This window comes from Halomonas sp. DP5N14-9, assembly GCF_019802175.1.
Taxonomy (GTDB): Bacteria; Pseudomonadota; Gammaproteobacteria; order Pseudomonadales; family Halomonadaceae; genus Halomonas; species Halomonas litopenaei.
This window is the reverse complement of record NZ_JAHVHR010000029.1, coordinates 1-115,343: the sequence shown is the minus strand read 5'-3', so window position 1 is coordinate 115,343 and position 115,343 is coordinate 1. Positions and strand designations below refer to the sequence as shown.

Sequence of the window (115,343 nt, the reverse complement as noted above, 5' to 3'; positions counted from 1 at the left end):
CTAGCTGGGTACGACACAGCGCTACCCACTCCTTGAGCTTGCGCGCGTCGTCCTGGCTGAGCAGGTAGATCGACTGATCTTCCGGGATGTAGAACTGCTGCAACGGGGCCTGGGGCATGGCGGTATCCTCCACCGATACACGATGCCACGGCGGCTCCTCGGGCGCACGCCGTCACAACCGTTCAGGACAGGTGAAGCAGCATGCTTTCAGGGTCCTCGAGGTAGCCTTTCCAGGCATTGCAGAAACGCGCGATGGTGCCGCCATCCAGCAAGCGATGATCACCGGCCCAGGTCACCGTCATGATGCCCCGCCGCACGACCTGCCCTGCCTCATCGAAGCGTGGCAACCACTGGGTCTTGCCGATGGCCACGATCGCCGACTCGGGGATATTGATGATGGGGGCGGCATAGGTCCCGCCGAGGGCACCGATGTTGGAGATACTGATCGTACCTCCCTTGAGGTCGCTGGCAGCCACCCGCCCCTCGCGCGCGGCCTCGGTCAGACGCTGCACCTCGGCGGCGATCTCAAGCAGGCTCAGGCGCTCACAGCCCTTGATATTGGGCACCATCAGGCCGGCCTTGCCGTCCACCGCCATGCCCACGTTGCAGTGGGGCGGATAGTGGATTTCGGTGGCCTCGTCATTGAGACGCGCATTGACCAGGGGATGTTCATCGATCGCCAACGCCAGCGCCTTGATGAAAAACGGCATCAGGGTGAGCTTGACGTCCCTGGCTGCGGCCTGGGGCTTGAGCCGGCCGCGCAAGGCCAGCAGGTCGGTGACGTCGATCTCTTCACCGTACTGGAAGTGCGGCACGCTGCTGGCCGCCGCCACCATCTGGCGCGCCATGGCCGCCCGGACCCCGCGCAGCGGTTCCACTCGCACCTCTCCCTCGTCGCGGGCTGTTCCATCGGTGCCGGCGAGAGAGCCCGTCCCTGCTGACTCGGCCCCGGAATCGGACCCGGAATCGGCCGCGGAGACGGCACCGCTGTGTCGAGCGCCATCGAGAAAGCTCAGCACGTCTTCCTTCAACACGCGGCCCTGGCGACCGCTGCCGGGAATGTCCTCGAGTCGCAGCTGGTGTTCTCGGATCAGTCTGCGTACCGCCGGGCTCGCCGGGATGCGCCCGTAGGGGCCCTTGCCCCCCTCGGACGCAGCCGTGTGCGCGGGAGAGTCACTCTTCCGGGTCGGGGTCGGGGGCGACGCCTCCTCGACCGCCGGCGCTTCACCAGCGGCGGCACCCGCCACCTGATAGGCAAACAGCGGCGCATGGACCTTGGCCATCTCGCCCTTGGCCACATACAGCTCGGCGACGACCCCATCCTCCGGCGCAGTGATCTCGACCATGGCCTTGTCGGTCATGACATCGACCAGTCGCTGGTCTTCGCTGATCTCGTCACCCTGGGCCACGTGCCATTCGACGATCTCGCACTCGACGATGCCCTCACCGATATCGGGCAGAATAAAGTCTACCCGTCGCCCCGCACCGCCCTTTTCGCTGGAGCTCGACGGCGGTTCTACTGGCTCTGCCGGCTCCTGGACAGGCGCCTCTGCGGCGCTCTCCGCCTGCACCGGTGTGTTGTCTTCGCTTTCTGCCTGGGCCTCTCCGCCCTGCCCATCGCCGCCCTGATGCTCGCCACGATAGGCAAACAAGGGCGCATGGACTCGCGCCATTTCACCCTTCGCCACGTGCAGCCTGGTAACGACGCCGGCTTCCGGGGCGGTGATTTCCACCAGCGCCTTGTCCGTCATCACCTCGACCACAGGCTGGTCTTCGGCGATGGTATCACCCTCGGCAATCTTCCATTCCATCACCTCACACTCGACGATGCCCTCGCCGATGTCAGGCAGCTTGAACTCTGTCATGTCTTGGCTCCCGGCGCCGTCTCAGTAGTGGAGTGAGGTCTTGATGGCCTCGTAGATCTTCAGATGGTCGGGCAGATACTCCTTCTCCAGCGTCAGCGGAAAAGGTGTATCGATGCCGGTCACCCGTTGGATCGGCGACTCCAGGTAAAGAAAGCAGCGCTCCTGAATGGCAGCGGCGATTTCTCCGGCGAAGCCCCCTGTGCGGGGCGCCTCGTGGGTGATGACCAGGCGGCCTGTCTTCAGTACCGACTCGGCGACGGTATCCTCGTCCCAGGGCAGGATGCTGCGCAGATCGATCACTTCGCAGGACACCCCGTCCTTTTCTGCCATCTCCACCGCCCGATCGATCACCTCCATCTGAGCCCCCCAGCCCAGCAGCGTGATATCGGCTCCTTCCTTGGTCACCTCGGCTTCTCCCAGCGGCAGCTGGTAATCCTCTTCCGGGACCTCGCCGGTGGAGGCGCGATAGAGGCGCTTCGGCTCGAAGAACAGCACCGGATCTGGGTCACGAATGGCGGCCAGCAACAGGCCCTTGGCCTCGTAGGGATTGCGCGGCACCACGATCTTGAGACCCGGGGTGTGGGCGAAATAGGCCTCGGGCGACTGGGAGTGATAGAGGCCACCGGAGATACCACCGCCGTAGGGCGCGCGGATGGTCAACCCGCCGACGTTGAACAGATCGCCGGAGCGGTAGCGAAACTTGGCGGTCTCGTTGACGATCTGGTCGAAGGCCGGAAAGATGTAGTCGGCGAACTGGATCTCCGCCACCGGCACCGATCCCTGGGCCGCCAGCCCATTGGCGAAGCCGATGATGCCCTGCTCCACCAATGGCGTGTTGAAGCAGCGCGCCTTGCCGTACTTTTCCTGAAGGTGACTGGTCGCACGGAAGACGCCACCGAAGCCCCCGACGTCCTCACCGAAGCACAGCACCTTGTCGTCTTCGGCCATGGCGATGTCCAGCGCCTGGTTGATGGCCTGCAGCATATTGATGGTCGGCATCTCAGTCCCCTCCCTGGTCGGCATCGCGATGGCTCAACGCCGGGTCCAGCGACCTGGCCCCACGCGGATAGGCCTCCGGGTAGCGACGAACATGCTGCTTGAGAGCATCGAGCTGATGCTGCAGCGCAGGCGTCACGTCGGCATAGACGTCGGTGACCATGGTATCGATCGCCGGAGGTGGGCGCTTTTCGGCCCGTTTCATGGTTTCCAGCACCTCGCGACGCAGTTCGTCCTGCAACGCCTTTTCCTCGTCTTCGCTCCACCAGCCCTGGGCCTCGAGCCACAGCTGCATGCGCCGGATCGGGTCCTTGGCCCGCCAGGCGTCCTCTTCCTTGCGCGAACGATAGCCCGATGGGTCATCGGAAGAGCTGTGGGCCGCCAGACGGTAGGTCATGGCCTCGATCAGTACGGGCTTGTTCTCCTCCACCGCCAGACGTCGTGCCTTTTCGGTGGCCCGGTAGACCGCCAGCACGTCGTTGCCGTCGACGCGGATCACGTGCATGCGATATCCCAGCGCCCTGGGCGCCACGCCATCTGCGGCGAACTGCTCCACCGACGGCGTGGAAATGGCGTAGCCATTGTTGCGACAGAAGAAGATCACCGGCGCTTCGTGTACCGCCGCCATATTGAGCGCCGCGTGGAAATCGCCCTCGGAGGCAGCGCCCTCACCAAAATAGACGATGGTGCAGAGGCCCTCTCCCGCCAGCTTCTGGCCATAGGCATAGCCCGTGGCCTGGGGAATCTGAGTCGCCAGCGGTGATGAAATGGTCATGTAGTGCAGCTTGCGCGACCCATAGTGGATCGGCATCTGCCGGCCCTTGCCGTAGTCCAGTTCATTGCCGAACAACTGGTTCATGAACTCGTCGAAGCTGAAGCCGCGATAGGCCAAGGCGCCCTGCTCTCGGTACTGAGCCATGATCATGTCGGCGTCGTCCAGGGCGGCGGCGCTGCCGATGACCGCCGCTTCCTCGCCGGTGCACTGCATGTAGAAGCTCAGGCGTCCCTGACGCTGCGCCGCCATCATGCGCTCGTCCAGCACCCGGGTGGCCACCATGGCGTGGTAGATTCTCAGCGCCTTGTCGCGCTCGAGATCCGGCCCTTCGGCGCCGTCATGGAGGGTGCCATCCTGGGATAGCACCGCATATGTGGGAATGCTGTATTCGTCGCCGGACAGAAAGTCCGGGCGGTGGGTCTGTGCGGTCGTCGTCATCGTGCTGTTCCTTTGCCCCTTTTGAGGGCAGTGTTGTCTTTATTCCCGCTCCTTGCCAGGGGATTGCCCGTGGCGGGACCAACGCACTGACTTGACGTTAACGTAAACTGAGACGCCTGCCTAGCCGCGACTTTGGTCGAAAATTCGTCTCGAATTGCCTCGATGGACCGCTTTGCGGCGAGCACCATGGGACGCCCGAACCGGGCCACCGTGACGGGGAGACCGGCTGGTGAGAGACGCAGGCCACCACGAAGCCCCCCTCTCTGCACGGGGGCTTCGCGGATACGGAGATCAGGAAAGGGAAAGCGGACCAGGTCTCGGTGTTCGGACCCGGACGACGCCATCAGGCCCGGCGAGCAGGAGCCAGGCGCGCGAACACGCTGTCCACCGTCAGCGCCAGCAGTGCAATCAGCACTGCGCCCTGGACGATGTAGGCGGTGTTGCCATTGACGATACCGGAGATGATCGGGTCCCCAAGGTTGCTTGAACCAACGGTAGCACCCAGGGCGGCGGTGGCGATGTTGATCGTCACCGAGGTGCGAATACCGGCCAGGATCACCGGTGCCGCCAGCGGCAATTCCACCTGGCGCAGGATCTGGCCACTGGTCATGCCCATGCCACGGGCGGCCTCCCGCACCGAGGGATCGATACCCTCGATCCCGGCGAGAGTGTTACGCACGATGGGCAGCAGACCATAGAGCAGCAATGCCACCACGATGGGCAGGGTGCCGAAACCCAGCACCGGCACCGCCAGCGCCAGTACCGCCACCGGAGGAAACGTCTGTCCCAGCGATGCCACCTGGGCGACCAGCGGCAGAAAATCGCGTCCTCCCGGACGGGTGACGGCGATGGCGCCGCCCACCCCGATCAAGGTAGCCAGCACGGCGGCAACGCTGACCACCAGCAGATGGCGTCCCAACAACACCAGAAAGTCCACCCGCGAGAAGATCACGTCACGGCTATCGGGCTCGACCCAGCGAAACAGCGCTTCCAGCTGCCCCATCAACAGACAACCCGCCAGCAGCAACAGCCCCCAGATGACAGGAACCCGCCAGCGGCTGGCCCAGTGCTCAGTCATGGCCCCGGGCTCCCACCAGCCGACGAAAGCTCAGTTCGCCGATCGGAATATCATCGTCATCGACCACTGCCAGGCGCTCGACCCGGCGCCATAGCATCACCGATAGCGCCTCCCTGAGCGAGGCGCCCTGGTCGATCCGCTCGCGCGCCACGCCACCGGTGCCCAGAGGCATCATGCGCTCGCTGACCGGCAGTAGCGCTGCCTCCTTGAGGCCGCGATCCTCGCCCCCCAGCAGCGAGGCGACGAAATCGTTGGCGGGGTCTCTCAGCACGCTCAATGGATGCCCCTGCTGCATGATCTGCCCTTCGTGCATCACCACCAGCCGGTCAGCCAGGGTCAGGGCCTCGTCCATGTCGTGGGTCACGAATACGATGGTCTTGCCCAGCCGCGCCTGAAGATCACGCAGCTCCAGTTGCAGGCTCTCGCGGGTGATCGGGTCGAGGGCGCCAAACGGCTCGTCCATCAGGAGGATATCCGGGTCCGCCGCCAGGGCGCGGGCGACCCCGACCCGCTGCGCCTGCCCCCCGGACAACTGGTCGGGGTACTTGCCGGCAAATTCGTCCATCGACAGCCCCAGCAAGGCCATCAGCTCCTCGACCCGTGCGTCGATCCTGGCCTTTGGCCACTTGAGCAGTCGCGGCACCAGGCCGATGTTGCGCGCCACGGTCCAGTGGGGGAACAGACCGGTGCTCTGGATGGCGTAGCCGATCCGACGCCTCAGCGTCTCTTCCCTGAAGCTGCGAATGGGCTGCTGGTCGATATGGATCTCGCCATCGCTGTGTTCGATCAGCCGGTTGATCATCCTCAGGGTGGTGGACTTGCCGCAGCCGGAGGTCCCCACCAGGCAGCAGAACTCCCCGCTCTCCACCTTCAGCGAAATGCTGTCCACCGCAGTGGTCGACCCGAAACGCTTGCTGATATTGATCAATTCGATCATGCGGCCTCTCCTCTCCCCAGTCGCCTCGACAGGTTGCCGAGTACCGCATCGGCGAGTATTGCCATCACCAGAATGGGCAAGGCCCCCAACAGCACCAGATCCATGGCGGCCTGACCCAGCCCTTGAAAGATGAAACGCCCGAGCCCACCGGCGCCGATCAGGGCCGCCACCGCGGTCAGGCCAATGGCCTGCACCGTGGTGATGCGCACCCCTTCCAGCAGTACCGGCACCGCCAGTGGCAGGCGCACCTGAAAGAAGATCTGCAACCGACTCATGCCCATGCCGCGCGCCGCCTCGATCACACCGGGGGAAACGCCCTCCAGGGCAACAAAGGTGTTTCTGACCATCGGCAACAGGCTGTAGGCCACCAGGGCCAGTAGCGCCGGCGCCCAACCGATGCCGCTGATGCCGAGCGAATCGACCCAGGGGTAGCGATTGGCAAGCCAGGCCAGCGGTCCGAGCAACAAGCCGAACAAGGCCAGACTGGGGATCGTCTGCAGGAAATTGAGTACCGCGAAGGCGCCCCGTTGCGCTTCGGGATAGCGCCGCATCAGCAGCGCGATGCCGGCGCCGAGGACCAGACTGACGCCGACGGTGGTAGTGACCAGCAGCAGGTGCTCGCCGATGGCCAGCCAGAAGTCATCGGCACGGCCCTGGTACTCCTGCCACAACGCCAGACGATTCAGCCCCAGCGGCAGGCAGACGGCGAGCAGCGCCAGCGGAGTCAGCATCAAGAGCCAGGACACCCCGGTCGACAGCCGCTGTCGAGTCCGCAGGTCCAAAAGCGCCAACATCAGCACAAACAGCGCACACCAGATGCCTGAACCGATCCCGAGCCGCGCCTGGGGCAGCTCAGGATCGATAAGCAGGTGCACCGCCAACACCAGCCACAGCGGCAGGCCTGCCAGCGCCAGCAGCACCAGCCCAAGCGAGCGCCAGCCGGGGTCAGCGCTACGCGCCGACAATGCCGCAAGGCCCATGGGCAGGCTGGCCAGCAGCGCCATGGCGGGCCCGGCCACCTCCCAGGCGTAGAGAGCCTCGCCGGGCACAATACGATTCGGTGCGACGCTGACCACAGGCAAGGCCCACCAGGCACCGAGCCCCACCAGCATCAGAGTCAGCAATACCGTATTGCCGCGCTCACCGTTCACTGCACTCAAGAGACCGATGGCTCAGTCCTCGAGAGTCGACAGGTAGTCGGCGGCCACCTTCGCCGGGTCCAGACCGTTCACCGCCACGTCACCGTTGAGACGCTGCAGGGTCTCAAGATCCAGCGACTGGAACACCGGCGCCAGAGCCTCTTCGATCTCGGGGTGAGCCTCGAGCACCTCCTTGCGCACGACGGGAGCCGGCTGATAGACCGGCTGAACACCCTTGGTGTCGGTCATCACGGTGAGGTCCAGCGCCTGCAGGCCACCATCGGTGCCGTAGGTCATCGCAGAATTCACGCCGCTGGTCTGCTGGGCCGCGGCGCGCATGGTCGCGGCGGTGTTGCCCCCGGAGAGTACCAGCAGGTCATCATCGTCCAGAGAGAAGCCGTAAGCCTCCTCGAACGCCGGCAAGGCAAAGGCGGACTCGACGAAATCGGTACTGGCCGCGAGCTTGTATTCGCCCCCCTGGTTGATGAAGTCAGCCATGTCTTCCAGGGTCTCGAGCCCGTTGTCACGGGCGACGTCTCCGCGCACGCTGATGGCGTAGGTATTATTGGCCGAGGCCGGCTCGAGCCATACCAGCCCCTGCTCGGCGTCCTTGCTCTTCACCGTTTCATAGGCCTTGTCCGCGTCATGCCACACCGGGCTGTCGGTCATGTCGTGGAAGAAGGCACCGTTGCCGGTGTATTCCGGATAGATATCGGTCTCGCCGTTGATCAAGGCCTCGCGCACGATGCTGGTGCCGCCAAGCTGAAGCCGATCCTCGACCTCGAGCCCTGCCGCTTCCAGGCGCTGCAGGATCATCTGACCCAGCACGGAGCCCTCGGTATCGATCTTGGAGGACACCACCAGCGGGTCCTGTGCTTGAACCTGCCCCGCCAGGGCAGAGGCGACCATCACGGCTAACACCAGGGGACGTTTCATATATCTCACCCAATTCCTTGTGTGTGTATGCTGAGTATAAGGAGGCAAGGCCAAGCCTGCTGAACGTTTCACCAACGTGAGTCCATCATGACCTCATGCCAAGGCGCAACCACCGCCGTCCAGCTCGGCGCAGTACCCAACCATCCCATGGTGCGTGATCTGGCATGGCTGATGACGGCTCCCGACCTGATCGACACCGTCTGGCCCGGGCGTCCGAGTCTGACCCAGCTCGGGCTGGGCGAGCCGGAGCACCGACACGCCTATCTGGCGGCCATCGACGCCGACCCGAGCGCACTTGAGGCGATGGTGGGGCGCACCGCCACCACCCGGCTTGGACAATATCACGAGTTTCTTTGGCAATTTTTGCTCTCTACGGCACCGGCTACCGAGTTGCTGGCTCACAATGTGCCTATTCGAGAAGAAAAGCGGACCCTGGGCGAACTGGACCTGCTCTACCGCAACGCCGATGGGCGCCTTCAACACCTGGAAGTGGCGATCAAGTTCTTTCTCGGCCTCCCCTGCGGTCCGGGGGACTCGAGCGATACCTGTCGCTGGATAGGCCCCGGGGGGCTGGACAGCCTGGCGCTGAAGGTCAGCCATCTGTTGCATCATCAACTGCCCCTGCTGCAGAGCCAGCGCGCCCGAGAGCTTTTGCGTCTGGGCCTGAATGACAGCCCCGCCAACACGATCAAAGGGGCTCCCCTGGCGTCACTGCAACACGGAATCGAGGCCCACCTGGCGATGCCCGGGGTGTTGTTTCAACCCTGGCACTGTCCCATGGCGCTACCCCGCGGCGTGCCGGATTCGGCGCTACAGGGGCTCTGGTGTCACTGGCGCGACTGGTCGGCCCTGTGCAGACAATTCGAGAACATGCGCTTCGGTACCTGCCTGGCGAAACCCCATTGGCTGGCCCCGCCACAACCGCGACACTGGAGCAGCCGTGACGACCTGACACGGGCGCTGGCGGCACATTTCGCCACCTATGCGACACCGGTACAGGTGATGCTGACCGAGGACCCCCTGCGCTTCGAGCGAGAGGCACTGGACCCGCCGCTGGATGGCTCATGGGTCCTTGGCCAGGATGCCGATGAGCCTGCCACCCCGGACATGAAAAATGCGCCGCCCGCGGCATGCGGACGGCGCATCTTCGTGGTCGGCGACGACTGGCCCCGACAGGTCCCCCTGCCGCCCCGTGCGGTGCACAAGCGACAGGCGACTACGGGCTGAGCTCAGCCCTTGTCGACCACCCAGGTGGTACCTTCGCGGGAGTCCTTGAGCACGATCCCCAGGGCGGCGAGCTCGTCGCGGATGCGGTCCGCTTCGGCGAACTGCCTGGCCTTCTTGGCCTCCGCCCGCGCCGCGATACGCGCATTGATCTCGTCTTCGGACAGCGCTACCGAACCACCCTTGAGGAAGGCGGCCGGCTCCTGGGTCAACAAGCCCAGGATACCGCCCAGACGCTTGAGCTCGAGCGCCAGGGCAGGAACGTCATCGCTGCCTTCCTTGCGCGCACGATTGAGCTCGCGTACCAGTTCGAACAGCACCGACAGGGCCTCCGGCGTGTTGAAGTCATCGTCCATGGCGGCGCTGAAGCGTGCGGCGTAGTCGCCCGGCCCTACTTCGATTTCCGCCGGCAGCGCGACACCGTCAAGCGCGGTATAGAAGCGCTCGAGTGACTTGCGTGCCTCGCCAAGCGCCTCCGGGGCGTAGTTGATGGCACTGCGATAGTGGCTTGCCACCAGCAGATACCGCACCACCTCTGGATCGTGGTGCTCCAGCACCTCGCGAATGGTGAAGAAGTTGCCCAGTGACTTCGACATCTTTTCGCTGTCGACCCGCACCGCTCCGGCGTGCATCCAGGTATTGACGTAGCGCTCGCCTGTGGCCGCCTCGCTCTGGGCGATCTCGTTCTCGTGGTGCGGGAAGGTCAGGTCCGGACCTCCACCGTGGATGTCGAAGGTGTTGCCCAGGCAGCAGGTGGACATTGCCGAACATTCGATATGCCAACCCGGACGCCCCTCGCCCCAGGGAGAGGCCCAGCTGGCCTCACCCGGCTTGGCACCCTTCCACAGCACGAAGTCCAGCGGATCTTCCTTGTGCTCGTCGACCTCGACGCGGGCGCCGGAGCGCATATCGTCGAGGTTACGATTATTGAGCTTGCCGTAGCCTTCGAACTTGCGCACGCGATAGTAGACATCGCCGTTACCCGGCGCGTAGGCAAAGCCCTTGTCGATCAGCACCTCGATCATGGCGATGATCTCGGCCACGTGACCGGTGGCCCTGGGCTCCTGGTCCGGACGCTGGACAAACAGTCGACCTTCATCCTCGTGCATGACGTCGATCATGCGCTCGGTCAGTTCACCGATGCTCTCGCCGTTCTCTTCGGCGCGACGCAGGATCTTGTCGTCGATATCGGTGATGTTGCGCACGTAGGTGACGTCATAGCCACGATGGCGCAGATAGCGGCTGATGACATCGAAGGCGACCATGACCCGGGCATGTCCCAGGTGGCAGAAGTCATACACCGTCATGCCACAGACGTACATGCGTACCTTGCCCGGCTCGATGGGCGTGAACTCTTCCTTGGTGCGGCTCAGCGTGTTGTATATCTGCATGTCAGCCCTTCTTCTGCATCTTGGCCCAGGTGTCCTTGAGACCGACCGTGCGATTGAACACTAGGTGATCGGGGCGGCTGGCGTAGCGGTCGGCACAGAAGTAGCCGACGCGCTCGAACTGATAGCGATCCTCGTTGCCGGCATCAGCCAGGCTCGGCTCGCCGACACCCTGGACGGTCACCAGCGACTCGGGGTTCAGGTGCTCGAGGAAATCGGCGTCCTTGTCCTTGTCCGGCTGCTCGACCAGGAACAGATTGTCGTAGAGCCGCACCTCGATCGGCACCCCGTGGCTGGCACTGACCCAGTGGATGACCCCTTTCACCTTGCGCCCTTCCGGGTTCTTGCCCAGGGTGTCGAAGTCCACACTGCAACGCAGCTCCTGGATCTCGCCAGCCTCGTCCTTGACCACCTCGTCGCAACGGATCACGTAGCTGTTGCGCAGGCGAACCTCCTTGCCCGGGGCCAGACGGAAGAACTTCTTCGGCGGCTCTTCCATGAAATCGTCGCGGTCGATCCACAGCTCTCGGGTAAAGGGGATACGGCGTACCGGCATGTCGTCACGGGCCGGGTGTCCCGCCACCTCGTAGACCTCTTCGTGGTCGGCGTCGACATTGGTCAACACCACCTTGAGTGGCTTCAGCACGCACATGGCACGAGGCGCATTGTCCTCGAGGTCGGAGCGGATGGCATGGGTCAACATGGCAATGTCCACCAGACCGCCGTCGGCCCGGGTCACACCGATCATCTCGCAGAACTTGCGAATCGACGCCGGTGTATAACCGCGCCGACGCATCCCGGAGATGGTAGGCATGCGCGGATCATCCCAGCCATCGACGATGCCGTTGTCGACCAGCAGCTTGAGCTTGCGCTTGGAGGTCAGGGTATAGTTCAGATTCAGGCGCGCAAACTCGATCTGCCGGGGCTTGGCCGGCACCGGCAGCTGCTCCAGAAACCATTCGTAGAGCGGCCTGTGGTCCTCGAACTCCAGGGTGCAGACCGAGTGGGTAATCCCTTCGATGGCGTCAGACTGCCCGTGGGTGAAGTCGTAGGACGGATAGATCTTCCACTTGTCGCCGGTCTGGTGGTGGCTGGCATGCCGAATGCGATACAGGATCGGGTCGCGCAGGTTGATGTTGGGCGAGGCCATGTCGATCTTCGCGCGCAGCACCTTTTCGCCTTCGGCAAATTCCCCCTGGCGCATGCGCTCGAGCAGATCGAGGTTCTCCTCTGCGCTGCGGTCGCGGTAGGGACTGGGGCGACCGGCTTCGGTCAGGGTACCGCGGTATTCGCGAATCTCGTCCGGAGACAGATCATCGACATAGGCCTTGCCTTCCTTCACCAGATGCTGCGCCCAGGCGTAGAGCTGGTCGAAGTAGTCGGAGGCGAAACGAATGTCGCCCGCCCACTGGAAGCCCAGCCAGTGCACGTCTTCCTTGATGGCGTCGATGTAGGCCTGCTCTTCCTTGGCGGGATTGGTGTCATCGAAGCGAAGATGGCAGTCACCACCGAACTGCTCCGCGAGTCCGAAGTTGAGACAGATCGACTTGGCGTGCCCGATGTGCAAGAAGCCATTCGGCTCGGGGGGGAATCGCGTCACGATCTTCTGTGACCGTCCGGCCTCGATTTCCTCGCGAATCTGATTGCGAATGAAATTCGGCGCGTTGCTGGTCTCGGTGGTCATGTTGATGAATCAACCTCTGGTGAAGTAAGGGCTTTGAAGGGCACAGATCCGCCCCCGGCTTCGCGCTGCGAAGCAAAACGGCTATTATAGCGTCACGCCAGGGCCCGGCGCCAAGCCGGGCCGAGAACGAGAAAGGCGCCAAGAGGCGCTGTAAACGCTACAGGACCACTCCATGATCATTCTGCAGACCAATTTTGGCGACATCTCGATCGAACTCAACCATGAAGAGGCGCCAAAGACCGCGGCCAACTTCGAGCAGTACGTCCGCGATGGCTTCTACGATGGCACCCTTTTCCATCGCGTGATCGACGGCTTCATGGTCCAGGGCGGCGGCTTCGACAGCAACTTCGAGCAGAAGCCCACGCGTGACCCCATCGAGAACGAAGCGGACAATGGCCTCAAGAACGCCACCGGCACCCTGGCCATGGCGCGGACCCAGGACCCTCACTCCGCCACCGCCCAGTTCTTCATCAATGTGGCCGACAACGACTTCCTCAATCATACCGGCAAGAACATGCAGGGCTGGGGCTACTGTGTCTTCGGTCGTGTGGTCGACGGCATGGACGTGGTCAACCGGATCAAGGACGTGGCCACCACCCGACGCGGCATGCACGCCGACGTCCCTGCCGAGGACGTGATCATCCAGCGCGCCTACGTCAAGGACGACGCCTGATCCTCCTGCCTTTCCACCGAGCACGCCCGCGCTGCGGGCGTGCTGCGTTCAGGAGACCATGAACACCATGACCACTCTGTTGATCGCTGACCTGCACCTGCATCCCGAGGCGCCGCAGATCACCCAGGGATTCTTCGACTACCTCGAGCGCAACACCGCCGAAGGCACCGATCTTTACCTGATCGGTGACATCTTCGACGCCTGGATCGGCGACGACCTGATGGATCTCGGCGCCGCGGATCCGTCTGGCCACGCGGCTCTGGCCTGCCAGGTGGCCGAACGCCTCAAGGCTGCCAGCGACGCCGGCATGCGACTTTTCCTGATGCACGGCAACCGCGACTTCCTGCTGGGCGAAAGCTTCGCCCAGCGGGCCGGCGCCACCCTGCTCGACGAACCACAACGACTTGACCTTGGCGGTGAGCCTACCCTGGTGATGCACGGTGACAGCCTGTGCACCAGCGACGAAGCCTACATGGCGTTTCGCGCCAAGGCCCGTGACCCGCAGTGGCAGGCAGGAGTCCTTGCCATGCCGATCCCGGAACGTCTGGCCTTGGCAAGCCAGTTGCGTCAGCAGTCCGGCGAGGCCAACAGCACCAAGGCCGCTGACATCATGGACGTCACCCCCGAGGAAGTCGTCGACGTGATGCAGGCCCACGAGGTTCGCAGGCTGATTCACGGTCATACCCATCGTCCCGCCGTGCATGACTTGAGCCTTGCCGGTCCTCAGGGCGATCCCGTGTCGGCGCAACGTATCGTGGTCGGCGACTGGACCCGCGATCAGGGCTGGGAGGTGCGCATCGAAGACGGCGAGGCCCCATCACTCAACCGCTTTTCCTTCTGACGCAGCCTTTATCGACGCCCTGCCCGCCCTGGGCCTTCGGGCATCGATGACACGCCGGACGCTCAGGCGTCCGGCCCCGCCTCACCCGACGGCCGACGTCGACACTGCTCGAGCGCCCGCTCCAGGCCATCGATATCGAGTTCTATATCCTCTGGCCAGATCATCTCGAGCCGCGAATCCTTGCGCCAGGACGCCTGAGCCTCTTTGCCGGGAACGGACGGAAGCGGGAAGGTGCGCCAGCCCCGGCCGGTTCGCATGACCCCTTTCACCCGCACGCCAGATGGCAGTTGCTTCCACCACTGCTCCAGCGCTGCGAGATCGAAGCACTCCTCGCGGTGCCAATGCCAGCTTGCGGAGCGATACCCCAGACCGTGTCCGTTCTGTCTTGCTGCACCACCGGCGATGGGCGCCGGGACCTCTGGCGTACCTGGCGACGAGTCGATCGCCTCGGCATGCAGCGAAGGCCGACGCAGCAGCAGACTCTGAGCATCGCCACGGACGTTCTGACGGCCTCGCGCCGGGGAGTCGAGCAGATGGCTGATCGGCAACCCTTTCGCGCCGCTTGGCACCATCCAGGATGGTGCCAAGCGGCTCTTCTGGCGCCATCGTTCAACCCCTTGGCGATGCTCGTCCTCGAGCAGGTCCTGCATGGACAGCACCCATCCATCGGCCACTGCCAGCTGATCGATAAAGGTGGAGTGGTTAGTGACTCTGGGATCATCGAGACGGCGTGCATCGAGCACAGTGATGACCTGGCGGAGATCCAGCACCTGGGCAAGATCGCCGCCCCCCAGCACCTCCAGCAGGCCGGCCGGGTGACCGAGCCCGGAGGGCTCGATCAGCAGTCGATCTGGCCGTTCGCGGCGCAGCAACTGCACCAGCACCGAGCGGAAGACCGTCGCCACCTGACAGCAGAGACACCCTCCTGGCACCCCCTGCACGGTGACGTCGTCGCTCTCCCCGACTATCGCTTGGTCGATGCCCACCTGACCAAACTCATTGATCAGGATTGCCCACCGCTCACCAACGGGTTTGCGATCGATCCAATGGCGGATCAACTGGCTCTTGCCGCTGCCGAGAAATCCGGTGATGACATGGGTGGGGATGCTGGCCAGTGGTTGCATGACGGTACTTGGCTCCGGGCTAGAAGATTGGCAGCAGATGGCGACCAATAAGATAACGGTATAAATATAAACAGCCTATGCCGAGGCCTTGTGCGACGCTATACCCTGAACGCCGTATGCGCTTTATCAGAACTCAAGATAACGGTATAAAAAGAACCATCAAGCAGGCACGCAATACCCGAAACATCGCTCCAACAATCGTTCCAACAGGACTTCACAGGCCGGCGCCAACGAAAAGGAGCGCCAGATGGCGCTCCTTTTCGACAGCAGGGGGACCGCGACACGCGTACGGCCCCTCTCCGCGCTGGCTAGACGAGTTGGCTAGTAACGCTCGATCTCGCCGGTATCGCGTAGATGGGTCAACAGGCCATCCAGCACCGCCTGGGCACGCAGCCGCTCGGCCATGCTGGCGACAAACTGCTCCATCTGCTGGTTACCCTCACCCTGGCCAATGCTCTCCAGGGCAATAAGACTGACATCGGCGCCATCGACCGCCCGGCCGTAAACCACCTGGCCCTCTTCAGGATGCGGCAGCTTGAACGCGGTGGTCAGCACTGCATCGGGTACGCTGGGCGCGTCCTGACGGCTGATGTTGTCAGCACGCTGCCAATCGATGTCCAGCGACTGGCCCCCCTGCAGCTGCGACACTCGCTCTTCAGCAAGCTCGATCAAGGCGTCGCGGGTCTTGGCTTGACGCACCGCCGCTTCGACCTGGTCCTTCACCTGCTCCAGTGGGAGCGTCGCCGCGTCGCGGTGATCGAGTACCCGCAGCACCAGACGCCGTGAACCATCCAGCTCGATGACCTCGCTGTTGAAGCCCTCTCCAAGCACCTCATCGCTGAAGGCCTGATCCATCACGCCAGGTTCGGCCAGTACGCCTTCAGCGCCTTCACGACCGACCCAATCACTGGTCTGACGCTCGAGTCCAAGGTCGTCAGCCACACTCTGAAGATCGTCGGCAGCGAAGCTCTCGTCGATCAACTGCTGGGCCTTGTCATTGAAGGCGTCACGCACCTGTGCCTGAGCAAGCTGATCACGCAGACGGTCACGCTCGGAGGCAAAGTCCGCACGATCGATCTCGGTCACCTTGATCAGGTGCAGTCCGTTGTCGGTCTCGACTGCCTCGGAGACCTGGCCCTCGTCGAGGGCAAAGGCGGCCTCTTCAAAGGCCTCGCCGAAGATACCCCGGGTGATCACCCCAAGATCGCCACCGTCGTCGCTGGTGGATGTGTCATCGGAGAACTCGGCCGCCAGATCGTCGAACGCGTCGCCATCGGCCAGTCGCGCCTTGATGGCTTCGATACGGGCCTCGGCCTCGTCTCTGCTGCGCTCGTCGCCGAAGGTCACCATGATGTGTGATATCTGACGATCGGCGTTCTCCGCCTGGGCTTCCCAGGCTTCGCGCAGGTCCTCCTCGCTCACCTCGATATCGGCGGCCATGGCCTCCTGATCGAGCACGATGTAACCGAGCTTGACCTGCTCCGGCCGCAGGAATTCCTGCTGATGCTCGTTGTAGTAGGCTGTCATTTCCGCCTGAGACACCTCGACAGGCGCATCAAGGTCCGCCTCGGTCAGTCGGTGGTAGCGAAAACTACGGGTCTGGCGCTGCAACTCGGCAAGCCGGTCGCGTTCACCTGGCAAGGTGAAGTCGCTGGCGATCAGGCCTTGCTGGATGTGCCCGCGCATGACGTCACGACTGAGCTGCTCGCGGAAGGACAAGGGCGTATAGCCGACACTTGATAGACGGCTGCGGAAGAGCTCCTGGTCGAACTGGCCATCGGCATTCTGAAACTCCGGGCGACTGACGATCAACTGGTCGAGTTGATTGTCCGAAACCGCTAGTCCGCCGTTCTTGGCGTAATCGATCATCAAGCGGTCACTGATCAAGCCTTCGAGCACTTCGCCGCGAAGCGCGCGCTCCTGGTCGGCAGGCACCTGGTTGGAGCGCATGGCGCGCTGGACATTCAGTTCGACCTGCTGGCGATTGATGGGCTCACCATTGACCGTGGCGACCTCGTCGCCGGATTGTCCGAATAGACCAATCAACGACTCCACGCCAAACAGTGCCATGGTGACGATCACGGCACCAATGATGATCTTTGCGATCCAGCTCTGGGATCGGTCGCGAATACTCTGCAGCATGCATGCCTCTGCGAAAGGATGGGGATTCGTCGCGCACCAGTATACGCACCCGAGGGCCTGGCGCGACCTCCCCCAAACTCATGAAAAAGGCGCACCGCGATAGCGATGCGCCCTTGGCGAGTCCGGCGTAGGCGGTGGCCGCCAGACTCGTGTCAACGTGACGATGCTCGACGTGCCGCCGAGACCACGCGTCTTAGTTGACGGAATCCTTCAGAGCCTTGCCGGCCTTGAAGCTCGGCACCTTGGCGGCACTGATTTCGATCGGCTGACCGGTCTGCGGGTTGCGGCCGGTACGTGCAGCGCGCTCCTTGACGGAGAAGGTACCAAAGCCAACCAGTGAAACGCTGTCGCCCTGCTTCAGGCTCTCGGTCACGGATTCCACCATAGCATCCAGCGCGCGAGAAGCGGCGGCCTTCGGAATATCGGCAGACGCGGCAATGGCATCAATCAGCTCGGACTTGTTCACACTTCACCCCTTGACTATTACAGAAAAAAATTCGAAACGGCGATACTTCTTGCCGACAGGCTCGATCGCAGCATGGCGATAATTTATAGCAATGCTGCAAAAGACCTGTCAAGCAACCTTCCTTGCCAATCCGCATGAACTCGGCATTCTACACCCAAGATCATGGAAAAAACGTCACTAGTGTGTGCTGACCATTGAGTGTGTCGCAGACGACTCTGTCGACAGTGAATCGTCGGTTTTATGATCCACCTTTTGTGACAGAGCGAGCTCGAGCACTTCATCAATCCAGCGAACCGGATGGATCGTCAGAGCATCCTTGATATTTTCAGGGACCTCCTTGAGATCGCGACGGTTCTCCTCGGGTATTAGCACCGTCTTTATACCACCGCGCCTGGCCGCCAGCAATTTCTCCTTGAGCCCACCGATCGGCATGACTTCGCCTCTCAGGTTGACTTCACCGGTCATCGCAACGTCGCAACGCACAGGACGGTTGCAGAAAGCCGAGACCATGGCGGTCACCATGGCGATACCCGCGCTGGGGCCGTCCTTGGGGGTGGCTCCCTCCGGCACGTGGATATGCAGGTCTTCCTTCTCGAACCGCTCGGGATCGATCCCCAGCGCCTCGGCGCGGGCCCGCACCACCGTCTGGGCGGCACTCACCGACTCCTTCATGACGTCACCCAGTGAACCGGTCTTGTTGAGACGCCCCTTGCCAGGCGTCACCACCGACTCGATATTGAGCAACTCACCTCCCACCGAGGTCCAGGCGAGTCCGGTCACACGACCGACCTGGTCCTGCTGGTCGGCCAGACCGTAGCTGTAACGCCGCACGCCAGCGTAGGCTTCGATATCCTCGGCCGCCAGCGTCTGCGAGCCCAGGGCACCTTCCTTGCCTTCCTTCTCGAGCCGCTCACGCAACACCTTGCGACTGACCTTGGCGATCTGCCGCTCGAGCTCGCGAACGCCGGCTTCGCGGGTGTAGTAGCGAATCAGCTCCAGCAGCGCATCCTCACCAAAGCTCAGCTCATCTTCCTTGAAGCCATTGGCGGCCAGCTGCTTGGGCACCAGATAGCGCGTGGCAATGGCCAGCTTCTCATCCTCGGTGTACCCCGGGAGGCGTATCACCTCCATGCGGTCCAGCAGCGGCCCCGGAATATTCATCGAGTTGGCGGTACAGATGAACAGGGTTTCCGACAGATCGTAGTCCAGCTCCAGGTAGTGGTCACTGAAGGTGTTGTTCTGTTCGGGGTCCAGCACCTCAAGCAGCGCAGACGCAGGATCTCCACGATGATCCATGCCAACCTTGTCGACCTCATCAAGCAGGAACAACGGGTTCTTCACCCCCGCCTTGGCCATGCGCTGGATCGGCTTTCCGGGCAGAGAGCCGATATAGGTCCGGCGATGCCCACGGATTTCCGATTCATCACGCACGCCGCCGAGGGCCAGACGCACATACTTGCGATTGGTCGCCCGGGCGATGGACTTGCCCAGCGAGGTCTTGCCGACGCCGGGAGGCCCCACCAGACACAGCACCGGCCCCTTGAGCTTCTTGACCCGCTTGTGCACGGCCAGATACTCGAGGATGCGTTCCTTGACCTCATCCAGTCCATAGTGGTCCTCGTCGAGCACCTTCTGGGCATTGATCAGATCGTGCTTGACCCGGGTACGTTTCTTCCACGGTACCGACACCAGCCAGTCGAGGTAAGAGCGCACCACCGTCGCCTCCGCCGAGGAAGGTGACATCATGCGCAACTTGCCGAGCTCCTGGTTGGCCTTGTCGGCGGCCTCCTTGGGCATCCCGGAGTCCTTGATGGCCTGCTCGTACTTGTCGGCCTCGTTTGGCGCGTTCTCGAGCTCGCCCATCTCCTTCTGGATGGCCTTCATCTGCTCGTTGAGGTAGTACTCGCGCTGGGACTTCTCCATCTGGTCCTTGACCCTGGAGCGAATGCGCTTCTCTACCTGCAGCAGGTCGATCTCGGCTTCGATCAGCGCCATCAGGTGCTCGATACGATCGCGGACGCGATCCATCTCGAGCAATTCCTGCTTGTCGCCGATCTTCAGCGACAGATGGGCGCAGATCGTATCCACCAGGCGGCTGGGATCCTCGATCCCGGACAGCGAATTCAGTACCTCGTTGGGCACCTTCTTCGACATCTTGACGTACTGCTCGAACTGGTTGAGCAGCACCCGCACCAACGACTCCTGCTCACGCTCGCTCAGGGGCTCGCTGGAACGCAGTATCACCTGGGCCGTGGAGTAACCCTCTTCGGCTACCGAGATCTCACCGATATCGGCGCGAGACTCGCCCTCGATCAGCACCTTGACGGTACCGTCCGGGAGTTTCAGCAGCTGCATGATCTCGGCTACCGTGCCGATGGCGAACAGATCTTCGTCATCGGGATCATCCTTGCTCGCCTCACGCTGGGCGACCAGCAAGACCCGCTTGTCATCCGCCATGGCGGCTTCCAGCGCTTGAATCGACTTCTCTCTGCCGACAAACAAGGGGATGACCATCTGCGGGTATACCACCACGTCACGCAGTGGCAAAAGGGGCAGACTCATAGTCTGTTCGGCGTTCTGCTGCATCGCAGACGTTCCTCAAACTTAGCGGGTGAAACCTAAGGGGATGGGGGCAGCCCCGAGGCATTGCAAGGGGAAACGCCTAGCCGAATCGCCATCGAAGGCTCCGGCAGACAAAGGGGCCGCGTCTGCGGCCCCTTTTGACGGCGTCGCGGGAAGCGCTGACGGACTAGCCGTCGGTGCCGTCCACGCGAGTGTCTTCCTCAGCGTCGCTGGCCTGGCTGTAGATCAGCAGGGGATCACTCTCCCCACCAATGACAGAGGCGTCGATAACCACCTTGCTGACGCCCTCGAGAGAGGGAATCTCGTACATGGTGTCGAGCAGCACCGACTCGAGAATCGAACGTAGGCCACGGGCGCCGGTCTTGCGCGCCATTGCCTTGTGGGCCACCGCGCGCAGGGCATCCTCGCGGAAGTCCAGCTCGACGCCTTCCATGTCGAACAACCGAGCGTACTGCTTGACCAGCGAGTTCTTCGGCTCGGTCAGAATCTGAATCAGTGCGTCTTCGGTCAGCTCGGTCAAGGTTGCGATGACCGGCAGACGTCCGACGAACTCGGGAATCAGGCCGAACTTGACCAGATCCTCGGGTTCCACGTCCAGCAGCAGATCGCCGACACCCTTGGTCTCATCCTTGCTCTTGACCTCGGCATTGAAGCCAATGCCACCGGTCTCGGCACGATCCCGGATAACCTTGTCGAGGCCGGCGAAGGCACCGCCGACGATAAACAGGATATTGCCGGTATCGACCTGCAGAAACTCCTGCTGCGGATGCTTGCGACCACCTTGCGGAGGCACCGAGGCCGTGGTGCCCTCGATCAGCTTCAACAGCGCCTGCTGCACGCCCTCGCCGGAAACGTCCCGGGTGATCGACGGATTGTCCGACTTGCGCGAGATCTTGTCGATCTCGTCGATGTAGACAATGCCACGCTCGGCCTTGTCCACGTCGTAGTCGCACTTCTGCAGCAGCTTCTGGATGATGTTCTCGACATCCTCGCCGACGTAGCCCGCTTCGGTCAGCGTGGTGGCATCGGCGATGGTGAAGGGAACATTGAGCAACCGCGCCAGGGTCTCCGCCAGCAGAGTCTTGCCGCTACCGGTGGGCCCGATCAGCAGGATGTTCGACTTGCCGAGCTCGACCTCATCCTTGCCACTGTGACGCAGGCGCTTGTAGTGGTTGTACACGGCCACCGACAGCACCGTCTTGGCGCGGTCCTGACCGATCACGTAGTCATCGAGAGTGTGTCGAATTTCGCGCGGAACGGGCAGACGCTCCTCGTCGCTCTCGGCATCGGCATCGAGAACTTCTTCGCGAATGATGTCGTTGCAGAGATCGACACACTCATCGCAGATATAAACGGACGGACCGGCGATCAGCTTGCGTACTTCGTTCTGGTTCTTGCCACAGAACGAACAATACAGAAGCTTGCCGTTGTCGTCCTTGCCTTTGCCGTCGGCCATTCGCGTACCTCTCTGGCAGCGGTGGCCCCAGGGGCCACCGGTAATCACGTAGTCATCGCGCGAGCTATCACGCTATCAGGATGCCGGGCGCTTATCCAGCACTGCGTCGATCAGGCCATACTCCGCGGCCTGGGCGCCGTTCATGAAGTTGTCGCGATCGGTATCCTTGGCGATGGTCTCGATATCCTGGCCGGTGTGGTGCGCCAGGATCTGGTTCAGTCGCTCGCGGATGCCCAGAATTTCACGGGTGTGAATCTCGATGTCCGAGGCCTGCCCCTGATAGCCACCCAGCGGCTGGTGGATCATCATCCGCGAGTTGGGCAGGCAATAGCGCTTGCCAGCGGCACCACCAGCCAGCAGCAGGGCTCCCATGCTCGCCGCCTGACCGATACAGACGGTCGAGACGTCAGGCTTGATGAACTGCATGGTGTCGTAGATGGACATCCCCGCCGTCACCGAACCGCCGGGCGAATTGATGTAAAGGTGGATGTCCTTGTCCGGGTTCTCGGACTCCAGGAACAACAGCTGGGCGACCAGCAGGTTGGCCATATAGTCTTCGACCGGCCCCACCAGGAAGATCACCCGCTCCTTCAACAGCCGGGAGTAGATGTCGTAGGCACGCTCGCCGCGGGCGCTCTGCTCGACCACCATGGGCACAAGGCCGCCGGCAGCGTTGATATCGAACTCGGTGTTCATGAGGAGATGTCCTTGTTTCCTTGCGTGACAAAACGACGAAGCCGGCCCGACGGGGCCGGCCAGGAGAGGCGCCTCAAGCGTCCTCGCCTTCCTCCGCCTCGTCGCCCGGCTGCTGCTGCGCGGCAGCCAGGGCCTGCTGGTAGGACATTTCCACGTCCTTCACATTGGCCTGATCGAGCAAAGCGTCGACGGCCTTTTCTTCCAGCAGTGCAGACTTGACCTGGGTCTTCATCTGCTCGTTGCCCATATAGTACTCGACGACCTGCTCGGGCTCCTGATACTGCTGTGCAAGCTCCTCGACCTTTGCCTTGATCTCGTCGTCGGAAGCATCCAGCTCGTTGACCTTGATCACCTCAGCCAGCAGCAGACCGACCTGCACGCGGCTCTTGGCCTGTTCGGTAAACAGCTCGTTGGGCAACTGGCTGACGTCGAAGTCCTCGCCCAGACCAAACTGCTGCGCCGCCTGACGCTTGAGGCCATCGACCTCCTGCTGGACCAGCGACTCGGGAACGGGGATCTCGTTGGCCTGCTTGAGGGCCTCGAGCACCTGCTGCTTGACGCGATTCTCGACCGCCTGGTCAGCCTCACGGCTCATGTTCTTCTTGACCTCGGCGCGGAACGCCTCGACGTCACCACCTTCGACACCGAATTTCTCGATGAATTCCGCATCGACTTCCGGCAGCGCCTGGCCCTTGACCGCGTTGACCTTGACCTTGAAGGTCGCTTCCTGGCCGGCCAGCTGCTCTGCCTGGTAGTCCTCGGGGAAGGTCACGCTGATGACCTTGTCCTCACCCGCCTTGGCACCTTCGAGCTGATCCTCGAAGCCCGGGATGAAGCTGCCGGAACCCAGCACCAGATCGTGGCTCTCGGCGCTGCCGCCTTCAAACGGCTCGTCACCCAGGAAGCCCTGGAAGTCGATATTGACCTGATCGCCCTGCTCTGCAGCACGCTCAACCTCTTCCCAGGCAGCGTTCTGCTTGCGCAGCGTCTCGATCATCTCGTCGACGTCGGCATCGGTCACTTCAACCACCGGACGCTCGACCTCGGCGCCTTCAATGGTCGCCAGCTCGAACTCAGGATAGACCTCGAGGGTGGCAGTGAACTCCAGGTCCTTGCCGGTCTCGTTGACGGTGGCTTCGATCTGCGGGTAGCCGGCCGGATTGAGCTTCTCATCGGTAATGGCGCGAACATAGCGCTCACGCATGACCTCGCCCACCACCTCGTTGCGCACATCAGCACCATAGCGCTGGCGGATGACCGACATCGGCACCTTGCCCTTGCGGAAACCGTCGAGACGAACGTTCTTGGCGGCATCCTTGAGACGGGCGGCGACGGCCTCGTCGATCTCGGCGGCCGGCACCTGGACGTTGATGCGGCGTTCGATCTGGGAGGTCGTATCGACGGAAACTTGCATGAATAATCCTCTACCGACTGGGGGCGTACTGAAAAATTGAAAACGTCAAAGGGGAGATTCTAAGAATCCCGCCGGGCACTGGCAAGCGCCAACGCCCACAACATGGGGCCTGGCATGTCTTTTACAAGGGGCTATCGGAAAATTCGTGGCCACCGAATGACGACACGACCGCCGCCGAGGGCGAAACACAGGCACGACAAAACGCCGGACAAGCAACTTTGCCTGCCAGCTTCAGATTCGACAACGACTTGTTCAAGAAAGAAACTCGGGGAAGGAATCAGGTTGATGGGGTGGATGATGGGGATCGAACCCACGACCACCGGAGCCACAATCCGGGGCTCTACCACTGAGCTACATCCACCACAACCTGTCAGCTACCGAACCCACGTTCGGGCTTGACCACACTTGCATCGCCTGAATGGGGTGGATGATGGGGATCGAACCCACGACCACCGGAGCCACAATCCGGGGCTCTACCACTGAGCTACATCCACCATATCAGGACAACACCGCTACAACCTTTGCGCGAGCCTGTCAAAAGCAGCTACCAGCAAACTTCACTGGCGCGCCCAGCAGGACTCGAACCTGCAACCTACGGCTTAGAAGGCCGTTGCTCTATCCGGTTGAGCTATAGGCGCATTCTACAGAACCGAACTCTTCACCACAACCCGCTTTTCGAGAAAAACTTCTTCTCCAACAAGCTGTTGTGGTCGGGGTGGAGGGATTCGAACCCCCGACATCCTGCTCCCAAAGCAGGCGCGCTACCAGACTGCGCTACACCCCGCCGGCCAGCCGCTCGGCCATGCAAACCGCCGAAGCAGTCTCTGCAAGCGCTGCGTATTCTACGGAACTTTCCCGCCAAGTCAACAGGCTACCGAGACATTCCTGTTGTCATTCGGGCTCAAGCTTTGCCTGGATGGCGGAGCGTGCGAAAATCCGTGGCCGCCAATTTCATCCAGCACACCCACTTCTGACCGAGGGAACCCCATGACCGCCCAGCTCATCGATGGCAAGTCCATTGCCGCCACAGTACGCCAGCAGGTCGCCCGTCAGGTACAGGCGCGGATCGATGCCGGAGAACGCATCCCGGGGCTTGCTGTGGTGCTGGTCGGTGAAGACCCCGCCTCCCACGTCTATGTACGCAACAAGCATCGCGCCTGCGAGCAGGCGGGTATTTCATCTGTTCAACACGCCCTGCCCGCTTCCACATCACAGGCAGAGCTCGAAGCCCTGGTCGACCAGCTCAACGCCGACGCATCCATCGATGGCATTCTGGTTCAACTTCCGCTGCCCGACCACCTGGACGCTCGCCCTATCCTCGAGCGCATCCTGCCAAGCAAGGACGTGGACGGCTTCCATCCCTACAACCTGGGACGGCTGGCCCAACGTCTGCCGCTGCTGCGCCCCTGCACCCCCAAGGGCGTGATGACGCTGCTGCATCACTCGGGTCTAGCGGTGCGAGGCCTCGACGCCACGGTGGTCGGTGCCTCCAATATCGTGGGACGGCCGATGGCACTGGAATTGATGCTGGCGGGCTGCACGACCACCGTCTGTCACCGCTTTACCCGTGACCTCGAGGCCCAGGTACGCAAGGCGGAACTGCTGGTGGTTGCGGTCGGAAAACCAGGACTGGTGAAAGGCGAATGGGTACGTGACGGCGCGATCGTCATCGATGTGGGCATCAATCGACAGGAAGATGGGCGCCTGGTGGGCGACGTCGACTTCGACGAGGCCGCCCGACGTGCAGGTCACATCACACCGGTCCCGGGTGGCGTTGGCCCGATGACGGTAGCCAGCCTGCTGGAAAACACCTTGATGGCCGCAGACATTCATGACGGCCAGCATCGCGAAACTCCCGACGGCTGAACCTGCACTTGCGACATCCATGCGTGATGGACTCAATTGACGTAGCATCGCGCCCATCCAACACAGGATCACGGAGACACTCCATGAGCGACAAGAAGATGAATGTCGAGAGCTTCAACCTCGACCACACCAAGGTTCGCGCCCCCTATGTGCGTCTGGCAGATATCAAGACCGGCGCCAACGGCGATCGCATCCACAAGTATGACTTGCGGATTTGCCAGCCCAACAAGGAGCACATGGAGATGCCTGCCCTGCACTCCCTGGAGCACTTGATGGCCGAGCTGTCGCGCAACCACTCGGACAAGGTTGTCGATATCAGCCCCATGGGCTGCCAGACCGGCTTTTATATCGCCATGATCAACCACGACGACTACGACGACGTGCTGGCACTGATCGAGGGTACGCTCAACGACGTGCTGTCAGCGACCGAAGTTCCTGCCTGCAACGAAATGCAGTGTGGCTGGGCCGCATCCCACAGCCTGGAAGGCGCCCAGGAGCTGGCAAAAGGCCTGCTGGCCAAGCGTGACGAGTGGCACCAGGTCTTCGCCTGAGCCGAAGCTCCACCTCAAGAGGAATCGCATGAAACGCATTGGCATCATCGGAGCCATGGCGCAGGAAGTCGCCCAACTGGCGGCCCAGCTGGAAGACGTCAGGACCCGCACCCACGTCGGCTCCACCTTCTACATCGGCCGCCTGCATGGGGTCGAGGTCGTACTGCTGCAATCCGGGATCGGCAAGGTCAACGCCGCCATCGGGGCGACGCTGCTGCTGGACAACTACCAGCCCGAGGCGATCATCAACACGGGTTCCGCAGGCGGGTTCGGCGAAGGACTGTCGATCGGCGACGTGGTGGTGTCCAGCGAGGTGCGCCACCACGATGTCGACGCGGTGGTATTCGGCTACGAACATGGCCAGGTGCCCAATATGCCGGCGGCCTATCTCCCGGATGAACGCCTGGTTCGGGTGGCACGGGACTGCGTCGAAGGCATGGCTGAGGTCAAGGTGGTCGAGGGCCTGATCGCGACCGGCGACGTCTTCATGGCGTGCCCCGATCTTGTCTCGCGCACCCGCAACCGCTTTCCCACCATGCTGGCGGCAGAAATGGAGGCGGCCGCGATTGCCCAGACCTGCCACCTCTACGGTTGCCCCTTCGTGGTGATTCGCGCCTTGTCCGATATCGCCGGGCAAGGTGACAACCACCTGTCCTTCGAGGAATTCCTCGAGCAGGCGGCTGATCACTCCAGCCGTATGGTGACGGCAATGGTGCAACGGCTGGCGTCACCGCAACCTGCCGTTGACCGACAGCAGCCGGCCTGACAACTCTGTCTCGCCAGAAAGCACTGCCGTCATCCTGACAGCACGCCCGGCTACAGCCGGGCGTGCTGCCACTCGCTCAACCGATATCCGGCTGTGAACTCTCCAGCAGCCTGACCAGAAAGTCGTCACTGCTTCCGTCCATGGACACCCCCGTTAGCGTCACCTGAACATCCGCATTGCTGCCGTCCTGCAAGAGCCCTCCATCGAGCTTCACGTGGACCACGGTGTCTTCGCCATCTGCGATGGCCAGGACCTTTTCACCACCTTCCAGATCACCAATGTCTTCGAGCAACTCTCTTAGATCCAGCATATTGCCCAAGACATCGACCGCAGTGGCGTAGGAGCTGTCAGCGCTGGACGCAGGCTCTCCCAGACTCCAGGCCAGCTCATCCTCTTCCGCCAACAGCGGTAGCGCGGCTGCTCGGCTTGACCCTGCCATCGCGGCCCCGAAGCCCTCCGGATCGATGCCGGTGATGGTTGGCGTATCGTCATTGATCACCACCTCAAGCGTCCCGCTCACTGTCGAGCCATCCTTGTCGGTAGTGGCGTAGCCCAACTCGAGCGACAGATCGCTTTCCTGGCCGCCCTTCGGGTGGTCGACATCCTTGCTCAGGTAGACCACCACATCACCGGCCTCGGCATCCACCAGACTAATGGTCAGGACCCGCTCGCCATCAGCATCATTGCCCATCACGGTGTAGCCGTCTGAACTCACCACAAACTCGACTGGAGAGTCTCGGCTGGTCAACTCAGGCAGCCCGTCGAGATCCCAGCGGAAAGCACCCTGCACGGCAGCACCATCAGCCCCAGCGTCGAACCCGAGGTTGGCGCTCGCGCTGTCGTTGCAGCCGGTGTTCACCACCTCGGTTCCCGGGGCGTCGCCGGGACCGCCGGCGATACCTTTGGGCAGGCTGTGCTCGTCGAGCAGGCCCTTTCCCCTATCTACTCGAGCCACTCGCGTCGGCACTGTTACCAGAACACTCCCCTCTTCAAGGCGATCTCCCGCCAAGGCCACCTTCAGATTTCCTTCGGCGTCTTTTATCCAGACGCCTCCTGAAGCGGCGACGATTACGGCATCTTCCATGACACTTTACCTGTCCCTAATGCGATTTCATCCATACAACACTAAAAATGACAGGCAAGGGAGCACACGCACCGTACTAAAGAACAATCCTCGCACAAACGAAGGAAGAAATAGCGAAGCTGCAAAGCAAAACATGACAAAGCGTCAGCAGCTGGATCATGCCTCCTTTCCCGGCTTCGCTCGGACCACCACAGCCATCTCTGGCTGCTTCTGAAGGAAAGTCCTGCTGTTGATACTCGAATGTGAACTGACGCATACAAAAAGGGCCTGGCATCGCCAGGCCCTTTTGCAAAACGCATCGTCACTCGACGATCAATTGTCCATCATCAAGCATCTGCTGCAGCACCTGTTCACCACTTCCGGCCACACCGAGGCCGCCCAGTTCGATGGTCAGATCAGCGTTGTTCCCGGACGCGTCAATCCCGCCATCGGTCTTGATCTTCAGGAGAATATCCTCGCCTTCGTCGACAGCCACCAGATAGCTGGACAGGTCCGACGCAGCGCCATCGATCAACAGACCGCTCAGATCGAGCTTGTCAGCTTGATCGGTGGTTCCGAGAGTGAAGTCCTCGATACGATCAACAGAAGGGACCTCGGCGTCTGCGGCATCCCATACAAATTGATCACTATCCAGGCCTCCCCACAGAACATCGTCTCCTTTACCGCCCACCAGAACATCCTGCCCTGCCCCGCCTATCAGGACATCATCGCCCTCTTCACCATATAGCTCATCGATACCACCGTCCTGGCGCTCAAGGTTCATCAGTGAATCTACGTTGGCCAGAACATACGCCTTGACCTCATCAGTCGTTGGCGCGGTGCCATTGCCAAAATCGGGAGACCACTTCAGAAACTCATAGAGGCCTTCATAACCTAGACCATTGTGCTCACCCGATGAAAACTCCTCCCCGGAATCGCCGTTAACCCATTCGAGATCATCGGAGTTGACCGTGTCACCGAATACAAGATCATCCCCCGCCCCGGCAAACACCTGGTCACTCCCCAAGGGTTCTAGATCCGAGGTACTTGACCCCGTATCAAGAGCAAGATTTAGATCTTCCTCGGTGTTGACCACGTTGATCTCACCGGCGGAGCCGGTATAGGTATTGCCGTCTTCCAACGCAGTCTCGACGTCACTCGCCAGGATGTCGGTATTGTCAAAATGGCGGATGTAATCAACCAGACTATCTTCCCCTATGCCGATCCCGTGGACCGAATCAGCCACTTCGAGCAGTGCTTCGAAGGACGCCACCGATTCCTCCACCGCCACAAGAGAACCGGGCTCCAGCGGTTCGGGTATCACCAGCTTGCCATCCTCGTCCAGCCAGATTGTCGGTAGCCCGTCGGTGACAAAGACCGCCGTTGACTCGAAGCTGTTGATATCCGACATGCGGGTGAAGAAGTCCGTACTGGCAACGAAGCCTGCATCGAAATTGGTGGATCCCTTGGCTTCCATACCGAGGATATAGGCCCTGGCCGCAGCCAGGTCAGCACTACTGAAGTCTTCGAACACGACAGGATTTCGTGCTACGCCGTCGAAATCGATCAGTTGAAGATTCAAGGTACCTTCGAAGTCTGCCAGGGTCTCGAGCTGTCGCAGCATTGCTGCCTTCAGCAGCTCGAGGCGGGTATAGTTGCCCGATCCATCCGGCCTGGGCGTATCGACTTCTGCATTCATGCTGACCGACGAGTCGAGAATAAAGGAGAGGTTATAGTTGCCTGCTGGGTCGATGATGATCGTTGCCCCACCCTTGTCCGCGATGACGACATCGTCGCCCCCACCCGTGGTGATAGTATTGTTGGCATTGTTGCTCACCACGAGCTCGCCCGGGCCTGACAGGATCAAGGAAAGCTCACCGGACGCCTTGTCACCGTCGCCATCGGCAGCCTCGAGGGGCAGCGGCACCGATGCGTCTCCTGGCGCAGCCCCACGGACGATGTCCACGCTGCCAAGCCCAAAGGGTTCACCGTTCCCGCCTTCGATGATGATGGCCTGGATGCCCTCGGCGCTGTTGATGACAAACGACCAGCCATCCTGCAAGCCTTCAACCTTGAGATCCCCATCGATGACATCGATCTGAACCTCCGACGTCACATCCACGCCCCGTTGATCGAGAATGCGCAGGTCCCCGGCCGACAGCGGCAGAGGCTCATCTTCCCCCTGCTGTGACGAGTAGGCCCGGGCACTGAGCAGCAGGGTGGCTCGCGCGTTGTCAGCGCCAGCCATCGAGATACTCTGGCGAAACTCGCCGACGCGCACATGTGAGTCCCAGGACACCACACCGCCGGTTTCCTCGGCCCCCGCGACCATATCGACACGCAGCTGGTCTCCTTCATCAATCTGTCCCGCCCCGACGATGAGTGATCCGTCGGCAATCGCAACGCCGGCCACCGCGGAGAACACCAGCTGCGAATCAAGACCGCCCTCGGAGACATCCAGCACACCCTGGGTCGCGCTCTGCGAAATGGCGGTCGCCACGATGTCACCATCAAGCCGAGTGAAAACAGACAGCTCACCTTCCCCGACAACGAGACGGGCCTGATTGCTTGATTCATCCAGCACCACGCTGAAGCCTACCTGTCCGGTGGCTGTCACCGCCTCCAGCTCGACCCCATTGTCGGCCAGCCTCCAGGACAGTGGTCCGCCATCCAACATGATGGTGTTGCCATTGACGTCTTCCACCGGCGCCCCATCCAGCGCACCGTCGAAGCGGATCGGGGCCCCTTGCCCATCCGCACCATACCCGCCCGGAAGTGCCAGTTCTCCAGTGCTGCCATTTTCAAGCAGTAAAGCTTCCGAGACGATGCCCTCCGGCGCATCATCATCGATGCGAATGTCGAGCTGGCCGGATGCCTCGCTACCGTCAACATCGGCGACGGTGTAACCGACCGACATGGCCAGATCGTCCTCGGTGGAATTTTCCGGATGGTCGAGCGGACGCAGCAGGCTCACCTCGAAGGCACCGCTGGCAAGGTCTGTCAGGGTGATGCGCAGCGCCTCTTCGCCCGCTGCCGTGGCCGCCACCAGGCTCAGGCCATCATCCGTCACGGCAAAATTCAGCACCTCACCGCGCGAGCTCAACGCCGGCAGACCCACCTGCGACCAGGCGAAGGCGCCGCTGACTGCCGGGCCGTCGTCGCCGAAGTCGTAGCCGAGCGCACCGGTGATGACCGTGGCCTCGCCCGCGACATCGCCATCACCGCCGGGGATACCGCCATCCAGGCCGTCCTCATCGAGCACCACCTCGGCAGGCGCCGCATCCGGATCACCGCCATCCGTTGGGGTGGTGGGCCCCGATGCGTCCAGGATCTCGCCACTGATATCCAGTTCGACGACGTCACCGTCACCATCGGTCACGCGAAGCACGACATCGACGTTCTGCGGCGTACTGTTGTCGAGTCCGCTGGCTGCCGTAAAGGACCAGCTACCGTCACCTCTCAGGGTCAGGTCGCCCTGCGCCAGGGTCAACGTGGTCTGCTCGTCACTGCCAGGCAGACTGGAAAAGCTCAGGGGCGCCCCATTGATCAGTACGTCGATGACGGAGAGTCCATCCGCGCCGGGGCTCAGAGACCAGTTGCCTTCGACGGTGGCGCCCTCGGCCACCTGGATAACGCCTGAGCTGGCGTTGGCGTCGATCAGGGTGTTCCCCGTGGTCACCGACGCCACCGGGGTATCATCATCGATGCGAATGTCGAGCTGGCCGGATGCCTCGCTACCGTCAACATCGGCGACGGTGTAACCGACCGACATGGCCAGATCGTCCTCGGTGGAATTTTCCGGATGGTCGAGCGGACGCAGCAGGCTCACCTCGAAGGCACCGCTGGCGAGGTCTGTCAGGGTGATGCGCAGCGCCTCTTCGCCCGCTGCCGTGGCCGCCACCAGGCTCAGGCCATCATCCGACACGGCGAAATTCAGCACCTCACCGCTGGAGCTCAACGCCGGCAGACCCACCTGCGACCAGGCAAAGGCGCCGCTGACTGCCGGCCCGTCGTCGCCGAAGTCGTAACCGAGCACACCGGTGATGACCGTGGCTTCGCCCGCGACATCGCCATCACCGCCCGGGTTGCCATCGTCCAGGCCATCCTCATCGAGCACCACCTCGGCCGGTGCCGCATCCGGATCACCGCCATCCGTGGGTGTGGTCGGGACTGTTGCGTCGAAGATCTCGATACGCTGGTGAGCATCGGCTTGATCACCGTCTCCGTCGGTCTGTACCAGACTGAACTCCACCGACGGTGATGCTCCCTGATCGAGTCCGACGGCAGCGGTGAATGACCAACTTCCGTCAGCCTTCACGATCAACCGTCCTTCCTCGAGCACGATCTCCTGTCCCAGCGCAAAGGACTCATCGATGCCAGCGACCGACACAACGAGACTGGCCACACCATCGGCACCATCAACGGCGCTCCAGCTCCCCTCGATGGTACTGCCTTCCCCCACCTCGGCGGGACCGCCCAGCTCGATGCCGGGAACATCATCGAGAATCAGCACATCCAGGCTGGCAGTGCGGCCGTCACCATCGACATCCGTCACCGTCACTTCGATCTGCTCCAGGAAGCCGCCATCGGTGGCCCCCTGCGTCTCGTCATTGTCGACGGTATTGGTCAGCTCAAAGTGGTAAAGCACGGTCCCGCCAGTGGCGTCACCCTGAAAACCATCAAGCCAGAGGATGCCATGGGGCGTATCGAGGGACCTGGGAGTCCCCTCCAGGGCCTGAAGGTCCGCCAGCGTCAAGGAGAGCGTCCCTCCCAACGTCAGCGCGCCGAGACCATCGGGAGTGTCGAAGTTGAAACTGCTGGACTGCGCCAAGGCGTCCGCCGATGGACGACTACCCTGGGCTAGCGCAGACTCTCGTACCACGAGCTCGGCACCTTCCAGCCCCCCCGGAAGATCACCAGCGTCTGGGTCTATACCGGAGCCGTCTGGACCACCTTCCAAGCCGCCTAGGCTGACATCGTTGTCTTCTTCCTCTTTGCCACCGTCCTCGCCAGGGTTGTCGCCATCGACGATATCTCCCAGGAATAGTCGGGGTTCCTGTCCATCGGACGAGTCCAGGCCGTACTCGAAGGCGAGTGGAGAAACCTGCTCGAGAATACGCAAAAGACGGACGAAAGAATGCCCATTGTCGTTGCCGGGGCCAGCACCCGGACCCGCGTCAGGCTCGTCGAAGACATCGAAGAGGTCCCGGCCCGATTCCAGCACCTCGAACACCTCTTCCAACTGCTCGTCCTGCAGCAGCGAAGCCTGAATCAACTCGGCCGGGACACTCTGCGCAAGAAGCAACTCATCTGAGGGAAACGATTGGGCGTCGCCCTGGCCCAGCGGTATTTCCATTGTCTCGCCTGATTCAAGCACCAGCGGTAGCTGTCCGGAACTTGACGAAACAACCACTCGCCCGTCATCTCCGGCGACAAGTCGCTGGCCTGGCTGCAGCACATCGCCGGGCCTGGCCACCCGCTGTTCGCCTGCCTGGTCGACAATCCACACACTTCCTGCGGTAGCAATGATATTCATGGGTTTAGCCCCGTGCTTTCTGCTTATTGGGTTTCCACAGAAAATAGGGGCGGCCCCGTGCGGGCGATACTGTCTAGTAGGTCAAGTGGGAGAGTTCTCCATCGGAACAACCCACAAAAGCACAATTAAGAAGTGTTTATTGCAAAATATAAAGATAATCTCTTACTTCAACCAACGACTTTCCCAGACCGAAAAGTAACGGCACTATTCCAGGGCTCTATTTCCGGAGTAAGGTGCAGAGACCGAGACGCCAGCACTTGACGACATCAGATCAACCGTTCTACCACAGAAAAAGGGGGCAAAAAGCCCCCTTTAAACTGTCGCGCGGTAATGACCACTTTTTTCGCCGTCAACGATCCCTGGAGAGGCGCAGGATCAACTGCATCCGATCCTTGACCCCCAACTTGCGGAAGACTGCCCCGAGATGGGCCTTGACGGTTCGCTCGGTAATACCGAGCTCTCGCGCCACCAGCTTGTTGCTTTGGCCCTCCGCCACAGCCAGCGCAACATCCTTCTCGCGCTCGGTCAAACCTTCCAGCATGTCGTGGTGCACGGCAGGCGCCCCACCCATGGCCTTGAAGACACCGCCCACCAGGCTGTCCATCAACTCGGGCCAAAGCCAGATGCCCCGGTGCCTCACCACGACATCGACCTGACGCAGCACTTCGGGGGTAGAAAGCGCGTGGACATAGCCCCTGGCGCCAGCGGTGAAGGCTTCATACGCTTCTGCGGAATGCGGGTTGAAGGATAGCACCGACACCAGCACTCCCTTGCTGGCCAAACGCGTGCACAGTCCCGTCCAGTCGCCGCCTTCAACCACTACCCAGGCGAGATCGCCCTTGACGGCATGATCGATGACACTGTGAGGAGCGACCACTTCCAGTTCACTGAAGGCATCATTCCAGCGCGGTACCTCGCTACTTCCTAGGTAGACCAGGTATCGAGTCATCACCGCTCTCCCATCGCGTTACCCCAGGCGCGCAGTACCGGCTTCAGCAGGAACTGCATCACCGTTCGCTTGCCGGTCAGGATATCCACCTGAGCGGTCATGCCCGGGATGACATCCACCGCTTCGGCTTCAGCGCTGTCTTCGGTTCGCACTCGAACCCGATAGTAGGTGTTTCCCTCTTCATCGGTGGTAGTGTCCGCGCTGATGTGCTCCAGCTGGGCATCCAACCCGCCATAGATGGAAAAGTCATAGGCCGTCAGCTTGATGGTCGCAGGCAGGCCCGGGCGTAGAAACGCGATGTCCTGCGGCGCGATCTTGGCCTCGACCACCAGGGCGTCGTCGGTCGGGACGATATCGACCACCTCCTGACCGGGCTGAGCCACCCCGCCGATCGTATTGATCGCCAGACGCTGAACGACACCATCGACCGGCGAACGTATCTCGGAGAGGCGCACCCTGTCCTGAAGCCCCTCGCTGGACTCGTCCAGGGCCGACAGTTCACCCAGGGTCGCCGAAAGCTCCTGACGCCACTCATTGCGCGCCTTCGCATCGACCTCGCGAAGCTCGCCCAGCGCCTCCTGAATCGCCGACTCCAGCCGCGACACCTGAGCCGTCGCTTGATTGCGCTCACCACTCGCCCTGGAGACCTCACGCTGCAAGCGCAGCACTTCAACCTCTGAGACCGCCCCGCTGGACAGCAGAGGGCGCGTCATGTTGAGTTCCTGACTGGCGAGATTCAGCTCGCGACTGGCTGCGTTGCGACGCGCAGTCGCCTCGTTGAGCTCCGCCCGGCGCTGTGCCAGTCGCTCCTGCAGTATCTGCTTCTGCTCATCCAGCGTTTCCAGACTACTGTGGTATAGCTCGCGCTCACGGGAGACGATATTGGGCGCCTGCTCGATCAATGCCTCCGATGGAGAGAAGTCCGACCCGGTAGCCAGCGCCCTCAGTCGCTCGGCCTTGGCTTGCAGGGTTTCCGCCTTCGCCCGGTTCTCGTTGAAGTTCGAGAGAAAACGCGTCGGGTCGATGCGCATCAGCAGATCGCCGGTGGAAACAAAATCACCTTCGCTGACGCGAATCTCCTGAACCACGCCTCCATCGAAGCTTTGCACCCGCTGAAGCTGGCTGGAGGGTATGACCCTGCCGCTGCCGCGTGTCACCTCATCGATCGGCGCAAAGCAGGCCCAGACGATCACGCAGATGATCGCCACGACAACCATGTACAGCATCAGCCTGGCGCGCAGAGGATCCTGCTGCATTCGCGCCCAGTCAGCGTCACTCGCCCAATCTCTGTTGAGATGGGATGCGCTGACGCGACGCGCAAACAACCGGTCGATAAAGGGGCGAAAGACTTTGCCACCTTTGCGTGATACGCGACCGACGCCTTCGAATCCCTTCTGTTCGGCACTCTTGCTGGACATCAGCTGGCCCTCCCGATCTGGCCTTTGCGCAGCGCATCCATGACGCTGTCACGCTCACCATCTGCGACCACCTTGCCAGAGTCGATGACCACGATACGATCCACCAGCGACAGCAGGGACGTGCGGTGCGTCACCACCACCATCGTCTTGCCCCCAGCGTAATCCTTGAGGTTGCGCTTGAAGGCCTCCTCGCTGGCGTGGTCCATGGCGCTGGTCGGCTCATCCAGCAACAAGATCGCCGGATCGTGCACGATGGCACGCGCGATCGCTACCGCCTGCTTCTGCCCACCCGAAAGCATCTGTCCGCCTTCGCCTACCTGCAGCTCGACGCCCTGAGGGTGTGTGCTGACGAGTCCATCGAGTCCACTGATACGAATGGCCTTGAGCAGCAGATCGTCATCCACCCCTTCGCTGCCGGCACCGGCGATGATGTTGTCCTTCAATGAGCCGTAAAACAGACGAACGTCCTGAGGCACATAGCCGATATGTCGCCTCAACTGCAGGGGGTCGAACTGACGAATGTCCACATCGTCGATCAGCACCGCTCCCGACGTCGGCTGGTACAGACCGAGCAGCAACTTCTGCAACGTGGTCTTGCCACAGCCAACTCGTCCCAGCAGCGCCACCTTCTGGCCTGGTGCTATCGACAGAGAGACGTCGCGAAGGCTGTCATTCTCGGCCTGGGGGTAGCGGAAGGTAACCTTGTCGAACTTCACCAGTCCCTTGACGGCGGGACGATCGATGTAGCTCTTTTCCTCACGTTCCACCGGCATTTCCATCACTCTATCCAACGACTCCAGGGCCGTGGCAGATTGATGATACTGAGCAAGCAGTGCGGCGGCCTGGCTGACCGGTGCCAGCGCACGAGACGACAGCATATAGGCAGCGATCAGCCCGCCCTGGGAGAGATTGCCGTCGATGATCAGATAGACGCCGATAAGGATGACGCAGATACCGACGGTATTCTGGGTCCACTGGGCGATACTGGTGACCGAGGTTCCGAGAAACTTCAGCTGAGCGCCGGTACGCGAAAGGAAGGCGCTGGCCTGCTCCCATTGCCCCTGAACTCGGCTCTCGCCCCGCAGCGTCTTGACCGTCTCGAGCTGGGAGACCGATTCCACCAGAGTAGCGTTACGTTGCGCCCCTACCTTCAAGGTCGTTTCCGACAAGTCGTGCAGCTTTCCCTGGGCACCGAGGGCGTAGAGCAAGATAAACAGCACGCCAACCACGATAGGAATGACCAGTGCAGGTCCTATCAGGCCAATGATGGCGATGAACATCAGAACGAACGGCAGGTCCACCATGGCGATCACGGTGGCGGAGCCGATAAAGCTCCGAACCGACTCGAAGGATTGCAGCATCGAGACAAAGGAACCGGTCGAGGCAGGCTTGGCCTCCATCCGCATCCCCATGACGCGAGACATGATACGCGACGAGAGCTTGACGTCAGCTCGACTGGCCGCAAGATCGACAAAGCTCGAACGCATCAACCTGAGCGTCAAGTCGAATGCCAGTACGATCAGGGCACCGATGGACAACACCCACAGCGTCTCGGTGGCGTGATTGGGCACCACGCGGTCATAGACATTGAGAACGAACAGCGGCATCGCCAGCGCGAAGATGTTGATGGCGACGGAGCCCAGTATCACGTCACGGTAAAGGCGTCTGTTTTCCTTGATCACGCTCCAGAACCAATGCCCAGAACGTTTCTCGTTGACATCCTTCGACCGGGCGTCGAAACGGAACCGCGGCCGCGTATAGATCGCCGTCCCGCTGTAACGTTCGTGAAGCTCGTCCAGCGAGATTTCTACAGACGCCTGCCCCAATTCGGGGTAAATCACCTGCGCGGTACGCGCCTTGACGTCGATATCGAGCAATGCGCAGGCGCGCCCTGGCTCCAGCAACAGCACGACAGGAAATAGCGCAGGGTTCAACTGAACGAGGCGACTCTTGACGAGTCGCGCCGTCAGCCCGGCACGTTCCGACGCCCGGGGAAATATCCCTGGCGTCAGTGCGCCATCTTCCAACGGCAGGCCCGCTGTCAGGGAATCCGCACTGACATCATGCTCGTGGTAGTGAGCAATCGACAGCAGCACTTCCAGCAACTCATCCTTGACTGGGCCTCTGTCTTCGTCCTGCTCCTGCGCTTCAGGTGTTGTAAATTCTGCTTCATCCGCAACTCGTGAATCGTCCACGTAAACCTCTCTGTCGGCCGATGGCTGTACCAGAACGCCCTTTCCGTGCGACCCGGCCTATCATCCCTGCTGTCGTCACGGCTTCCTTTGCGGCAATGCAAGGACCAGAACGTGGCAGTTGCATCCATATTCCGGGAAATGGCGTCCCCGAGAAGCGAGGACGCGATCATCCACTGAGCTTCTAGCCCTCCAGGCCGCGACCGTGTTCCCCTCGCGCCCAGGCAAGGGACACACTGTCATCACCGGCGGAACCAGGCAATGCCCCCATGTCCAGATTCTCGCCACTGCGTTCAAGTGTGATCTCCACTCGACGGTTCTGGCGACGACCTTCGACGGTGTCGTTGGACTGAACAGGCCGATGCGAGCCATAGCCCCGGGTTTCAATCAGCGAAGCACTGACGCCCTGGCTGACCAGGTACTGGCCCACCGCTGCCGCTCGATTACGCGACAGTGGATCATTGATGGCATCGGTACCCGAGATGTCCGCATGGCCAGCGATGAATACCCGGACCAGGTCGTTACGGCCACGGATACGGTCGGCCAACGCACTCAGTTCCTGCTTGGCGCTCGCACTCAGCACGTAGCTGTTGATCTCGAACAGAGCGTCCGCAGGCATGACGACGTCCGGAGCCCGTGTGGAGCCGGTGAGCTCCTCGATGCTGTAGGACCGCGGACCTACCGCCGGACAGACGATATCCGGCGTGATCGACACACCGTTGCTGTCCAGCTCGGCGAGGCTCGGCAGTCCATCCTTGCGCACCTCCAGCACCTCCAGCAGGCTACCGGTGGCACGCAGGGTGCGCGCATCTGCCAGAGCGACGTCATACTGCGCGTTCACATAGGCACGACTCGCCTCGAAATACTCGTTCTCGATGTCCAGCAGGTCGAGCAGCGAACGCTGACCGATATCGAACTGCTGCTTGTAGGCTCCGCGTACGCGATCGGTCGTCTGACGGTGCTCGTTCAGGTATTCCAACTGGTCGCGCAGACGACGGGTGTCGTTGTAGGCGATGGTGGTGGTCTGACGAATGTCGACGCATGCCTTGTCACGCAGATTGACCGCCTGCTCGACGCGATCACTGGCGGCGCGGAACGACGCCAGGTCGCTGCCGCCGCGATACAGATTGAGGCTACCCACCAGTTCGATGCTGTGACGGTCTTCATGATCATTGTCGGAAATGAAGTCGCCGTCGGTGTCACTGCCCTTGTAGGTACCACTGCGGCCCACCAGGTCAAGCCTGGGATGGAAGGGCGACTTGGTGCCTTCACGCTCGGCGCGGGCGGCCTCGATGTTCTCGATGGCGGCATGGAAGTCCGGGTTACCCTCGTAGGCTAGCTGCAACGCCTGGGCGACGTCAGCGGGTAGCTGCTCGGCGAAGGTCGGCGCCGGCGCCAACGCTTCCGGCGGCAATTCCCCCACCAGACGCTGGAATCGCGCAGACACATCGTGCAGGTTGGAGGCTTCGGTGATCAGGTTCGATTCGGCCAGTGCCAGGCGACCGCTGATCTGCTCGAGGTCGACACGACGACCGGCACCTGACAGAGCGCGGGCCTCGATCTGCTGGTAGACCTCCAGGTGCTTCTGATAGTTGTCCTGGGCCAGGCCCACCAGGCGACGGTAACGCTGAACATCAAGATAGGCATTAGTTGCGTCCAACGCCGCGTCCTGACTCGCCCCCAGCAGCTCGTAGTAGCGTACCAGTTCTGCCCGGCTCAGACGCTCGACCTCACTGGCGGTGGCGAAGCCGTCATAGATCATCTGGTTCAGCGTCACCTCGACATAGTCGGTGTCGTAGCTGCCCTGTTGATCGTTCTGACGATCCTCGAGGCCGACGCCTGCATTGACGTCAATCTGAGGCAGATAGCCCCCAAAGGCCACCCGCTCATCGTGGCCCGCCGCCTGAAAGCCATTCCAGGCCGCTAGCACCTCAGGATTGGTATTGATGGTCTGCTCCACGACGTCACGCAGGGTCGCCGCACCGGGCGATGTCGTGCCAGGCGGCAATGTCTGCGCGTCCTGGGCCATGACTCCTGACCCCATCAGCATTGACGTAGAGGCCAATGCGATGGCACTGACCAGCGGCCGCACCATGGAAGAGCGAGGTTCTCGGCGGATCGTTTTCATTCGTGTTCCCTTAATTATCAATGGCCGCAGCCAGTACAGTTGAATCTAGTACCAACGAACTAGCCCAACAACCCCGGATTCTGCAGGACCAGCCGTGCTGCTTCGGCGCTACCATTCTCATCATCCCCGGGATGGGCGAGCAGTTTCCCTGTAGCGCCGATTGTCGAGCGCTTCCCCAACGCTGCTAACATCCCATCCAGCCACAACTACTGTTACAACTACAATCCTCTCACATTCGAACACATTCAGTAACATATCGTCATTCAATGTCATCATGGTCAGGCAAGGCACCACTTGACAGAATCCACAACATCGCCCTACAGCAAACCTGTCCCGTAGCAGTCCACAAACATGCTATCGTAATCCCTTGGATCAAGCGCCTAGCCAAGGAGTCACCGATGGCCTCATCCGAAATTCAAAAAACCCGTGTCATCAATGAATTGACCGGCTTTATCAAAAAGTTGCTGCAGGACCCCAAGGTCCTGGAGACCTCTCTCGAGATCGCCCGCCGGCACCTGGAAAGTGGCAGCGACAGTGGCGTCATGGCCGACATTGCCAACGAAATCTCGGACACCACCAGCATTCATATCCCTGACAGCGCCGAGGAGCACTCCGAAGCCGACCGGCTCTTCCTGGAGCTTCTCAAAGAGGTCGTACAGGAAGAAAAAGCGCTGTACTGACGCATTTTTTCGTCTTTTTTTCCTGCCCCCCCGCCGATCGCCCCCCTGCCGTCGGCGGAATCTCGAAGATCTCCATCAAACTTGATCTGGATCAAGGTTACTATTCTTACATCGTAGTTTCGGCGTTCACACCATGGAATATCGTCTTTCCCTTTCTGCCGACATCGCCACCAAGTCCGCCTCGGTGAGACGCCACATGGGTCGCTGCCTGGCCACCAATCTGCGCAATGCACTCAGGCGCCAGGAGCCCAAGACCAAGGTCGTTGCCCAATGGGACCATCTGGTCGTAAGACTTCCGCGGGAGCTTTCTCGCGGCGATCGTCTGGCACTGGAAGCAAGCATGACCCGGATACCGGGCGTTCAGCGCGTGGCCAGGACACGTAACAGGCCGCTTGGGGACTGGCAGAACACCATCGAACAACTGGCGTGCGAACGGGCATCGGACATCGAAGGCAAGCGCTTCAAGGTCAAGGTCAAGCGCAAGGGACATCACGACTTCGGTTCGGTGGAGGTAGAGCGTGCGTTGGGCGCAGCGCTGCTCGCCCATGCTGCTGATGCCAGGGTCGACCTGAGCACCCCGGAGGTAGTGGTGCCACTGCGGATCGATGGCGACACCTTGATCGAGGAAGTCGACCTTGGGCCGGGCCTCGGTGGCTTTCCACTAGGCACCCAGGGAGAGGCAGTGGTACTGATGTCAGGGGGTTATGACTCCCCGGTGGCGGCCTATCGGATGCTCAGGCGCGGCATCAAGTGTCACTTTGTCCTCTTTCGTTTTGGCGGACAGGAACAGGAAAGCGCGGTCAAGGCGCTGACCCGAGACCTGTGGCAACGATACAGCGCCTCCCACAAGGCCAACTTCATCACCGTTCCCTTCGAGGAAGTGGTCGAGACACTGCGTCGCGAGGTACCTGATGGCCTGGTGTCGCTGGTGCTCAAGCGCTTGATGATCGAGGCCGCCGCAAGAGTCGCGCAACGCGCGCGCATCCCCGCCCTGGTGACAGGAGAGGCGATCGCCCAGGTATCGAGCCAGACACTGACCAATCTCGGCCTGATCGACCGCGCCAGCCACCTGCCGGTGTTGCGACCGCTGCTGACCGATGACAAGCAGACCATCATCGATGAGGCCCACCGGATCGCTACCGCTGAGGCGTCGAGCCGAATGCCCGAGTACTGCGGCGGGATGTCCAGCCGCCCCAGGGTCAAGGCGTCGGAGAAGGAACTTCAGGTGGCAGAGGCCAGGCTACCGGCCGACCTGCTGGATCGCGCCCTGGCCAGCGCCACTCGCCAGCCTGTCGATGCGCCAGTATCCAAAGGCGTCAGCGCACCCTCCCAGGAGCCCCTGGCAGAAGTCTCCTTTGGAGGGCTCCACGACTTCGCCCGAACGGCGACCCGGGTCATCGATGTGCGGCCCCCGGACGACGTCGAGCGCCGTCCGCTTGGGCCACTCGCCTGTCCCGTCGATCATATTCCCTTCTATGAACTGGCGACCCGCAGCGATGCGCTGGATCCCGACACCCGCTATCTCCTCTACTGTGACCAGGGCGTCATGAGCCGCCTCCAGGCGCTGCACCTCAAGGACCGAGGCCTTGAGCATGTCGGCCTGCTGGTGGCGTCCTCCTGACAATGCACCGTCTGCGCAACGGCTTTTTCATGGCTGCGCCCAAGCACGATAGCGGATGCACACGACCTCGATCCTAGCTACAATCGTCGCCTGATTTTCAACGGGATATCACGTCACACCATGTCCATCACCGCACCCGACAAGCGCCAGATTCTGGTCACCAGCGCCTTGCCCTACGCCAACGGCGCCATTCACCTGGGCCACCTGCTGGAGTACATCCAGACGGATATCTGGGTGCGGTTCCAGAAGAGTCGCGGCCACCAGTGCCACTACGTCTGCGCCGATGACGCCCACGGCACCGCGATCATGCTGCGTGCCGAGCAGGAGGGCATCACCTCCGAGGCGCTGATCGACCGCGTATCCCGCGAACACCAGCAGGACTTCGCCCGTTTCGGCGTGGCCTTCGACAACTACCACTCGACCCACTCCGAGGAAAACCGCCACTTCAGCGAGCTTATCTATAAGCGCCTGCGCGACAAGGGGCACATCGCCACCCGTGACATCGAGCAGATGTACGATCCGGTCAAGGGTCTGTTCCTGGCCGATCGTTTCATCAAGGGCACCTGTCCCAAGTGCCACACCGCGGATCAGTACGGCGACAACTGCGAGGCCTGCGGCGCCACCTATACCCCTGCCGAGTTGATCGATCCGGTATCGGCTATTTCCGGCGCCACCCCGGAAGTCCGCAGCTCCACCCACTACTTCTTCAAGCTGCCTGACTTCGCCGACTTCCTCAGTGCCTGGATCAAGGACGACCATGTCCAGCCGCAGATCCGCAACAAGCTGATGGAATGGTTCGAGTCCGGCTTCAACGAGTGGGACATCAGCCGCGACGCGCCCTACTTCGGCTTCGAGATTCCTGACGCGCCGGGCAAGTACTTCTATGTCTGGCTGGACGCTCCGATCGGCTACCTGGCGAGCTTCAAGAACCTGTGCGAGCGTGAGGGGCTGGACTTCGACAGCTACTGGGAGCGCGATTCAAAGGCCGAGGTCTACCATTTCATCGGCAAGGACATCGTCTACTTCCACGCCCTGTTCTGGCCGGCGATGCTGCACGGGGCCGAGATGCGCACCCCCACCGCAGTCAACTGCCACGGCTTCGTCACGGTCAACGGCGCCAAGATGTCCAAGTCACGCGGCACCTTCATCAAGGCCGCGACCTACGCCGAGCATCTCAATCCCGAGTACCTGCGCTACTACTTCGCCGCCAAGCTCACCTCCCGTGTCGATGACCTCGACCTGAACCTCGAGGACTTCGCGCTCAGGGTCAATGCCGACCTGGTGGGCAAGGTGGTCAACATCGCCAGCCGCTGCGCCGGTTTCGTCAAGAAGCTCGGAGGTGGGCAGCTGTCGACTCACTGCGCCGAGCCGGACATGCTGGCACGCTTCATCGCCGCCGGTGACGAGATCGCCGACTACTATGAACAGCGGGAGTTCGGCCGCGCCATGCGCAAGGTGATGGAACTGGCCGACGAGGCCAACAGCTACATCGCCGACCAGGCCCCCTGGGTGCTGGCCAAGGAGGCAGGCCGCGAGCAGGAAGTGCTCGACATCTGCTCCATGGGAATCAACCTGTTCCGTCAGCTGATGGTCTACCTGGCCCCGGTGGTACCGGCCATGGCCGAACAGGCCAGACTGTTCATGAATCTCGACACCCTCGACTGGAACAGCCGCGAGACCTGGCTGGGCGATCACCCCGTCAACAAGTTCAAGCCGCTGATGACCCGGGTCGAGAACGATCGTATCGATGCCATGATCGAAGCATCGAAGGAGGATCTGGTGGAAGAACAGAAGCTCAAGGAAACACCCAAGGGACCGCTGGCCGAGACGCCGATCGCCGACGAGATCAGCTTCGACGACTTCGCCAAGGTGGACCTGCGTATCGCCCGCATCGCCAAGGCGGAATACGTCGAAGGGGCCGACAAGCTGCTCAAGCTGTCGCTGGATCTCGGCGGCGAAAGCCGTCAGGTCTTCGCCGGCATCCGTCGCGCCTATTCGCCGGAGGCTCTCGAAGGCAAGCTGACCGTCATGGTGGCCAACCTGGCACCGCGCAAGATGCGCTTTGGTGTTTCCGAAGGCATGGTGCTGGCGGCTGGCAACGACGACGGCATCTATCTGCTCGAACCCCACAGTGGCGCAGAACCCGGCCAGCGGGTCAGCTAAGGGGTTCCATCACGCCCATGCGCCGGCGGGGCCCTGCCCGCCGGCCGTTATCTCGTGTATTCCATGACCGACGTTCTTCTCGTCCTCGTCAGTACCGCCCTGGTCAACAACTTCGTGCTGGTGCAGTTTCTCGGGTTATGCCCTTTCCTGGGGGTGTCCTCGAAGCTGGAATCGGCGCTGGGCATGTCCCTTGCCACCACCTTCGTACTGACCCTGTCATCGGCGGCCAGTCACCTGCTGCACCGTTATCTGCTGGTGCCGCTGGATCTTGAGTACCTACGCACCATCGCCTTTATCGTGGTGATCGCCGTGGTAGTCCAGGCCACCGAGGTCATGGTGCGCCACCTGAGCCCCCTGCTGCATCGGGTGCTCGGCATCTTCCTGCCGTTGATTACCACCAACTGCGCGGTGCTGGGCGTGGCGCTGTTGAGCCTGGGTCGCGACGGCGGCTTCTTCGATGCGCTGCTGTACGGATTCAGCGCCGCTCTGGGCTTCTCGCTGGTGTTGATCCTGCTGGCGGCCATGCGCGAACGCCTGGCGGGCGCCGATGTACCGCGCCCGTTTCGCGGTGCAGCCATCGCCATGATCACCGCCAGCCTGATGTCGCTGGCCTTCATGGGCTTCACCGGACTTGCCACCGGGGGCTCTCCATGAGCCTGACGAGTCTTGTCGGCGTGGTCCTGATGGTCGCACTGATCGGTGTCTGCGGCGGACTGCTGGGCTGGCTGAACCGTCGCTTCAAGGACGGCGAGGATGGCCTGGTGGAGCAGATCGACGCCCTTTTGCCCCAGACCCAATGTGGCCAGTGTGGCTATCCCGGCTGTCGGCCCTACGCCGAAGCCGTCGAGCAGGGAGAGGCCATCAATCGCTGTCCACCGGGCGGCGAGGCAACCATCCTCGAGTTGGCCGAACTGCTTGGTCGGGAACCTCTGGCGCTCGACGGCGACGCCGACGATACCCCCCGGGTGGCCTTTATTCGGGAAGATGAATGCATCGGCTGCACCAAGTGCATCCAGGCCTGCCCGGTGGACGCCATCCTCGGTGCCTCGAAGATGATGCACACGGTCATCGCACACGAATGCACCGGCTGTGATCTGTGTATCGCTCCCTGTCCGGTGGACTGCATCGACATGCTGCCAAGAGAGCCACAACCCCACTGGACCGCCGGCATCATCGCCAGCGACCGCACCACGGAGACGCTTCATGGCAGTACTTGAGCGGCTCTGGCGATCACTGGCGGCGGGTACCCGGCCCGCTGGCGGCGTGCTGCCCCCTACCCGCAAGTCGCAGACCCGTGACCTGGGCATACGCACGCCGCCGCTACCGGCCAGGGTGACATTGTTGCTGGAAGATGGCCGCGACCAGCCCTGGCGGGAGGTCCAGCCCATCGTCAAGCCAGGCCAGTACGTGCGTGCCGGCGAGCCAGTGGCACGCGCCGTCGGCCATCTGGCGCTGCCGGTGCACGCCAGCATCTCGGGCCACGTCAGCGCGCTGTTCATGCACGACGAGGCGGACGCCGGCGGACAACACCCGCCCGCCGTGGTGATCGAGGCCGACGGCGCTTCACAGCACCACTGGCTGCCGCCGCTCGACTGGCAAGGCGCGGCCCCCGACGAGATCATCCAACGGATTGCCGACGCCGGCATCGCCGGCATGGGCGGCGGCGGATTTCCGGCCCATCTCAAGGTCCGCGCGGCACGCCAGGCGGGCATCGATACCCTGGTGGTCAACGCCGCCGAGTGCGAACCCTACCTGAGCGCCGATGACCAGACACTGCGCCAGCACACCGACCGGGTGCTATCCGGTGCAGCGATGGTGGCCCATGCCACCGGGGCCGCCTCTATTGTCATCGGCATCGAAGACGACAAGCCCGAGGCGGCCAGCGCCGTGCGGGCCCGGCTAAACGAGTTGCCCTGTCCGGCACGACTCAAGGTGATCCCCACCCGCTACCCCAGCGGCGGCGAGCGCCAGCTGATCGAGCGCCTGCTGGGCCGCCGCCTCGCCTCGGACCAGCTGCCGGTGGACGCCGGCGTGCTGTGTCACAATCCCGGGACCCTGGCGGCCATCCACGACGCGGTGGCGCTCGGCAAGCCGATGATCGAACGCACCCTGACCCTGGCGGGCCGAGCACTGGCACGCCCCGGCAATGTCACCGCGCGCCTGGGCACCGCCATCGACTACCTGCTGCAGGACGCCGGCCTCGATCGCGCCAGATTGTCGCGGGTGATCGAAGGCGGGCCGATGATGGGCCAGGCGATCAGCTCGCTTGACCAACCCATCACCCAGACCACCAACGGCCTGATCGCCGCTGACGCGGCAGAACTGCCGACGCCGCCCCCCGCACGCCCCTGCATCCGTTGCGGCGACTGCCAGCCGGCCTGCCCGGCGGGCCTTGCCCCTCAGCAGCTGTGGTGGCACGCCCAGGCAGGCGAAGACCACAAGGCCGAGGCCAACGGCCTGTTCGACTGCATCGAGTGCGGCGCCTGCGACTACGTCTGCCCCAGCCATCTGCCGCTGGCCAACGGCTTCGGCGAGGCCAAGCAGCGCCTGCGCACCGCGCGCGCCGAGAGCGCCCGGGCCGACCAGGCCCGCCACCGCTTCGAGGCACGCCAGGCCCGCGAGCAGCGCGAGGCGGCCGAGCGTGAAGCACGTCGCCAGGCCCGTCGTCAGGCCGCCACCCGGCGCGGCCAGGAGCGTGACGCAAGCAGCGCCGAGGATAGCTCAGCCGGTGCAAAAGGCGCTGCCAGCGCCCCGGACGTGCGTGGCCTGCGCATCGCCCAGGCAGCCGCCAAGGCCGCGGCACGCAAGGCTGAGAAGGCGCTGGAGCGCGCCGCCCAGCAGCAGCAATCGGCGGATGTCCTCGCCGACCTCGAGACTCAGCTGGATACCGCCAGACAGCACCTCGCCGCCGCCGATGCACGACTCAAGGCCGCCCGTCAGGAGGAAACCCGGCCATGAGCCACCTTCACCGCCACACCAGCGCAGACAGCGCTCGCCGTGGACACGACAGCGCTACCTTGATGCGTCGGGTGACGCTGGCCTGCCTGCCCGGACTCATCACCCAGAGCTGGTTCTTCGGCCTTGGCGTCGTCACCAACGTCATCACCGCAGCGGCCTGCTGTGTGCTGATCGAGGCGATGATGCTGGTGGCGCGTCGGCGGCCCGTCTCGCCGACCATCGCTGATGGCAGCGCCCTGTTGACCGGGGTACTGCTGGGTGCGGCGCTGCCGGCGGGCACCAGCCTGTGGCTGATCCTGATCGGCTCGCTTGCCGCCGTGGCGGTGGCCAAGCACCTTTACGGCGGGCTCGGCCAGAATCTGTTCAACCCCGCCATGGTGGGCTACGCCCTGCTGCTGGTGTCCTTCCCCACCCAGATGAGCCTGTGGCCCGCACCCTCGGGGCTATTCGGCCCCGACGCCGTCGAGCCCTCGACCTGGCTGGCACGTTGGCTGGGCCAGCACCCGCCAGCGGCACTGGATGCCATGAGCGGTGCCACACCGCTGGACGCCTACCGCCATCGCCCCGCAGACGCCAGCCTCGCCGAGTTAGTGGCACCAGCGGCGCTGGAGGCCTGGCGCAAAGTCGCCGTGGCCTGGCTGGCCGGAGGTCTTTACCTGCTCTACCGCCGGCTGATCGACTGGCGCCTGCCGCTGTCCATGCTCGCCTCCATGGCCTTGCTCGCCTGGCTGTTCGATCAACTGTCGGCCAGCGGCGGAGTCGGCTTCCACCTGCTCGGCGGCGCGGCCATGTTCGGCGCCTTCTTTATCGTCACCGACCCTGTCAGTGCCGCCAGCGGTCGTCGTGCACGCCTGGCTTATGGTGCCGGCATCGGCGCTCTGACGATGATCATCCGTGCCTATGGCGGCTACCCCGACGCCGTGGCCTTCGCCGTGCTGCTGATGAACCTGGCAGCCCCCCTGCTCGACCAGCTGGTGCCCGACCGGCCATCGAATGCTCGAGCCACCCGGAGGCACAACGATGACGGCTAGCCAGCGACCCGCCTTGGTCAAGAGCGCTGATGGACGACCGCCTCACTTGGAAAGCACTGATAGACTGCGCTGATGAATAGCCCTGATAGCAACACGTCGGCTCCGCGAACACTGGCCGTGAAACTTGCCCTGTTCGCCCTGGTGACCCTGGGTGCGGTCAGCCTGACCCAGGCGCTCAGCGAGGGGCGTATCGAGGCCAATCGCCAGGCCCACCAGGACGCCCTGCTGGAAAGCCTGGCGCCTCAGGGCACCGCCAGGCTGGTGCCGGCGCCGGCCGGTGACCAAGGCTGGCAGGCGCTGGACGAAAGCGGCACGCTGCTCGCCACCCTGCAACCCTCTTCAGCGCTCGGCTACGCAGGCCCCGTCGAGGTGCTGGTGGCACTGACACCGCAGCGGCGTGTCACGGCAGTGCGCGTCGTCGATCACCGCGAGACGCCAGGGCTTGGCGACGCCATCGAGCGCCGCAAGGGCCCCTGGGTCGATCAGTTCGAAGGCCTCGCGCGCCGCCAGCTCGACCTGGCCCCGCAGGGCGCCATCGAAGCCCTGACCGGTGCCACCATCACCTCTCGCGCCGTCATCCAGGCGGTGAACGAAGCGGTGCTGGCTGCCGGGTCGCCGCGTGATACGCCAGATGCCAGTAACCAGGAGCCCAGCCCATGACCCGCAGCGACGCTCGCGACATCGCCATCAAGGGGCTGTGGAGCAACAATCCCGCCCTGGTCCAGTTGCTCGGCCTGTGTCCGCTACTGGCCGTCACCGGCAGTGTGGTCAATGGCCTGGGGCTCGGGATCGCCACCCTGGGGGTGATGCTCGGCGCCAGTGCCTCGGCCTCGGCGCTGCGCCACCAGGTACGCCCTGAGGTACGCCTGCCGGCCTTTGTGTTGATCATCGCTGCCTTCGTGACCTGCGTCGAACTGGCCATGGCGGCGCTGGCCTACGAGCTCTACCAGGTGCTCGGCATCTTCCTGCCGCTGATCGTCACCAATTGCGCCATCCTGGCTCGGGTCGAGGCCTTTGCCTCCCGCCAACCGCTCAAGCCGGCCCTGTTCGACGCCCTGATGAACGGCCTCGGCTTCTCTCTGGTGCTGGTGTTGATCGGGGGTATCCGCGAACTGCTGGGGCAAGGCACCCTGTTCGCCGGCATGGACCTGCTGCTGGGCGACGCAGCCGGTGATTGGACAGTGCACCTGCCGGGTGATGGCGGCATGCTGTTTCTGGTGCTGCCGCCAGGCGCCTTTCTGATCACCGGGCTGCTGATCGCCGCCAAGAACGCCATCGACGACGCCGTGAAGCGCCGACGCCCGGCGCCGACCCGGACGCCCAGGGACGAACGCCGGGTGCGGGTTACCGGAGTCGTGCGCTGAAGATCCGCCCGGCCTGGCCCGCTGTCGATTCAGCCCCTGGCTTGCCAACCAAAGAGACGAGCATGAACGCTGCCAAACGCCACGAGATCTTTACCCGCCTGCGGGCCCACAATCCCGAGCCGACCACCGAGCTCAACTGGAGCACACCGTTTGAACTGCTGGCCGCGGTACTGCTGTCGGCGCAGGCCACCGACGTCGGCGTCAACAAGGCCACCGCTCGCCTGTTCCCGGTGGCCAACACACCCCAGGCGATCATCGATATCGGGATCGACGCGCTCAAGGAACACATCAAGACCATCGGCCTTTTCAATACCAAGGCCGAAAACCTGATGAAGACCTGCCATCTGCTGATCGAGCGCCATGGCGGCGAGGTGCCGGCCACCCGTCCGGCGCTGGAGGCCCTGCCCGGGGTCGGACGCAAGACCGCCAACGTGATACTCAACACCGCCTTCGGCCAGCCCACCATCGCCGTGGACACCCACATCTTCCGGGTCTCCAACCGCACCGGCATCGCCAAGGGCAAGAACGTGGTGGAGGTCGAGGAACGGCTGGTGCGCCACGTCCCCCGCGAATTTCGCCAGGACGCCCACCACTGGTTGATCCTCCATGGTCGCTATACCTGCGTGGCACGCAAGCCACGTTGCGGCAGCTGTGTCATCGAGGATCTGTGCGAGTTCAAGGACAAGACCGACATCTAGACCTTGCATGGGCCGCGACTGCACCCAGCGACGGTTTTCGCCCGTCCTGGCCCCCAGCACCACAGGCGAAAGCGCCCATCACCAAGGATGCAGCGCCGGAAGCCGAAAGCCGAAAGCCGAAAGCCGAAAGCCGAAAGCCAGGCGAATTACGCCAAAGTTCAAGCGCAGCCGGCGGCCAGACGCGTTAGCCTGAGGGCCCAAGTCTCAACATGAGCGGTTAACGATGCAGGAAGTGCTACAGCAACTCTGGATTCCGCTGGCCATGGCCGTGAGCTTCGGCGCCTTCACCGGCTCGCTGTTCCGGCTTAGTGGCCGCCCGGGCTCCGAGCGGCCTCTGATGTTCCCGGTGCTTGGCCTGCTCGGCGGCCTGACCGCCTTCATGATCCACCAGGTGCTGGTGTGGACGGTGGGCGCGCCGACCTGGCTGTTACCGATCCTGGTAGTGCTTCAGGTCTGGCTGTGGCTCGGGCCGCTGGGGCCGAAGATCCCCCGCCGGGAACAGGACCCACGAGAATGATCGTCTCCCCGTCAGACTGACGACCACAAGAGGCGCCCCTGCCATGGCAGGGGCGCCTCTTTTATCGCCAATGCCTTCACACTAGGGTGAGCCCACAGGGCCTGGACCGAGAACCGTCACCGAGCGCAGGCATAATTCCAGGCTTTCTACGAAAAGTCGGCGAGCGCAGGCAATTTTCATGCAAGCCCTATTGGCGAGTGGACGGGCACGGCGCCCCACAGGGCGCACAGGCGCTGGCGTCACGCTGGTTCAGCGAGGTCCGAGCGTGGCCGTCGCCCATGTTGAAGGCAAAGGTGGGACTGGCCAGGTGGTCGGCCATGATCAATACCAGAATCGCCAGCAACAGACCGATGACGCGGCTTCGATGATAGGCGGCTTTCATGGGAATCACCTTGAACAATGGATCAGTGGGTCGGTCGATCAGTTGGGCAGCCGGAACCAGGGGCGCAGGCGAATCCCCACCAGCGAACCGACGAAGGCGCAGGCGAACCACACCCAGGCGTGCAGGCTGCCCGAGGCCAGTCCCGAAAACAGCGCGCCGATATTGCAGCCGAAGCCCAGGCGGGCACCGTAGCCCAGCAGCAGGCCGCCGATGATCGCCGCCAGGAACTGACGTCCCTCGATGGGCTTGCGACTGGCTTCATTGAAGCGATTGGCCAGACCCGCCGCCAGCATGGCACCCAGCAGCAGACCGAAGTTCATCACCGAGGTGATGTTCACCAGCACCGAATCGGCCAGCGCCATGGCCGGGTAGTCCCAGGTCCAGAACTCGAACTGACTCATGTCCACGCCGATGGCCTGCAACGCCTTGGCGCCCCAAAGATTGAAGGCGAAGGTGATGCCCCAGGGCGCCCCGCCGATGGCCAGGGTCAGGGTGTTGCCGATCGCCAGCACCAGGATCGCCCAGACGAAGGGCCAGCGTCCCTGCACCAGGGTGCGCAGCACCCCGCCTTCGGCAGGTGCCAGGCGCAGCTCGGAGCGCTCCAGCGAACCATGGGCGCGGCGTTCCACGCGATTGACCCACAGCATCACCAGCGCCAGTCCCGCCCACTGTACCGCGATGGCGCCGATGACACCGACACTGTCGATCAGGCTGACAGGATCCAGGCTCGGCAGGTCGAGCCACCACGGCAGGTGGATCGAACCGACCACCGCACCGATGATGAAGAACGCAAGTGTCACCAGCATGCGCAGGTTGCCGGCGCCGACGGTAAACAGCGTGCCTGAGCCACAGCCTCCACCGAGCTGCATGCCCAGGCCGAACACGAAGGAGCCCACCACCAGCGAGGTGCCGATGGGCGCCACCGCCCCCACCATGCCGGGCTCTCCGCTGCCGAGCAGCGGAATCATCAGCGCAGAGGTCAGTGCAAACAGGATCAACTGGGCACGCATGCCGGCGCCGCGACGCTTGGTGACCAGGTTGCGCCAGCCGGCGGTAAAGCCAAAGGCCCCATGGTAGAGCGCCATCCCCAGCGCGATACCGACGCCGAACAGCGCCACCAGGAAAGGAGCGGTCTCCAGCCACACCAGCCCGCCCAGGATCAGCATCCCGGCCAGGGCCACGCCGACGACGAAACGATCGACAGGAAGGCGGCCCTGGACGGGGGCCGCAGCGGAAGTCTGTGTCATGGTAGTGATCTACTCGTGATGAGAGGGCCACGCCGGCGACCCGGGGTCGGCGGCGTGGCGATAGCGTCAAACCCTGCCATCCAGCAACAGGTCCGGCACGGACGCAGAAGCGAGGCAACGATAACGTAGCAAAGGCGCAGCAATTGCGCGAAATCGACGCTTTAACAAGGCGCCAACCGGAGCCTCAGGGCAGCCGGAGCCTCAGAGCGATCAGTCGTCACCAAGGCCCAGGGCGTCGAGCACCTTGCCCAGTCCCTGCTTGGCCACCGCCAACGGGCGTGACTCATCCTGGGTCCACTCGGCCATGGAGCCGTCGTACAGTGCCACATTGTCGAAGCCGGCGATTTCGCTGAGCACGAACCAGTCGGTGGCGGCCCAGTGGCCGGTGTTGCAGAAGGCCACGGTCTTGGCGCTGGCGTCCAGCTCGGCCGCCTGTATCCGCGAGGTCACCTGGGCGGTGTCCAGACGCCAGGCGCCGCCATCGTTGGCCAGCAGGCTCTGGTGAGGCAGGTTCAAGGCACCCGGGATGGTGCCGGGGGCCGCCGCCGCCGGCGACTGATTGTCCCCCTTGAAGTAATCCTCGGGGCGAGCGTCGACCAGCTGCCCCTGGGACTCCCGTGCGGCCTCGACCTCTTCAGTGGTGGCCAGCAGTGACTCGTCCAGGGCGCCCTCGAAGCGCACCGGGTCGGGATATTCGACGGGGCCACTGACGACCTCCAGCCCCTGTTCCTTCCAGCCCGCAAAGCCACCGTCGAGGATCGCCACCTGGTCATGGCTGAGTACCTTGAAGGTCCAGTAGACCCGCGCCGCGCTGCCGAAGTCGGTGGCGCCCGTGCCCGCCGGTACCAGCACCACGGTATCGTCGTTGTCGATACCGAGCCCACCGATCAGCCGCTGTAGACTCGACACCGGCGGCATCACCCCGGTGACGCCGTCACGACTCTCGCGCCAGCCGTCTTTGGTATAGCTCGAGTACAGGCTGCCCGGGATATGGGCGTCTTCGAAGCTCGAGCGATCGCCGCCATTGTCGATGCTGGAGCGAATGTCCAGCACCACCAGATTATCGTTGTCCAGATGCTCGCTCAGCCAGGCGGGGCTGACCAGCGGATCGACCTCAAGCGCCTGGGCGGAGCCTGCCACCAGCAAGGCACCGGCAAATGTCAGGGACCTCAGCATGATCTTGACCTCCTAGGTGGGTGTTGACGCCCATTATCCCGCTCGGAGCAGCAAACTCAATATGCTTGCAATGAATAATAATTTTCATGCTCATAACTTGCCGACATGAATATTCGCTCCAGCGAATGCCGAGCAACGCAGCAGGCGCAATGCCTTGTCAGGCAAGGCGCTTGGTAGCACACCCCTCGTGCACGCTCCTACTGTCACGCTCCTCATGCGAGGTCCTTCCCACAAGGTGCTTGCCAAAAGGTCCTTCGGCCATTCCCACAGGATCCTTTCTGCCAGACGATGCGCGAGCGTCCTTCCGCACCAGGTTACAGCGACAGTTCGCCTCCCCGTTCGACGGCGCGGACATAGCCGGGCCGTTGGCGACAGCGCTCGACAAAGGCGCCAAGCTGCGGGTGGTCGCCCAGCTGGCCACGACCTTCCAGCGCCAGCAGCGGGAAGCTCATCTGTATGTCGGCGGCACTGAAGCGCTCGCCCGCGAACCATTCTCGCCCTTCCAGGCTGTGCTCCCAGAAGTCCATCAGACGGCGGATCTCCGGCCCCAGATACTGCTTGCGCACGCCCTCGGCAAAGAGCCGGCCCAGCGGCCGCATCAGCGCCGGCACCGGCGGTTTGCCGAGTCGGCTGAACACCAGATTCATGACCAGTGGCGGCATGGCCGAGGCCTCGGCGTGGTGCATCCAGAACACGAAGTCGGTGGTGTCGGCGCTTGACGGCTCCGGCCACAGTCGATGCTCGGTATCGAAGCGCCTGAGCAGGTAGTCGATGATGGCGCCGCTCTCCGCCACCACGCGGCTACCTGCGTCTTCATCGGTGATCACCGGGGACTTGCCCAGCGGGTGCACCTGCTTGAGTGCGGCGGGTGCCAGCATGGTCTTCGGATCTCTGGCGTACTGGCGGATCTCGTAGTCCACGCCCAGCTCTTCCAGCAGCCAGACGATACGCAGTGAACGCGAATTTTCCAGATGGTGCACGACGATCATGGGGCTCTCCTTGGAACGAGTCATGCCTTGAGGCGGGGCTTTCCCTGAGACAGGCAATGGCCTGAGGTGCGGCTTTCCCCGGCATGGGCCGGGGCGTATTGATTGGGCTGACGGGTGCGGCAGCGACCTGCCTGAAACAACCGCCCCACAGACACAAACGGCGCCCCGGAGGGCGCCGTTGTCGTGGTGAGCAATCAGCGCGGTTCGAACATCTCGTCGCCGACTTCATCGATGTAGCGTTCGGCCTTCTGCCGCATCAGGGCGTCACAGGCTTCCCGCCCCGGCACCAGGTCGGATCGCTCGAACCGATGCTCCAGGGTCTCGCCGCCCTCGATGGGCTTGCGGATGACACCGCTGACGCGGAACTGACCGCCCTGCTCCTCGGGTTGCGAGATGATCAGGTAACCACGGTACTCGACCGCTTCGGCCTCGGGCGCGGCCCGGGACGACGACTTTCCGTCCCCCTTGAACAGCGCTCCGAACAGTTGCTTCAGCATGGGAACTCCTTTGGCCTGTCGCGCGACGTTACCACTCAGTCCTGACGACGACCCTTGCCGGCAGCGATGCGCAGACGCAGGGCGTTGAGCTTGATGAAGCCTTCGGCGTCCTTCTGATCGTAGGCGCCCTGGTCATCCTCGAAGGTGGCGATGGACTCGTCGAACAGCGACTCGTCGGAGCGGCGACCGGCGACGATGGCGTTGCCCTTGTAGAGCTTCATGCGCACCACACCGGAGACGTTCTTCTGGGTCTCGTCGATGGCCGCCTGCAGCATGCGACGCTCGGGGCTCCACCAGTAGCCGTTGTAGATGACCTCGGCGTACTTCGGCATCAGTTCGTCTTTCAGGTGAGCCTCTTCGCGGTCGAGTGTCAGCGACTCGATGGCGCGGTGGGCACGCAGCATGATGGTGCCCCCGGGTGTCTCGTAGCAGCCGCGGGACTTCATGCCGACGTAGCGGTTCTCGACGATGTCGAGACGGCCGATACCATTGTCGCCACCCAGCTTGTTGAGCTTCTCGAGTACTTCGTGGGGCTTCATCGGCTCGCCGTCGATGGCCACGATGTCACCCTTGTCGAAGGTCAGCTCGACGTAGGTCGGGGTATCGGGAGCGGCCTCCGGCGACACGCTCCAGCGCCACATGTCTTCCTCGGCCTCGGCCCAGGGATCCTCGAGGATGCCGCCCTCGTAGGAGATATGCAGCAGGTTGGCGTCCATGGAGTACGGCGACTTCTTCTTCTTGCTGAAGTCCACCGGAATATCGTGCTGCTGGCAGTAGGCCATCAGCTTCTCGCGGGAGTTGAGATCCCACTCGCGCCACGGGGCGATCACCTTGACGCCGGGCTTGAGCGCATAGCCGCCAAGCTCGAAACGCACCTGATCGTTGCCCTTGCCGGTGGCGCCGTGAGAAATCGCGTCGGCACCGGTCTGGTTGGCGATCTCGATCAGGCGGCGGGCGATCAGCGGACGGGCGATGGAGGTGCCCAGCAGGTACTCGCCCTCGTAGATGGTGTTGGCGCGGAACATCGGATACACGTAGTCGCGCACGAATTCTTCGCGCAGGTCCTCGATGTAGATTTCCTTGACGCCGAGGGCCTCGGCCTTGGCACGGGCAGGCTCGACTTCCTCGCCCTGACCGATGTCAGCGGTGAAGGTCACCACCTCGCAGTCGTACGTTTCCTGCAACCACTTGACGATGACGGATGTGTCCAGTCCGCCGGAATAGGCGAGCACGACCTTCTTTACATCGGACATGCTAGGGGCTCCTTCTTGTAACCAACCATGGTGTGACCAACGCATTCGCGGCGCGAATAACGCCCGAAGAGCGCCGATTATAGCGTGCATCTGGGGTGCCGAATACCGGCCACGGGACGCCGCTGCCCCAAACTGCTAGACTTTCGCCGTTTCGGCCTGCCAACAGCAGGCCCCCTGACCCCACACGGCCCGACTAAGGAGAGGTGCATGAGCGAGCTGATCGCCCGCGAACTCATGGCGCAACGTTTTCGCAGTTTTCTGCCGGTGGTGGTGGATATCGAGACCGGCGGCTTCAACCCGGAATCCGACGCCCTGCTGGAGATCGCCGCCGTCACCCTGACCATGGACCCGGAGGGCAACCTGTTGCCCGACGCCACCTTCGCCTACCACATCGAACCCTTTGCCGGTGCCAATGTGGAGCAGGCAGCGCTGGATTTCACCGGCATCCGCCTCGATGACCCGCTGCGCAAGCAGGTGGCGGTCAGCGAGTCCGAGGCGCTTGGCGAGATATTTCGACCGGTGCGCAAGGCGATCAAGGCCCACGGCTGTACCAGAGCCATCCTGGTGGGTCATAACGCCGCCTTCGACCACGGCTTTCTCAACGCCGCGGTCAATCGCTGCGAGATCAAGCGCAACCCCTTCCACCCCTTCTCGAGCTTCGACACCGCCTCGCTTGCCGGCCTGGTCTACGGCCAGACCGTGCTCGCCCGAGCCTGTCGCGCCGCCGGCATCGAGTTCGACAACAACGCCGCGCACTCGGCCCGCTACGACACCGAGCGCACCGCCGAGCTGTTCTGCGCCATGGTCAATCGCTACAAGGACCTGGGAGGATGGCGGCTGGCCCAGCAGGAACAGGGCATGGAAGAGGATTGATCCCCTTCGGTCGCTAAAGTCTCAAGACGATAAAGGCCCCGATGGTCGATGACCATCGGGGCCTTTATCGTAGTTGCGAAGCTTTCGCGGCAGCCGGTCGACGTGGTCCCGCCGGACAACGATTTATGGAGAGGCGTTGGCCTGGCGGGCGCAGGGCCACCAACAGCGCTCTTTAGTCGGCAGCGCCTTCCTCGTTCTGGCGGGCACGCTCGGCGGCCTGCTTGACCAGCGGCTCGAGTTCGCCGTTGTTGTGCATCTCGACGACGATGTCGCAGCCGCCGACCAGCTCGCCTTCCACCCACAGCTGCGGGAAGGTCGGCCAGTTGGCCACCTTGGGCAGCTCCGCGCGGATGTCGGGGTTGTCCAGCACGTTGACGAAGGCAAAGCGCTCGCCACAGGCCATCAGCGCCTGCACGGTCTGGGCGGAGAAGCCGCACTGCGGCAGCTGCGGAGACCCCTTCATGTAGATCAGGATGGGATTTTCGCTGATCTGGCGCTGAATATTCTCGACGGTGGTACTCATCACGGCTCCTCGTTGAAACGGGCTTGGCTTGCTCGCCCTTGCTAAGTGACGCAGACCGGGACAATGGGGGCATCCCGCCCCATTTTCAATGCGGCCCCGGCGGACTACCTCGCAGGAGGCAATACCCGATGGCCACACTCGGCCTTTGCATGGCCGCATTGTACGGCCCGGCGGCGCGTTGCGCATCCCCTCGGGGCTGGCTAGGATGGTCGTTTTTTACCTCGTTGGAGAGATGCCATGGCCACCCGCCACTTCCTGACCCTACTGGACCTGAGCCAGGATGAACTGCGCTACCTCATCCAGCGCGCCATCACCATCAAGAACGGCCTCAAGGCCCACGGCCCCACCTACACGCCGTTTACCAACCGCACCCTGGCGATGATCTTCGAGAAATCCTCGACCCGTACCCGGGTGTCCTTCGAGACCGCCATGGCGCAGTTTGGCGGGCACGCCCTGTTTCTGTCACCGCGCGACACCCAGCTGGGGCGCGGCGAGCCCATCGGTGACACCGCGCGGGTGCTCTCGGAGATGGTCGATGCGGTGATGATCCGCACCTTTTCCCACCAGGGTCTCGAGGAATTCGCCGCCGCCAGTGACGTACCGGTGATCAACGCCCTGACCGACGACTACCATCCGTGCCAGCTGCTGGCCGATGTCATGACCTGGACCGAGCTGCGCGGCAGCGTCAAGGGCCGCACCGCGGTGTGGATCGGCGACGGCAACAACATGTGCCACTCCTGGATCAACGCCGCGCGCCAGTTCGACTTCAAGCTGCGTATCTGCTGCCCCGAGGGCTACGACCCCCGCGAGGATATCCTGGCCGCCGCCGGTGATCGGGTGGTGATCGAGCGCGACCCGATGACCGCCGTGGCCGGCGCCGACCTCGTCACCACCGACGTCTGGGCCTCCATGGGCCAAGAGGAAGAGCAGGCTCGTCGCGAGGCGGACTTTGCCGGTTTCCAGGTCACAGAAGCGATGCTCGACGCCGCCGCCAAGGACGTGCTGTTCCTGCATTGCCTGCCGGCCCACCGCGGTGAGGAGATCAGCGAGACCCTGCTCGACGATCCCCGCGCGGTCGTCTGGCAGGAAGCCGGCAACCGCCTGCACGCCCAGAAGGCGCTGCTGGAGTTCTTGATGCTGGGTCAGGTCAACGGCTGAGATCCTGGTCGACGCACTTATAGACTTTGGTCTAATTCGACGATTGTCGTATACTGGTCCCATCTTCTTATTCGGGATGGGACCATGGCCCTCACCGCTGATCACAACGACACCGCCCAGCGCATCGACCTCACCGCCTTCATCGAGGATCTCTACCGCGATGGCGAGGTGCTGGAGGCGATCACCCAGCCCAGTCGCGGGCTCAGCGCCGAGCGGCTCGATTCTCTGACCCGCTCACGGTCCCAGGCCTCGCGTCTGCGCCGCCTATTGCGCCAGGAGCTGGTGGCCCACAATAGCCAGGGGCGGCTGGTGCTCACCACCACCGGACGTGAACTGGCCTTTGATCTCTATGGTGTCGGCGCCGCCGACCTTCACGCCAGCGCCTGAGGTCTAAAGCGAGCGACCGACGCTGCTGTCTGGGTGTCGCCAGCCATCAACAGCCAGGCGGTAAATAGCCCGTCGGTCTCTGACACCAGCCAGATATGCCAAGGGCGCCCAGCGGGCGCCCTTGGTGCTTCTGCTATCGGCTCTTGGGCGTATCGGCTCTTGCCACTATTCGTTTTTACCATTAGCGGCTCTTGCCAATATCCGTTGTGACCCCTGGCCTTTTCCAGCGGCGGTCGTTGTTACCTACGGCCTATGCAAACAGCAGTCTGCCGCTTGGCTGCCCGCCACTGCGTCGCCGGTGAAGGCCCCCTCGATCAGGCCCCCTCGATCAGGCCCCCTCGATCAGGCCGCCGCGTCGGTACCTGCAACCCCCTTCGTCCAGGCGTGGCGCTTGAAGGCGTCGTCGATGGGCGTGTCCGCCAGGTGATTCACGTAGTTCGACAGAATCTTCTGGCTCACCCCCAGCACGATGTCCAGCAGCTGCTGGCGGGTGAAGCCTGCCTCGAGGAAGTGCTCCACCACGGCCGGATCCGGACGTCCGCGATCACGCACGATGGCCAGCGTGGTCTGGCGCAGCAGTTCCAGACGAGCGTCTTCCAGCGGCTGCTGGTCGCGCAGCGCCTGGGTGATGGCGGGGTCCACCTTCATCATGCCGGCCACCGCCGTGTGCACGGCCACACAGTACTCGCAATCATGCTCGACGTTGATCGCCTGCCAAACCACCGTCTTCTCGGCGGCATCGAAACTCGAGGCGAGAAACAGCTCATGCAGTCGCTGGTAGGCCTCCAGCACGCCCGGCGCTTCGGCCATCACGCTATACAGGGCCGGGATCATGCCCATCTCCTTCTGCGCCTTCTCGAGCAGGGGGCGGCTTTTTTCGGGGGCGCTGGACAGATCGTGCTGAGTAAAGTCGGTCATGGGTCTCTATTCCAATACAGAGGTGAAGGGATACGTCGATGAACGTGCTACTTGGTGGCGCTCGTTGCCGAATCCTTTCCTCGCACTCTCCCTACCCTCCTCATCACGCCTGTTCTGGCACAGATTGGCAGCGACACCAAGGATGTCGCATGACGTCAACAAAACGACGGTTGGTGCCAAGTGACAGGCCGTCATCTTCGCCACACTGCGCCCATTCACGACGAGGAGAGCATCATGAACCGCAACGTCATTCTGACCTGCGCCGTGACCGGCGCCGGCGACACCACCGCCAAGAGCGACAAGGTTCCGGTCACCCCCGAGCAGATCGCCAACGACTGCATCGAGGCCGCCAAGGCCGGCGCCAGCATCGCCCACATCCACGTGCGCGACCCCGAGACCGGTGGCGTCAGCCACTCGCTGGATCACTTCCGCGAGGTGATGGAGCGGGTGCGCGAGGCCGACACCGACATCGTCATGAACATCACCGCCGGCGGTGGAGGGGACTGGATTCCGGACAGCCAGGATCCGACCCGTGGCGGCCCCGGCACCGACATCCAGACCCCGGCCCAGCGCCATGAGCCGGTGGGCGAGCTGCTGCCTGAGCTGTGCACCCTGGACTGCGGCAGCCTCAACTTTGGCGACATGATCTACGTCAACTCCGCCGACTGGCTGCGTGAACACGCCCGCCTGGTGCAGGCCGCCGGGGTCAAGCCTGAGCTCGAGTGCTTCGACCTGGGCCATGTATGGTTCGCCCGCCAGCTCCAGGCCGAAGGCCTGATCGACGGTGACCCGCTCTACCAGCTGTGCCTGGGCATCCCCTGGGGCGCCGAGGCCGACACCGAGACCATGCTGGCCATGCGCAACAAGCTGCCGACCAACGCCAACTGGGCGGCCTTCGGCATCGGTCGCCACCAGATGCCCATGGCCGCCCAAGCGGTACTGCTCGGCGGCCACGCCCGCGTCGGCCTCGAGGACAACCTCTACCTGGAAAAGGGAGTACTGGCCTCCAACGCCCAGCTGGTCGAGAAAGCCGGTCGGATGATCAACCACCTTGGCGCCAACGTGATGACCCCGGCCGAAACCCGCAAGTTCCTCAAGCTGCGCGACCCATCCACCGGTCAGATCGCCGGCGACAGCGCTGGAGGTGATGCATGAAACAGCTATCCGTCATCGGTACCGGCGTCATCGGCAACGGCTGGATCGCTCGAGCCCTGGCCAACGGCTGGCGTGTTGCCGCCTTTGACCCCGACCCCAAGGCCGAGGCACGCACCCGTGCCTTCGTCGACAATGCCTGGCCGTCACTGGAAAAACGCGGCCTGGCCGAGGGCGCAAGCCCCGACAACCTGCGCTTTGCGACGTCGCTGGAAGCCGCGGTGGACGGCGCCGACCTGATCCAGGAAAACGTGCCCGAGCGCCTCGAGCTCAAGCGCAGCATCCTGGCCCAGATCGACGCCGCGGCGCCGCCTGAGGTGCTGATCGGCTCCTCGACCTCGGGCTTCAAGCCCAGCGACCTGCAACAGGGCTGTCAGCACGCGCCCGGCCGGGTCATCGTCGCCCACCCCTTCAACCCGGTGTATCTGCTGCCGCTGGTCGAGCTGGTCGGCGGCGAGGCCACCCAGGCCGAGCACACCGAGCGTGCCCAGGCGCTGTACCAGGCACTCGACATGCGCCCGCTGGTGGTGCGTCGCGAGATCGAAGGGCATATCGCCGATCGCCTGATGGAGGCGCTGTGGCGGGAGTCCCTGCACCTGGTCAACGACGGTGTCGCCACCACCGAAGAGATCGACGCCGCCGTGGTCTACGGCTGCGGCCTGCGCTGGTCACTGATGGGCACCTTCCTGACCTTCCATCTGGCCGGCGGCGATCAGGGCATGCGCCACATGCTGGAACAGTTCGGCCCCGCCCTGAAGCTGCCCTGGACCAAGCTCGAGGCCCCGGAGCTGACCGACGAGCTGATCGATCGGGTGGTCGAGGGCTGCGAGCACCAGGCCGCGGGTCGCAGCGTGTCCGAGCTGGATCGCCGTCGTGACGACTTTCTGGTCGAGCTGCTCGGGCTGGTCCAGAAGTACTGGCCGGAGGCGGAAGGCCTCGAGGGGCGCATCTGATGGCGCTGCTCGACACCGACGTCAAGCCTGACTGGGTCGACTACAACGGCCATATGAACGACGCCGAGTACGCCAGGGTGTTTTCCCTGGCGGTCGACACCCTGATGGAGCGCATCGGCCTCGACGAGGCCGGGCGCCACCGGCACGGCTACACCCTCTACACCCTGGAGACCCATCTGCGCTACCTGCGCGAGGCCCACCAGGGGCAGCCCCTTCAGGTCGAGGTCGCGCTGGTCGATCGTGACGCCAAGCGCCTGCATCTGTGGTTCGAGCTGTACAGCGGCGAAGAGCTGCTGGCCACCAGCGAACAGATGTTGATGGGCATCGACCTCGACAGCGGGCGCCCGGGACCTTTCCCCGAGGCGGTGGACACCGCCATCGCTGCGCTACCGGCCATCTCATCGCCCGCTCCCGAGGGACTCGGGCGGCGTATCGGCATCGTCCGACGCTGACGGCGCCATCAGCGCAGATTCGGCCAGGGAACACCAGACCATGACCATCGATGACTTCGCCGAACGTTTCCAGGCCGGGCTCGACGCCATGGCGACGATGCCGATGAACCAGGCGAGGCGCCACTACGACGAGCTCTGCGCCAGCTTCGCCGGCCCCGTACCGGCCACGATCGCAGTTACCGACGAGGTCATCGACGGCGTCGGCGTGCGCCGCTATCGGCCGCACCTCGGCGCCGAAGGCGTGGTGCTCTACGCCCACGGTGGCGGCTTCACCATCGGTTCGGTAGAGAGCCACCAAGGTGTCGCCGCCGGTCTTGCCCAGGCCCTCGGGCGAGAGGTCGTCAGCCTGAACTACCGGCTGATGCCCGAGGCGTGCTATCTCGCGCTGCTCAACGACGTCGAGGTGGTCCGTCAGCGGCTTGCGCCGGTTGCCCTGGTCGGCGACAGCGCCGGTGCCCGGCTGGTGCTGGACGCCGCCAGGCGTGCTGCCGACGACAGCCCCCTGGGCCTGGTCTACCCGCTGCTCGGCACGCCAAGCGACACAAGCCTCGGACCGGACGCGCCGCTGCTCAGCCGTCAGGACGTGTTGGCAGCCTGGTCAATGATCGCCGAACAGGCTCGCCGGATCGGCGACGACCTGCCCGCCGGCCGGGCCATCGAGTGCCTGGCCGTGGAGCATGACCCGCTGACGCCCCCCTTGCTGGCAACACTGGATGAATGGCGCCGCTGCCACCACCAGATCGGTGTGCATATGGCCGAGGGCATGTTGCACGGCGCCCTGCACGCGCGCTCGTCACTGCCTGCCATGGAGGCTGCCTGGCGAGCATTCTGCCGTGCGCTTGCCGCACATCTTGACTAGAGTCTTTTCTATAAACGCCTGTTTTTCAAGTGCTTGAATCGACTAACCGGCACATTTTCGTCGCCTTTACCCTGCCCAACCGAGGACACCGCCGACCGCCCGCCCCTCCAAAACGACAACGAGACGCCAATGAACCAGAACATCACCACTTCGGTCGCCACCGTGGCCACCGTCATCGCCCTGATCTCCTTTGCCGCCCTCGCCCCAGGCCCCTTCCAGACGCTGCTTGACGCCATCAAGGTCAACGTCATCGGCAACTTCGGTTTCATCTTCACCTACCCGGCCTTCGCCGCCTCCATCGTCTTTACCGTGCTGATGTTCACCCCCCTGGGGCGGCTCCGGTTCGGCCAGGGAGATCCCGAATTCTCCACCCTGGCCTGGCTCGGCATGCTGTTCGCCACCGGCATGGGCATCGGCCTGGTGACCTGGGGCGTGCTGGAACCGCGCTACCACGTCGATGCCGGCCACAGCACCGACCAGGCCCTGCTGTACGCCTTCAACCACTGGGGCCTGCTGGCCTGGGCCGGCTATCTGGCGATCGGCGTGATCTTCGCTCACGCCATGTACAACCTGAACATCGACAAGCCCGCCGAGACGCTGCTTGGTGGCGGCTTTCTCAGCAAGCTCAACCTGGTCAGCCTGGTGGTGTCTACCGTCATCGGCCTGTCGCTGACCTTCTCCTACGCCACCGATCCGCTCAAACAGAGCCTCGAGCAGTTCTTCGGCATCGACGCCAGCCCCACCCTGATCATACTGGTGCTGTCGCTGTTCGCGATCGCCTCCAGCGCCTCGGGGCTCCAGCGTGGCATCAAGTGGCTGAGCAACTACAACACGCTGTTCGCCCTGTTTCTGATGGTCAGCGTCTTCGTGCTGACCTCACCGCTGGACATCCTCGGCACCTTCACCCGACTGTTGCCGGAATACCTGGTGAAGTACCCGGCGATGGTGACCGATATCGGCCTCGGCGATCCCGAGCACAAGGCCTGGCTGGCGGATTGGCTGTACGCCTTCGAAGCCGCCTGGTACGGCTGGTTTGTGTTCACCGGCGTATTCATCGCGCGTATCTCGAAGGGCCGCACCTTGCGCCAGCTGGTACTGGGGGTGATGCTGGTGCCGAGTCTGTTCTCCTGCCTGTGGTTTACCACCTTCGGCCTCGGCGGACTCGAGACCGGCTCCGAGGACGTCTTCGCCCTGATGGCGACCCTCGACAGCCATGGCGTGCTGTCGGCCGTCCTGGCGCTCAACATCCTGCTGTTCTTCGTCACCAGCGCCGACTCGGCGGGACTGGTCTGCGAGATGCTGACGGTGCGCCGCTCACGAGCCTTCTGGATCGTTGCCATGGCCGCCCTGGCGGTGGTGATCAACTGGCTGGAAGGCGACATCTTCAAGGTCATTCTGACCCTGATCTCGGTCGCTGCCGTGCCTGTCGCCTTCGGAATCTTCGCCCTGGTCGCCGCCTTCCTGGTGCGCATCCGAGGCAGACACGATGATCTGAGCGACAGGCAGGGCCAGGACTCCTGAGCCGCATTGTCGAGTGCCACCCCAACGACCAACGCAGACAGGGCCTGTAAACAGGCCCTGTCTGCGTCATGACCAGGTGTGGTTGGCGGACTTACGTCCAGGGGCCAGCGTCGGCAGACGCCGGCCCCTTCACGCTAGCTCTGGGATGCTAGCTCAAGGGCAGTTCCATCAGAACTTGCCCAATTCGGCCTCCAGCGGGAACATCGCCGCCGACAGCTCGCCTACCGTCATCACCGGAGACTCCGGCGCCTTGGCCGTCGGCCAGGCCTCGAGCAGCCCGTCGTAGCCCTCGACCAGGGCATCGTAGGCACCCGCCTGACGGAACATGTCGGCGTGGCGCTCCAGCGACTCCCGGGCGGTCAGCACAAAGCCACGACCGTCCTGATACTCGACCACGTTCTTGAACTCGCCGTCATCCACGGCTTCTTCGTACTCGTGCAGCGCGGTCTTCAACAGCGCCAGCTGGACCTTGGCCTGAAAGCCCGCATCCTGCTCGAGGCCATCGTCGACGTCGGCCATGGCCGAGAGGATGGTCTCGCGAAGCGATGCGTAATCCTGTTCGACCTCGCTCCAGTCACCGCCCTGCTGCACCTTGCCGGAGAAGGCTTCCAGCTCAGTATCGAAAGCGTCAATGCCACGGCTTTCCAGCGCAGGCGCGATGCCGGGGTACACCTCGTGGTAGGGATGACCAAAGTGGGGGTAGGACGCGGTCTTGGCCCCCTCGGTGTAGAGCTCCTTGGCGACCTCAAGGTGGCCGAGCATCAGCGCGAGCTCAGTGGTGTAGACGCCAGGGTTGGCCGCGTCGACGTGGCCACCTTCGCCGCCTTCGCCACCTTCACCGCCTTCACCGCCTTCACCGCCTTCACCGCCTTCACCGCCTTCGCCACCTTCGCCACCTTCGCCACCTTCACCACCTTCACCACCGGAAGACGCCGTCAGATAGGCAAAGACCGCATAGGGATCGCTGGCGAGGGAGGCACTTTCACCGCCTTCGCCGCCTTCGCCGCCGTGGCCGTGCTCGCCACCTTCACCGCCTTCGCCGCCGTGGCCCTTCTCGCCACCTTCACCGCCTTCGCCGCCGTGGCCGGCTTCACCACCTTCACCACCTTCACCGCCGTGGCCCTTCTCGCCACCTTCACCGCCTTCGCCGCCGTGGCCCTTCTCGCCACCTTCGCCACCTTCACCACCGTGGCCGGCTTCACCACCTTCGCCACCTTCACCACCGTGGCCGTGCTCGCCGCCTTCGCCGCCTTCACCGCCGTGGCCGGCTTCACCACCTTCGCCACCTTCACCGCCGTGGCTCTGTTCGTAGGCAGCGTCGTCCTTATGCATATCGTCGCCATCGCCGTGATGGTCGGCCCAGGCGGCGCTGGATCCGAGCAGGATGCTGGCGCCAACGCCAATCCACAGCTTGGTACGAGTCTCTTGCGTCATGGGGTGCTCCTTCCTTCTACGTCTACTTGGGGCCAATTTCTTGTTCAGGGCTCGCGCTCGATGGAACCAGGGTCCACTTGCCGCAAACCCATGTCCGATCTGGCAATGTCTGCGCCAGTCAAACCATCAGGTGCCTGCCCACTAGACTGGCGTGTCACGAAGTGTAATGCAAACGATTAACAGTCGGGTATACTGACGGCCATTTGCGGGAGCCTCCGATGATTCTGTGTATCGACAAGGTGCTGACCGACGACCAGCTCCAGCGTATTCGCCAGACACTGGACGCCAGCGACTTTCGTGACGGACGGGAGACCGCCGGCTGGCATGCGCGCACGGTCAAGCGCAACCAGCAGGCGAGCAGCCAGGAGCCCGCCATCGCCGCCCTGCGTGACGAGGTCATGCAGACCCTGTCCGCACACACCCTGTTCCAGATCGCCGCGCGCCCGCGCCGAATGAAGCCGGTCATGTTCAGTCGCTACCAGCAAGGCATGACCTACGGCAATCACGTCGACGACGCGGTGATGCCCACCCCCCAGGGGCCGATGCGCACCGACCTGTCCTTCACCATCTTCCTTGGGGATCCGGACAGCTACGAGGGCGGAGAGCTGGTCACCGAGACCACCCAGGGCGAACAGCGCTTCAAGCTGCCGGCGGGTTCGATGATCCTGTACCCGTCCTCGACGCTGCATCGCGTCGACCCGGTCACCCAGGGGCAGCGACTGGCCGCGGTGGGCTGGCTGCAGAGCCAGGTACGCCAGCCTGAACAGCGTGAAGTGCTGTTCGACCTCGACACCACTCGCCGCCAGATCTTCGAGCGCGACGGCAAGACCGCCGAGTTCGACAGCATCTCCAAGAGCCTGGCCAATCTGCTGCGGATGTGGGCCGAGATCTGACTTGAGTGCCGGTCAGCCGTGGTGTCGAAAGGCCTGCGGCGCCGTTCCGAACGCCCTGCGGAAGGCGCGACTGAAACTCGACGCCGAGCCGAATCCACAGCTGAGCCCGATCGCCAGCACATCGAGGTCGGTATCCTTGAGCAATTGGGCGGCACGTTTGAGGCGCAGCGACAGGTAGTAGGCACTGGGAGAGGTGCCCAGCACATCGGCAAACAAGCGCTGTAGCTGGCGACTCGACACGCGGCTGCGGCGTGCGATCTCGGCCAACGGCAGGGGCGTTTCCAGGTGCGACTCCATCAGCGCTACCGCATCGACCAGCCGCGGCTGGTGGGTGCCAAGACGCCTGACCAGGCTCATTCGCTGCTGGTCGGTGCGCGAGCGCAGGCGGTCGTGAATCAATTGTTCGGACACGTCCACCGCCAGCGCCATACCGTGGCGACGGGCGATCATCTCCAGGGTCATATCCATGGCCGCCGCGCCGCCGGCACAGAAGAAGCGCCGCTCCTCCAGCAGGAACAGCTCGTCGCAGGTGCGAATCGAGGGATAGCGTTCGTTGAAGGTGGGCAGCGTCTCCCAGTGCAGGGTCACCGTATGCCCCCTGAGCAAGCCGGCCTCCGCCAGCACCACCGCGCCGGTGTCCAGCGCGCCGATGCAGCAGCCACCCTGGTCGAGCCGGTTGAGCCAGGCGCTGAGCCCGTGGCCGATCCACAATTCCGGATCGAAGCCGCTGCATACCGCCAGCCACGGCAGATTGCGGACGTCTTCCATGGGGTGGTCCACCAGCAGGGTCATGCCGTTGCTGGCGGTCACCGGCCCTCCGCCCAGCCCGATCAGCGTCCAGTCATAAAGAGCGCGACCGGCGATGCGGTTGGCGATGCGCAGCGGCTCCACCGCCGAGAAAAACGCCATCATCGAGAACTGCGGCAGCAGCAGAAAACCCAGCCGCTGTTCGGCCTGCTCGATTTCACCGGCGCTCGCCTCCAGGCGTTGACCACTGAGCTCTACCATCGCTGTCCGCCTCCTTACCGACGCCCGTGACTGCGGCGCAGCATAGCATGAGGATATCGACGATAACGTCCAAAGGCTGAGTAGAGTGGGGCCGCGCCTCCTGGCTGGCCGTGTCTCGCCTGCGCCCTGAGTTGAGGGCAGCGCACGAGGGTGGCACCCTTGCAGCGCGGTGTGGACCGGGCCGATCGTGAATCCGCTGCCGCTGGTGCGCCGATACCCGAACCACCGATCCTGGCGCGGCCAGCGCCGTCCCGCCCCCGCCATCCATGAGGCCACCATGCGTCTGACCTACCAGGGCCCTGTCCCGGAACCCATCGGCTTTCTGCTGCTGCCGCGTTTCTCCATGGTGGCGCTGTTCTCGGCCATCGACCCCTTGCGAATCGCCAATCGTCTGGCCGGACAGCCGCTGTTTCGCTGGCACCTGATCAGCCGCGACGGCGAGCCGGTCACCGCCAGCAACGGCATTCCCCTGAGCGTCGAGCATGACCTGGACAATGCCCCCTGGCTCCCTAGTCTGGCGGTGTGCGCAAGCTTCGAGCCGATGGCCGCGGTGGACCAGCCGCTCAAAGACTGGCTGACGCAGCGCCGGGACCAGGGCGCCTGTCTGGGGGCGCTGGACACCGGTGTCTTCTGCCTGGCCGATGCCGGGCTGATCGAGGACACCGTGACCCTGCACTGGGAAAGCCTGCCCGAGTTTCGACGTCGCCATCCCGACATCGAAGCGGTGGAGTCGCTCTACGAGGTCGGCCCGGTCGGCTTCTACGGCGCCGGCGCCAGCGCCTCCATTGACCTTGCGCTGGATACCATCCGCCGCCGCCACGGCGATGCCCTGACCCGTCGGGTCAAGCAGCAACTGGTGCACGACCATCGTCGCCTGCCGGCCAGCCGCCAACGTGACGCCAGCGAATTCGAGCGGCTGCCCGAACGCCTGACCAGGGTCATCGGCCTGATGGACAGCCACCTGGAGTCCCCCTTGGCCATCGCCAAACTGGCCGCCCAGATCGGCCTGTCGGAGCGTCAGCTCGAGCGCGACTGTCAGCATCACCTGGCCCGTACCCCGAGCCGGCTGTATCTGGAGCGTCGCCTGGCGCTGGCCCACCATCTGGTGACCAGCACTCGTCACGGCGTCATGGACATCGCCCTGGCCAGCGGCTTCGCCTCCGCCTCGAGCTTCACCCGCGCCTTTCGCCAGCACCACGGCGCCAGCCCCCGGGAGCTAAGACGACGCCTGCTTTAACACTGGCCCACCAACTTCTGTCTACTACACGCCACGGCGCCAGTCCCCGGGAGCCAAGACGACGCCTCCTTTGACACGGGCCTTCTGTCTGTTGCCCTGTTCGCCCTGGCCAGTTGGCATACCTGGCATGTCGGATTCTGCACGATACCTGTCGTTTTATGCACGACTTCGGTGCTGCCTGACAGGCAAGCTGGTGCCACTTGAGCGCCAGCCGGCGCTGCCATCCATGACGCACAGCGCGGGCGCTGCCATCCATGACGCACCACGCGCCCGTCCCAGCTTCGACGGAGTCCCGATGAACCAGCCACAGCACACCAGCGAACACCAGCAGTCCGCGTCGGTCGATCTACCGCGCACCCCGGACTATGACGCCTGGCCGATCGAGGTGCCCATCGCAAGCGTTGCCTCGACGCCAAGGGTGCTGACCGTGAACTGGCAGGACGGCCGTGTCAGCCGCTATCACAGCGTCTGGCTGCGCGAAAACGCCGCCGACGACAGCACCATCAATCCGGCGACAAGGGAGCGCATCCTCGATCTGTCGAGCCTGGACGCCTGGCCGGAAATTGCCCAAGCGACGCTGGACGCCAGCGGCGCCGTCGAACTGCTAATGACGCCGGAACAGCGCAGCCTGCGCTTTCACCCCGGCTGGCTGAGAGCCCACGACTACGACAACACCGAGGATCCGCTGGCGCCGCTGGTACCGGTCGAGACCTGGCTCGGCGGCCAGGACAAGGAACCGGTCACCCTGGACGCCGGCGGCTGGACCACGACCCAGGCCGACAGCCCCGAAGAAGAGACGATCCTGGCCCCGGCGCTCGACGCGCTGCTGCGCCACGGCCTCGTGCGGCTGCGCGGCCTGCCCACCGAGCCCGGCACCCTGGAGAACATCGCCGAGCGCTTCGGGCCGTTGCGGGCCACCAACTTCGGCACCCTGTTCAACGTTCGCGCCAAGCCGGACCCGGACTCCAACGCCTACACCTCGATTGCCCTGCCGCCCCACGTGGACCTGCCGACCCGCGAGTACCATCCCGGTCTTCAGTTCCTGCACTGTCTCGAGAACAGCGTGGCCGGCGGCCAGGCGGTAATGCTCGACGGTTTCGCGGTGGCCGAGGCCCTGCGCGAGGAAGACCCCGAGGCCTTCGCTACCCTGACTCGCGTCCACTGGCGCTACGCCAATACCGCCAAGACCACCGACTACGTCTGGCACTCGCCGATGATCGTGCTCGATGAACAGCAGCAACTGCTCGAGGTGCGCATCGCCGACTTCCTGCGCGGCCCGCTGATGACCGATTTCGACCAGGTCGAGGAGGCCTACCGGGCACTGATGGCGCTCCAGCAGCGCCTGCGCGAGCCCCGTTTCGCCCTGCGCTTCACCTACGCCCCCGGCGACCTGGTGATCTTCGACAATCGCCGCCTGCTGCACGCTCGTGACGCCTTTGAAGGCGACTCCGGCCACCGCTGGCTGCAGGGCTGCTACCTCGAGCGCGACGAGGTGCGCTCACGCTATCGCATCGTCCAGCGCCGTCGCCGCGAGCGGGAACTGGCCGAGGCCGGACAGGCCTAGCAGCGAGGCAAGGCCACCGGCTAGCCTTCCGCCGACGCCGGTGGCCGCAGCCCACGCCGGGCGGTCACGCTCGGCGCCTCGCCAAAGCGCTTGCGGTAGGCTCTGGAGAAGTGCGCCAGGTGGCTGAAGCCCACCGCCACCGCGGCCTCGGTCACCGCAATGCGACTGTCGGCCAGAATCCGCTGGGCCTGGTCCAGCCGCATGTTCAGATAGCACTGCTTGGGCGTCTCGCCGAACTCCTGCACGAATAGCCGGGTCAACTGGCGCTGGGACAGGCCCGCCAGACGACAGACGTCGGGAATCGGCAGCGCCTGGGCGAGATTGGCCTCCATTACCGCCAGTGCGCGCAGCACCCCACGCGGCAGCTCCCTGGGCGAAGCCCGATCCGCTACCCAGCCGGTGCTGGCCCCAGCCCTCCCTGCTACTTGCTGCGCTGTTGCGGCTCCCCTCGCCTCCGCAGGCCGCGAATGCACGATCTGTCGCCCCACCGCCTCGGCCAGCGAAGGACCATAAAGGGTCACGATCCACTCGAGCATCATGTCGATGCTGGCGGCGCCGCCGGAGCCGGTGAGACGTCCGCCTTCCCAGACGTAGCTGTCCGCTCGCACTATCAGCTCAGGGAACTCCTCGCGAAAGGCCGGCACGCTTTCCCAGTGCAGCGCCACCGGATAGCCCTCCAGTACGCCCGCCCTGGCCAGGATAAAGGGTGCGGTGTCCACCCCCCCAAGCCAGACGCCATGGGCCGCCAGTCGCTTGAGCAACGCCAGATCCTCGACACCGATACAGGCTTCCGGCTCATAGGACGACACCACCATCAGACGCCCCTTGGACGCCAGCCCCTGGTACCAGTCGGCCTCGGTAACCTCGGACAGACGTCCATCGACATCGATGCGTACGCCATTGCTGGCCGTCACCGCCTCGCCATCGGCAGACAGCAGGCGCCAGGCAAACAGATCCCGACCAAAACGGTTGGCCACCCTGAGCGGCTCGAGCAGGCAGAACAGCGTCAGCATCGAAAACTTGGGCACCAGCCACACGTCCAGGGTGTGTTCGGCCTGGTCGGGCGACAACAGCGGCGGCGAGTCCGGGCGCGGATAGGGATGGCTGTCGGGCCAGCGGGCCTCGCTGTCTGCCTGGCTTTTGGCGTGGCCGTTGCCGTGGCTGTTGGCGTGGCTGTTGCCGTGGCTGTTGGCGTGGCTGTTGGCGTGCCTGTCTATGTCACTGTGCAAGTGGTGATCAACGTCCGACATGGGGCGAATTTTATCAAGGCTATGGCGAATTTGATCAAATTGTATCCCAAATAGCACAGTAACCTGTAACCCAGACAGCGACGCCAGGTGTCGAACCGCCCTTCCTCGACCTGGTGAGCCTTTAACAACGCCAGACCGATCGAATCCGGAGAGAGCCTCGACGATGACCCAGCAGACGCCCCCGCAACTGACCGATGACGGCCGCCAACTGGCGCTGACCCTTGGTGAAGGGCATCACCGTCTTGATGCCTTGTGGCTGCGCGAACGCCTGCCCGATGCCGAAACCCTGGACCCCCAGACCGGGCAGCGTCTGATCGAGGCCGCCGAACTACCGCTGGATCTGATCCTCACCCAGGCAGAAATCCAGGATGAGCGGCTGGTCGTGGCCTTCTCCGATGGCCATCGAGGCAGCATCACGATCGACGAGCTCGAGGATGCCGTGCGCTGCCAGCGCTCGGACGACAACGCCTCACGGGTGTATTGGGACTCGACGCTCGCCACACCCCCGCAGGCCAGCTTCAAGCAAGCACTGGAAAGCGATCCGGCGCTGCTCGATCTGCTCGACCAGCTACATCGCTTCGGTTTCGTGCGCGTCACGGACGTACCGGTCAGCGAAGACGGCATGCAGCCGCTGATCGACCGTATCGGCCCGCTGCGCCGGACCAACTGGGGCGGCATCGCCGACGTCAAGTCGGTGGCCAACGCCTACGACCTGACCATGACCCAGCGCGGCCTCGAGCCCCACACCGACAACCCCTATCGCGATCCGATCCCCGGTTACATCTGGCTGCACTGTCTGACCAACGCCGCCGATGGTGGCGACAGCACCCTGGTGGACGGCTTCGAGGCCGCTCGACGCCTGCGTCAGCAGGATCCCGACGCCTTCGCCTGCCTGACCGAAGTGACCCCGCGCTTTCGCTACCACGACGAGACCACCCGTCTGGAGAGCGAAGGTCCGCTGATCGAGCTAGACGCCCGGGGCGAGGTGACGCGGGTACGCTACTCCAACCGCACCGAGCGTATCGACCTGATGGACAGCGCCCTGCTGCGCCGCTACTACGCCGCCCGCAAGGCCTTCTACCAACTGATTCGCTCGTCCGAGCTTACCCTCGAACTCAAGCTGTCCCCTGGCGAGATGCTGATCATGGACAACTACCGCCTGCTGCACGGGCGTACCGCCTTTCAGCTCGAAGGCGGCGTACGCCACCTGCGCCAGGGCTACGTGGACCGTGACAGCACCGCCAGTCGACGCCTGTTGCTGAAGGATCGGCTCAAGCCCGCACACGACTCGGAAGCCGGTACCGCCGACAACCTCGCACGAACCACCCAGGGGGCCAGCGCATGAGCACCAGCGATCTCGCACTGACCCAGGCCCGCTTCGCGCGCTTTGACCAGAGCACCGCCGAAGAGTGGCGCCTGATCGACCGGCACTTTCGTGCCTACCAGAGCGACGCCTGCCGTCGTGTGCTCGCCCATCTCGAGCGACTCAAGGGCGACACCCACGGCTACCCGGTGGACCGCTACGAGCACTGTCTGCAGACCGCCACCCGCGCGCTGCGTGACGGCGCCGATGAAGAGACCGTGGTCTGTGCCCTGCTCCACGACATCGGCGACGACCTGGCCCCGGCCAATCACGCCGAGATCGCCGCCGCCATCCTCGAGCCTTTCGTCGACCCGCTCAATGTCTGGATGATCCGTCACCACGAGCTGTTTCAGGGCTACCACTACCGCCACTTCTTCGGCCAGGATCGCCACGCCCGTGAGGCCTATCGCGACCACCCGGCCTACGCCCGCACGGTGCGCTTCTGCGACGACTGGGACCAGACCAGCTTCGACCCCGACTACGACACCCTGCCACTGGACGCCTTCCTGCCGATGATCGAAAACGTCATGGGCCGCGAACCCTTCGGTGGCCTGCCGAGCGTGGTGGAGGACAGCGACTCGAGCCCCGAGCCCCAGGCGAATGACCGGGAGGCCTGCCGATGACTACCTGCGCCCAGCGCCTGATCGAGCTGCTCGAGGCCCAGGGAATCGACACCGTCTTCGGCATTCCCGGCGTGCACACCGTCGAGCTGTACCGGGGCCTTGAGCATTCGCGACTTCGCCATGTCACGCCACGCCACGAACAGGGCGCCGGTTTCATGGCCGACGGCTACGCCCGGGCCAGCGGGCGTCCCGCCGCCTGCTTCATCATCACGGGCCCGGGCATGACCAATATCGCCACCGCCATGGGCCAGGCGCTGGCCGATTCGGTGCCGATGCTGGTGATTTCCAGCGTCAATACCGTGTCGACGCTTGGGCGCGGCCAGGGCCGTCTCCACGAGATGCCCCATCAGGGCCAGACCCTGGCCGGGGTGGCGCGCTTCAGCCATACCCTGCTCGATCCCGAGGCGCTGCCCGAAGTGCTGGCCCGCGCCTTCGCCGTGTTCCAGGGCGCACGCCCGGGGCCGGTGCATATCGAGATCCCCATCGATCTGTTCGCCGCCCCGGTCAAGGCACCGATGCCTGCGGCGATGCGCGTCTTTCCACCGGCGCCAGCGCCCCAGGCCCTCGCGGCCGCCAGCCGACTGCTGGGCGAGGCACAGCGCCCACTGGTACTGGTGGGAGGTGGCGCCTGCGCCGCCGCCACCAGCGTCACCGCCCTGGTCGAACACCTGGACGCCCCCACCCTGACCACCATCAATGCCCGCGGGCTGCTCGGTGCCGACCATCCGCTGGACCTGGGCGCCACCGCCAGCCTGCCGGCGACACGCCGACTGGCCCGGCAGGCCGACGTCATCCTGGCCCTTGGCACCGAACTCGGCGAGACCGACTACGACCTGGTGTTCGACGACGGTTTCAAGCTCGAGGGCAGCCTGATCCGGGTCGATCTGGACGCCGAGCAGCTGGCGCGCAGTCACATCGCCGACCTGGCCCTGGTGGCCGATATCGGGCTGACCGCCGAGGCCCTGCTGGTCGCACTGGAATACGGCGAAGATGAAGGCCGGCCGCAACGAGAGGTCGGTCGCGAGCGCTGCGAGCGCGTGCGCCACGAGCTGGCCCTCGCCGATGACCCGGAGCTCGCGCGCTATCGGCCGCTGTTTGCCACCCTCGACGAGGTACTGCCCGAGGCGATCATCGTCGGCGACTCCACCGGCCCGGTGTACGCCGGCAACGTGGTGGCCAGACGCCCGGCGCCACGTCGCTGGTTCAACGCCGCCACCGGCTTCGGCACCCTGGGCTACGGCCTGCCTGCGGCCCTGGGCGCGGGGCTGGCACGACCGGATCTGCCGGTGGTGGCGCTGGTCGGCGACGGCGGCCTGCAGTTCGTGCTGGGAGAGCTTGCCACCGCCCGGGATATCGCCCTGGAGGCCGACCGCGCTCGCACCGAGCAGGGGTCAAACGACCGTGATTCGAGCGATGCGGCCTGCGCCGACACCGCCCTGGCCAGGCCCTTGGCGATCCTGATCTGGAACAACGACGGCTACGACGAGATACGCCGTTACATGAGCGCCGACGGTGTGGCTCACGTGGGGGTCGATCTGGCTCCCCCGGACTTCGCCGCCCTCGCCCAGGCCTTCGACTGCCGCTATCGCCAGGCCGCCAGCGCCGACGACCTGGCGTCGGCGCTTTCAAGCCTGAATGATGCCGGCTCACCGCTGATCGTCGAGATCGACGCCCTGGCCTGGTGTCGCAGGATCGAACACTGAGGCAGGACGCCTGCGCCGAGCGGATCGACAGCGTCCCGACCATGCATCACTTATGCATCAGTTATGCATCCATAAAATAACGAAGGAGTTCCCCGTGACTCGATGTTTCTCGCACAAGCCCCGTTCCATCGCCCTGGCAGCCGCGCTCGGCCTTGCCGCCGCCTCCGCCCAGGCCGCTGACCGCGACGATGAGCTGAGCCTGGTCGTCCCGCCCTGGCCCGGGGTCACCGTCAAGAGCGAGATCCTGGCGCAGCTCGTCGCGCCCCTGGGCTACCAGGTCGAACGCCAGGAGCTCAGCTCCACGGTGGGCTACAAGACCCTGACCACCGGCGACAGCGACGCCTTTCTGGCCGGGTGGCTGCCGGCCCAGCAGGAAAGCTACGACGCCGCCATGGCGGCGGACGCCATCGTCGATCTAGGCAACAACGTGACCGGCGCGCGCATGGGATTCGCCGTGCCCGGCTACGTGGCCGAGGCCGGTATCACCGACGCTTCCCAGTTGGGCGAGGCGCAGAACGCCGAGCGTTTCGAGCACACCTTCTACTCGATCGAAAGCGGCTCCACCGTGACCGACTTCATCCACGCCGCCATCGACAGCGACACCCACGGGCTCGGTGACTGGGAGGTCATGTCCTCCTCGACCCCCGGCATGCTCAGCGAAGTCAAGGCGGCGGTGAACGAACAGCGCTGGATCGTCTTCTACGGCTGGACGCCCCACTGGATGATCCCCGAGTACGACGTGCACATTCTCGACGACAGCGAAGGCGTGTTCGGCCCCGACAACGGCCGCAGCGACGTCAAGACCATCGTCGCCAGCGAGTTCGCCGAGGCCAATCCCAACCTGACCCGACTGCTCGACCAGTTCGTGTTCAGCGCGCATGAGCAGAGCGAGTTCATCAAGGCCTTCAGCCTCGAGGAGCGTGACCTCGATGAGGTCGCCCGAGAGTGGCTCGAGCAGCATCCCGACAAGCGCGCTGCCTTCCTCGAAGGCGTCACCACCCGCGACGGCGATGACGCCCTGGCCGCCTTGGAGGCGAGCCTGTGAGCGAAGACAGCCGCCAGCAGCGCATCCGCCGCGACCTGGCCGCCGCCTACCGGCTGATGGCCATGGATGGCATGGATGACGGCATCTCGACCCATATCTCGGCACGAGTCGCCCCGGGGCGTTTCCTGCTCAATGCCTTCGGTCTGCGCTTCGAGGAGGTCACCGCCGACTCTCTGGTGACTGTCGACGAGCACGGCCAGGTGCTCGACGATCCCACCGGCCTCGGCATCAACCCGGCCGGCTTTACCATCCACAGCGCCATCCACGCGGCGCGTCCCGACGCCCACTGTGTACTGCACTCCCACAGCGTCGCCGGGGTCGCCGTGTCCTGCCTCGAGCAGGGCCTCGCACCGCTGAACCAGTGGGCGATGCAGTTCTATCGGCGCATCGGCTATCACGACTACGAGGGCATCGCCCTCGACCTGGACGAGCGCGAACGGCTGGTGCGTGACCTCGGCGAGCACATGAGCATGATCCTGCGCCAGCACGGCCTGCTGGTGGTCGGCGAAAGCGTCGGCGACGCCTTTCTGCGCATGCGCGACCTGGAGCGCTCCTGCCAGGCCCAGCTCGCGGCCCAGGCCACCGGGGCGGCGCTGGTCAGCGCCAGTCCTGAGCTTTGCGAAAAGGTCGCCCGCCAGTACGACGACTGGGCCGCGAGCCCCCAGGGCACCGAGCTTGCCTGGCGGGCGGAACTGCGCCGCCTCGGCATCGACGCTCCCGCCGCTTCCGACAACAAGGACCCTTCACCATGAAAGTCTCCGCCCTGACCCAACGCATCGCCGGCGAAGGCGCCGCCGCCTGGGACATCCATGTGCGTGCGCTGAAGCGCCAGGCCAGCGGTGAAGACATCACCGTACTGTCGGTGGGCGATCCCGACTTCACCACCCCCGCCCCGATCATCGAGGCGGCCAAGCAAAGCCTCGACCGCGGCGCGACCCACTATGCCGACGTCCAGGGCAAGGGTGAACTGCGCGAAGCCATCAGCCGCCACTATCGTCGCCATCAGGGTGTCGAGGTCTCCCCCGAGCGGCTGATCGTGATGGCCGGCGCCCAGTGCGGGCTCTACGCCACCGCCCAGTGCCTGCTCGATCCAGGCGACGAGGTGATCGTGCCGGAGCCAAGCTACGTCACCTACGAGGCGGTGATCCAGTCGACCGGTGCACGACTGGCCCGAGTGCCGCTGCGGCCAGAGGCCGGCTTTCGACTCGACGTGGCCGATATCGCCGCCGCGATCACCGACAACACCCGGGCGATCCTGCTCAACAGCCCCCACAACCCCACCGGCCAGTCGATGACCCGGCAGCAGTGGGAGCAGATCGCCGAGCTGTGTCACCGCCATGACCTCTGGCTGATCTCCGACGAGGTCTACGCCGAGCTGATCTTCGAGGGCGAGCACCACAGCCCGCTGGCGCTGCCCGACATGGCCAATCGCAGCGTGGTGATCTCTAGCCTGTCCAAGTCCCACGCCATGACCGGCTGGCGGCTGGGCTGGGTGGTCGCGCCCGAGGCGCTGATCGAGCACCTGGACAATCTGGCGCTGTGCATGCTGTACGGCTGCCCGGACTTTATCCAGGACGCGGCGATCACCGCGCTCGACAGCGACCTCCCCGAGCTTGCCACCATGCACGCCGCCTACCGCGAGCGCCGCGACAGCGTCTGCCGCGCCCTCGACGGCGCCGACTCGGTCAAGGCGATCTGCCCGGACGCCGGCATGTTCGTGATGGTCGACATCCGCGCCACTGGTCTGTCATCGGCCGAGTTCGCCGATGGCCTGCTCGACGAATGCGGCATCTCGGTGCTGTCCGGCGAGGCCTTCGGCCCCTCGGCGGCTGGCTTCGTACGGCTGAGCCTGACCCAGCCCCCGGAGCGCCTGAGGCGCGCCGCAACACGGCTTCGTGAATTTGCCGATGCCTGTCTTGTCACCAGCCCCTGAGTCGCCTATGCCACCATCCGTCACCACCAGCGACGACTTGAGCCCGACCTCCCCCGTGGTCGAGGCTCGTCACCTCGTCAAGCGCTACGGGGACACCAGCGTGCTGCGCGACGTCTCCCTGAGCGTCGCCGAAGGCACCGTGACCACCATCATCGGCGCCAGTGGCTCCGGCAAGAGCACCCTGCTGCGCTGCATGAACCTGCTGGAGCGGCCCCAGCAGGGCAGCCTGTCCATCGCCGATGAACGCATCCGCTTCACCGAGCAGGGCCCCCGCAGCAGCCATACCGACATGCCGCTCAGTCGCCATCAGCTGCAACGCCTGCGCGGCAAGGTCTCCATGGTATTCCAGCAGTTCAACCTCTGGCCGCACCTGACCGTGCTCGGCAACGTCAGCGAGGCCCCGGTGCGGGTCAAGGGAATCTCACGCAGGAAGGCCAACGCCCTGGCCGCCCACTATCTGGAGCGCGTCGGCATGGCCGAGCGCGCCGACGCCTACCCGGCGTTTCTCTCCGGTGGCCAGCAGCAGCGTGTGGCCATCGCCCGAGCGCTGGCCATGGAGCCCGAGATCCTGCTGTTCGATGAGCCTACCTCGGCGCTGGACCCGGAAAGGGTCAACGAGGTGCTGGGGGTCATCCGCGGCCTGGCCGACGAGGGGCGCACCATGCTGATGGTGACCCACGAGATGGCCTTCGCCCGGGAGGTATCCGACCAGATCGTGTTTCTCGACCGCGGCGTCGTCGGCGAAGCCGGCCCCCCCGAGCGCATCTTCGAACACAGCGACAACGAACGCTGCCGGCGCTTCATCGCCCCCGCAGCTTGACTGCCAGTCACACAACAACCAGGAGTTCCCATGACCGTATCCCATCCCCTGCGCCCGTCAGCCGACCTCGCTCGTCGCCTTGCCCTGGGCGTCGCGCTCGCCACGACCCTCGGCGCCGCCACCATCGGCAGCGCCCATGCGACCGACCAGGAAGCCAACCAGGACGCTGGCGAGCCCCTCAAGATCGGCATCTCCGCCGAACCCTATCCGCCCTTCACCTACACCTCCTCCGACGGTGACTGGACCGGTTTCGAGGTGGAACTGGCATCGGCCATCTGCGACCAGATGGGCCGTCAGTGCGAGATCACCCCGACCGGCTGGAGCGGTATCATCCCCTCGCTCAAGGCCGGACGCATCGACATGATCATGAACTCCATGTCGATCACCGAGAAGCGCCTGCGAGTCATCGACTTCAGCTCGCCCTACTACTTCACGCCCGGTGCCTACGTCGCCGCCCGCTCCCTGGACATCGAGCCGCCCGAGGGCCTGGACGGCAAGGTGCTGGGGGTGCAGAGCGCCACCACCAACGCCACCTACGCCCGTCGCGCCCTGCGCGACAGCGGCGTCGACATCCGTCTGTACGACCAGGCCGAACAGGTCAATCGCGACCTGCTCTCCGGCCGCCTGGACCTGATCCTGGCCGACGAGATCGCCATGACCGAGCTGGTCGAACGCGATGAAGCCGCCGACTTCGAGATCAAGGCCACGGCGCCGCACCACGAGGCCTACAGTGAAGGCGTCGGCATCGGCCTGCGCCAGGAGGACGACGCCCTGACCGAGGACGTCAACGCCGCCATCGAGGCGGTCAATCAGCAGGGCATCTGCAGCGAGCTGTCCGAGCGCTACTTCGGCACCGACGTCTGCGTGGGCTAGGGCCTGTACGAAAATGTCTGCGCTCGTGTGAACGACGCTTCTGCCTGAGGCCGTGGCCTGGTCGAACGCCGGCAACAGCCGCCGGATGCGCACCAGGCCCGCTGCCATCGCGACTTTCACCCACGACGAGAATGCCCCATGAACAACGCTTCTCAGGAGGGGCTGGCCGACTGGGCCGGACCGATCCTCGACGGCGCCCTCACCACCCTGCAGATCGCCTGCCTGGCCTACGCCATCGGCGTGCTGCTTGGCTTTGTCGGTGCCGCCTGCCGGTTGTCTCGACACGCCTGGCTGCGCGGAATCGGCGGCGCCTACTCCACCGGCGTGCGTGCGGTGCCGGAGCTGTTGCTGATCATCCTGCTTTACTATGCCGGCTCCCAGGCGCTGACCGCCCTGACCAACGCCCTGGGCCTGCCCGGGCAGGTCGCCATCAACGGCTTCGTCACCGCCGTGGGGGTGCTGGCCTTCGTCCAGGGCGCCTACATGACAGAGGTGTTCCGCGGCGCCATCTCCGCCATCCCCAAGGGCCAGCTCGAGGCCGCCGACGCCTTCGGCTTTTCCCCCTGGGCACGCTTTCTCCACATCACCCTGCCGGCGATGCTGCCCAACGCCCTGCCAGGGATGTCGAACCTCTGGCTGATCCTGATCAAGGACACCGCCCTGATCAGCGTGATCGGCTACAGCGAACTGTTCTTCACCATCCAACAGGCCGCCGCCAGCACCCGTGCGCATTTTCTGTTCTACGCCGCCGCCGGTGTGCTCTATCTGATGATGACGCTGTCGTCCAACCTGGTCTTCGCGCTGATCGAGCGCCGGGTCAGGCGTGGACAGCCCCAGAGCCGGGAGACCTGATATGCGCTGGTGTCATTTCATTGCGCCCTTTGGTCGTTCACGGCATGTCAAACGCGGCCAGCCCCACTCTCACCTCCAGCCCCGGGAGACCTGACATGGACTTCAGCTGGTTGAGCGACCCTTTCTATCAGGAATACCTCATCGAAGGCCTGATCAATACCCTGTGGCTGCTGCTGGTATCGGCCATCGCCGGCCTCACCCTGGCCGTCGGCATGGCCATGGCACGCATCAGGGGCCCCCGACCGCTGGCCTGGACGGCCACGGCGGTGACCTCGGTCATTCGCGGCACCCCATTGCTGGTGCAGCTTTTCTTCTTCTACTACGGGGTGGGTCGGCTGCTGGAAGGCATCCCCGGCATCCAGGACAGCATCTTCTGGGGCTTGCTGCGCGACCCGTTCTTCTACGCCACCCTTACCTTCACCCTCTCGGTCGGCGCCTATAGCGGCGAGATCCTGCGCGGCGCCCTGCTCAGCGTACCGCCAGGCGAGCGCGAGGCCGGGCGGGCCTTCGGCCTCAACCCGTTCCAGGTATTCTGGCGTCTGTGGCTACCCCGCGCGGTACAGTTGTGTCTGCCCACCCTCACCGGCGAGATGATCCTGCTGCTGAAGTCGATCCCGCTGGTCTCGACCATCGCCATGATGGATCTGCTCCAGGCGGCCAACATCATTCGCGACGAGACCTTCCTGACCTACGAACCACTGCTGCTGATCGCCGCCGTCTATCTGCTGCTGACCATCGTGCTGACGCTGTGCCTGCGTCAGGTCGAACACCACTTCCCGGGGGTACAACCGGTACGTCGCGCCTGGCGCCCCTTTGGACAACCACGTCGGGTGTAACGTCGCTTCGCCATCCGCACCGGCATCGACGCCCATGTCGATGTGACCTTCCCGCCTTTCCCTGTGCCGGCCAACGTCGATCGACCGCCGGCACAGGGTGCATTTTCTCCTTTTCCTCACGCGCCTGCTCGGCTCGCCCGTCCTCGACTCACGTCCATCCCGGGATCGTCGGCGATTCCACATCGTTTTCGGCGTTAACCCTCACGTTATTTGCTTCAGCGCGCATTGCTGGCGTTCGCCCTCCCCCAAAAAAGGGCCCTGCCAGCCCTCGAGTGAAGGGCTGGGGCCTTGGCGCCAGCCGCCTACCATAGCCTTGTCACTACCGTCCTGATCCGCGTAGCCACTCCTCCACTTTTTCGGCACAGAATGAGAATCAACGTCTATGTTTAGGGTATTGTGCAGATATGGCATTAAAAGCGTCATCTGCCATCGATACAGTGACAATAAGGAAAGGCAGGAGTCGGTATGAAGGGAACTCGTTCACGGCTGATCGCGCTGGAGCCACGCCTGCTGTTCGATGGCGCCATGGCGGCCACCCCCGACCCCGCCAGCGATGGCGACGGTGGAAAACCAACCAGCACCAGCCGACAGACGGCGACGGCCAGGCACCGGCCACCCAGGGCGACAGCGACAGCCCCCGTGGTAGCGGAGCGCCGGCTCGCCATCTGGTGGTGGTGGACGCCCGCCTCTCCGACGCCCAGCGCCAGACGATCCGCGAGGGGCTGGCCGACGACGCCGAACTGCTCGAGGTCGACGCCGACGAAAACGGTATCGAGGCCATCACCGCGGCCCTGGCCGGCATGGACCAGGTCGAGAGCGTGGAGATCTTCAGCCACGGCGCCTCAGGCCAGTTTCAGCTCGGCGATACCCTGGTCGGCAACGACACTCTCACGAGCCTGACGGCGAGCCTCGGCCAGTGGCGCGAGGCACTGACGGCCGACGCCGACCTGCTGCTCTACGGCTGTCGCATCGGCGCCACCGACGCAGGGCTCGAACTGGTGCAAGGTCTCGCCAGCGCCACCGGCATGGACGTGGGCGCCTCCACCGATGATACCGGCCACAGTGGCCTGGGCGGCGACTGGGAACTGGAGCGTCAACAGGGGCAACTGGCTGACGACCGTGGCGTGGCACTCGCCGCCCTGGCACCCTTGGATGGCCTGCTGGCCGACGCCGAGCCGACGGCGTCGCTCGGCGAATCTGCCGCGGAGGTGCCGCTGGGCGAGGAATTTCAGTTCACCGTCAGCGTGTCCAATGCCTCCACCGCCCAGGAGGGCTACGCCCCCTTTGTCCAGTTGATCGTGCCCGCTACCGGCAAGGACGGCGCCGGCGCCGAGGTCGACGATGGCATTGTCATCACCTCGGCAAGCTACCTGGGAGGGCAACTCGACCTCTACCAGGTGACCTTCGACGCCAACGGCGAGGCGGTGCATCCCCTGGCAAAGGACGCCAATGGCGAACCGATCACCGTGCTGGCCTCGGCCTATGGCGCCCAGGCCGGCGACACCCTGGTGGTGGCGGCGCTGCCCTTCGCCAGCCTGACCAGCGACCAGCCAAGCATCGACGTCACCTTTACCGGCCAGCTCAGTGAGCTGGCTGACACCTCCCAGACCAACGGCAGCCCGGACCTGGTCATCCAGGCCATGGCCGGCTTCGAGCTCGGCAACGATGCCCTGTCCAACCCGGAGCAGGACCCCAGCCTGATCGGTAGCGCGGTCGCCTTCACCATCACCCCCACGGTCATCGCGGTGGAGCAGAGCCTCGACATGAGCGAGGGCGACACCACCACCGGCGAGAACTACCCCCACAGCCTGGTCACCACGGTGCGCCCGGCAGGCGCCGGGGCCACCGCCCAGACCCTGACCGACGTAGTCATCACCCAGCCGGTTCCGGACAACGTTCAGGTCACCGCCATCGATCCCGGCAACGGCACCCTGACCTCCATCACCCTGGCCAGCGGCAACACCTACACCGGTGACCTGACCATACAGGCGCTGATCGACAGCGATGCCTTCATCACCTCCTACACGGTGACCTACGACAACCTCACCGAGGCCCAGTCCAGCCGGGTCGACTTCTATGTGCCGGAGACCGATGCCAACGGCGCCCCTGTCCTCGACCCGGTGACTGGCAACGACACCACGATCAAGTTCGGCGCCCCCACCGGCAGCGGCGTCTGGCTGCCGCTGGACGATCGCGACCGCAATCCCGACGATCCCGACGGCAAGGTCAGCTTCGAGGGTACCGGCGATGAGCTGAGCTTCGTTGCCAAGTCGATCACCCTGGAAAAGACCGCCACCCTGGCCATCGATACCGGCACCAGCGGCCTGACTCCGGGTGACACCCTGGAATACCAGCTGGAGATGGCGCTGTCGGACTACTTCGCCTTTGGCGAGGACACCCAGCTCGTTGGTCAGTTTGTCGTCACCGATACCCTCGGCGACGGCCAGACCCTCGAGGGCACCCCGACGCTGATCCTCTACAGCGGTGATGACGCCACCACCATCGATCTGGTGGTCACCACCAGCGTCAATGCCGATGGCACCACCACCCTTGGCTTCGATATCGCCCTGTCGATCCAGAACGCTCTGGGTGACCAGGCCTGGCTCGCCGGCGACGCCGCCTTCGATGGGGTGATCGACGCCGGCGCCACCCGTGCGCTGATCAGCTATCGCGCGGTCATCGACGACGCCTATGCAGACGAGGACGTGACCGACCACCCTACCATCAACGAAGGCGACAGCCTGGGCAATGCCGCCGAGGTCGATGCCACCCTGCTGCTCAACCCGAACAACCTGACCGGCGATAGCGAGACCGACGACTCCAGCACCGAACTGACGGTGCCCACCAGCCAGGTGGACATCGCCATCGAAGGAGGCGTCAGCGAACTGGCCCCCGGCGACGAGGTGACCTTCACCCTGCGCTACGAGCTGGTCACCGGCGACCACGAGAACTTCCAGTTGATCGCCTACCTGCCGCTGCCGCTGCTCGACACCTCCGGTATCAGCTGGACGCAAGGTACTGACTCCGGCCAGTGGTCCCTGGCAGCGGACAACAGCTGGGCGGGCGAGATCACCAGCGTAGCGAGCGGTCCCGGCAATGCCATCGTCTTTACCCTGGCAGACCTGTCCACGACAGAGGCCAGCACCATCGCCTTGAGCTTTACCATGACGGTGGGGGATCAGCCCTTCGCCGACGGCCGCTCGCTAGATGTGCTGGCCGAATCGCGCCAGACCACCACCCTCGACCAGACCGAACTGGTGACCCAGGACGTGGTCAAGGTGCAATCGGTGGCCGAGCCGGTCGTCACCATCACCCATGGGGTGGTGTCTTCGACCAACGGCAGCGTCAGCGGCACCAGCGGCAGCTGGAATGCGCCCGGCTCGGCGGGTGCGCCCTTCACCGGCAGCATCACCGACCCGGCGGCGGTGGACGGCGACGTCACCGACATCGACGCCGGCGACACCCTGCGCCTGGCCACCCTGCTCGAGAACACCGGCGGCGGCGGCGCCTTCGACGTGACGACCGAGATCGAACTGCCCACGGACCTGGACTTTGTCGGCGACAGCCTGGGTAGTGCCAACCTGACCCTGACGCTCGGTGACGGCAGCGTGCTGATCGAGGGCACCGACTATAGCGTCAGTGGTACCACCATCACCCTGCTGGATGCCGGCGGCCAGGCCACCCTGCAGGCCGGGCGGGATGGCAGCGCCAGCGACGCCGCCGGCACCAACATCATCGTCATCACCTACGACGTGACCGTGGCCGCGGCGGTCAGCGCCAGTCGCACCCTCGGCACCACGGCAACGCTCACCAACTATGCAAGCGTCGACGGCGGCACCGACTTTACCCCGACGGACCTCGAGGACGACGCGACCCAGCAGGTGGCGGCGCCAACCATCACGACCACCTTCGCGGACGGCGGCGCCGCCACTGATAACGACTCAAGTGCCAGCCATACCGACGGCGCCGATCTGGTGGTCGGCGAGTCGATGTTCTACGACATCGTGGTGACCCTGCCGGAAGGCACTACCCAGGAACTCAGGGTCAATGACCTGATACCGCCGGGCATGGCGCTGGATACCTCCTACAACGGATCCGGCTATCGGCTGATTACCGCATCCGCCGACAGCAACAACTTAAGCGCCAACTTCGCCGGCAGCGTCTCCGTCTCAGGCCTTGCCGGCAGTGGAGGCACCCTAGGCGTCGATGGCGTCGATGGCGTCGATGGCCAGTTCACCTTCAGCGCCGCCGGCGCCACCGGCGACAACGACACCGGCAACAATACCTTTGTTCTGCGCGTCCGCCTGATTGCCACCAACACCCTCAACAACCAGCAAGGCACCGAACACGAACACAAGGCGGGCCTGACCTATCAGGATGTCGACGGTGATGAGGTAAACGGCAGCACCGCCGTGGATCGCGACGTCAGTCAGCCCGGTACGGGCCCGACCACCACCCTGGTAGAACCCACGGTCAGCATCGAACAGGCGCTGACCACTCCCTCCGATCCGGGCCTTGGCGTCGATGCCGATGACCCCGTCAGCTACACCATCACCCTGTCCAATACCTCGGGAGTCGATGCCTTCGATCTGGACGTCAACGGCGACATCTCGCCCGAACTGGTGTCCCCCACCATCGGCCAAGTGACGATCAACGGCTCTGTCATCGACGTCAGCGGCGCCGACAATCCCTTCGAGATCACCGGCAACGCCACCGATGGCTATCAAGTCAGCGTCAAGAGTGGGTTCGATCTCGACCTGGCAGATGGTGACATCGTCACCCTGACCATCGACGGGACGGTATCGGCCAATGCCCCCAACCAGGTGACGCTGGACAATTCGACCAGCGTGCAGTGGACCAGCCTCGACGGCGTCCAGACCAGCCCAGTGGTCGAGCGCACCGGCGCCGACGGCGAGCCTGGCGTCAATGTCATCAATGACTACCGGAGCAGCGATACCCTGGCGATACCGGTGGCGAGCTATCTGGATATTTCACGCATCGGTGGCCTCGACAGCACCGGCGACGCCAGCGACAGCCAGGCCGCCACCAATGACGTGGCGGTGGGCGAGATCATCCGTTATCGGGTGGTCGCCCTGGCCCCCGAGGGCGACAGCGACTCCTACAAGCTTCAAGTGACCCTGGATGCGGGTCTGTCCTTTGTCGACTTTGCCGACAACCGCATCAACCTGGCGCTGATCTCCGACGCCGGTGGGCTGTCGAGTTCGAAACTGAACGACCTGAGCATCGGTGATGACTTCAACGTGGTCGGTGACGAGACCAGTGCCCTGGCCCAGGCACTGACCCTTGACCAGGCGATATCACCCACGGCAGCGCAGTTGATGGATGTCGGTATCCTGACCACCGCGACCGTTGGCGGCAAGCAGGTGCTCACCTTCGACTTTGGCCGGCTCGTAAACAGCGAAACCGCTGGCGCCAATCGTGAAGGCATCTCCATCGACTTCAACGTGCGCGTCACCAACGCCGAGGGCAATGAGTCCGGCGCCGCGCTGGGCGTGTTCGCCCAGGAGATCGTCAACGACAGCGTTCGCGGCAAGAGCGACACCCTGATCGAGCGTATCGTCGAGCCGTCCTTCGAAGAAATGACCAAGACGGTGGTGGACTTCAATCCGGCCCCGGATGACACCACCGGCACCGCCAGCGTCACCGTTGCCTTTACCCAGAACGGCGGCATGCCCGCCTACGATGTGGTGCTGACCGACGCCTTTCCCTCGGGCAGCGATTATGTCATCGACAGTGTGGTCATCGATGGCCAGAGCTACAGCCTGGGCGGCCTGCCGGCCGGAGTCGTGGCCAACGCCACCGCCAGTGGAATCGAGGTCACCTTTGCACAGCTCGACCCGGGCAGCGAGGTCAGCGTGTCCTATCGCCTCGAGGTACCCAACGATGCGGTGGTGACGGCCACCGCCGCCGAGGCCCGTCTTGCCTGGTCCAGCCTGCCCGACGACGGCAGTTTCGATGGCTTTGCTGGCAGCGATGTCGGCCCCGACGGCTCGGCAGCGGGCGAGCGTACCGATGCCGACGGAAGCGGCGGGCTCAATGACTATGTGTTGACCGCCGGGGCGAGTCTCGGGCTGATCGAAGGCACCCTGTGGAATGACACCCTCAGCGCCAACACCAGCAAGACACCCGATGGCGATGGTCTGGCCGGCGTCAGTGTGACCCTGACCTGGGACGGCAACAACGACGGCGACTTCGATGACGACGAAGATCTCACCTTTGACACCGTCACCGACGCAAACGGCAACTACTCCTTCGGCGTGCTGCCCAAGGGCAGCTATCGCATCTCGGCCAGCGAAAGCCTCACCGACGCCGATGCCGGCGAGCTGAAGGCGCGTATCGACAGCGGACCCTCCGACGACGGCAGCCTATCGTTGATCACCGGCGCCGTAGACGGCGACACCACCTTCGACGCCGATATCGGCTATGTCGAACTCAACGACGCCCCGGTCCACACCTTGCCGGCCTCGCCGGTCTCCGGTGACGAAGACACCGACATTACCATCACCGGCATCTCGATCGCCGACCCCGACGCCCTGACGCCCGGCGCCCCAAGCGCCCCCGCCGCCCAGAACCTGACCACCACCCTGAGCGTCAACAACGGCACCCTGAGCGCCTCCGGGGACGGTGGCGCCAGTGTGTCAGGCAGCGGCACCAGCGAGCTGATCCTCACCGGCAGCGTCGACGAGATCAACGCTGCCCTCGCCACCCTGACCTATACCGGCAACGCCAACTTCAACGGTGACGATACCCTGACCCTCGTTACCAGCGACAACGGCAACTTCGGCGACCACCCGGACACCGGCAACGGCACTCCCGGCGAGAGCGCCGACGCCCTGACCGACCGCGATACCCTGGCCATCGAAGTGATCGCGGTTAACGACGAGCCTGAGGCCAACGACGACAGCGCCATCGCCGTGGAGGCCGGGGGACGCTTCAATATCGGCGGCATCGACCCCAACGGCCTGGTCATCCTCAACGATACCGACAACGACCTCAATGACGCCGACCCCGACGTGCTGACGGTGGTCCGGGCGGGCACCACCGCGGGCTCACTGCAGGCGGTCAACAGCGACCCCGCCTCGCCCACCCGTATCCAGGGCACCTACGGCACCCTGGTGATCTCCTCGAGCGGCTCGGCGGAGTACCTGCTCGACAACAACAACGCCGCCGTCGAGGCGCTGAGGCTGAGCGGCAATACGCTGCCCGAGACCTTCGTCTATGAAATCAGCGATCGTGCGGGCGTCCTCTCCCGGGCCACCATCACCATCACCATCGAAGGCGCCAACGACGCCCCGGTGGGCGTCGACGACAGCGGCGTGGCCATCGAGGCGGGCGGTATCGGCAACGCCACCGCCGGCCAGGACGCCACCGGCAATGTGCTGACCAACGATACCGACGTCGACCTCAACGGCGAGACCAAGGCGGTCACAGGTATCCGCGATGGCGATGAGCTCCTAGGCAGTTTCGATGAGGTCACCGGCGCCACCAACGTGATCGGAAAATACGGCACCCTGACCATCGACCAGGATGGCAGCTATACCTACGTCATCGCTGACGACAACGCAGACGTCGAAGCCCTGGCGGTGGGCGATACCCTGAGCGAGACCTTCAGCTACCTGGTCACCGACGCCGAGGGACTCGATGACATCGCGGTGCTGACCATCACCATCGAAGGCGCCCAGGACAACCCCGTCGCCACCAACAACACCACCAGCGCCCAGGCACCGTCCACCGACGGCGCCACGCCGGCGGTGGACGGCACCGGCAATCTGATCGCTGATGACGACGGCGATGACGTCGACGCCGACGTGGATACCATCGACCAGGGTGCACTCGCCGTCGGCGCCATTCGCCCCGGCAGCGAGACGGCCGGCGGCGCCATGACCAGCCTCGGTGGCGTCAGCGCCAGCGTCGATGGTCAGTACGGGCGCCTCACGGTAAACGCCGACGGCAGTTACCGCTACGTGGTCGACGGCGACAACGCCGCCGTACAGGCCCTGGCGGCAGGCGCCACCCTGAGCGAGACCTTCACCTATAGGCTGATCGACACCGCCGGCAATCCGGACCTGGCCGAGCTGGTCGTCACCGTCACCGGCGCCAACGATCCACCGAGCCCGGTGGCCGACAAGGCCATCGCGGTGGAGGCCGGGGGTACCGCCAACGCCACCCCAGGTGACGACCCCAGCGGCAATGTCCTGACCAACGACGACGACGTGGATGGACAGCCATTGAGTGTCGATCAGGTCCGCTTCAACACCACCACGGTAAACGCCGGCCAGCCGCTGGCAGGACGCTACGGCACCCTGACCCTGAACGCCGACGGCAGCTTTTCCTATGTGGTCGATAACAGCAATCCGGCGGTGGAGGCCCTAAGAACCGCCAACGATACCCTCACCGAGGTCTTCGTCTACCGCAGCGTCGATCCCCTGGGTGCCAGCACCACGGCGCGTCTGACCGTGACCATCGAGGGACGCGACGATGCCCCGGTGGCCGCCGACAACGTCGCCCTGGCGGTGGCCGACAGCGATCAGGGCACCGGCCGTGATCCCAGCGGCAATGTGCTCGACAACGACAGTGATATCGACGCCGGTGACCAACTGGCCGTGAGTGGCGCCCGCCCCGGCACCGAGGCCGCAGGCGGGGCCCTGTCCACCCCCAGCGCCGGCACGATAACCCTGACAGGCCAGTACGGCACCCTGACGCTTGCTACCGACGGCAGCTACAGCTACGCGGTCGACCAGTCCAACGCCGAGATCCTCGGGCTTGGCCCCCTGGAGTTCCGCCGTGACGTCTTTACCTACGAGGCCCGTGATCTGGCGGGACTGGTGGACCTGGCCGAACTGACGGTGTTCGTGCGCGGCCAGAACCAGGCGCCGGTGCCCGGCACCGACGATGGCCTGGCGGTGGAGGCCGGTGGCCGCGACAACGCCACGCCCGGGGCGGACGCCGTGGGTAACGTGCTCGACAACGACAGCGACGTCGATGGCGACATCAACCTCGGCGTCAACCTGCTCGGCCCCAACCTGACGGTGACCGGCGTTCGCACCGGCGATGACCCAAGCGCCGGCACCGAAGGCACCCTCGGCAAGGCACTCAAGGGCCGCTACGGCAGCCTGGTGATGGAGGCCGACGGCAGCTACCGCTACCAGGTCGATGACGACAACCCGGAGGTCCAGGCGTTGCGTCAAAGCGGCCAGACCCTGGTCGACGTCTTCACCTATGCGCTGGAGGACCGCTGGGGCGGCCCCGCCAGTGCCAGCCTGACGATCACCATCGATGGGCGCAACGATACACCGACGGCCCGCGACGACAGCGGCGACGCCGTGGACATCGGCGGAGGCGCGAGCCGCCCCGACGCCACCGGCAATGTGCTGCCCAACGACACCGACGTCGACGCCGAGCGCTACGGCGAGACCCAAAGGGTCACCCTGGTGGCACAGGACGGCGTCAGCGCGGCGCCCGGCGAGCGCCTGGCGGGCCGCTACGGCACCCTGATCATCGAGGCGGACGGCAGCTACCGCTACTTTATCGACCGCACCAACAGCGAGGTACTGCGCGCCAGCGGCCTGGGTCCGCTGTTGCAGGAGGTCTTCGTCTACACCCTGACCGACCAGGCCGGCGCCAGCGACACCGCCACCCTGACCCTGACCCTGGATATCGCCGCACCCTATATTCCGATCAGGGATGGCGCCGGCCCCCACTTCCTGCGCCCGGACGATGGGCGCCAGTCGCGCGCCACCCTCGGCGATGTCGACCCAGTGGTCTATGTCACCCCGGAGGTCGAGCGCAACAGCCGCCAGGTCTTCGACTACCTGCGCCTGTCCCACGGCGCCCAGCCCTGGCTGGTCCGGCCGCTGGAGATGCAGATCCCGTCGCTGGCCAGTGGCCTGGGTGAGGTGCCAGGCCAGTACGTGCTACGCGGCGTAGCCTTGAGTCGCCTGTACGCCGAGCAGGATCAATTGCTGCTGCTGGGTCGCCACGGCCGCACCGACCTGACGGCGGATGGCCTGCTGGCCGATCCCTCCCTCTACGCTCCCACCCGTGAACAATTGCTGAACAACGCCACTGGTACCAATGGCGAACCGACGATTCCGACGCGAAGCTCGACGCCGGGCGACGCTCAACCTGGCTCGGCCGAGGCGCCGAACCGCGACGCGGCAGATGACGGCCGGCCTGTGCTGCCGCCGGGGGCCGAATGGATCGCCGATGTGGACAGGGACGACCGCCTCGCGCCGGCAGCGCTGGCCCAGGACGGCTGGCGCGGGCCAGACGAGACCTCCGGCGCCTCTCCCAGGGTCGCTGCAGGCTTTCGCGCACAACTGACGGCCATGGCCGGCTCCACCGCGCCGCTGCGAGGGGAGCAGGACCTGTGAGATTCGAACGACAAGGACACCGCATGCATCGACTACCGCTCACCACGCTGGCGGTCACCGCCGGCCTGACCCTGAGTGCCTGCTCCAGCCTCGAGCCCCAGCCCTTCGACGCCACCGAGATCCGTCAGCGGGCGATCAGCGACCAGGCCCAGATGTATCGCCTGCAGGAGCCGCTCAATCAGCCGGTCACTTTCTACGAGGCCGCCGCCCGGGCACTCAAGTACAACCTCGACTATCGCCTGAAGCTGATGGAAAGCGCCTTGGCCTCGAACCTGCGTGACGTCTCGCGCCATGAACTGCTGCCACGTATCGTCGCCGAGGCCGGCTACAGTGATCGCAGCAACGACTCCGGCGGCACCTCCATCGGTATCGAGGACGGCGAGGAAAGCCTGCGGCCCTCCACTTCGGAGCAGCGCTACCGTTCCACCGCGGGCCTTGGCCTGTCCTGGAGCCTGCTCGACTTCGGCCTGGCCTACTACGAGAACCAGCAGAAGGCCGACCAGATGCTGATGGCCGAGGAACGCCGGCGCAAGGTCGCCCAGAACGTGCTGCGCGACGTACGCAACGCCTACTGGCGGGCGCTGGCCGCCCAACGCCTGATTCCTCGCCTCAATGTACTGCTGGCGCGCACCGAGGTAGCGCTGGACGCCGCCCGTGAGGCCCAGCGCCAGGGACTGCTGCCACGCCAGGAGGTACTGGCCTACCAGCGCGCGCTGCTCGACTCCACCACCCTGCTGACCGCGCGCCGCCAGGATCTGGAGCTGGCCAAGACCGAACTGGCCGCACTGATGTCGCTGCCCCCCGGTACCCGCCTGATCCTGGCCGACGAACCGGAACCGGATCTTCCCCCGGACGTCAGCGATATCGAGCGCCTGGAACAGCTGGCGCTGCAGCACCGCCCGGAGATCATGGAGGAGTGGTACCGCAAGCGGGTCAACCAGAACGACCTGGAAGCCGCCAAGCTCAGGCTGTGGCCCAACGTCACGGTCAGCGCGGGCATCGAGTACGACTCCAACGACTACCTGTACAACAACGACTGGACCGAGACCGGCGTCAACGTGTCCTTGAACCTGTTGAAGCTGTTGTCCTATCCCGATCTGAACGAAGCCCAGGACACCCAGGGTGACGCCGACGACCTGCGCCGTACCGCCCTGTCCATGGCGGTACTGACCCAGGTGCGGGTGGGCGCCCTGCGCTACCACCTGGCCCGCGAGGAGCTCGAGTACAGCGACGAGAGCCTCGAGGTGGACGAGGACCTGCTGGCCTACGCCAAGGCCGCGGCCTCCTCTTCCATCGGCTCGGAGCTCGAGGTGATTCGCGCCGAGAGCCGCTACCTGCTGTCCCAGTACCAGCGCGAGGCGGCCTACTCCCGCGCCCAGGCCGCCTGGGGCCGGTTGTTCAACTCGGTGGGCCTGGACGTGCTGCCCGAGACCGTCGCCCAGCACGATGTACAGACCCTGGCCGGCGAGATCGAGCGGATCATGACCACCCACGAGCGCCAAGGCATCATTGCGCCTCACCCGGGCCAGCCACCGGCGCCAGCCGGCGGGCCCACCCTGGAGCCGCGTCGCCCGCAGCCGGGGACGGGCGCCGATAAGGGGGGAACCGATGCCGTCTAGTCGTCTTCGCCCGCGCTCGGCCGGGATGCTCCTCGGTTTCGCACTGCCCCTGCTCGGGCTGTCGGCGCCAGCATCGGCCCAGCAGTCGGCACCTCAATCGACCCAGCAGTCGACCCAGCATTCGGCACAGCAAAGCCGGAGCGAGCTGACCATGCGCGCCCTGCTGGCCCCCCAGCAGGAGGCGACCCTGTCGAGCCGCATGGAAGGCACCCTGGACGAGCTGGCCGTGTCGCTGGGTGCTACGGTGGCCGAGGGCGATGTGCTGGCCCGCTTCGACTGCCGAATCGAGCAGGCCCGGGTCAACGTGGCCAATACCGAACTCGGCGTGGCCCGGCTCAACAGCCAGGCCAAGGACCGCCTGCGCCGCCTGGACGCGGTGGGCGATCTCGAGGTGGCGCTGGCCCGGGCGGAGGTCGACAAGGCCCAGAGCGCCTTGAACCTTGCCGCCGTCCAGCGTGATCGCTGTACCTTGAAGGCGCCCTTCGCCGGGCGCATCGCCGCGGTTCACGTCAAGCCGTTCCAGACCATGGCCGCCGGTACGCCGATCGCCGATCTGGTCGGTGATGGCCCTCTCAAGGTCCGGCTCAATGCCCCCTCGGCGCACCTGTCCGAGCTCGGTGAAGGCCAGCCAGTCAGTCTTGACGTCAGCGAGACCGGCAAGCGCTACGCCGCCACGCTCAGCGCGGTGAGTGCCCGCATCGATGCGGTGGCCCAGACCGTCGAGCTCGAGGCACGCCTCGACCAGGCCCATGACGAGCTGATGCCGGGCATGACTGGGCGTGCCACCCTGGTGGCCGAGTCGCCCACCACAGAGGACAGCGACGAAGGCACGCCATGAGCGCCAGCGAACACCCACGCCCGGCATCGCTGGCGTCACTGAGCCTGGCCCTGCGAGATCGCGCGCTGGACGCAGAGTCACGCACCACCCTGGCCTTCTCCATCGCCAACGACCCCTATCCGCTGCTGCGCTTTCGTCAGGCCCTGGTGGTGGAGGGCCGTGCCCGGGGCGCGCTCAGGCTGCGCTGTGTCTCGGGGCTGGCCACGCCCACCGAGCGCACCCCCTTCGTCAACTGGGTGGAAAGGCTCGGCGCCTGGCTACTCGATCAACACGACATCGATGGCCCCAGGCTGCTGCTGCGCGATCAACTGGAACTCCCCGAGGACCTGGCCGAGGGCTGGGCCCAGTGGTGGCCAGAGGTGCTGTGGCTGGTGCCGCTGGGTCCCGGCGGCACCGACGTCGACCGAAAGTCGTCCAGCGACCATGCCTGGGCGCTGTTTCTGCTCGAGCAGCCACCGCCCCAGGCGCTGCGCCAGCAGCTCGGTGGCCTGGCCGCCACCTGGCGCTACTGCTGGCAGGCCCTGGCGCCACGCCGCCGCGCCTGGCAGCTACCGCGTCGTCGGCTCGGCTGGCTGTTATTGGTTGCAGTGATCGCCGCGATGTTCCTGCCGGTGCGCCAGTCGGCCCTGGCCCCGGCCGAGATCGTGTCGCTGGACAGCGCCGCCATCACCAGCCCGTTGGACGGTGTGGTGGCCGAGATGCTGGTAGAGCCCAACTCACGCGTCGAGGCCGGCACCCCCCTGTTCCGCCTGGATCGTAGCGAACTCGAAGGCCGCGCCGGGGTACTCAGGCGTCAGCTCGAGGTGGCCAGCGCCGAGCTCGACGCCGCCGGCAACCTGGCCTTCGACGACCGCTCGCGGCTCGCCGATATAAGCCGCCTGAGGCGCCAGCAGGCGCAGCGCCAGGCCGAACTGGAGGCACTGGAGGCCAGGCTCGAACGCACCCTGGTGACGGCTCCGACGGCGGGAGTCGCGGTCTACAGCGACCCCGACGACTGGGAAGGACGCCCCGTCGCCACCGGCGAGCGCATCCTGCGCCTGGCCGACCCCGATCAGCCGGCGGTGGAGATCCAGCTGGCCGCCGCCGACGCCATCACCCTGGCACCCGGGGCCGAGGTCAAGGTGTTCCTCAGCGCCCGTCCGCTGGAACCGATCGGCGCGCGCCTCACCCAGACCAGCTACGAAGCCTCGACCGACGCAGATGGCGTCGCCGCCTATCGCCTGCTGGCCGAGCTTGCGCCGACCGAGGTGAAAGACAGCGCCGGACAGAGCCTCGACCAGGGGACCGATACCCAGACCGACTCGACAGCGAACCAAGTACGCCTGGGGCTGCACGGCACCGCCAAGGTCTACGGCGAAGAGGTCAGTCTCGGCTACTACCTGCTGCGCCGGCCGCTGTCGGCCCTGCGCGCCTGGACGGGGTGGTAGCCATGGCCTCAGCGACACCCGCAAGCCATGGCCCGGGGGCTTCCCACGGCGCGGCTGCCTCACCCACGGAAGTCAACGCCAGCCCCTTTAGCGCGACGATGGCCCATCACACCGCCGGCGTCGATGAACGCTCGGATCGTCCGCCGCCGCCGCTGCGCGAGGACCTGGTGCTGGTGGATGCGGGTCGTGATCGCCATGGCGAGCCCCAATGGTCGATCCAGGACCCGGTGACCAATCGCTTCTACCGGATCGGCTGGCTCGAGTTCGAGTGTCTGGCGCGCTGGGGGGCGAGCCCCGCGCGGATTCGCGACGAGATCGCCGCCCAGACGCCGATGCAGCCGTCGCTCGAGCAGGTGCTCGAACTAGTGGACTTTCTCGAGCATCACCGTCTCTTGCGGGCCGGGCCCGACAGCACCGACCGATTGGCCCGCGAGGCCGCCACAGGCGCCGCCTGGCGCAAGCTGTCCTGGTGGCTGCATCACTATCTGTTCTTTCGCCTGCCGCTGGTGCGCCCGCAGCGCTTTCTTGGCGCCGTGGTGCGCGCCCTGCCCTGGCTGTTCAGCCGTGGCATGGTCACGGCGGTGCTGTTGCTCGGACTGCTCGGGCTGGTGCTGGTGGTGCGCCGCTGGGACCACTTTACCCACGCGGTGATGGACGCCTTCTCGATGTCGGGCATGCTCAGCTTCGCCTGTGCACTGGTGGTCGCCAAGGCCTGCCACGAGCTCGGCCATGCCCTGGTGGCGACCCGGCTGGGGGTAAAGGTGGCGCATATGGGCGTCGCCTTTATCGTGCTGTGGCCGATGCTCTACACCGACACCGGCGAGAGCTGGAAACTCAGGCGCAGTCGATCGCGGCTGGCGATCTCGTCGGCGGGCATGCTGGTGGAGCTTGGCCTGGCAGGCCTGGCGACCCTCGGCTGGGTGCTGACCGAGCCGGGCGCCGTCAACTCGGCACTTCTGTACCTGGCCACCACCAGCTGGGTGCTGAGCCTGGCGATCAACGCAAGTCCCTTCATGCGCTTCGACGGCTACTTCGTGCTGACCGATCTGCTCGACTTCCCCAACCTGCACGAGCGCGCCGGCGCCCAGGCCCGTGTGTGGCTGCGCCGTCGACTGCTGGGGCTCGACGAGGCCTGGCCCGAGCCCTTTCCCCGTCATCAGCGACGTTCGCTGGTGCTGTTCGCCTTCGCCACCTGGCTGTATCGACTGGTGCTGTTCCTCGGCATCGCCCTGGCCGTCTATCATCTGTTCTTCAAGGCGCTGGGCATCGTCCTGTTCGCCGTGGAAATAGCCTGGTTCATCCTGATGCCCGTCACCCGAGAACTGCAGCACTGGTGGTCCCATCGCCGCGCCGTCCCCCGGCGCTTTCGCCTGGCCTGGCTGTTGGCCCTCGGCCTACTGCTGTTGCTGGCCTGCCTGCCCCTGCAGACCCGCGTCAGCGGGCCTGGCGTGCTCCACGCCGAGCGCGAGCTGACCCTGTACTCGCCGTTTCCCGCACGCCTGGAGACCATCGCCGCCACCGGGCGGGTCGAGCGGGAGGCGGCCCTGGTGCGGCTGAGCGAGCCGGATATCCGACGTCGTGAGCTGGCCCAGGAAAGCGAGCTCGACCTGCTGGAGGCCGAACTCGCGGGGCTGCTCGACGCCGACGATGGGCGTAATCGCGACAGCGCTACCCTGGCGCTACACCGCGTCAGCGAAAGTGGACGCCAGGCCGCCCGGCGGGAGCAGCAGCGACTGGTCATCAACGCCCCCTTCGCCGGCGAATGGCAGCGCTTCGATCGACAACAGACGCCGGGGCAATGGGTCGCGACCCAAGAGCCGCTGGGCGTACTGGTGGCCCCCTCGACCTGGGTCATCGATGCCTACGTGCCTCAGGACGAGGTCCACCGCCTGAGTCCTGGTGCTCGGGTGCGCTTTCTGGTGGAGGGCCACACCCGACCACTGGCCGGACACGTCACCAGCATCGGTGCCACCCGCGCCGAGCACCTGAGTCACACCCTGCTGGCGGCACGTCACGGCGGCCCGTTGTCCACCTACGAGGACCCGGAGGAGCGCGGCAAGTTGCGTCTTGAACGCGCGCTGATCGCGATCGAAGCCCGCCTGGATAGCCCCTGGACAGGCGGCAGGCAGGCCGCCGGCCAACTGCACATCGACGCCGAGCGTCAGAGCCTGGTCGGACAGTTCACTACCTGGCTCGCTTCGGTGGTGATCCGCGAGAGCGGCTTCTGAGAAGACGGTTCCCTCTAGACTGCCTGCCCGCGAGCCCACCAGCGCTGCCACTGTGCCCTATTGTCGCTATGCCCCGTTGTCGCTTTGCCCCGTTGTCGCTATGCCCCGTTGTCACTGTGCCCCGTTGTCACTAAGGCGCATTGTCACTATGTTGCACATTCGCTAGCATCGTCACTGCATTCGCCAGGAGCAAGTCAGTGGCCGTCCCATCTCGCAGCAACAGCAAACGCCCCAGCGTGGCCGACTACCTGGCCGAGGCCATCTTCGGCGGACGCTATCGCCCCGGCGACTTCGTGCCCAAGGAGGTCGACCTGGCCGAACAGTTTGCACTGAACCGTTCGGCGGTCAGGAGCGACCTGCGCCAGCTGGTGGACGTGGGCATCATCGAACGCATTTCCGGCCACGGCTCCAAGGTGCGCGAGGTCGAGGCCTGGAACATCCTCGACCCGTCGGTCACCGACTGGATGACCCGCTACGCGGCTCCCAACCCCGAGATCCAGCGCGAGATCCTGAGCTTCCGCCTCGACGTCGAGCCCTACGTGGCGATGACCGCAGCCCGCCGCGCGACGGCCCGCGATCTGGTCGCCATCGAGGAGGCCTTCGAGGGCATGGAAAGCGCCATGAACGCCGCCGAGGGCGACGCCAAGCGCTTGCACAGCGATCACGACATCGCCTTCCATGTGGCCATCTTCAAGGCCACCCGCAATATCGTCTGGTCCCAGCTCTCGCATATCCTGCGCCCCTCGATCTACCTGCTGATCGAGACCTCCAACGAAAGCGCCAGCGACCCCGAGGACAGCCTCGAGCGTCACCGCGAGCTGATGGAGGCGATACGCACGCGACGCCCCCAGGACGCCTTTCGCGCCGCCCAGGCGGTGCTGGCCGGTACCGCCGACGCCCTGGGCATCAAACCCGGCGACTCGGTGCTCGGCAGCGACCTGGAGTTGCCACCTACCGGCTGAGTCAAGGTCCTGTGGGAGCCGCCATGCTATGCTGGCGGCCTGGCGCAGCCCACGCACCCGCCAGCCCCGTCCCCCTCGCCTAGCCCGTCAAAAAGGACCTTTGACATGGCCTCCGTGTATGATTTCAAGCCTCGTTTTCAAGCCCTGCTGCGTCCCTTGGTGGGCCGCCTTCACCAGCGTGGCGTCAGCGCCAATCAGGTCACCCTGCTGGCCGCCGTGCTGTCACTGCTGGTGGCGGCAGTGGTTGGCCTCAACGTGCAGACGCAGCTCTGGTTCGTACTGATCGCACTGTGGCTCCCCCTACGCATGGCGCTCAACGCCATCGACGGCATGCTCGCCCGTGAACACGGCCAGCAGACGGCCCTGGGCGGCTACCTCAACGAGCTGTGCGACGTGGTCTCGGACGCCGCCCTGTTCGTCCCCTTCGCGCTGCTGCCCGAGACAGGCCCCGGCGCCGTCCTTATCGCCATGGTGCTGGCGATCATCGTCGAGTACGCCGGCGTCATGGGCCCCCTGGTCGGGGCGACCCGACGCTACGACGGCCCCATGGGCAAGAGCGATCGCGCCCTGGTCATCGGCATACTCGCCCTGGTGGTGGCGGTGGGCCTGGCGGCAGGCTGGTTCATCGCAGCGGTATTCTGGCTGATGGCGGTGCTGATGCTGGTCTCGCTGTACCATCGCGTCCAGCGTGGCATCGCCGAGGTCGCTACCCCAGGCGACCGGGATGAAAGACCATGACGCGCCCGCAGGAGTCCCTCGACTTCACCACCCACGACGGTCAGCGCCTGCACTATCGCCACTGGCCGGCGACGGCAGACCACCGCAACGGCGCCATCGTGCTGTTTCATCGTGGCCACGAGCACGGCGGCCGGATGGCCCATCTGGTCGATGAACTCGACCTGCCCGGCGTCGCCTTCTTCGCATGGGACGCGCGTGGTCACGGCGCCTCCGATGGGGTTCGTGGCGACGCCCCGGACTTTGCTACCTATGCGCGAGACGTGCAGACCTTCTTTGACCACCTCGCCACCCATCACCGTCAAGCCGCCGCCGATACCATCGTGGTCGCCCAGAGCGTCGGTGCCGTGATCATAGCAAGCTGGCTTCACGACTACGCCCCCGACATACGCGCCGCGGTACTGGCGGCGCCTGCCTTCAAGGTCAAGTTGTACATTCCCCTGGCGCTGCCCTGTTTGAGGCTCGCCACCCGACTGTCCGATAAAGTCTTCATCAAGAGCTACGTGCGTGCCTCGCTATTGACCCACGACCCAGAGCGCCAACGCAGCTACGCCACGGACCCGGCCATCAGTCGCCAGATATCGGCGCGCATCTTGATCGGTCTTGCCGATACCTCCCGGCGTATCGTCGATGACGCCGACACCATCGATACTCCCATCCAGTTGCTGCTGTCTGGTCGTGACCATGTGGTCGACCGACGACCTCAGCTCGACTTCTTTGCGCGACTGCCCCACCCGGACAAGGAGTGCCACCTGCTCGAGGGCTTTTTCCACGACACCCTCGGCGAGCGCGATCGTCATCTGGCCCTGTCCCCCATGCGCCGTTTTATCCTGCGCCAGCTTGAGGCGCCCGCTCTACCGCTCACTCGCCTTGCCGCCCACCTCCACGGACAGGGCTGCGCCAAGGCTGAAGCGCTGGGCCGCCCACTTGCAGCAGGCTCGCTGAAGGCTGGCTACTGGCGTCTGATGCGGGCAGCTCTCGGGGTCGGCGCGCGTCTTTCCAGCAGCCTCAAGGTAGGCATCGAACGCGGCTTTGACTCAGGAGCAATGCTCGATCAGGTCTATCGCCACCGCGCCGAGAGCTCGAGCCGCCTGGGCCGGCTGATCGACCGCGTGCACCTCGACGCCATTGGCTGGCGCGGCATTCGCCTTAGACGCCGCCACCTGGAAGAACTGATTTCCCTGGCTGCCGGATGCCTGCGTGACGAAGATCGCGACCTGCACCTGCTGGATGTTGCCGCCGGTCACGGTCGCTACGTTCTCTCTGCGGTGGCAGCCATGGACCCAGCGCCCGACAGCGTGCTATTGCGCGATTACAGCGAGCACAACGTCGCTGCCGGCAGGGCCATGATCCAACAAATGGGCCTTGCCGACCGCGTTCGCTTCAACGCCGGCGATGCCTTTGACCGCGCTAGCCTCGCCCGCATCTCTCCCGCCCCCACGCTGGCCGTAGTCTCGGGACTCTACGAGCTTTATTGCGACAATGATCGGGTCATGGACTCCCTGTGCGGTCTGGCCGACAGCATGGCCGAAGGCAGTCGCCTTATCGTCACCAACCAGCCCTGGCATCCACAGCTCACCTTTATCGCCAGGGCCCTGTCGTCTCACCGCCAGGGCGAGCCCTGGGTGATGCGCTGTCGCAGCCAGTACGAGATGCGCCAGCTCCTTCACGCCAGCGGATTCGTGGTCGAAACCCTGCGTATCGATCCCTGGGGGATCTTCTCGGTGATGCTCGCCCGCCGGCTCCCGCAATGAGCGCAAACAGCGACAACCGCTACCACGCCTGCTTCGCCCTGCGCGTCAAGGGGGCTCTCTCGCTGTTGGTGCTTGGGCTGATATTCTTTGCCAGCTACACCGCCTGCAACCACCTCAGCGCAGCGCGCGAACCGCTGCCGAGCATGATGTTTGCGTGGGAATCGGCGATCCCGCTATTGCCCTGGACCATCGTGCCCTACTGGTCCATCGACCTGATGTACGCCCTGGCGCTGCTGTGGCTGCCGCGCGATGGAGGGGAGCTGTCGCGGCTGGTCAAGCGCCTGCTGAGCGTGCAGCTGCTTTGCGTCATCGGCTTTCTGGCCTACCCACTGCGCTGCGGCCTGGTGCGCCCGGAGCTGGACGGCGTCTTTGGCTCGCTCTTCGATATCCTGATGGGCTTCGACCTGCCCTACAATCAGGCGCCGTCGTTGCATATCGCGCTGCTGGTGGTGCTCTGGCACGCCTATGCCGCGCACCTTGACCGCCGCTGGCGCTGGCTGTTACATGGCTGGTGCGGCCTTATCGGCGTCTCGGTGCTGACCACCTGGCAGCACCATTTCATCGACGTGCCGAGCGGCGCCCTGGTCGGTGCACTGAGCCTCTGGCTATGGCCCTCCCAGGCTCGCTCGCCGCTGGCTCTTCTCGCGTCACGCCGGTCACTTCCCTCGGCGAACCACCAACTGGCCTGGCGCTACGCCCTGGCGGCGACGGCCCTGTGCGGACTGGCCCTGGCCATCGGCGGCGCCGCGCTGTGGCTCGCCTGGCCAGCGCTGTCCCTGCTGCTGGTCGCGCTCAACTACGCCTGGCTCGGCCCGTCAGGCTTTCAAAAGGACGCCACAGGGCGGCTCTCACTGGCGGCGACGCTGCTCTACGCCCCCTACACACTGGCCGCCTGGCTCAACGCTCGTGTGTGGACCCGTCGACGCCCGCAACCCGACGTGGTAACCGACGGGGTCTACCTCGGGCGACTCCCCTGGCACACCATGCCCTCACCGACGATGGCCCTGGTCGATCTTTGCGCCGAGCTTCCAGCGCCGTCCGGGGCAAGAGACTATACGAGCCTTGGCGTCATGGACCTGACAGTGGCATCGCCGCAGACGCTGCGCCTTGCCGCCGAGACCATCGAACGCTATCGCCAGGAGGGCCCGGTGCTGGTGTGCTGCGCCCTCGGAGTCTCGCGCAGCACCAGCGCCGTTGCTGCCTGGCTATTGCTGACCGGGCGTGCCGGTGACGTCGAGGAAGCCATCACCCAGGTTCGCCGCGCCCGTCCCATCAGCGTGCTCAAGGCCCACCATCGTCAGGCGCTAGGAGCCCTTGCGGGGGAGCTGCCGTCAGCAAACGCCGACACCCCGACATGATCAGGCCCCGTCGAGTGAGACTCGACGGGGCCTGATCACTACTGCTCGGACCGGTCTGTGGCCTGGCGTCCTTGTACCTGGACCAGGACCTGGACGCGGACCTTATTCATAGGCCATCTGCTCAAGCTCCCGTCCACGGGTCTCCTTGACCCACTTCATCACGAACACCACTGAGCAGGCCGCGAAGAAGGCGTAGACACCGTAGGCCCCGGCAAGGCCGATTCCCGCCAGCATGATCGGGAAGGTCATGGTGATGGCGAAGTTGGCCAGCCATTGGAACAGCCCCGAGACCGCCAGTCCCGAACCGCGCACCTGATTGGGGAACATCTCACCGAGCATCACCCACATCACCGGCCCCCAGGACACATTGAAGAACAGCACATAGGCATTGGCCGCCAGCAGCGCTAGCACCCCCATGTCACCGGCCAAGGCCAGCTTTCCGTCGACCATGCTGGCGGTGGAGAAGGCGTAGGCCAACAGGCACAGGGTCAGCGCCATACCCACTGAACCTGCCCACAAGAGCGGCTTGCGACCGATCCGATCGATCAGCGCGATGGCGATCAGACAGGCGCCGATCGACACCGCACCGCTGATCACGTTGATCAGCAGGGCATCACCCTCGGAGAAGCCCACCGCCTGCCACAGCACCGCACCGTAGTAGAACACCACGTTGATCCCGACCAGCTGCTGGAACACCGCCAGCCCGATACCGACCCAGACGATGCCGTGCACCTTGCCACTGGTGGCGTTGATCAGATCCCTGAGGCTCGGCACATGGTCGGCGTTCAGCGACGCCTTGATCTCGGCGACCTTGGCCTGCCCCGCCTGCTCGCCGAGCAGGGTGACCAGCACCCGTGTCGCCTTGTCGTCGCGTCCGCGGCTGATCAGAAAACGCGGGCTCTCCGGGATACCCAGCAGTGCCAGCAGAAAGATCGCCGCCGGCAGCATCTCGATCCAGAACATCCAGCGCCAGGCGTCGAAGCCGAACCACAGACTGGCGGTGGAGGCGCCGGCGATCTTGGCCAGCACATAGTTGCTGACGAAGGCGATAAACAGCCCCGAGATGATCGCCACCTGCTGGATCGTGGCCAGCCGTCCGCGCCGCTCGGCCGGCGCCACCTCGCTGATGTAGGCCGGCGTCATCACGCTGGCCGCGCCCACCGCCATGCCGCCAAGCACCCGGTAGATCACGAACTCCAGCGAGCCGGTCGCCACCCCGGAGCCCCAGGCGCTGACCAGAAAGAACACCGCCGACACGATCAGCAGCGCACGACGGCCGTAGCGATCGGCCAGGCGGCCGGCGAAGAAGGCACCGATGGCGCAACCCAGCAGCATCGAGGCCACGTTGAAGCCGGTGCCGACGCTGTCGGAGTCGAAGGCCGTCTGCAGACCATCGACGGTGCCGTTGATCACGCCGCTGTCGAAGCCGAACAGAAAACCGCCGATGGCGGCGATACAGCAGATGGCGAACACATAGCGTTGTCGCTTGAGCGAGGCGGCGTCCGCCGGTGAGGATACGATAGGCATGCTGAACTCCTTGTTGTTGTGATATCGCAGTTGAAAAAAGGCTGGGTCACAGCCAGCCGGCGTCCACCCAGTGGTTGTGCGCGGTACAGCCGCTGGCCGCGTCGGAAGCGAGAAACACCACCATCGCCGCGACGTGATGAGGCTCGAGGCGCACCTTGAGCTTCTGCTCGGCGACGATCTGGGCCTCCTGTTCGGCGCTGTACCAGCGGGACTGGCGCGGCGTCTTGACGTTGCCGGGGATCACGCAGTTGACCCGGATGCCCTGTTCACCCAGTTCCTGGGCCAGCGCCCGGGTCAGCCCCTCGATGCCGGCCTTGGCCGTCTCGTAGAGCGCCAGGCCTGCCTGGCCCAGGTGCCAGCTGATCGAGCCGAGGTTGATCACCGCACCGCCGCCACGCCTGGCCATGCCCGGCGCCACCGCCTGGGTGGCGAACACCAGGTGGCGGAGGTTCACGGCGATGCGTTCGTCGAAATAGGCCGGGGTGATGTCCGCCAGACGATGGCGATCGTCGTTGGCCGCGTTGTTGACCAGCACATCGACATCACCGATCGCGCTCAGCACCTCGTCGAGACGCGCCAGATCGGTCAGGTCACAGTGATGGAATTGCAGCCGATCGCGGCCGGCACCCTGCTCGGTCAGACGCGCTACCAGCGCCTGGGATGGCGCCTCGGCGAGGTCGAGAAAGTGCACCTCGGCGCCCTGCTCGACAAACGCCTCCACCAGCCCCTCTCCGATTCCCGAGCCGCCACCGGTGATGACCACCCGCCTGCCCGCAAGGCCTGGGTAGAGCGCCACCGGTCCTCTGTGTTCCATCGTCATGTCAGCGTGACTCCCGTTGCTGTTGTAGGGGTTGTACCTAAGCCATCCAGGACTTGCCTGGAAGCGCCTGCGCTCGTCGACGTATCGGCTTGGCCTGTTGGAGGCGGCGCGCGTCACCGCTTTCGCCTTTCGATTGGCGAAGTCTTTCGATTGGCGAAGCCTTTCGTCTGGCGAGATCCGTTGGTTCGACGAGAGATGTTTGTTACTTCTCTTTACTAATATCTCGTTAGTAATTTGTCCTAACTAAGTGCACAGTCTTGTCGAGTCGGACGCCATGTGCCATTGCACTTATGTCGAACAGAAGCCTCCCAGCGGAAAGGTGCTTGATGGCGCCCGGTGCTCTTCTGAAATCCAGTGCTCTTCTGAAAAGCGGCACAGGCGTCGCACGGATTCACTCAGGATCCTTGTTCGGCCGATGTAGCCGGGCGATGCAGTCGGGCGATGCAGCCGGGCGCTACTGTACGGCGCTGCGGCCCGTCGCCCGCCTTGATACACTCGACGCGACCTTCCCCATCCCTGACAGGGTCGGAGACTTTCGTTCATGACCGCCTCTTCCACCGCCGGCGACCTAGGTGCGCTCAAGTCACGCAACCGCGCCTCTCTGCTGGAGTGGCTGCGCCGCCAGCCCGGGCTGACCCGTGCCGAGCTTGCCCAGCGCACCGCCCTGACCAAGGTAACCGTCGGCGCCGCCGTACAGACGCTGCTGGACCAGGGCTGGCTGGTCGAAGGCGATCTGCTGCGTGGGGGTAGCGGTCGCCCCGGACGGGCGCTGTCCCTCAATCCCGACAGCCATGCCATCCTGGGCATCGAGATCGGGGTCCATGGGCTGCACGTGCTGGCCATCAACTTTCATGGCCAGATCCTGGCCCAGCGACACCAGGCCGTGGTGCCGACCCGGCCAGACGATACCCTGGATCAGATCGTGCCCATGGTGCGCGAGCTTATCCGGACGGCGCTTTCACACAGGACACTGCTCGGTGTGGGACTGGCGGTGCCGGGGCCGACGTCGCCGGAGCAGTCGCGGCTTAGCCTGGCGCCCAACCTGGGCTGGCGAGACGTCCCGCTGCTCGAGATGCTCAGGCAGCGCCTGCCGGAACTCGACGATGATTCGAGACGATTCTGGTGCATGGACAACGAGGCCAAGGCGGCGGCCTTTGGCGAGCTCTATTGCAGCCCGTCCAGCGGCCAGGATGCCGCGACGCCGTCGTCACTGTTGTACGTCAGCGCGGCTACCGGGATCGGCAGCGGGCTGGTAGTGCAAGGCACGCCGCCCCGGGTGATTCGCGGCGTGCATGGGCTGGCCGGCGAGATCGGCCACACACTCCTGGCGCCGGGGGGCAAGCCGTGTCACTGCGGTAACCACGGCTGCGCCGAGACCCTGGTCAGTGGCTGGGCCCTGCGTGACACCCTGGGTATCGAGGCCGGCGCCTCCTTGAGCGAAGGCGTCGAGCATCACCGCGACCCCGACCTGGTGGCCGAGACCCTCAACCAGGCAGGGGAAGCCCTGGGCCTGCTGCTGCTCAATCTCCACCTCACCCTGAATCCCGAGCGCATCGTCATCGGTGGCTCGCTGGTGAAGCTGGGCGCACCGCTGCTGGACCCGGCGCTTGCGTTCTTCACTCGTCATCAGAACCATCTGCTGCCACAGGCGCCGCCGATCCCGGTGCGCATCCTCGACGACAGCCTGGCGACTGCCGCCCGCGGCGCTGCCGCCCAGGTACTGTGCCAGCTGCTGGCTCGCCACGACGAATTCGCCACTGACGTATAACCCGCTGTTTCTGGCGGGTTCAGCTCACTCCAAGTAAGCGACGACGTCGTGGGTCATCGAGAGATCGACGCGAAGTGTCGTGTTCACGCGCTGCCATCATCGTCGACGAAGGCCTCGGTGGCCTGACGATGCCCCAGCATCAGGGCGTCGGCCACCTGCTGCAGCGGCGTGATGTCCATATCGCTCTGGCCAGCCTCGAGCAAGCTGTGGAAGTGCGCGTAGACGCCCTGGTATTCGCGCTCCGGCTCATCGATCAGCGTCTTTCCATCGACGATAAGACGGGCGCCCCCAGCCTCCAGGGTCAAGCTTCCCCCATCGGTGACGAAGGTCATCTCCCAGCACGGCGGATCCTCGTGGCGGAAGTCGAAGTCACCGCTCAGCAGGACGCCATCGGCGGTACGCCATTCAAGCGTCGCCGCGATGGGTGTCTGGGCGTTGGCGGGCACGACCAGATTGGCCCGCTTCAAGAAGAACGGATCGGGCAGCAGTGCGGTAACGATGGACAGGGCGTTGATGCCCGGATCGAACACCCCCATGCCGCCGGCTTCCCACAGCCAGGCCTGGCCTGGATGCCACACCCGCACGTCCTCGTGCCAGCGAATATCGACGCCCTCGACCCGGCGTCCAGCGAGCCAGTCAGCGGCCGCGGCGATGCCCGGGGCAAAGCGCGAGTGCCAGGCGGCGAACAGCGTAAGTCCCGCCTTTTCGGCCTGTGCCTTGAGGTCCTGCACCTCGGCCAGGGTGGCCCCCGGCGGCTTTTCCAACAGCACCGCCTTGCCACGGGCCAGCGCCTGACTGGCGAGCCTGTGGCGCAGATGGGCAGGAGTGCAGATCGCCACGGCGTCGATATCCGGCTCGGCGTCGAGCATCTCCTCGAGACTTGCGTAGGACGCCACGTCCTCCAGGCGCGAATGAGGGTCCGCCGACGCCACCAGCTCAAGACCTTCGGTGGCTCGGATGGCGTCCACATGCTGATCCCGGACGATCTTGCCGGCGCCGGCCACGCCCAGTCGAAACTGCCGCATTACTGCCTCCTGGAGCGGTCCCCGCGGAGACCTCAATGTAATCAAGGAGCACAGCATAATTGAGCCGAGGGGCGTGACCAACCCTGCCCCAGCTACGCCAGGGACCTGTCTCCACCCTCGCTACCCCGGGCAAAAGGTCGGGTCAGCCCTGGTGTGCTGCTGCGAAGGCCCTGGCGGGCGCCCAGACAAGGACGAGGATCACCCTTTCAGTGATTGTCCCTGGGCGGACTCTGGCGCGCCACGTCACGGTAGGCGTCGGCGCCGCGCAGGGTCATGCCGCGATCCAGTGGTTCGATCAGGGTGCGCTGGATCTCCTGCCACGGCGTCTGGTGGGCCGGATAGGGATAGCCGCCCTGGGCGTCGAGACGCTGTCGACGCTGGGTGATTTCGTCGTCGTCCACCAGCAGGCGGACCTCGCAGCGGCCCAGGTCCACGCGTAGTCGATCGCCGGTCTGGACCAGCGCCAGCGGCCCGCCGGTGGCGGCTTCCGGCGAGGCGTTGAGGATCGAGGGCGATCCCGAGGTCCCCGACTGACGCCCGTCGCCCAGACACGGCAGCGACTCGATCCCCTGGCGAATCAGCGCCTCCGGCGGTTGCATGTTGACCACCTCGGCGCCGCCAGGATGGCCCACCGGCCCCGCCCCACGCATGATCAGGATGGTGCTGGCGTCGATGCCGAGTTCGGGATCGTCGATGCGGGCGTGGTAGTCCTCGGAGCCGTCGAACACCACCACCCGGCCCTCGAAGGCCTCCGGGTCGTCCGGGTTCTCGAGAAACCGCCGACGAAAGTCCGGCGAGATCACGCTGGTCTTCATCAGCGCCGAGTCGAACAGGTTGCCCTTGAGGTTCAGGAAGCCGGCGTGTTCGACCAGCGGATTGTCGAAGCGTCGGATGACCTCCTCGTCCAGGGTCTCGCGGCCCGCGATGCTGTCGGCCAGGCGGCGGCCGTCGACGCCGGTGACGTCGCCGTGCAGCAGACCGCGCTCGAGCAGCTCGTGCTGTACCGCCGGCACCCCGCCGGCACGATGGAACTCCTCACCCAGGTAGGCACCGGCCGGCATCACGTTGGCCAGCAGCGGAATCCGGTGGCCCAGCCGCTGCCAGTCGTCGTTGTCGAGCGCAACGCCTGCATGGCGGGCGATGGCGTTGACGTGGATCGGCGCATTGGACGATCCCCCCAGCGCCGAACACACCACCACCGCGTTCTCGAACGCCTCGCGCGTCAGGATGTCGAGCGGGCGTAGGTCCTGCCATACCATCTCGACCGCGCGCTGGCCGGTGTCGTAGGCGACCATCGCGCGTTCCTTGTAGGGCCCGGGAATCATCGCCGACCCCGGCAGGCTCATGCCCAGCGCCTCGGCCATGGAATTCATGGTGGAGGCGGTGCCCATGGTGTTGCAGTGGCCCACCGAAGGCGCCGAGTCGCTGGCCCGGGCAAGAAACTCGGCGTAGTCGATGTCGCCGGCGGCCAGGCGCTTTCTCAGCTCCCAGATGATGGTGCCGGAGCCGACCCGCTCGTTGCCCCTCCAGCCGTTGAGCATGGGGCCGCCGGACAGCACGATGGCCGGAATGTTGACCGTCGCCGCCGCCATCAAACAGGCCGGGGTGGTCTTGTCACAGCCGGTGGTCAGCACCACGCCGTCCAGCGGGTAGCCGTGCAGCACTTCCACCAGGCCCAGGTAGGCCAGGTTGCGGTCCAGTGCTGCGGTGGGCCGGCGCACGTTCTCGTGGATCGGATGCAGGGGAAACTCGAAGGGCACCCCGCCGGCGGCGCGAATACCGTCCTTGACCCGCTTGACCAGCTCGATGTGGTGACGATTGCAGGGGGTCAGGTCGGAACCGGACTGGGCGATGCCGATGATCGGCTTGCCCGAGGTCAGCTCATCGAGGGTCACCCCGTAGTTGAGGTAGCGCTCGATGCACAGCGCAGTGGTACCCGGGTGGTCGGGGTTGTCGAACCACCAGCGGGAACGCAGCTGGTCGGGGGTAAGGCGGGGGCGCTGGGTCATGGTGTTCTCCTGCGGTTGCCGCCGGCATGCGAGCGGCAACGGTCTGCCATTGGGTGCGAAGGTCGGGAGCGCTCAGTGGGAGTGTCGCGGAACGTCCGCGCCACGACAGCCCACCAGAAAGTCGAAGTCGCAGCCTTCATCGGCCTGCAGCACGTGCTCGATGTAGAGCTGACGGTAGCCGCCGCTGGAGGCGATACGGCGCGACGCCTCGGTGGGATCGCTGGCGGACAGGCGCCGCTCGAGCTCGGCCTCGTCGACGTCCAGATGCAGACGCCCGTCGTAGGCATCCAGCTCGATCCAGTCGCCGTTCTCTACCGCCGCCAGGGGACCGCCGGCCGCCGCCTCCGGCGCCACATGCAGGACCACGGTGCCATAGGCGGTACCGCTCATGCGAGCGTCCGAGATCCGCACCATGTCGGTCACGCCCTGGGCCAGGAGCTTCGCCGGCAGGCCCATGTTGCCCACCTCGGCCATGCCGTGGTAGCCCTTGGGACCGCAGTGCTTCATCACCAGCACGCTGTCGGCATCGACCTCCAGATCCGGGTCATTGATCCGCGCCTTGTAGTCGTCGAAGTTCTCGAACACCACCGCGCGACCACGGTGACGCATCAGCTCGGGGCTCGCCGCCGAGGGCTTGAGCACCGCTCCCTTGGGCGCCAGGTTGCCGCGCAGCACGCACATGCCACCGTCGTCCACCAGCGGGTTGTCCAGCTCACGAATCACCTGATCGTTGTAGAGCGGCGCATCCTTGACGTTGTCCCACAGGGTCTGGCCGTTGACCGTCAGCGCCTCCTTGTGGGGCAGGCGGTCTGCCTCACCGAGGCGCCGCAGCACCGCCGGAAGCCCGCCGGCGTAGTAGAACTCCTCCATCAGAAAGCGCCCCGACGGCTGCAGGTCGACGATGGTCGGGGTGCCACGCCCTACCCGGTTCCAGTCATCGAGCTCGAGCTCGACGCCCATGCGTCCGGCGATCGCCTTGAGGTGGATCACCGCATTGGTCGAGCCACCGATGGCGGCGTTGGTGCGAATGGCGTTCTCGAAGGCCTCCCGGGTCAGCACCCGAGACAACCGCAGGTCCTCCTTGACCATGTCGACGATGCGATTGCCCGACAGGTGCGCCAGCACATAGCGGCGCGAGTCCACCGCAGGAATCGCCGCATTGTGGGGCAGCGACACCCCCAGCGATTCCGCCATGCAGGCCATGGTGGAGGCCGTGCCCATGGTGTTGCAGGTGCCGGCGGAGCGTGACATGCCGGCCTCTGCGGCCATGAAGTCGTGGATCGATATCTTGCCTGCCTTGACCTCCTCGGACAGCTGCCAGACCACGGTGCCGGAGCCGATATCCCGGCCCTTGTGCTTGCCGTTGAGCATCGGCCCGCCGGTGACCACGATGGCCGGGATGTCGCAGCTGGCCGCCCCCATCAACAGCGCCGGAGTGGTCTTGTCGCAGCCGGTCAGCAACACCACGCCGTCCAGCGGATTGCCGCGAATAGCCTCCTCCACGTCCATGCTCGCCAGGTTGCGGGTGAACATGGCGGTGGGACGCAGATTGGATTCGCCGTTGGAGAACACCGGGAACTCCACCGGGTAGCCGCCCGCCTCCAGCACCCCCTTCTTGACGTGCTCGGCCAGCTTGCGGAAGTGGGCGTTGCACGGTGTGAGCTCGGAGAAGGTGTTGCAGATACCGATGATCGGGCGGCCATCGAATTCGTGGTCAGGAATCCCCTGATTCTTCATCCAGCTGCGGTACATGAAGCCGTTCTTGTCCGCACTGCCGAACCACTCGGCGCTACGAAAGCGTGCCTTCTGGGGCACTTCGGTCGCCGCTTCGTCGCTTGCTGCCTCGACACCCACGCTTGGGGAATCCTGATCACTATCGGCCATTGCCTGGCTCCTTCAACTCTGTCACGGGGCGAGCGGCAACCGGTCTGCCTGCTGTCTCGGGCCAATCGCTGGCCTTTGACGTCATGGCGAATACCGACCCGCTCGTCGGGTCCTGGGCAAGCCTACGTCGCGGGCGCCACAAAGTACACACATACGAAAGTATATGTTGAACATACTCGCAACTCGGTCAAGACTTGCCGCCACACCAATAACGATCACGCTCTCATCAGGGAGATCGACCATGCGAGCTATCCCCAGGCTTTCCCGTCTTGCCGCCTCCATCGGTGCGGCATCCATCGCCATCACTGCTGCCGCCAGTGCCCAGGCCGCTGAATACGAGTGGACCTTCCAGGCCTCCGAGACCGCCGGCGAGCCGAGCTTCAAGATCAAGCAGGAGTGGGCCGAGCGCATCGAGACCATGACCGATGGCCGTGTGGCCATCGAGGTGTTGCCGATCAACTCGGTGGTAGGTCCCACCGAAACCCTGCAGGCGGTGAGTTCCGGCATCCTGCAGGGCCATATGACCGACCCCAGCTACTTCTCCGGCCAGAACCCGGCCTTCGGCATGCTCGGCAATCTGGTGGGCGCCTGGAACGACCCCTACGACTTCCTCGAGTTCATGAACAACGCCGGCGGCGAGGATCTCTACAACGAGCTGGTGGAGCCCTACGGCGCCCATCTGGTGGCGGCGGCGACCTTCCCGCTGGAGTCGATCCCGTCCACGGTGGCCATCGAGTCGCTGGAAGACTTCGAGGGACTCAAGATTCGTGCGCCCCAGGGCATGGTCTACAACATCTTCGAGCGCATCGGCGCCACGCCGGTCAACCTGCCCGGCTCCGAGGTCTACACCGGCCTTGAGAAGGGCGTGATCGACGCCGCCGACTCCACGGTGCTGTCGAACAACGACGCCCAGGGCCTCCACGCCTTTGCGCCCTACCCGCTGTACCCGGGCTTCCACTCTATGCCGATGATCGCGGTATCGGTGAACAAGGATATCTGGGACGGCCTGCCCGAAGACCTTCAGACCACCCTCGAGACCGCCTTCGACGCCATGGCCTACGACCTGATCGCCCGACTCAAGGCCCAGGACATCGAAGCGCTTGCCCGTCTCCAGGAGGACCCGGAGGTTCACCCGTTCGACCTGCCCGACGAAGAACGCAAGGCCTTCCGTCAGGCGGCTGAACAGGAATGGCAGGAGTGGGCCGGCAAGAACGAGATGACCCAGAAGGTCTACGACGCCGCCACCGGCTTCCTGACCGCCCGCGGCCAACTGTAAGCCTCGCCAGCCGTCCTGCCCCCGATGGGGGCCCTGCCCCCCGGTCCAGCCTGCTGACACCGGGGGGCAGCTCCGTGACGACTTGCTGACCGCACCCGTGGTCGTGACCTTCAACCTGTTGACCAACGCCGCCAGCGGCCTGGAGCAACCATGACGCCTCCCTCCTCCCACAACACCCCCGCCGGATCGCCACATGACGGCGCCGGGCGGCCGCCTGATCCGTCACAAGAGCCTTCGCACGAGCCTTCGCATGATCCTTCACCCGAGCCTTCTCGCGGCCCGAACCCCGACCCGTCGGCGGACAGGACGCCCGAGCGTGCCCCCGATGTGGTGCGCAGTCGTTTCGATCGTGGCGTGGTCCGGGTGGCCCAGTTCGCCGCCTGGCTGGTGTTCATCGCCATGGCCATCAGCGTCTATGAGGTGATCATGCGCTACGGCTTCGGCGCGCCCACCTCCTGGGTCCACGAGAGCGTGGTCATGCTGGTGGCGGTCAGCTTCTGTCTCGGCGGCCCGGCCGCGCTGGCCTCCAACCGCCATATCCGGGTCAAGGTGCTCTACGACGCCGTGGGCCCGAGGTTCCGGCTGTGGC

The 115,343-nt window shown here is 64.7% G+C and carries 89 protein-coding genes, 4 tRNA genes and 1 pseudogene (1 of these 94 running past the window's edge); 50 read left to right on the top strand and 44 right to left on the bottom strand.

What is annotated here, in order from left to right:
• From KUW00_RS15340 to KUW00_RS15305, 9 genes and pseudogenes are all read right to left on the bottom strand, one after another.
• On the bottom strand, window positions 1-118 hold the 5' end (the start) of the coding sequence (locus tag KUW00_RS15340; protein WP_108133378.1) for a protein kinase domain-containing protein. The gene continues 1,787 nt to the left of window position 1, outside the view; only the first 118 of its 1,905 coding nucleotides appear in the window; it begins with the start codon at window positions 116-118; its stop codon lies off the left edge, out of view.
• A 64-nt stretch (window positions 119-182) separates the two neighbouring features.
• Window positions 183-1,463 (bottom strand): 2-oxo acid dehydrogenase subunit E2, encoded by a 1,281-nt coding sequence (locus tag KUW00_RS15335; protein ID WP_409996298.1) that lies wholly within the window; start codon window positions 1,461-1,463, stop codon window positions 183-185.
• 195 nt (window positions 1,464-1,658) lie between these two features.
• A pseudogene (locus KUW00_RS22680) lies at window positions 1,659-1,865 on the bottom strand (biotin/lipoyl-containing protein); the annotation flags it as partial.
• Window positions 1,866-1,886: 21 nt separating this feature from the next.
• On the bottom strand, window positions 1,887-2,864 hold the full coding sequence (locus KUW00_RS15330) for an alpha-ketoacid dehydrogenase subunit beta (RefSeq protein ID WP_045993737.1): 978 nt from the start codon (window positions 2,862-2,864) through the stop codon (window positions 1,887-1,889).
• Window position 2,865: 1 nt separating this feature from the next.
• The gene (locus tag KUW00_RS15325) at window positions 2,866-4,074 is read right to left on the bottom strand and encodes a thiamine pyrophosphate-dependent dehydrogenase E1 component subunit alpha (RefSeq protein ID WP_045993738.1); all 1,209 of its coding nucleotides are present in this window, start codon (window positions 4,072-4,074) and stop codon (window positions 2,866-2,868) included.
• Between the two features lie 343 nt (window positions 4,075-4,417).
• Window positions 4,418-5,152, bottom strand: coding sequence for an ABC transporter permease (locus KUW00_RS15320; protein WP_045993739.1), 735 nt, complete (start codon window positions 5,150-5,152; stop codon window positions 4,418-4,420).
• Window positions 5,145-6,089 (bottom strand): ABC transporter ATP-binding protein, encoded by a 945-nt coding sequence (locus tag KUW00_RS15315; protein ID WP_045993740.1) that lies wholly within the window; start codon window positions 6,087-6,089, stop codon window positions 5,145-5,147. Before KUW00_RS15315 ends, KUW00_RS15320 begins: the two co-directional genes overlap by 8 nt.
• Window positions 6,086-7,240 carry an ABC transporter permease gene (locus KUW00_RS15310; RefSeq protein ID WP_315901177.1) on the bottom strand — a complete coding sequence of 385 codons (1,155 nt, stop codon included), beginning with the start codon at window positions 7,238-7,240 and terminating at the stop codon, window positions 6,086-6,088. The genes KUW00_RS15315 and KUW00_RS15310 overlap by 4 nt, the downstream gene beginning before the upstream one ends.
• A 21-nt stretch (window positions 7,241-7,261) precedes the next feature.
• On the bottom strand, window positions 7,262-8,164 hold the full coding sequence (locus KUW00_RS15305) for an ABC transporter substrate-binding protein (RefSeq protein ID WP_222569490.1): 903 nt from the start codon (window positions 8,162-8,164) through the stop codon (window positions 7,262-7,264).
• 87 nt (window positions 8,165-8,251) lie between these two features.
• Here KUW00_RS15305 and KUW00_RS15300 point away from each other — a divergent pair, with 87 nt between their 5' ends.
• Window positions 8,252-9,391 (top strand): DUF1853 family protein, encoded by a 1,140-nt coding sequence (locus KUW00_RS15300; RefSeq protein WP_222569489.1) that lies wholly within the window; start codon window positions 8,252-8,254, stop codon window positions 9,389-9,391.
• Window positions 9,392-9,393: 2 nt separating this feature from the next.
• Here KUW00_RS15300 and cysS read toward each other — a convergent pair whose 3' ends face one another.
• On the bottom strand, window positions 9,394-10,779 hold the full coding sequence (gene cysS / locus KUW00_RS15295) for a cysteine--tRNA ligase (RefSeq protein ID WP_222569488.1): 1,386 nt from the start codon (window positions 10,777-10,779) through the stop codon (window positions 9,394-9,396).
• A gap of 1 nt (window position 10,780) precedes the next feature.
• On the bottom strand, window positions 10,781-12,460 hold the full coding sequence (locus KUW00_RS15290; protein ID WP_045993745.1) for a glutamine--tRNA ligase/YqeY domain fusion protein: 1,680 nt from the start codon (window positions 12,458-12,460) through the stop codon (window positions 10,781-10,783).
• Window positions 12,461-12,632: 172 nt separating this feature from the next.
• Between KUW00_RS15290 and KUW00_RS15285 the strand changes: the two genes are divergently transcribed.
• Both KUW00_RS15285 and KUW00_RS15280 read left to right on the top strand, forming a co-directional pair.
• The gene (locus tag KUW00_RS15285; RefSeq protein WP_045993746.1) at window positions 12,633-13,133 is read left to right on the top strand and encodes a peptidylprolyl isomerase; all 501 of its coding nucleotides are present in this window, start codon (window positions 12,633-12,635) and stop codon (window positions 13,131-13,133) included.
• Window positions 13,134-13,191: 58 nt separating this feature from the next.
• Window positions 13,192-13,974: a UDP-2,3-diacylglucosamine diphosphatase gene (locus KUW00_RS15280; protein ID WP_311767537.1), complete on the top strand. Its 783-nt coding sequence runs from the start codon at window positions 13,192-13,194 to the stop codon at window positions 13,972-13,974.
• A 62-nt stretch (window positions 13,975-14,036) separates the two neighbouring features.
• Here the strand turns inward: KUW00_RS15280 and KUW00_RS15275 are convergent, their stop codons facing one another.
• The 11 genes from KUW00_RS15275 to KUW00_RS15225 form a co-directional block, all read right to left on the bottom strand.
• On the bottom strand, window positions 14,037-15,098 hold the full coding sequence (locus KUW00_RS15275; RefSeq protein WP_222569487.1) for a CobW family GTP-binding protein: 1,062 nt from the start codon (window positions 15,096-15,098) through the stop codon (window positions 14,037-14,039).
• 321 nt (window positions 15,099-15,419) lie between these two features.
• Window positions 15,420-17,240, bottom strand: a complete 1,821-nt coding sequence (locus KUW00_RS15270) for a SurA N-terminal domain-containing protein (protein ID WP_222569486.1) — start codon at window positions 17,238-17,240, stop codon at window positions 15,420-15,422.
• A gap of 193 nt (window positions 17,241-17,433) precedes the next feature.
• Complete coding sequence (hupB, locus tag KUW00_RS15265) at window positions 17,434-17,706, bottom strand: nucleoid-associated protein HU-beta (protein ID WP_045993749.1); 273 nt, start codon at window positions 17,704-17,706, stop codon at window positions 17,434-17,436.
• A 177-nt stretch (window positions 17,707-17,883) separates the two neighbouring features.
• A complete protein-coding gene (gene lon / locus KUW00_RS15260; RefSeq protein WP_222569485.1) occupies window positions 17,884-20,292 on the bottom strand; it encodes an endopeptidase La in 2,409 nt (802 codons plus the stop codon).
• Between the two features lie 163 nt (window positions 20,293-20,455).
• Window positions 20,456-21,745: an ATP-dependent Clp protease ATP-binding subunit ClpX gene (gene clpX, locus KUW00_RS15255; RefSeq protein WP_045993751.1), complete on the bottom strand. Its 1,290-nt coding sequence runs from the start codon at window positions 21,743-21,745 to the stop codon at window positions 20,456-20,458.
• Between the two features lie 75 nt (window positions 21,746-21,820).
• Complete coding sequence (gene clpP, locus KUW00_RS15250) at window positions 21,821-22,441, bottom strand: ATP-dependent Clp endopeptidase proteolytic subunit ClpP (protein ID WP_045993752.1); 621 nt, start codon at window positions 22,439-22,441, stop codon at window positions 21,821-21,823.
• A gap of 73 nt (window positions 22,442-22,514) precedes the next feature.
• On the bottom strand, window positions 22,515-23,855 hold the full coding sequence (gene tig / locus KUW00_RS15245; RefSeq protein ID WP_045993753.1) for a trigger factor: 1,341 nt from the start codon (window positions 23,853-23,855) through the stop codon (window positions 22,515-22,517).
• A gap of 286 nt (window positions 23,856-24,141) precedes the next feature.
• Window positions 24,142-24,216: transfer RNA gene (locus KUW00_RS15240), tRNA-His, on the bottom strand.
• 58 nt (window positions 24,217-24,274) lie between these two features.
• Window positions 24,275-24,349: transfer RNA gene (locus tag KUW00_RS15235), tRNA-His, on the bottom strand.
• 67 nt (window positions 24,350-24,416) lie between these two features.
• Window positions 24,417-24,493: transfer RNA gene (locus KUW00_RS15230), tRNA-Arg, on the bottom strand.
• A gap of 69 nt (window positions 24,494-24,562) precedes the next feature.
• A tRNA-Pro gene (locus KUW00_RS15225) sits at window positions 24,563-24,639 on the bottom strand.
• 203 nt (window positions 24,640-24,842) lie between these two features.
• On the opposite strand from KUW00_RS15225, the gene folD reads away from it, so the two are divergent.
• The 3 genes from folD (at window position 24,843) to mtnN (ending at window position 27,038) form a co-directional block, all read left to right on the top strand.
• Window positions 24,843-25,721, top strand: a complete 879-nt coding sequence (gene folD / locus KUW00_RS15220; RefSeq protein WP_045993754.1) for a bifunctional methylenetetrahydrofolate dehydrogenase/methenyltetrahydrofolate cyclohydrolase FolD — start codon at window positions 24,843-24,845, stop codon at window positions 25,719-25,721.
• Between the two features lie 83 nt (window positions 25,722-25,804).
• Window positions 25,805-26,272, top strand: a complete 468-nt coding sequence (locus KUW00_RS15215; protein WP_108133369.1) for an S-ribosylhomocysteine lyase — start codon at window positions 25,805-25,807, stop codon at window positions 26,270-26,272.
• A 28-nt stretch (window positions 26,273-26,300) separates the two neighbouring features.
• Entirely contained in the window at window positions 26,301-27,038 is a 738-nt protein-coding gene (gene mtnN / locus KUW00_RS15210; RefSeq protein ID WP_045993756.1) for a 5'-methylthioadenosine/S-adenosylhomocysteine nucleosidase, read from the top strand.
• A 76-nt stretch (window positions 27,039-27,114) separates the two neighbouring features.
• On the opposite strand, the gene KUW00_RS15205 is transcribed toward mtnN, so the two are convergent.
• The 6 genes from KUW00_RS15205 to KUW00_RS15180 form a co-directional block, all read right to left on the bottom strand.
• A complete protein-coding gene (locus tag KUW00_RS15205; RefSeq protein ID WP_124804794.1) occupies window positions 27,115-28,122 on the bottom strand; it encodes a DUF5801 repeats-in-toxin domain-containing protein in 1,008 nt (335 codons plus the stop codon).
• Between the two features lie 301 nt (window positions 28,123-28,423).
• Window positions 28,424-33,637 carry a retention module-containing protein gene (locus KUW00_RS15200; protein WP_222569484.1) on the bottom strand — a complete coding sequence of 1,738 codons (5,214 nt, stop codon included), beginning with the start codon at window positions 33,635-33,637 and terminating at the stop codon, window positions 28,424-28,426.
• 349 nt (window positions 33,638-33,986) lie between these two features.
• Complete coding sequence (locus KUW00_RS15195; protein ID WP_222569483.1) at window positions 33,987-34,586, bottom strand: helix-turn-helix transcriptional regulator; 600 nt, start codon at window positions 34,584-34,586, stop codon at window positions 33,987-33,989.
• A complete protein-coding gene (locus KUW00_RS15190; protein ID WP_045993760.1) occupies window positions 34,586-36,004 on the bottom strand; it encodes an HlyD family type I secretion periplasmic adaptor subunit in 1,419 nt (472 codons plus the stop codon). Before KUW00_RS15190 ends, KUW00_RS15195 begins: the two co-directional genes overlap by 1 nt.
• On the bottom strand, window positions 36,004-38,109 hold the full coding sequence (locus tag KUW00_RS15185; RefSeq protein ID WP_108133366.1) for a type I secretion system permease/ATPase: 2,106 nt from the start codon (window positions 38,107-38,109) through the stop codon (window positions 36,004-36,006). Before KUW00_RS15185 ends, KUW00_RS15190 begins: the two co-directional genes overlap by 1 nt.
• 271 nt (window positions 38,110-38,380) lie before the next feature.
• Window positions 38,381-40,324 (bottom strand): TolC family outer membrane protein, encoded by a 1,944-nt coding sequence (locus KUW00_RS15180; protein WP_249742783.1) that lies wholly within the window; start codon window positions 40,322-40,324, stop codon window positions 38,381-38,383.
• Between the two features lie 398 nt (window positions 40,325-40,722).
• Between KUW00_RS15180 and KUW00_RS15175 the strand changes: the two genes are divergently transcribed.
• The 11 genes from KUW00_RS15175 to KUW00_RS15125 all read left to right on the top strand — a co-directional run bounded on the left by KUW00_RS15175 (window position 40,723) and on the right by KUW00_RS15125 (window position 51,356).
• The gene (locus KUW00_RS15175; protein ID WP_045994775.1) at window positions 40,723-41,004 is read left to right on the top strand and encodes a hypothetical protein; all 282 of its coding nucleotides are present in this window, start codon (window positions 40,723-40,725) and stop codon (window positions 41,002-41,004) included.
• Window positions 41,005-41,137: 133 nt separating this feature from the next.
• Window positions 41,138-42,625, top strand: a complete 1,488-nt coding sequence (gene thiI, locus KUW00_RS15170; RefSeq protein WP_222569482.1) for a tRNA uracil 4-sulfurtransferase ThiI — start codon at window positions 41,138-41,140, stop codon at window positions 42,623-42,625.
• Window positions 42,626-42,745: 120 nt separating this feature from the next.
• Complete coding sequence (metG, locus tag KUW00_RS15165) at window positions 42,746-44,788, top strand: methionine--tRNA ligase (protein WP_045994777.1); 2,043 nt, start codon at window positions 42,746-42,748, stop codon at window positions 44,786-44,788.
• Between the two features lie 63 nt (window positions 44,789-44,851).
• On the top strand, window positions 44,852-45,442 hold the full coding sequence (rsxA, locus tag KUW00_RS15160; RefSeq protein WP_045994778.1) for an electron transport complex subunit RsxA: 591 nt from the start codon (window positions 44,852-44,854) through the stop codon (window positions 45,440-45,442).
• The gene (rsxB, locus tag KUW00_RS15155; RefSeq protein ID WP_222569481.1) at window positions 45,439-46,005 is read left to right on the top strand and encodes an electron transport complex subunit RsxB; all 567 of its coding nucleotides are present in this window, start codon (window positions 45,439-45,441) and stop codon (window positions 46,003-46,005) included. Before rsxA ends, rsxB begins: the two co-directional genes overlap by 4 nt.
• Entirely contained in the window at window positions 45,992-47,746 is a 1,755-nt protein-coding gene (rsxC, locus tag KUW00_RS15150; protein WP_222569480.1) for an electron transport complex subunit RsxC, read from the top strand. The genes rsxB and rsxC overlap by 14 nt, the downstream gene beginning before the upstream one ends.
• Window positions 47,743-48,777 (top strand): RnfABCDGE type electron transport complex subunit D, encoded by a 1,035-nt coding sequence (locus tag KUW00_RS15145; protein ID WP_222569479.1) that lies wholly within the window; start codon window positions 47,743-47,745, stop codon window positions 48,775-48,777. The genes rsxC and KUW00_RS15145 overlap by 4 nt, the downstream gene beginning before the upstream one ends.
• 117 nt (window positions 48,778-48,894) lie before the next feature.
• On the top strand, window positions 48,895-49,437 hold the full coding sequence (locus tag KUW00_RS15140) for an RnfABCDGE type electron transport complex subunit G (protein ID WP_181248662.1): 543 nt from the start codon (window positions 48,895-48,897) through the stop codon (window positions 49,435-49,437).
• Entirely contained in the window at window positions 49,434-50,141 is a 708-nt protein-coding gene (locus KUW00_RS15135) for an electron transport complex subunit E (protein WP_108133359.1), read from the top strand. The genes KUW00_RS15140 and KUW00_RS15135 overlap by 4 nt, the downstream gene beginning before the upstream one ends.
• A 62-nt stretch (window positions 50,142-50,203) precedes the next feature.
• Window positions 50,204-50,839 (top strand): endonuclease III, encoded by a 636-nt coding sequence (nth, locus tag KUW00_RS15130; RefSeq protein ID WP_108133358.1) that lies wholly within the window; start codon window positions 50,204-50,206, stop codon window positions 50,837-50,839.
• Window positions 50,840-51,062: 223 nt separating this feature from the next.
• Entirely contained in the window at window positions 51,063-51,356 is a 294-nt protein-coding gene (locus KUW00_RS15125; RefSeq protein WP_045994784.1) for a hypothetical protein, read from the top strand.
• A gap of 187 nt (window positions 51,357-51,543) precedes the next feature.
• Here the strand turns inward: KUW00_RS15125 and KUW00_RS15120 are convergent, their stop codons facing one another.
• The 6 genes from KUW00_RS15120 to KUW00_RS15095 all read right to left on the bottom strand — a co-directional run bounded on the left by KUW00_RS15120 (window position 51,544) and on the right by KUW00_RS15095 (window position 56,900).
• Complete coding sequence (locus tag KUW00_RS15120) at window positions 51,544-51,738, bottom strand: hypothetical protein (protein ID WP_045994785.1); 195 nt, start codon at window positions 51,736-51,738, stop codon at window positions 51,544-51,546.
• A 38-nt stretch (window positions 51,739-51,776) separates the two neighbouring features.
• Window positions 51,777-52,985, bottom strand: a complete 1,209-nt coding sequence (locus KUW00_RS15115; protein WP_045994786.1) for a YeeE/YedE family protein — start codon at window positions 52,983-52,985, stop codon at window positions 51,777-51,779.
• A 210-nt stretch (window positions 52,986-53,195) separates the two neighbouring features.
• A complete protein-coding gene (locus tag KUW00_RS15110; RefSeq protein ID WP_222569478.1) occupies window positions 53,196-54,161 on the bottom strand; it encodes a sulfurtransferase in 966 nt (321 codons plus the stop codon).
• A gap of 314 nt (window positions 54,162-54,475) precedes the next feature.
• Entirely contained in the window at window positions 54,476-55,150 is a 675-nt protein-coding gene (locus tag KUW00_RS15105; RefSeq protein ID WP_222569477.1) for a glutathione S-transferase family protein, read from the bottom strand.
• Between the two features lie 194 nt (window positions 55,151-55,344).
• Complete coding sequence (locus KUW00_RS15100) at window positions 55,345-55,647, bottom strand: HlyU family transcriptional regulator (protein ID WP_045994789.1); 303 nt, start codon at window positions 55,645-55,647, stop codon at window positions 55,345-55,347.
• A 35-nt stretch (window positions 55,648-55,682) separates the two neighbouring features.
• Window positions 55,683-56,900 (bottom strand): argininosuccinate synthase, encoded by a 1,218-nt coding sequence (locus KUW00_RS15095; protein WP_045994790.1) that lies wholly within the window; start codon window positions 56,898-56,900, stop codon window positions 55,683-55,685.
• A gap of 207 nt (window positions 56,901-57,107) precedes the next feature.
• On the opposite strand from KUW00_RS15095, the gene rnt reads away from it, so the two are divergent.
• On the top strand, window positions 57,108-57,773 hold the full coding sequence (gene rnt / locus KUW00_RS15090; RefSeq protein WP_045994791.1) for a ribonuclease T: 666 nt from the start codon (window positions 57,108-57,110) through the stop codon (window positions 57,771-57,773).
• 172 nt (window positions 57,774-57,945) lie between these two features.
• Here rnt and grxD read toward each other — a convergent pair whose 3' ends face one another.
• Window positions 57,946-58,296 (bottom strand): Grx4 family monothiol glutaredoxin, encoded by a 351-nt coding sequence (gene grxD / locus KUW00_RS15085; protein WP_045994792.1) that lies wholly within the window; start codon window positions 58,294-58,296, stop codon window positions 57,946-57,948.
• Between the two features lie 237 nt (window positions 58,297-58,533).
• Between grxD and argF the strand changes: the two genes are divergently transcribed.
• Window positions 58,534-59,454 carry an ornithine carbamoyltransferase gene (gene argF, locus KUW00_RS15080; protein ID WP_045994793.1) on the top strand — a complete coding sequence of 307 codons (921 nt, stop codon included), beginning with the start codon at window positions 58,534-58,536 and terminating at the stop codon, window positions 59,452-59,454.
• 84 nt (window positions 59,455-59,538) lie between these two features.
• Window positions 59,539-59,841, top strand: a complete 303-nt coding sequence (locus tag KUW00_RS15075; RefSeq protein WP_222569476.1) for a hypothetical protein — start codon at window positions 59,539-59,541, stop codon at window positions 59,839-59,841.
• A gap of 342 nt (window positions 59,842-60,183) precedes the next feature.
• On the opposite strand, the gene KUW00_RS15070 is transcribed toward KUW00_RS15075, so the two are convergent.
• Window positions 60,184-60,759 carry a carboxymuconolactone decarboxylase family protein gene (locus KUW00_RS15070; RefSeq protein ID WP_222569475.1) on the bottom strand — a complete coding sequence of 192 codons (576 nt, stop codon included), beginning with the start codon at window positions 60,757-60,759 and terminating at the stop codon, window positions 60,184-60,186.
• Between the two features lie 234 nt (window positions 60,760-60,993).
• Here KUW00_RS15070 and KUW00_RS15065 point away from each other — a divergent pair, with 234 nt between their 5' ends.
• From KUW00_RS15065 to KUW00_RS15045, 5 genes are all read left to right on the top strand, one after another.
• Window positions 60,994-61,914: a 3-keto-5-aminohexanoate cleavage protein gene (locus KUW00_RS15065; RefSeq protein ID WP_108133355.1), complete on the top strand. Its 921-nt coding sequence runs from the start codon at window positions 60,994-60,996 to the stop codon at window positions 61,912-61,914.
• On the top strand, window positions 61,911-62,864 hold the full coding sequence (locus KUW00_RS15060; protein WP_213227967.1) for an L-carnitine dehydrogenase: 954 nt from the start codon (window positions 61,911-61,913) through the stop codon (window positions 62,862-62,864). Before KUW00_RS15065 ends, KUW00_RS15060 begins: the two co-directional genes overlap by 4 nt.
• Window positions 62,864-63,316, top strand: a complete 453-nt coding sequence (locus tag KUW00_RS15055; RefSeq protein WP_222569474.1) for a thioesterase family protein — start codon at window positions 62,864-62,866, stop codon at window positions 63,314-63,316. Before KUW00_RS15060 ends, KUW00_RS15055 begins: the two co-directional genes overlap by 1 nt.
• A gap of 40 nt (window positions 63,317-63,356) precedes the next feature.
• Window positions 63,357-64,175, top strand: a complete 819-nt coding sequence (locus KUW00_RS15050) for an alpha/beta hydrolase fold domain-containing protein (RefSeq protein WP_222569473.1) — start codon at window positions 63,357-63,359, stop codon at window positions 64,173-64,175.
• A gap of 129 nt (window positions 64,176-64,304) precedes the next feature.
• Window positions 64,305-65,696 carry a BCCT family transporter gene (locus KUW00_RS15045; protein ID WP_222569472.1) on the top strand — a complete coding sequence of 464 codons (1,392 nt, stop codon included), beginning with the start codon at window positions 64,305-64,307 and terminating at the stop codon, window positions 65,694-65,696.
• A gap of 168 nt (window positions 65,697-65,864) precedes the next feature.
• Here the strand turns inward: KUW00_RS15045 and KUW00_RS15040 are convergent, their stop codons facing one another.
• On the bottom strand, window positions 65,865-67,130 hold the full coding sequence (locus KUW00_RS15040; RefSeq protein ID WP_222569471.1) for a hypothetical protein: 1,266 nt from the start codon (window positions 67,128-67,130) through the stop codon (window positions 65,865-65,867).
• A gap of 218 nt (window positions 67,131-67,348) precedes the next feature.
• Here KUW00_RS15040 and KUW00_RS15035 point away from each other — a divergent pair, with 218 nt between their 5' ends.
• The gene (locus KUW00_RS15035) at window positions 67,349-68,023 is read left to right on the top strand and encodes a Fe2+-dependent dioxygenase (RefSeq protein WP_124804812.1); all 675 of its coding nucleotides are present in this window, start codon (window positions 67,349-67,351) and stop codon (window positions 68,021-68,023) included.
• A gap of 12 nt (window positions 68,024-68,035) precedes the next feature.
• Here KUW00_RS15035 and KUW00_RS15030 read toward each other — a convergent pair whose 3' ends face one another.
• Entirely contained in the window at window positions 68,036-69,031 is a 996-nt protein-coding gene (locus tag KUW00_RS15030) for a GlxA family transcriptional regulator (RefSeq protein ID WP_045994548.1), read from the bottom strand.
• Between the two features lie 277 nt (window positions 69,032-69,308).
• On the opposite strand from KUW00_RS15030, the gene KUW00_RS15025 reads away from it, so the two are divergent.
• Window positions 69,309-70,268 carry a GlxA family transcriptional regulator gene (locus KUW00_RS15025; RefSeq protein ID WP_222569470.1) on the top strand — a complete coding sequence of 320 codons (960 nt, stop codon included), beginning with the start codon at window positions 69,309-69,311 and terminating at the stop codon, window positions 70,266-70,268.
• A 295-nt stretch (window positions 70,269-70,563) separates the two neighbouring features.
• Complete coding sequence (locus KUW00_RS15020; RefSeq protein ID WP_222569469.1) at window positions 70,564-71,832, top strand: TauD/TfdA family dioxygenase; 1,269 nt, start codon at window positions 70,564-70,566, stop codon at window positions 71,830-71,832.
• Window positions 71,833-71,852: 20 nt separating this feature from the next.
• Here the strand turns inward: KUW00_RS15020 and KUW00_RS15015 are convergent, their stop codons facing one another.
• The gene (locus KUW00_RS15015) at window positions 71,853-72,905 is read right to left on the bottom strand and encodes a GlxA family transcriptional regulator (protein WP_231498689.1); all 1,053 of its coding nucleotides are present in this window, start codon (window positions 72,903-72,905) and stop codon (window positions 71,853-71,855) included.
• A 340-nt stretch (window positions 72,906-73,245) separates the two neighbouring features.
• On the opposite strand from KUW00_RS15015, the gene KUW00_RS15010 reads away from it, so the two are divergent.
• From KUW00_RS15010 to KUW00_RS14920, 19 genes are all read left to right on the top strand, one after another.
• Entirely contained in the window at window positions 73,246-74,427 is a 1,182-nt protein-coding gene (locus KUW00_RS15010) for a TauD/TfdA family dioxygenase (protein WP_222569467.1), read from the top strand.
• Between the two features lie 17 nt (window positions 74,428-74,444).
• Entirely contained in the window at window positions 74,445-75,068 is a 624-nt protein-coding gene (locus tag KUW00_RS15005) for an HD domain-containing protein (protein WP_222569611.1), read from the top strand.
• Window positions 75,065-76,771 (top strand): 5-guanidino-2-oxopentanoate decarboxylase, encoded by a 1,707-nt coding sequence (locus KUW00_RS15000; protein WP_222569466.1) that lies wholly within the window; start codon window positions 75,065-75,067, stop codon window positions 76,769-76,771. The genes KUW00_RS15005 and KUW00_RS15000 overlap by 4 nt, the downstream gene beginning before the upstream one ends.
• A 94-nt stretch (window positions 76,772-76,865) precedes the next feature.
• Window positions 76,866-77,816, top strand: coding sequence for an ABC transporter substrate-binding protein (locus KUW00_RS14995; protein ID WP_052704501.1), 951 nt, complete (start codon window positions 76,866-76,868; stop codon window positions 77,814-77,816).
• Window positions 77,813-78,568: a class II aldolase/adducin family protein gene (locus KUW00_RS14990; protein ID WP_222569465.1), complete on the top strand. Its 756-nt coding sequence runs from the start codon at window positions 77,813-77,815 to the stop codon at window positions 78,566-78,568. Before KUW00_RS14995 ends, KUW00_RS14990 begins: the two co-directional genes overlap by 4 nt.
• A complete protein-coding gene (locus KUW00_RS14985) occupies window positions 78,565-79,749 on the top strand; it encodes a pyridoxal phosphate-dependent aminotransferase (RefSeq protein ID WP_222569464.1) in 1,185 nt (394 codons plus the stop codon). Before KUW00_RS14990 ends, KUW00_RS14985 begins: the two co-directional genes overlap by 4 nt.
• A 7-nt stretch (window positions 79,750-79,756) precedes the next feature.
• The gene (locus KUW00_RS14980) at window positions 79,757-80,569 is read left to right on the top strand and encodes an amino acid ABC transporter ATP-binding protein (protein WP_108133341.1); all 813 of its coding nucleotides are present in this window, start codon (window positions 79,757-79,759) and stop codon (window positions 80,567-80,569) included.
• 30 nt (window positions 80,570-80,599) lie between these two features.
• The gene (locus KUW00_RS14975; protein ID WP_222569463.1) at window positions 80,600-81,442 is read left to right on the top strand and encodes a transporter substrate-binding domain-containing protein; all 843 of its coding nucleotides are present in this window, start codon (window positions 80,600-80,602) and stop codon (window positions 81,440-81,442) included.
• Between the two features lie 138 nt (window positions 81,443-81,580).
• Entirely contained in the window at window positions 81,581-82,294 is a 714-nt protein-coding gene (locus KUW00_RS14970; RefSeq protein ID WP_222516740.1) for an ABC transporter permease, read from the top strand.
• A gap of 95 nt (window positions 82,295-82,389) precedes the next feature.
• Entirely contained in the window at window positions 82,390-83,130 is a 741-nt protein-coding gene (locus KUW00_RS14965) for an ABC transporter permease (RefSeq protein ID WP_222516739.1), read from the top strand.
• A 674-nt stretch (window positions 83,131-83,804) separates the two neighbouring features.
• Window positions 83,805-93,524: a VCBS domain-containing protein gene (locus KUW00_RS14960; protein WP_222569462.1), complete on the top strand. Its 9,720-nt coding sequence runs from the start codon at window positions 83,805-83,807 to the stop codon at window positions 93,522-93,524.
• A gap of 23 nt (window positions 93,525-93,547) precedes the next feature.
• On the top strand, window positions 93,548-95,143 hold the full coding sequence (locus tag KUW00_RS14955) for a TolC family protein (protein WP_108133337.1): 1,596 nt from the start codon (window positions 93,548-93,550) through the stop codon (window positions 95,141-95,143).
• Window positions 95,133-95,981 carry an efflux RND transporter periplasmic adaptor subunit gene (locus KUW00_RS14950; RefSeq protein WP_222569461.1) on the top strand — a complete coding sequence of 283 codons (849 nt, stop codon included), beginning with the start codon at window positions 95,133-95,135 and terminating at the stop codon, window positions 95,979-95,981. Before KUW00_RS14955 ends, KUW00_RS14950 begins: the two co-directional genes overlap by 11 nt.
• On the top strand, window positions 95,978-97,408 hold the full coding sequence (locus KUW00_RS14945) for an efflux RND transporter periplasmic adaptor subunit (RefSeq protein WP_222569460.1): 1,431 nt from the start codon (window positions 95,978-95,980) through the stop codon (window positions 97,406-97,408). Before KUW00_RS14950 ends, KUW00_RS14945 begins: the two co-directional genes overlap by 4 nt.
• 2 nt (window positions 97,409-97,410) lie before the next feature.
• Entirely contained in the window at window positions 97,411-99,636 is a 2,226-nt protein-coding gene (locus tag KUW00_RS14940; RefSeq protein WP_222569459.1) for an HlyD family efflux transporter periplasmic adaptor subunit, read from the top strand.
• A 197-nt stretch (window positions 99,637-99,833) separates the two neighbouring features.
• Window positions 99,834-100,598, top strand: coding sequence for a FadR/GntR family transcriptional regulator (locus KUW00_RS14935; protein WP_231498686.1), 765 nt, complete (start codon window positions 99,834-99,836; stop codon window positions 100,596-100,598).
• A gap of 105 nt (window positions 100,599-100,703) precedes the next feature.
• Window positions 100,704-101,336, top strand: a complete 633-nt coding sequence (locus KUW00_RS14930; RefSeq protein WP_222569458.1) for a CDP-alcohol phosphatidyltransferase family protein — start codon at window positions 100,704-100,706, stop codon at window positions 101,334-101,336.
• Window positions 101,333-103,087, top strand: coding sequence for a bifunctional alpha/beta hydrolase/class I SAM-dependent methyltransferase (locus KUW00_RS14925; RefSeq protein WP_222569457.1), 1,755 nt, complete (start codon window positions 101,333-101,335; stop codon window positions 103,085-103,087). The genes KUW00_RS14930 and KUW00_RS14925 overlap by 4 nt, the downstream gene beginning before the upstream one ends.
• Window positions 103,084-104,445 carry a phosphatase PAP2/dual specificity phosphatase family protein gene (locus KUW00_RS14920; RefSeq protein WP_222569456.1) on the top strand — a complete coding sequence of 454 codons (1,362 nt, stop codon included), beginning with the start codon at window positions 103,084-103,086 and terminating at the stop codon, window positions 104,443-104,445. Before KUW00_RS14925 ends, KUW00_RS14920 begins: the two co-directional genes overlap by 4 nt.
• Before the next feature lie 102 nt (window positions 104,446-104,547).
• On the opposite strand, the gene KUW00_RS14915 is transcribed toward KUW00_RS14920, so the two are convergent.
• Both KUW00_RS14915 and KUW00_RS14910 read right to left on the bottom strand, forming a co-directional pair.
• Window positions 104,548-105,972: a sugar porter family MFS transporter gene (locus tag KUW00_RS14915; RefSeq protein WP_045994536.1), complete on the bottom strand. Its 1,425-nt coding sequence runs from the start codon at window positions 105,970-105,972 to the stop codon at window positions 104,548-104,550.
• A 46-nt stretch (window positions 105,973-106,018) separates the two neighbouring features.
• The gene (locus tag KUW00_RS14910) at window positions 106,019-106,792 is read right to left on the bottom strand and encodes an SDR family oxidoreductase (RefSeq protein ID WP_315901165.1); all 774 of its coding nucleotides are present in this window, start codon (window positions 106,790-106,792) and stop codon (window positions 106,019-106,021) included.
• Window positions 106,793-107,333: 541 nt separating this feature from the next.
• Between KUW00_RS14910 and KUW00_RS14905 the strand changes: the two genes are divergently transcribed.
• Window positions 107,334-108,560 (top strand): ROK family transcriptional regulator, encoded by a 1,227-nt coding sequence (locus KUW00_RS14905; RefSeq protein ID WP_222569455.1) that lies wholly within the window; start codon window positions 107,334-107,336, stop codon window positions 108,558-108,560.
• An 83-nt stretch (window positions 108,561-108,643) separates the two neighbouring features.
• Here the strand turns inward: KUW00_RS14905 and KUW00_RS14900 are convergent, their stop codons facing one another.
• From KUW00_RS14900 to KUW00_RS14890, 3 genes are all read right to left on the bottom strand, one after another.
• The gene (locus KUW00_RS14900; RefSeq protein ID WP_222569454.1) at window positions 108,644-109,585 is read right to left on the bottom strand and encodes a Gfo/Idh/MocA family protein; all 942 of its coding nucleotides are present in this window, start codon (window positions 109,583-109,585) and stop codon (window positions 108,644-108,646) included.
• Between the two features lie 206 nt (window positions 109,586-109,791).
• Window positions 109,792-111,594, bottom strand: a complete 1,803-nt coding sequence (locus KUW00_RS14895; RefSeq protein WP_222516729.1) for an IlvD/Edd family dehydratase — start codon at window positions 111,592-111,594, stop codon at window positions 109,792-109,794.
• A gap of 72 nt (window positions 111,595-111,666) precedes the next feature.
• Complete coding sequence (locus KUW00_RS14890) at window positions 111,667-113,478, bottom strand: IlvD/Edd family dehydratase (RefSeq protein ID WP_253029530.1); 1,812 nt, start codon at window positions 113,476-113,478, stop codon at window positions 111,667-111,669.
• A 241-nt stretch (window positions 113,479-113,719) separates the two neighbouring features.
• Here KUW00_RS14890 and KUW00_RS14885 point away from each other — a divergent pair, with 241 nt between their 5' ends.
• A complete protein-coding gene (locus KUW00_RS14885; protein WP_045994710.1) occupies window positions 113,720-114,754 on the top strand; it encodes a TRAP transporter substrate-binding protein in 1,035 nt (344 codons plus the stop codon).
• Between the two features lie 150 nt (window positions 114,755-114,904).
• Window positions 114,905-115,343 (top strand): TRAP transporter small permease subunit (locus tag KUW00_RS14880; protein WP_222569453.1); only part of this gene is annotated, 439 nt, incomplete at its 3' end.

Bases quoted from the DNA above. Each gene is read 5' to 3' on its own strand.
- KUW00_RS15330 (WP_045993737.1), bottom strand. From the start codon at position 2,864: ATGCCGACCATCAATATGCTGCAGGCCATCAACCAGGCGCTGGACATC.
- KUW00_RS15325 (WP_045993738.1), bottom strand. From the start codon at position 4,074: ATGACGACGACCGCACAGACCCACCGCCCGGACTTTCTGTCCGGCGAC.
- KUW00_RS15320 (WP_045993739.1), bottom strand. From the start codon at position 5,152: ATGACTGAGCACTGGGCCAGCCGCTGGCGGGTTCCTGTCATCTGGGGG.
- KUW00_RS15315 (WP_045993740.1), bottom strand. From the start codon at position 6,089: ATGATCGAATTGATCAATATCAGCAAGCGTTTCGGGTCGACCACTGCG.
- KUW00_RS15305 (WP_222569490.1), bottom strand. From the start codon at position 8,164: ATGAAACGTCCCCTGGTGTTAGCCGTGATGGTCGCCTCTGCCCTGGCG.
- KUW00_RS15300 (WP_222569489.1), top strand. From the start codon at position 8,252: ATGACCTCATGCCAAGGCGCAACCACCGCCGTCCAGCTCGGCGCAGTA.
- cysS (WP_222569488.1), bottom strand. From the start codon at position 10,779: ATGCAGATATACAACACGCTGAGCCGCACCAAGGAAGAGTTCACGCCC.
- KUW00_RS15290 (WP_045993745.1), bottom strand. From the start codon at position 12,460: ATGACCACCGAGACCAGCAACGCGCCGAATTTCATTCGCAATCAGATT.
- KUW00_RS15285 (WP_045993746.1), top strand. From the start codon at position 12,633: ATGATCATTCTGCAGACCAATTTTGGCGACATCTCGATCGAACTCAAC.
- KUW00_RS15280 (WP_311767537.1), top strand. From the start codon at position 13,192: ATGAACACCATGACCACTCTGTTGATCGCTGACCTGCACCTGCATCCC.
- KUW00_RS15275 (WP_222569487.1), bottom strand. From the start codon at position 15,098: ATGCAACCACTGGCCAGCATCCCCACCCATGTCATCACCGGATTTCTC.
- KUW00_RS15270 (WP_222569486.1), bottom strand. From the start codon at position 17,240: ATGCTGCAGAGTATTCGCGACCGATCCCAGAGCTGGATCGCAAAGATC.
- lon (WP_222569485.1), bottom strand. From the start codon at position 20,292: ATGCAGCAGAACGCCGAACAGACTATGAGTCTGCCCCTTTTGCCACTG.
- clpX (WP_045993751.1), bottom strand. From the start codon at position 21,745: ATGGCCGACGGCAAAGGCAAGGACGACAACGGCAAGCTTCTGTATTGT.
- clpP (WP_045993752.1), bottom strand. From the start codon at position 22,441: ATGAACACCGAGTTCGATATCAACGCTGCCGGCGGCCTTGTGCCCATG.
- tig (WP_045993753.1), bottom strand. From the start codon at position 23,855: ATGCAAGTTTCCGTCGATACGACCTCCCAGATCGAACGCCGCATCAAC.
- folD (WP_045993754.1), top strand. From the start codon at position 24,843: ATGACCGCCCAGCTCATCGATGGCAAGTCCATTGCCGCCACAGTACGC.
- KUW00_RS15215 (WP_108133369.1), top strand. From the start codon at position 25,805: ATGAGCGACAAGAAGATGAATGTCGAGAGCTTCAACCTCGACCACACC.
- mtnN (WP_045993756.1), top strand. From the start codon at position 26,301: ATGAAACGCATTGGCATCATCGGAGCCATGGCGCAGGAAGTCGCCCAA.
- KUW00_RS15205 (WP_124804794.1), bottom strand. From the start codon at position 28,122: ATGGAAGATGCCGTAATCGTCGCCGCTTCAGGAGGCGTCTGGATAAAA.
- KUW00_RS15200 (WP_222569484.1), bottom strand. From the start codon at position 33,637: ATGAATATCATTGCTACCGCAGGAAGTGTGTGGATTGTCGACCAGGCA.
- KUW00_RS15195 (WP_222569483.1), bottom strand. From the start codon at position 34,586: ATGACTCGATACCTGGTCTACCTAGGAAGTAGCGAGGTACCGCGCTGG.
- KUW00_RS15190 (WP_045993760.1), bottom strand. From the start codon at position 36,004: ATGTCCAGCAAGAGTGCCGAACAGAAGGGATTCGAAGGCGTCGGTCGC.
- KUW00_RS15180 (WP_249742783.1), bottom strand. From the start codon at position 40,324: ATGAAAACGATCCGCCGAGAACCTCGCTCTTCCATGGTGCGGCCGCTG.
- KUW00_RS15175 (WP_045994775.1), top strand. From the start codon at position 40,723: ATGGCCTCATCCGAAATTCAAAAAACCCGTGTCATCAATGAATTGACC.
- thiI (WP_222569482.1), top strand. From the start codon at position 41,138: ATGGAATATCGTCTTTCCCTTTCTGCCGACATCGCCACCAAGTCCGCC.
- metG (WP_045994777.1), top strand. From the start codon at position 42,746: ATGTCCATCACCGCACCCGACAAGCGCCAGATTCTGGTCACCAGCGCC.
- rsxA (WP_045994778.1), top strand. From the start codon at position 44,852: ATGACCGACGTTCTTCTCGTCCTCGTCAGTACCGCCCTGGTCAACAAC.
- rsxB (WP_222569481.1), top strand. From the start codon at position 45,439: ATGAGCCTGACGAGTCTTGTCGGCGTGGTCCTGATGGTCGCACTGATC.
- rsxC (WP_222569480.1), top strand. From the start codon at position 45,992: ATGGCAGTACTTGAGCGGCTCTGGCGATCACTGGCGGCGGGTACCCGG.
- KUW00_RS15145 (WP_222569479.1), top strand. From the start codon at position 47,743: ATGAGCCACCTTCACCGCCACACCAGCGCAGACAGCGCTCGCCGTGGA.
- KUW00_RS15135 (WP_108133359.1), top strand. From the start codon at position 49,434: ATGACCCGCAGCGACGCTCGCGACATCGCCATCAAGGGGCTGTGGAGC.
- nth (WP_108133358.1), top strand. From the start codon at position 50,204: ATGAACGCTGCCAAACGCCACGAGATCTTTACCCGCCTGCGGGCCCAC.
- KUW00_RS15125 (WP_045994784.1), top strand. From the start codon at position 51,063: ATGCAGGAAGTGCTACAGCAACTCTGGATTCCGCTGGCCATGGCCGTG.
- KUW00_RS15120 (WP_045994785.1), bottom strand. From the start codon at position 51,738: ATGAAAGCCGCCTATCATCGAAGCCGCGTCATCGGTCTGTTGCTGGCG.
- KUW00_RS15115 (WP_045994786.1), bottom strand. From the start codon at position 52,985: ATGACACAGACTTCCGCTGCGGCCCCCGTCCAGGGCCGCCTTCCTGTC.
- KUW00_RS15110 (WP_222569478.1), bottom strand. From the start codon at position 54,161: ATGCTGAGGTCCCTGACATTTGCCGGTGCCTTGCTGGTGGCAGGCTCC.
- KUW00_RS15105 (WP_222569477.1), bottom strand. From the start codon at position 55,150: ATGATCGTCGTGCACCATCTGGAAAATTCGCGTTCACTGCGTATCGTC.
- KUW00_RS15100 (WP_045994789.1), bottom strand. From the start codon at position 55,647: ATGCTGAAGCAACTGTTCGGAGCGCTGTTCAAGGGGGACGGAAAGTCG.
- KUW00_RS15095 (WP_045994790.1), bottom strand. From the start codon at position 56,900: ATGTCCGATGTAAAGAAGGTCGTGCTCGCCTATTCCGGCGGACTGGAC.
- rnt (WP_045994791.1), top strand. From the start codon at position 57,108: ATGAGCGAGCTGATCGCCCGCGAACTCATGGCGCAACGTTTTCGCAGT.
- grxD (WP_045994792.1), bottom strand. From the start codon at position 58,296: ATGAGTACCACCGTCGAGAATATTCAGCGCCAGATCAGCGAAAATCCC.
- argF (WP_045994793.1), top strand. From the start codon at position 58,534: ATGGCCACCCGCCACTTCCTGACCCTACTGGACCTGAGCCAGGATGAA.
- KUW00_RS15075 (WP_222569476.1), top strand. From the start codon at position 59,539: ATGGCCCTCACCGCTGATCACAACGACACCGCCCAGCGCATCGACCTC.
- KUW00_RS15070 (WP_222569475.1), bottom strand. From the start codon at position 60,759: ATGACCGACTTTACTCAGCACGATCTGTCCAGCGCCCCCGAAAAAAGC.
- KUW00_RS15065 (WP_108133355.1), top strand. From the start codon at position 60,994: ATGAACCGCAACGTCATTCTGACCTGCGCCGTGACCGGCGCCGGCGAC.
- KUW00_RS15060 (WP_213227967.1), top strand. From the start codon at position 61,911: ATGAAACAGCTATCCGTCATCGGTACCGGCGTCATCGGCAACGGCTGG.
- KUW00_RS15055 (WP_222569474.1), top strand. From the start codon at position 62,864: ATGGCGCTGCTCGACACCGACGTCAAGCCTGACTGGGTCGACTACAAC.
- KUW00_RS15050 (WP_222569473.1), top strand. From the start codon at position 63,357: ATGACCATCGATGACTTCGCCGAACGTTTCCAGGCCGGGCTCGACGCC.
- KUW00_RS15045 (WP_222569472.1), top strand. From the start codon at position 64,305: ATGAACCAGAACATCACCACTTCGGTCGCCACCGTGGCCACCGTCATC.
- KUW00_RS15040 (WP_222569471.1), bottom strand. From the start codon at position 67,130: ATGACGCAAGAGACTCGTACCAAGCTGTGGATTGGCGTTGGCGCCAGC.
- KUW00_RS15035 (WP_124804812.1), top strand. From the start codon at position 67,349: ATGATTCTGTGTATCGACAAGGTGCTGACCGACGACCAGCTCCAGCGT.
- KUW00_RS15030 (WP_045994548.1), bottom strand. From the start codon at position 69,031: ATGGTAGAGCTCAGTGGTCAACGCCTGGAGGCGAGCGCCGGTGAAATC.
- KUW00_RS15025 (WP_222569470.1), top strand. From the start codon at position 69,309: ATGCGTCTGACCTACCAGGGCCCTGTCCCGGAACCCATCGGCTTTCTG.
- KUW00_RS15020 (WP_222569469.1), top strand. From the start codon at position 70,564: ATGAACCAGCCACAGCACACCAGCGAACACCAGCAGTCCGCGTCGGTC.
- KUW00_RS15010 (WP_222569467.1), top strand. From the start codon at position 73,246: ATGACCCAGCAGACGCCCCCGCAACTGACCGATGACGGCCGCCAACTG.
- KUW00_RS15000 (WP_222569466.1), top strand. From the start codon at position 75,065: ATGACTACCTGCGCCCAGCGCCTGATCGAGCTGCTCGAGGCCCAGGGA.
- KUW00_RS14985 (WP_222569464.1), top strand. From the start codon at position 78,565: ATGAAAGTCTCCGCCCTGACCCAACGCATCGCCGGCGAAGGCGCCGCC.
- KUW00_RS14980 (WP_108133341.1), top strand. From the start codon at position 79,757: ATGCCACCATCCGTCACCACCAGCGACGACTTGAGCCCGACCTCCCCC.
- KUW00_RS14975 (WP_222569463.1), top strand. From the start codon at position 80,600: ATGACCGTATCCCATCCCCTGCGCCCGTCAGCCGACCTCGCTCGTCGC.
- KUW00_RS14970 (WP_222516740.1), top strand. From the start codon at position 81,581: ATGAACAACGCTTCTCAGGAGGGGCTGGCCGACTGGGCCGGACCGATC.
- KUW00_RS14965 (WP_222516739.1), top strand. From the start codon at position 82,390: ATGGACTTCAGCTGGTTGAGCGACCCTTTCTATCAGGAATACCTCATC.
- KUW00_RS14955 (WP_108133337.1), top strand. From the start codon at position 93,548: ATGCATCGACTACCGCTCACCACGCTGGCGGTCACCGCCGGCCTGACC.
- KUW00_RS14950 (WP_222569461.1), top strand. From the start codon at position 95,133: ATGCCGTCTAGTCGTCTTCGCCCGCGCTCGGCCGGGATGCTCCTCGGT.
- KUW00_RS14945 (WP_222569460.1), top strand. From the start codon at position 95,978: ATGAGCGCCAGCGAACACCCACGCCCGGCATCGCTGGCGTCACTGAGC.
- KUW00_RS14940 (WP_222569459.1), top strand. From the start codon at position 97,411: ATGGCCTCAGCGACACCCGCAAGCCATGGCCCGGGGGCTTCCCACGGC.
- KUW00_RS14930 (WP_222569458.1), top strand. From the start codon at position 100,704: ATGGCCTCCGTGTATGATTTCAAGCCTCGTTTTCAAGCCCTGCTGCGT.
- KUW00_RS14925 (WP_222569457.1), top strand. From the start codon at position 101,333: ATGACGCGCCCGCAGGAGTCCCTCGACTTCACCACCCACGACGGTCAG.
- KUW00_RS14920 (WP_222569456.1), top strand. From the start codon at position 103,084: ATGAGCGCAAACAGCGACAACCGCTACCACGCCTGCTTCGCCCTGCGC.
- KUW00_RS14915 (WP_045994536.1), bottom strand. From the start codon at position 105,972: ATGCCTATCGTATCCTCACCGGCGGACGCCGCCTCGCTCAAGCGACAA.
- KUW00_RS14910 (WP_315901165.1), bottom strand. From the start codon at position 106,792: ATGACGATGGAACACAGAGGACCGGTGGCGCTCTACCCAGGCCTTGCG.
- KUW00_RS14905 (WP_222569455.1), top strand. From the start codon at position 107,334: ATGACCGCCTCTTCCACCGCCGGCGACCTAGGTGCGCTCAAGTCACGC.
- KUW00_RS14900 (WP_222569454.1), bottom strand. From the start codon at position 109,585: ATGCGGCAGTTTCGACTGGGCGTGGCCGGCGCCGGCAAGATCGTCCGG.
- KUW00_RS14895 (WP_222516729.1), bottom strand. From the start codon at position 111,594: ATGACCCAGCGCCCCCGCCTTACCCCCGACCAGCTGCGTTCCCGCTGG.
- KUW00_RS14890 (WP_253029530.1), bottom strand. From the start codon at position 113,478: ATGGCCGATAGTGATCAGGATTCCCCAAGCGTGGGTGTCGAGGCAGCA.
- KUW00_RS14885 (WP_045994710.1), top strand. From the start codon at position 113,720: ATGCGAGCTATCCCCAGGCTTTCCCGTCTTGCCGCCTCCATCGGTGCG.